Annotated in this window: 101 protein-coding genes and 2 pseudogenes (2 of these 103 running past the window's edge); 56 read left to right on the forward strand and 47 right to left on the reverse strand. The window is 71.5% G+C overall.

The features are described from left to right. The 3 genes from ABT070_RS13610 to ABT070_RS13620 form a co-directional block, all read right to left on the reverse strand. A protein-coding gene (locus tag ABT070_RS13610; RefSeq protein WP_351759077.1) for a hypothetical protein crosses the window boundary here: on the reverse strand, positions 1–78 show its start. 180 nt of this gene lie to the left of the window's left edge; only the first 78 of its 258 coding nucleotides appear in the window; the start codon lies at positions 76–78; its stop codon lies beyond the left edge, outside the window. Further along, positions 75–938 (reverse strand): isocitrate lyase/PEP mutase family protein, encoded by an 864-nt coding sequence (locus ABT070_RS13615; protein WP_351759079.1) that lies wholly within the window; start codon positions 936–938, stop codon positions 75–77. The genes ABT070_RS13610 and ABT070_RS13615 overlap by 4 nt, the downstream gene beginning before the upstream one ends. Before the next feature lie 168 nt (positions 939–1,106). Beyond that, the gene (locus ABT070_RS13620) at positions 1,107–1,760 is read right to left on the reverse strand and encodes a ThuA domain-containing protein (RefSeq protein ID WP_351759082.1); all 654 of its coding nucleotides are present in this window, start codon (positions 1,758–1,760) and stop codon (positions 1,107–1,109) included. A 328-nt stretch (positions 1,761–2,088) separates the two neighbouring features. Between ABT070_RS13620 and ABT070_RS13625 the strand changes: the two genes are divergently transcribed. Then, a complete protein-coding gene (locus tag ABT070_RS13625; protein WP_351759084.1) occupies positions 2,089–2,721 on the forward strand; it encodes a VOC family protein in 633 nt (210 codons plus the stop codon). A 387-nt stretch (positions 2,722–3,108) separates the two neighbouring features. Beyond that, positions 3,109–3,504 carry a VOC family protein gene (locus ABT070_RS13630; RefSeq protein ID WP_351759087.1) on the forward strand — a complete coding sequence of 132 codons (396 nt, stop codon included), beginning with the start codon at positions 3,109–3,111 and terminating at the stop codon, positions 3,502–3,504. A 10-nt stretch (positions 3,505–3,514) separates the two neighbouring features. Here ABT070_RS13630 and ABT070_RS13635 read toward each other — a convergent pair whose 3' ends face one another. Next, positions 3,515–4,189 carry a helix-turn-helix domain-containing protein gene (locus ABT070_RS13635; RefSeq protein ID WP_351759090.1) on the reverse strand — a complete coding sequence of 225 codons (675 nt, stop codon included), beginning with the start codon at positions 4,187–4,189 and terminating at the stop codon, positions 3,515–3,517. Positions 4,190–4,304: 115 nt separating this feature from the next. Beyond that, complete coding sequence (locus tag ABT070_RS13640) at positions 4,305–5,261, reverse strand: AraC family transcriptional regulator (RefSeq protein WP_451100209.1); 957 nt, start codon at positions 5,259–5,261, stop codon at positions 4,305–4,307. Between the two features lie 104 nt (positions 5,262–5,365). On the opposite strand from ABT070_RS13640, the gene ABT070_RS13645 reads away from it, so the two are divergent. Next, entirely contained in the window at positions 5,366–6,205 is an 840-nt protein-coding gene (locus ABT070_RS13645) for an NmrA family NAD(P)-binding protein (protein WP_351759096.1), read from the forward strand. 70 nt (positions 6,206–6,275) lie between these two features. Here ABT070_RS13645 and ABT070_RS13650 read toward each other — a convergent pair whose 3' ends face one another. Beyond that, positions 6,276–7,460: a YihY/virulence factor BrkB family protein gene (locus tag ABT070_RS13650; protein ID WP_351759099.1), complete on the reverse strand. Its 1,185-nt coding sequence runs from the start codon at positions 7,458–7,460 to the stop codon at positions 6,276–6,278. A gap of 124 nt (positions 7,461–7,584) precedes the next feature. Between ABT070_RS13650 and ABT070_RS13655 the strand changes: the two genes are divergently transcribed. The 15 genes from ABT070_RS13655 to ABT070_RS13725 all read left to right on the forward strand — a co-directional run bounded on the left by ABT070_RS13655 (position 7,585) and on the right by ABT070_RS13725 (position 22,565). Further along, entirely contained in the window at positions 7,585–9,234 is a 1,650-nt protein-coding gene (locus ABT070_RS13655) for an acyl-CoA dehydrogenase family protein (protein ID WP_351759102.1), read from the forward strand. A 311-nt stretch (positions 9,235–9,545) separates the two neighbouring features. Continuing rightward, complete coding sequence (locus ABT070_RS13660) at positions 9,546–10,823, forward strand: GAF domain-containing protein (protein WP_351759637.1); 1,278 nt, start codon at positions 9,546–9,548, stop codon at positions 10,821–10,823. Positions 10,824–10,988: 165 nt separating this feature from the next. Then, on the forward strand, positions 10,989–12,323 hold the full coding sequence (locus ABT070_RS13665) for a hypothetical protein (protein WP_351759105.1): 1,335 nt from the start codon (positions 10,989–10,991) through the stop codon (positions 12,321–12,323). A 17-nt stretch (positions 12,324–12,340) separates the two neighbouring features. Next, complete coding sequence (locus ABT070_RS13670) at positions 12,341–12,913, forward strand: GNAT family N-acetyltransferase (RefSeq protein WP_351759108.1); 573 nt, start codon at positions 12,341–12,343, stop codon at positions 12,911–12,913. A 151-nt stretch (positions 12,914–13,064) separates the two neighbouring features. Beyond that, positions 13,065–13,148 (forward strand): putative leader peptide, encoded by an 84-nt coding sequence (locus tag ABT070_RS13675; RefSeq protein ID WP_309486338.1) that lies wholly within the window; start codon positions 13,065–13,067, stop codon positions 13,146–13,148. A gap of 125 nt (positions 13,149–13,273) precedes the next feature. Continuing rightward, positions 13,274–14,971 carry a nitrite/sulfite reductase gene (locus ABT070_RS13680; protein ID WP_351759111.1) on the forward strand — a complete coding sequence of 566 codons (1,698 nt, stop codon included), beginning with the start codon at positions 13,274–13,276 and terminating at the stop codon, positions 14,969–14,971. Continuing rightward, positions 14,968–15,156, forward strand: a complete 189-nt coding sequence (locus ABT070_RS13685) for a hypothetical protein (RefSeq protein WP_351759114.1) — start codon at positions 14,968–14,970, stop codon at positions 15,154–15,156. Before ABT070_RS13680 ends, ABT070_RS13685 begins: the two co-directional genes overlap by 4 nt. After that, a complete protein-coding gene (locus tag ABT070_RS13690) occupies positions 15,153–15,863 on the forward strand; it encodes a phosphoadenylyl-sulfate reductase (protein WP_351759117.1) in 711 nt (236 codons plus the stop codon). The genes ABT070_RS13685 and ABT070_RS13690 overlap by 4 nt, the downstream gene beginning before the upstream one ends. A gap of 5 nt (positions 15,864–15,868) precedes the next feature. Then, positions 15,869–16,468, forward strand: a complete 600-nt coding sequence (cysC, locus tag ABT070_RS13695) for an adenylyl-sulfate kinase (RefSeq protein ID WP_351759119.1) — start codon at positions 15,869–15,871, stop codon at positions 16,466–16,468. Next, positions 16,465–17,403, forward strand: a complete 939-nt coding sequence (gene cysD / locus ABT070_RS13700) for a sulfate adenylyltransferase subunit CysD (RefSeq protein ID WP_351759122.1) — start codon at positions 16,465–16,467, stop codon at positions 17,401–17,403. Before cysC ends, cysD begins: the two co-directional genes overlap by 4 nt. A 2-nt stretch (positions 17,404–17,405) precedes the next feature. Beyond that, positions 17,406–18,740 (forward strand): sulfate adenylyltransferase subunit 1, encoded by a 1,335-nt coding sequence (locus ABT070_RS13705; RefSeq protein WP_351759125.1) that lies wholly within the window; start codon positions 17,406–17,408, stop codon positions 18,738–18,740. Positions 18,741–18,975: 235 nt separating this feature from the next. Then, positions 18,976–20,088, forward strand: coding sequence for an aliphatic sulfonate ABC transporter substrate-binding protein (locus ABT070_RS13710; protein ID WP_351759128.1), 1,113 nt, complete (start codon positions 18,976–18,978; stop codon positions 20,086–20,088). 10 nt (positions 20,089–20,098) lie between these two features. Next, a complete protein-coding gene (locus tag ABT070_RS13715) occupies positions 20,099–20,911 on the forward strand; it encodes an ABC transporter ATP-binding protein (protein WP_451099890.1) in 813 nt (270 codons plus the stop codon). Beyond that, complete coding sequence (locus ABT070_RS13720; protein WP_351759133.1) at positions 20,898–21,797, forward strand: ABC transporter permease; 900 nt, start codon at positions 20,898–20,900, stop codon at positions 21,795–21,797. The genes ABT070_RS13715 and ABT070_RS13720 overlap by 14 nt, the downstream gene beginning before the upstream one ends. Before the next feature lie 6 nt (positions 21,798–21,803). Continuing rightward, on the forward strand, positions 21,804–22,565 hold the full coding sequence (locus ABT070_RS13725; protein ID WP_351759135.1) for a sirohydrochlorin chelatase: 762 nt from the start codon (positions 21,804–21,806) through the stop codon (positions 22,563–22,565). A 475-nt stretch (positions 22,566–23,040) separates the two neighbouring features. Here the strand turns inward: ABT070_RS13725 and ABT070_RS13730 are convergent, their stop codons facing one another. Together ABT070_RS13730 and ABT070_RS13735 are read right to left on the reverse strand one after the other, a co-directional pair. Next, positions 23,041–23,640, reverse strand: coding sequence for a TIGR03086 family metal-binding protein (locus ABT070_RS13730; protein ID WP_351759138.1), 600 nt, complete (start codon positions 23,638–23,640; stop codon positions 23,041–23,043). Between the two features lie 26 nt (positions 23,641–23,666). Beyond that, complete coding sequence (locus tag ABT070_RS13735; protein ID WP_351759141.1) at positions 23,667–24,725, reverse strand: ketopantoate reductase family protein; 1,059 nt, start codon at positions 24,723–24,725, stop codon at positions 23,667–23,669. Positions 24,726–24,826: 101 nt separating this feature from the next. Here ABT070_RS13735 and ABT070_RS13740 point away from each other — a divergent pair, with 101 nt between their 5' ends. Then, entirely contained in the window at positions 24,827–25,114 is a 288-nt protein-coding gene (locus ABT070_RS13740; protein WP_351759145.1) for a hypothetical protein, read from the forward strand. On the opposite strand, the gene ABT070_RS13745 is transcribed toward ABT070_RS13740, so the two are convergent. Next, a complete protein-coding gene (locus ABT070_RS13745; RefSeq protein ID WP_351759148.1) occupies positions 25,086–25,634 on the reverse strand; it encodes a DUF1697 domain-containing protein in 549 nt (182 codons plus the stop codon). The genes ABT070_RS13740 and ABT070_RS13745 overlap by 29 nt on opposite strands. A gap of 611 nt (positions 25,635–26,245) precedes the next feature. Here ABT070_RS13745 and ABT070_RS13750 point away from each other — a divergent pair. Further along, positions 26,246–28,513: an MMPL family transporter gene (locus ABT070_RS13750; protein WP_351759151.1), complete on the forward strand. Its 2,268-nt coding sequence runs from the start codon at positions 26,246–26,248 to the stop codon at positions 28,511–28,513. Positions 28,514–28,814: 301 nt separating this feature from the next. Here ABT070_RS13750 and mgt read toward each other — a convergent pair. The 4 genes and pseudogenes from mgt to ABT070_RS13770 all read right to left on the reverse strand — a co-directional run bounded on the left by mgt (position 28,815) and on the right by ABT070_RS13770 (position 32,941). Then, positions 28,815–30,057, reverse strand: a pseudogene (mgt, locus tag ABT070_RS13755) (macrolide-inactivating glycosyltransferase). A gap of 15 nt (positions 30,058–30,072) precedes the next feature. After that, positions 30,073–30,693 (reverse strand): hypothetical protein, encoded by a 621-nt coding sequence (locus ABT070_RS13760; protein WP_351759153.1) that lies wholly within the window; start codon positions 30,691–30,693, stop codon positions 30,073–30,075. Continuing rightward, positions 30,690–32,252: a sensor histidine kinase gene (locus tag ABT070_RS13765; protein WP_351759156.1), complete on the reverse strand. Its 1,563-nt coding sequence runs from the start codon at positions 32,250–32,252 to the stop codon at positions 30,690–30,692. Before ABT070_RS13765 ends, ABT070_RS13760 begins: the two co-directional genes overlap by 4 nt. Beyond that, positions 32,249–32,941, reverse strand: coding sequence for a response regulator transcription factor (locus ABT070_RS13770; RefSeq protein ID WP_351759159.1), 693 nt, complete (start codon positions 32,939–32,941; stop codon positions 32,249–32,251). The genes ABT070_RS13765 and ABT070_RS13770 overlap by 4 nt, the downstream gene beginning before the upstream one ends. A gap of 230 nt (positions 32,942–33,171) precedes the next feature. Between ABT070_RS13770 and ABT070_RS13775 the strand changes: the two genes are divergently transcribed. Then, a complete protein-coding gene (locus ABT070_RS13775; protein ID WP_351759161.1) occupies positions 33,172–34,035 on the forward strand; it encodes a DUF3152 domain-containing protein in 864 nt (287 codons plus the stop codon). A gap of 9 nt (positions 34,036–34,044) precedes the next feature. Here ABT070_RS13775 and ABT070_RS13780 read toward each other — a convergent pair whose 3' ends face one another. Genes ABT070_RS13780 through ABT070_RS13790 form a run of 3 tightly spaced genes read right to left on the reverse strand, consistent with a single transcriptional unit; the run spans position 34,045 to position 37,102 of the window. Further along, complete coding sequence (locus tag ABT070_RS13780; RefSeq protein ID WP_451099894.1) at positions 34,045–35,337, reverse strand: ABC transporter substrate-binding protein; 1,293 nt, start codon at positions 35,335–35,337, stop codon at positions 34,045–34,047. Further along, positions 35,337–36,170 carry a carbohydrate ABC transporter permease gene (locus tag ABT070_RS13785; protein ID WP_351759164.1) on the reverse strand — a complete coding sequence of 278 codons (834 nt, stop codon included), beginning with the start codon at positions 36,168–36,170 and terminating at the stop codon, positions 35,337–35,339. The genes ABT070_RS13780 and ABT070_RS13785 overlap by 1 nt, the downstream gene beginning before the upstream one ends. Next, the gene (locus tag ABT070_RS13790) at positions 36,167–37,102 is read right to left on the reverse strand and encodes a carbohydrate ABC transporter permease (protein WP_502990163.1); all 936 of its coding nucleotides are present in this window, start codon (positions 37,100–37,102) and stop codon (positions 36,167–36,169) included. The genes ABT070_RS13785 and ABT070_RS13790 overlap by 4 nt, the downstream gene beginning before the upstream one ends. A 176-nt stretch (positions 37,103–37,278) precedes the next feature. Here ABT070_RS13790 and ABT070_RS13795 point away from each other — a divergent pair, with 176 nt between their 5' ends. Beyond that, positions 37,279–38,142: a phosphotransferase enzyme family protein gene (locus tag ABT070_RS13795; RefSeq protein WP_351759171.1), complete on the forward strand. Its 864-nt coding sequence runs from the start codon at positions 37,279–37,281 to the stop codon at positions 38,140–38,142. Positions 38,143–38,242: 100 nt separating this feature from the next. Here ABT070_RS13795 and ABT070_RS13800 read toward each other — a convergent pair whose 3' ends face one another. From ABT070_RS13800 to ABT070_RS13815, 4 genes are all read right to left on the reverse strand, one after another. After that, positions 38,243–38,965 (reverse strand): 3'-5' exonuclease, encoded by a 723-nt coding sequence (locus ABT070_RS13800; RefSeq protein WP_351759173.1) that lies wholly within the window; start codon positions 38,963–38,965, stop codon positions 38,243–38,245. 108 nt (positions 38,966–39,073) lie between these two features. Further along, on the reverse strand, positions 39,074–40,342 hold the full coding sequence (locus ABT070_RS13805) for a DUF5919 domain-containing protein (protein ID WP_351759643.1): 1,269 nt from the start codon (positions 40,340–40,342) through the stop codon (positions 39,074–39,076). A 71-nt stretch (positions 40,343–40,413) separates the two neighbouring features. Continuing rightward, the gene (locus tag ABT070_RS13810) at positions 40,414–41,760 is read right to left on the reverse strand and encodes a copper amine oxidase (RefSeq protein ID WP_351759175.1); all 1,347 of its coding nucleotides are present in this window, start codon (positions 41,758–41,760) and stop codon (positions 40,414–40,416) included. Between the two features lie 76 nt (positions 41,761–41,836). After that, positions 41,837–42,643, reverse strand: coding sequence for a Tat pathway signal sequence domain protein (locus ABT070_RS13815; protein ID WP_351759178.1), 807 nt, complete (start codon positions 42,641–42,643; stop codon positions 41,837–41,839). A gap of 197 nt (positions 42,644–42,840) precedes the next feature. On the opposite strand from ABT070_RS13815, the gene glgX reads away from it, so the two are divergent. From glgX to ABT070_RS13835, 4 genes are all read left to right on the forward strand, one after another. Beyond that, positions 42,841–44,949, forward strand: a complete 2,109-nt coding sequence (glgX, locus tag ABT070_RS13820) for a glycogen debranching protein GlgX (RefSeq protein WP_351759181.1) — start codon at positions 42,841–42,843, stop codon at positions 44,947–44,949. Positions 44,950–45,031: 82 nt separating this feature from the next. After that, complete coding sequence (gene treY / locus ABT070_RS13825) at positions 45,032–47,383, forward strand: malto-oligosyltrehalose synthase (RefSeq protein WP_351759185.1); 2,352 nt, start codon at positions 45,032–45,034, stop codon at positions 47,381–47,383. 415 nt (positions 47,384–47,798) lie between these two features. Then, the gene (locus ABT070_RS13830; RefSeq protein WP_351759188.1) at positions 47,799–48,740 is read left to right on the forward strand and encodes a nitroreductase/quinone reductase family protein; all 942 of its coding nucleotides are present in this window, start codon (positions 47,799–47,801) and stop codon (positions 48,738–48,740) included. A gap of 132 nt (positions 48,741–48,872) precedes the next feature. Continuing rightward, a complete protein-coding gene (locus tag ABT070_RS13835; protein WP_351759190.1) occupies positions 48,873–50,123 on the forward strand; it encodes a M14 family zinc carboxypeptidase in 1,251 nt (416 codons plus the stop codon). Between the two features lie 115 nt (positions 50,124–50,238). Here ABT070_RS13835 and ABT070_RS13840 read toward each other — a convergent pair whose 3' ends face one another. From ABT070_RS13840 to ABT070_RS13850, 3 genes are all read right to left on the reverse strand, one after another. Beyond that, entirely contained in the window at positions 50,239–50,694 is a 456-nt protein-coding gene (locus ABT070_RS13840) for an SSI family serine proteinase inhibitor (RefSeq protein ID WP_351759193.1), read from the reverse strand. Then, positions 50,691–52,019: a M14 family zinc carboxypeptidase gene (locus ABT070_RS13845; RefSeq protein WP_351759196.1), complete on the reverse strand. Its 1,329-nt coding sequence runs from the start codon at positions 52,017–52,019 to the stop codon at positions 50,691–50,693. The genes ABT070_RS13840 and ABT070_RS13845 overlap by 4 nt, the downstream gene beginning before the upstream one ends. 313 nt (positions 52,020–52,332) lie before the next feature. Then, positions 52,333–52,884 (reverse strand): FHA domain-containing protein, encoded by a 552-nt coding sequence (locus ABT070_RS13850; protein ID WP_351759199.1) that lies wholly within the window; start codon positions 52,882–52,884, stop codon positions 52,333–52,335. Positions 52,885–53,049: 165 nt separating this feature from the next. On the opposite strand from ABT070_RS13850, the gene treZ reads away from it, so the two are divergent. Beyond that, positions 53,050–54,795, forward strand: a complete 1,746-nt coding sequence (gene treZ, locus ABT070_RS13855) for a malto-oligosyltrehalose trehalohydrolase (RefSeq protein WP_351759202.1) — start codon at positions 53,050–53,052, stop codon at positions 54,793–54,795. Positions 54,796–54,867: 72 nt separating this feature from the next. On the opposite strand, the gene ABT070_RS13860 is transcribed toward treZ, so the two are convergent. The 4 genes from ABT070_RS13860 to ABT070_RS13875 all read right to left on the reverse strand — a co-directional run bounded on the left by ABT070_RS13860 (position 54,868) and on the right by ABT070_RS13875 (position 58,929). Next, positions 54,868–55,839 (reverse strand): phosphotransferase family protein, encoded by a 972-nt coding sequence (locus ABT070_RS13860; protein WP_351759204.1) that lies wholly within the window; start codon positions 55,837–55,839, stop codon positions 54,868–54,870. Positions 55,840–55,888: 49 nt separating this feature from the next. Further along, positions 55,889–57,010 carry a M24 family metallopeptidase gene (locus ABT070_RS13865; RefSeq protein WP_351759206.1) on the reverse strand — a complete coding sequence of 374 codons (1,122 nt, stop codon included), beginning with the start codon at positions 57,008–57,010 and terminating at the stop codon, positions 55,889–55,891. Between the two features lie 279 nt (positions 57,011–57,289). Beyond that, entirely contained in the window at positions 57,290–57,937 is a 648-nt protein-coding gene (locus ABT070_RS13870; RefSeq protein WP_351759209.1) for a PDZ domain-containing protein, read from the reverse strand. Between the two features lie 125 nt (positions 57,938–58,062). Further along, positions 58,063–58,929: a LysR family transcriptional regulator gene (locus ABT070_RS13875; protein WP_351759211.1), complete on the reverse strand. Its 867-nt coding sequence runs from the start codon at positions 58,927–58,929 to the stop codon at positions 58,063–58,065. Positions 58,930–59,024: 95 nt separating this feature from the next. Here ABT070_RS13875 and ABT070_RS13880 point away from each other — a divergent pair, with 95 nt between their 5' ends. Further along, the gene (locus ABT070_RS13880; RefSeq protein ID WP_351759214.1) at positions 59,025–59,774 is read left to right on the forward strand and encodes a CTP synthase C-terminal region-related (seleno)protein; all 750 of its coding nucleotides are present in this window, start codon (positions 59,025–59,027) and stop codon (positions 59,772–59,774) included. Here the strand turns inward: ABT070_RS13880 and cyc2 are convergent. From cyc2 to ABT070_RS13900, 4 genes are all read right to left on the reverse strand, one after another. Beyond that, positions 59,765–61,951, reverse strand: a complete 2,187-nt coding sequence (cyc2, locus tag ABT070_RS13885; protein ID WP_351759216.1) for a germacradienol/geosmin synthase Cyc2 — start codon at positions 61,949–61,951, stop codon at positions 59,765–59,767. The two genes, ABT070_RS13880 and cyc2, sit on opposite strands and share 10 nt — an antisense overlap. Before the next feature lie 105 nt (positions 61,952–62,056). Beyond that, entirely contained in the window at positions 62,057–63,349 is a 1,293-nt protein-coding gene (locus ABT070_RS13890) for a damage-control phosphatase ARMT1 family protein (RefSeq protein ID WP_351759219.1), read from the reverse strand. 169 nt (positions 63,350–63,518) lie between these two features. After that, positions 63,519–64,169, reverse strand: a complete 651-nt coding sequence (locus ABT070_RS13895; protein WP_351759226.1) for a ScbR family autoregulator-binding transcription factor — start codon at positions 64,167–64,169, stop codon at positions 63,519–63,521. 577 nt (positions 64,170–64,746) lie between these two features. Continuing rightward, positions 64,747–66,555, reverse strand: a complete 1,809-nt coding sequence (locus tag ABT070_RS13900) for a S8 family peptidase (RefSeq protein ID WP_351759229.1) — start codon at positions 66,553–66,555, stop codon at positions 64,747–64,749. Between the two features lie 375 nt (positions 66,556–66,930). Between ABT070_RS13900 and ABT070_RS13905 the strand changes: the two genes are divergently transcribed. Next, positions 66,931–67,866 (forward strand): lytic polysaccharide monooxygenase, encoded by a 936-nt coding sequence (locus ABT070_RS13905; protein WP_351759231.1) that lies wholly within the window; start codon positions 66,931–66,933, stop codon positions 67,864–67,866. A gap of 76 nt (positions 67,867–67,942) precedes the next feature. Here the strand turns inward: ABT070_RS13905 and ABT070_RS13910 are convergent, their stop codons facing one another. Beyond that, on the reverse strand, positions 67,943–68,578 hold the full coding sequence (locus ABT070_RS13910; RefSeq protein ID WP_351759646.1) for a Tat pathway signal sequence domain protein: 636 nt from the start codon (positions 68,576–68,578) through the stop codon (positions 67,943–67,945). 724 nt (positions 68,579–69,302) lie between these two features. Here ABT070_RS13910 and ABT070_RS13915 point away from each other — a divergent pair. The 8 genes from ABT070_RS13915 (at position 69,303) to ABT070_RS13950 (ending at position 77,313) form a co-directional block, all read left to right on the forward strand. After that, positions 69,303–69,968 (forward strand): DUF6230 family protein, encoded by a 666-nt coding sequence (locus tag ABT070_RS13915; protein WP_351759647.1) that lies wholly within the window; start codon positions 69,303–69,305, stop codon positions 69,966–69,968. Then, positions 69,968–70,429, forward strand: coding sequence for a DUF6114 domain-containing protein (locus ABT070_RS13920; RefSeq protein ID WP_351759234.1), 462 nt, complete (start codon positions 69,968–69,970; stop codon positions 70,427–70,429). The genes ABT070_RS13915 and ABT070_RS13920 overlap by 1 nt, the downstream gene beginning before the upstream one ends. Before the next feature lie 579 nt (positions 70,430–71,008). Next, positions 71,009–71,866, forward strand: a complete 858-nt coding sequence (locus tag ABT070_RS13925) for an SAM-dependent methyltransferase (RefSeq protein ID WP_351759237.1) — start codon at positions 71,009–71,011, stop codon at positions 71,864–71,866. 244 nt (positions 71,867–72,110) lie between these two features. Then, the gene (locus tag ABT070_RS13930; protein ID WP_351759239.1) at positions 72,111–73,127 is read left to right on the forward strand and encodes a substrate-binding domain-containing protein; all 1,017 of its coding nucleotides are present in this window, start codon (positions 72,111–72,113) and stop codon (positions 73,125–73,127) included. A gap of 84 nt (positions 73,128–73,211) precedes the next feature. Continuing rightward, entirely contained in the window at positions 73,212–75,905 is a 2,694-nt protein-coding gene (locus ABT070_RS13935) for a sensor histidine kinase (protein WP_351759242.1), read from the forward strand. A gap of 11 nt (positions 75,906–75,916) precedes the next feature. After that, positions 75,917–76,351: a roadblock/LC7 domain-containing protein gene (locus tag ABT070_RS13940; protein ID WP_020125285.1), complete on the forward strand. Its 435-nt coding sequence runs from the start codon at positions 75,917–75,919 to the stop codon at positions 76,349–76,351. A 1-nt stretch (position 76,352) separates the two neighbouring features. Next, positions 76,353–76,709, forward strand: coding sequence for a DUF742 domain-containing protein (locus ABT070_RS13945; protein WP_351759245.1), 357 nt, complete (start codon positions 76,353–76,355; stop codon positions 76,707–76,709). Next, positions 76,696–77,313 carry a GTP-binding protein gene (locus ABT070_RS13950; RefSeq protein ID WP_351759248.1) on the forward strand — a complete coding sequence of 206 codons (618 nt, stop codon included), beginning with the start codon at positions 76,696–76,698 and terminating at the stop codon, positions 77,311–77,313. Before ABT070_RS13945 ends, ABT070_RS13950 begins: the two co-directional genes overlap by 14 nt. A 148-nt stretch (positions 77,314–77,461) precedes the next feature. Here the strand turns inward: ABT070_RS13950 and ABT070_RS13955 are convergent, their stop codons facing one another. Continuing rightward, entirely contained in the window at positions 77,462–77,878 is a 417-nt protein-coding gene (locus ABT070_RS13955; RefSeq protein ID WP_351759250.1) for an ankyrin repeat domain-containing protein, read from the reverse strand. 208 nt (positions 77,879–78,086) lie between these two features. Between ABT070_RS13955 and ABT070_RS13960 the strand changes: the two genes are divergently transcribed. Next, positions 78,087–79,457: a glycoside hydrolase family 43 protein gene (locus ABT070_RS13960; protein WP_351759253.1), complete on the forward strand. Its 1,371-nt coding sequence runs from the start codon at positions 78,087–78,089 to the stop codon at positions 79,455–79,457. Positions 79,458–79,506: 49 nt separating this feature from the next. Here ABT070_RS13960 and ABT070_RS13965 read toward each other — a convergent pair whose 3' ends face one another. Further along, positions 79,507–81,513 carry an aromatic amino acid lyase gene (locus ABT070_RS13965; RefSeq protein ID WP_351759256.1) on the reverse strand — a complete coding sequence of 669 codons (2,007 nt, stop codon included), beginning with the start codon at positions 81,511–81,513 and terminating at the stop codon, positions 79,507–79,509. 24 nt (positions 81,514–81,537) lie between these two features. Continuing rightward, a complete protein-coding gene (locus tag ABT070_RS13970; RefSeq protein WP_351759259.1) occupies positions 81,538–82,497 on the reverse strand; it encodes an ABC transporter substrate-binding protein in 960 nt (319 codons plus the stop codon). A 401-nt stretch (positions 82,498–82,898) separates the two neighbouring features. Here ABT070_RS13970 and ABT070_RS13975 point away from each other — a divergent pair. From ABT070_RS13975 to ABT070_RS13995, 5 genes and pseudogenes are all read left to right on the forward strand, one after another. Next, positions 82,899–85,115, forward strand: a pseudogene (locus ABT070_RS13975) (sensor histidine kinase); the annotation flags it as partial. 1,058 nt (positions 85,116–86,173) lie between these two features. After that, the gene (locus tag ABT070_RS13980) at positions 86,174–86,650 is read left to right on the forward strand and encodes a roadblock/LC7 domain-containing protein (RefSeq protein WP_020125273.1); all 477 of its coding nucleotides are present in this window, start codon (positions 86,174–86,176) and stop codon (positions 86,648–86,650) included. A gap of 31 nt (positions 86,651–86,681) precedes the next feature. After that, the gene (locus tag ABT070_RS13985; protein WP_351759266.1) at positions 86,682–87,125 is read left to right on the forward strand and encodes a DUF742 domain-containing protein; all 444 of its coding nucleotides are present in this window, start codon (positions 86,682–86,684) and stop codon (positions 87,123–87,125) included. After that, positions 87,112–87,711 carry a GTP-binding protein gene (locus tag ABT070_RS13990; RefSeq protein WP_351759268.1) on the forward strand — a complete coding sequence of 200 codons (600 nt, stop codon included), beginning with the start codon at positions 87,112–87,114 and terminating at the stop codon, positions 87,709–87,711. Before ABT070_RS13985 ends, ABT070_RS13990 begins: the two co-directional genes overlap by 14 nt. Before the next feature lie 143 nt (positions 87,712–87,854). After that, positions 87,855–88,313, forward strand: a complete 459-nt coding sequence (locus ABT070_RS13995) for a RidA family protein (protein ID WP_351759271.1) — start codon at positions 87,855–87,857, stop codon at positions 88,311–88,313. Here the strand turns inward: ABT070_RS13995 and ABT070_RS14000 are convergent. Genes ABT070_RS14000 through ABT070_RS14010 form a run of 3 tightly spaced genes read right to left on the reverse strand, consistent with a single transcriptional unit; the run spans position 88,310 to position 90,842 of the window. Continuing rightward, positions 88,310–88,978 carry an ABC transporter permease gene (locus tag ABT070_RS14000; protein WP_351759273.1) on the reverse strand — a complete coding sequence of 223 codons (669 nt, stop codon included), beginning with the start codon at positions 88,976–88,978 and terminating at the stop codon, positions 88,310–88,312. The two genes, ABT070_RS13995 and ABT070_RS14000, sit on opposite strands and share 4 nt — an antisense overlap. Beyond that, positions 88,975–89,691, reverse strand: a complete 717-nt coding sequence (locus tag ABT070_RS14005; protein WP_351759276.1) for an ABC transporter permease — start codon at positions 89,689–89,691, stop codon at positions 88,975–88,977. The genes ABT070_RS14000 and ABT070_RS14005 overlap by 4 nt, the downstream gene beginning before the upstream one ends. Further along, complete coding sequence (locus tag ABT070_RS14010) at positions 89,688–90,842, reverse strand: ABC transporter ATP-binding protein (protein WP_351759279.1); 1,155 nt, start codon at positions 90,840–90,842, stop codon at positions 89,688–89,690. The genes ABT070_RS14005 and ABT070_RS14010 overlap by 4 nt, the downstream gene beginning before the upstream one ends. Positions 90,843–91,500: 658 nt before the next feature. Here ABT070_RS14010 and ABT070_RS14015 point away from each other — a divergent pair. Next, positions 91,501–92,403 carry a glycosyltransferase gene (locus tag ABT070_RS14015; protein ID WP_351759282.1) on the forward strand — a complete coding sequence of 301 codons (903 nt, stop codon included), beginning with the start codon at positions 91,501–91,503 and terminating at the stop codon, positions 92,401–92,403. Then, a complete protein-coding gene (locus ABT070_RS14020; protein ID WP_351759285.1) occupies positions 92,400–94,550 on the forward strand; it encodes an ArnT family glycosyltransferase in 2,151 nt (716 codons plus the stop codon). The genes ABT070_RS14015 and ABT070_RS14020 overlap by 4 nt, the downstream gene beginning before the upstream one ends. Before the next feature lie 275 nt (positions 94,551–94,825). On the opposite strand, the gene ABT070_RS14025 is transcribed toward ABT070_RS14020, so the two are convergent. From ABT070_RS14025 to ABT070_RS14035, 3 genes are read right to left on the reverse strand one after another with little or no spacing between them, the layout of a single operon-like run. After that, positions 94,826–95,539, reverse strand: a complete 714-nt coding sequence (locus ABT070_RS14025; RefSeq protein ID WP_351759649.1) for an FAD:protein FMN transferase — start codon at positions 95,537–95,539, stop codon at positions 94,826–94,828. 22 nt (positions 95,540–95,561) lie between these two features. Further along, positions 95,562–96,278: an FMN-binding protein gene (locus ABT070_RS14030; RefSeq protein WP_351759288.1), complete on the reverse strand. Its 717-nt coding sequence runs from the start codon at positions 96,276–96,278 to the stop codon at positions 95,562–95,564. A 31-nt stretch (positions 96,279–96,309) separates the two neighbouring features. Then, positions 96,310–97,647 carry a ferredoxin reductase family protein gene (locus tag ABT070_RS14035; protein WP_351759291.1) on the reverse strand — a complete coding sequence of 446 codons (1,338 nt, stop codon included), beginning with the start codon at positions 97,645–97,647 and terminating at the stop codon, positions 96,310–96,312. Between the two features lie 152 nt (positions 97,648–97,799). Between ABT070_RS14035 and ABT070_RS14040 the strand changes: the two genes are divergently transcribed. The 3 genes from ABT070_RS14040 (at position 97,800) to ABT070_RS14050 (ending at position 101,421) form a co-directional block, all read left to right on the forward strand. Further along, positions 97,800–98,492 carry a response regulator transcription factor gene (locus ABT070_RS14040; protein WP_351759294.1) on the forward strand — a complete coding sequence of 231 codons (693 nt, stop codon included), beginning with the start codon at positions 97,800–97,802 and terminating at the stop codon, positions 98,490–98,492. After that, positions 98,489–99,949: a sensor histidine kinase gene (locus ABT070_RS14045; RefSeq protein WP_351759296.1), complete on the forward strand. Its 1,461-nt coding sequence runs from the start codon at positions 98,489–98,491 to the stop codon at positions 99,947–99,949. The genes ABT070_RS14040 and ABT070_RS14045 overlap by 4 nt, the downstream gene beginning before the upstream one ends. A gap of 458 nt (positions 99,950–100,407) precedes the next feature. Then, the gene (locus ABT070_RS14050; RefSeq protein ID WP_351759299.1) at positions 100,408–101,421 is read left to right on the forward strand and encodes a lysylphosphatidylglycerol synthase transmembrane domain-containing protein; all 1,014 of its coding nucleotides are present in this window, start codon (positions 100,408–100,410) and stop codon (positions 101,419–101,421) included. A 114-nt stretch (positions 101,422–101,535) separates the two neighbouring features. Here the strand turns inward: ABT070_RS14050 and msrB are convergent, their stop codons facing one another. The 4 genes from msrB to ABT070_RS14070 all read right to left on the reverse strand — a co-directional run bounded on the left by msrB (position 101,536) and on the right by ABT070_RS14070 (position 105,063). Beyond that, positions 101,536–101,946, reverse strand: a complete 411-nt coding sequence (gene msrB / locus ABT070_RS14055; RefSeq protein ID WP_351759301.1) for a peptide-methionine (R)-S-oxide reductase MsrB — start codon at positions 101,944–101,946, stop codon at positions 101,536–101,538. Positions 101,947–101,960: 14 nt separating this feature from the next. Next, the gene (gene murC / locus ABT070_RS14060; RefSeq protein WP_351759304.1) at positions 101,961–103,346 is read right to left on the reverse strand and encodes a UDP-N-acetylmuramate--L-alanine ligase; all 1,386 of its coding nucleotides are present in this window, start codon (positions 103,344–103,346) and stop codon (positions 101,961–101,963) included. A 215-nt stretch (positions 103,347–103,561) separates the two neighbouring features. After that, positions 103,562–104,035 carry an indole-3-glycerol phosphate synthase gene (locus ABT070_RS14065; RefSeq protein WP_351759306.1) on the reverse strand — a complete coding sequence of 158 codons (474 nt, stop codon included), beginning with the start codon at positions 104,033–104,035 and terminating at the stop codon, positions 103,562–103,564. Positions 104,036–104,214: 179 nt separating this feature from the next. Then, a complete protein-coding gene (locus tag ABT070_RS14070; RefSeq protein WP_351759309.1) occupies positions 104,215–105,063 on the reverse strand; it encodes a pyrimidine reductase family protein in 849 nt (282 codons plus the stop codon). Between ABT070_RS14070 and zapE the strand changes: the two genes are divergently transcribed. The 8 genes from zapE to ABT070_RS14110 all read left to right on the forward strand — a co-directional run bounded on the left by zapE (position 105,062) and on the right by ABT070_RS14110 (position 112,878). Next, complete coding sequence (gene zapE, locus ABT070_RS14075) at positions 105,062–106,207, forward strand: cell division protein ZapE (RefSeq protein ID WP_351759312.1); 1,146 nt, start codon at positions 105,062–105,064, stop codon at positions 106,205–106,207. The genes ABT070_RS14070 and zapE overlap by 2 nt on opposite strands. 183 nt (positions 106,208–106,390) lie before the next feature. Further along, complete coding sequence (locus tag ABT070_RS14080; protein WP_351759315.1) at positions 106,391–106,810, forward strand: hypothetical protein; 420 nt, start codon at positions 106,391–106,393, stop codon at positions 106,808–106,810. Positions 106,811–106,901: 91 nt separating this feature from the next. After that, the gene (locus ABT070_RS14085) at positions 106,902–107,483 is read left to right on the forward strand and encodes a carbonic anhydrase (RefSeq protein WP_351759318.1); all 582 of its coding nucleotides are present in this window, start codon (positions 106,902–106,904) and stop codon (positions 107,481–107,483) included. Between the two features lie 8 nt (positions 107,484–107,491). Next, positions 107,492–108,982 (forward strand): SulP family inorganic anion transporter, encoded by a 1,491-nt coding sequence (locus ABT070_RS14090; RefSeq protein ID WP_351759321.1) that lies wholly within the window; start codon positions 107,492–107,494, stop codon positions 108,980–108,982. Positions 108,983–109,098: 116 nt separating this feature from the next. Beyond that, the gene (locus ABT070_RS14095) at positions 109,099–109,983 is read left to right on the forward strand and encodes a slipin family protein (RefSeq protein ID WP_351759323.1); all 885 of its coding nucleotides are present in this window, start codon (positions 109,099–109,101) and stop codon (positions 109,981–109,983) included. Positions 109,984–110,073: 90 nt separating this feature from the next. Next, positions 110,074–111,447 (forward strand): alkaline phosphatase PhoX, encoded by a 1,374-nt coding sequence (locus tag ABT070_RS14100; RefSeq protein WP_351759325.1) that lies wholly within the window; start codon positions 110,074–110,076, stop codon positions 111,445–111,447. Between the two features lie 233 nt (positions 111,448–111,680). Next, entirely contained in the window at positions 111,681–112,553 is an 873-nt protein-coding gene (locus ABT070_RS14105) for a polysaccharide deacetylase family protein (protein WP_351759328.1), read from the forward strand. Between the two features lie 136 nt (positions 112,554–112,689). Then, positions 112,690–112,878: a hypothetical protein gene (locus ABT070_RS14110; RefSeq protein WP_351759331.1), complete on the forward strand. Its 189-nt coding sequence runs from the start codon at positions 112,690–112,692 to the stop codon at positions 112,876–112,878. Between the two features lie 457 nt (positions 112,879–113,335). Here ABT070_RS14110 and ABT070_RS14115 read toward each other — a convergent pair whose 3' ends face one another. Both ABT070_RS14115 and ABT070_RS14120 read right to left on the reverse strand, forming a co-directional pair. Continuing rightward, complete coding sequence (locus ABT070_RS14115; protein ID WP_351759333.1) at positions 113,336–114,007, reverse strand: ABC transporter; 672 nt, start codon at positions 114,005–114,007, stop codon at positions 113,336–113,338. Continuing rightward, positions 114,004–114,339, reverse strand: the final stretch of a protein-coding gene (locus ABT070_RS14120; RefSeq protein WP_351759335.1) for an ABC transporter ATP-binding protein. The gene runs 525 nt beyond the window's last position; 336 of the gene's 861 nt are visible here — the last part of the coding sequence; its start codon lies off the right edge, out of view; its stop codon occupies positions 114,004–114,006. The genes ABT070_RS14115 and ABT070_RS14120 overlap by 4 nt, the downstream gene beginning before the upstream one ends.

The raw sequence follows: 114,339 nt of genomic DNA on the forward strand, positions 1-114,339 counted from the left end.
CGCCGGCGCCGCGAAAGCGGCCAGCAGGGCGGCCGCCAGGAGCGTCGCCGTCCTCAGCCGGGGAGCGACCAGGCTCACGCGTTCACGCTCTCGGGGGCGGTGCGCAGGCGCGCGATGTTCCGCTCCAGCAGCTCGGTCGAGGCCCGCACGCCGATGCCGCTCACCGCGTCGACCTGGGGCAGCCGGCCGTCGGTCCGCTTGAGGTCGACGAGAGCGGAGTGCATCGCCGCGTGCGCGGCGAAAAGACACGGCGTGCTGTAGATCGCGACGTTCACGCCCAGGTCGGACAGTTCGCTCAGCGAGAGCCTGGGGGACTTCCCTCCGGCGATCTGGTTGAACAGCAGCGGCTTGTCTCCCACCACGTCACGGATCCGGCGGATCCACTCCACGGTGCGGACCCCGTCGACCAGGATCACATCCGCGTCGGTGGCGGCCAGCGTCCTGGCCCGCTGCAGGATGTCGTGCTCGTCGGTGGCGTCCGTACGGGCCACCACGACCAGGTCGCGGCGGGTGGCCAGGACCATCTCCAGTTTCGCCAGGTACTCGTCCAGCGGCAGCACCTGCTTGCCGTCGGCGTGCCCGCACCGGCGCGGCCGCTTCTGGTCCTCCAGGATCACGCCGGAGGCCCCGATGCGCTCGAGGCCCTCCACCACATGACAGGCGACCTCCGGATCGACGTACCCGTCGTCGATGTCCACCAGCAGGTGCTGCTGCGGGAACGCGCCCCGCAACCGCTGGACGAACGCCACCATGTCCGGCCAGGCGATGAAACCGATGTCCGGCAGCCCGTAGTGCGAGGCCGCGAAGCCGAAGCCCGAGACGAACATCCCGTCGTAGTGTTCCGCGGCGATCGACGCCGAGTACATGTCGTACACGCCGATCAGCGGAGTCGTTCCCGGGTCGGTAATCCGCTCCCGCAACTTGTTCCCGTAAGTCACCGTCCGGCTCCTCCAATGGAGTCGAGGGGTCAACACACCAGGTGCAAGAAAGCCATTGCGACACAACAGCCCTTTACGAAGACAAAAGGATCTCTATGTCGATGCGCGACTTCCTCCATGTGAAGGCTTTACTCACCCCATTGGCGCAACCTGTTCACCGGAGAAACGTCACTGGTCCCGCAGCCGTGCGGCCCAGGCGATGCCACCGCCCAGATGGGCACGGAAGTGGGGGTCGGCGTAAGCCTGGGAGGCATGTCCGAGGGCCGTGTAGAAAACGCGTCCCTGGCCCTGCTCCCGGCACCAGGCCAGCGGGTGGTCGGCTCCCATCCCGCCACCCGTGTACGACGACTCGTCGGCGACGGCGAGAACGCGCACCCGACCGCGCGGGTTGGCGCGGAAGTCGTACCACTCGTCGGTGAAGTCCCAGACGGTCGGCAGCGAGCGGGTGGCGGGGTGGTCGTGGTCCTCGATCACCGCTTTGCCCGGCTGATACTCGGGGTGGCGGGCGAAGCGGGCGCCGAGGAGTTCGCCGTAGTACGGCCAGTCGTACTCGGTGCAGGCCGCCGCGTGCACCCCGACGAAACCGCCGCCCGCCTCGACGTAGCCGGCAAGGCGTTCCCGCCCGGCCGGGGTCAGCACCTCGCCGCTGGTGGAGAGGAAGACCACGGCCGCGTATCCGTCCAGCGAGGCCTCCAGGGCCGCCGGGTCCTCGGTGTGGTCGACGGCGTACTCGTCCAACCCACGTACGGCGGCGACCGCGTCCGCGATGGAGTCGTGGCGGTAATCGGTTGTGCGGGTGTACACGAGCAGGCGGGCGGTCATGGGGACGAGCCTAGGCCGACGGGAGTTCGGCTCCCAGGAGATGATCAGGGCGAAAATTTCGGCGGTGAACGTTGTTCCGGAGGCGGCGGCACGGGCTCGGCCCTGAGCCGGACGCGGCGCCCAGCCAGTGAGTCCCCCGAGGATGCGTCGGAACCCGCCCGATCGGCGCGCAGGACCTCGGAGAACCGGCACCGGCAGACTGACTGTTGAAGCAAGGGCGTAACCGGTTGCCTCGCGTTCGCACGCGCTCCGCCGACTGCCCTAGGCCTCTCGGTGGAGTTCCGCGGGCGCGGCCGTTCCGGAGGCCGGGCGCGTAGGCTCGGGCGGGATGAACACCATTCCCGCACGCCTCGACCACATCGTCCTCGCAACGCCCGATCTGGCGGCGACGGTCGCCGAGTTCACCCGGCGCACGGGAGTGGCCCCGGCACCGGGTGGGGTGCATGTCGGGCTCGGCACCCGCAACTACCTCGTCGGCCTGGGGCATGGCGCGTATCTGGAGATCATCGGCCCGGACCCGGAACAGCCCACGCCTTCCGGCCCGCGTCCCTTCGGTGTGGACGCGCTCGCCTCCGCACGGACGATCACCTGGGCCATCAGCCCGCCCGACCTGGACGCGACGGTCGCGGGTGCCCGTGCTCGGGGCTACGACACCGGCGGCGTACGGGAGATGAGCCGGCGTCGCCCCGACGGCAGCCTGCTTCAATGGCGGCTGACCGACGGCGGCTCCCCGCATCCGTCCGGCCTGGTGCCCTTCCTCATCGACTGGGGCGGCACGGTCCACCCCTCCGCGTCCGGCCTGCCCGTCAGTCCCCTGCTGGAGTTGACCGCCACCGCTCCTGCCCCCGAGGAGGTCCGCCCCCTGCTGACCGCTCTCGGTACCGACCTCGCCCTCACCGAGGGCCCGGCGGGATTCTCGTTCACGGTGGACACACCCAACGGGCCGGTGACCTTCAGCTGACCCGGGAAGCCCCTGCCCTCAGCGGTGCAACCGTCCTCCGGACTCGGCTCTGCCAGGGAACGGACCGGGCTGGTCGAGATCCGCATCGATGATGCCTGCTCGAACCCCGCGGTAGCAGCCGTGCTCCCCGTACGCGCCCCGGAGCCAACCGAGGGTGGGTCCTCCCACCCCTCCCTGGGAGGTCGGCGCGTCCCCGTGACGACTGGCCGAGATGGTGATCGGCAATAGCGGGCAGCCGGCCTTCGGAACGGGGCCCGTTCCGAAGGCCGGCTGATCGGGTCCCCACCCCACCCGGCCGCCAGCGCCGTCCGGGTGTACGGAAAGGTTTTCCGGAGCGTGTCCGTTTCTTTCAAGACCGGCCGCGGCAGCGCTGCCTACCGTTGCCGCATGAGTCCACGATTCGATGCCATCGGCCTGGTCGTCTCCGACATGGCCGCGTCCGTCTCCTTCTACCGTCGGCTCGGCTTCGCCTTCCCCGAGGGGGCCGAGCAGGAACCGCACACCGAGGCCGAACTGCCCGGTGGACTGCGGCTGTTGCTGGACACCGAGGCCACCGTCCGCTCGTTCAACCCGGAATGGCAGCCACCGTCCGGGGGTGGTCGGGCCTCACTCGCGCTGCGCTGCGACACACCGGGCGAGGTCGACACCGTGTACGAGGCGTTGCTGGGTGCCGGTCACCGAGGCGACCTGAAACCGTGGGATGCCTTCTGGGGCCAGCGCTATGCCGTCGTGCTCGACCCCGACGGCAACGGCGTCGACCTGTTCGCACCGCTCCCCCAGTAGCGGGGTCCGCTCAGCCCAACAGGGCGCCCAACGTGAGGCCCGTGAACTCCCTGACATCCCGGGAGAGATGGGCCTGGTCGGCGTAACCGGCCCGGTTCGCCGTGTCCGCGTACGGCACGCCGCGCCGGGCCAGCGCGAGAGCCCGTTGCAGGCGCAGGATCCGAGCGAGCGTCTTGGGGCCGTAGCCGAAGGCGGACAACGAACGGCGGTGCAACTGGCGTGCTCCGAGGCCGAGATCATCGGCCGTCTTGGCCACCGCCCCGCCTGCGGCCAGGGCGGCGACCAGTCGGCGCAGCGCGCGATCCGGCGGCGCCGCCCGCTCCAGCGCCAGCTCCTCCAAGGCCGACGCGGGATGCGCGGCCGCGGCGATCCGGTCGGTCAGGCGACGTACTTCCGGTGCCGGCCACAGTTCGGCCAACTCGACGCGGCGGTCGCGTAGTTCATGGGCCGGTACGCCGAGCAGCGCGGGCGCGGTGCCGGGGAACAGGCGGATGCCCGCCCAGGCCGCGGGCAGGCCGGCGGGGACATGAGCACGGGTGTCCGGTCCGGCGACCAGCAGTCTGCCGTCATGCCACAGCAGGTCCATGCAGCCGTCAGGGAGTACGGGAAGCGCGCCGGGTGCCGCGGACGGCGTGTTCGTCCACACCACCGCCCCGGCCAGCCGGGAGGGCCGCTCCTCGTACATGTAGGCAAGGCTACGCCGCAGGGACGCGGGTGCCGGTACGGAGCCGCGGCGCTCCCTGCCCTCTTCCGCCTCCGGAAACCGGTTTCTCGCTCCCCGCTCCCCGCGCCCCACGCCCTCACGTTCCTACGTCGCCCGTGTGCGATGTTCCTGGGGGGCTGACGCCGTACACCCGCTTGAAGGCACTGGACAGGGCGAAAGCGCTTCCGTAACCGACTTGGCGGGCGATCGCGCCGATCGTCTCCTCGGTGTCGCGCAGTCGGTCGGCGGCGAGAGCGAGGCGTCGGCCGGTGAGGTAGGTCATCGGGGGTTCACCCACGAGGTCGCTGAAGCGGCGGGCCATGGCAGCCCGGGACACACCAGCCTTCGCGGCGAGGCTCTCGACGGTCCAGGAGTGCGCCGGATCGTCCTGGACCAGCCGCAGAACGCGGCCCACGACCGGGTCGGCCAGCGCCCGGTACCAGGCCGGGGCCGCCGCTTCGGGGCGGGAGAACCAGGCCCGCAGCGCGGCGATGACCAGGAGGTCGAGCATGCGGTCCAGAACGACCTCCTGACCGGGTTCGTCGCGGATGATCTCCTCCATGAGCAGGGGGGTCAGCGGGCACTGCCAGACGTCGGAGGTGAGGGACAGCAGTGGGGGCAGCGCGTCGAGCAGCCGGCCGCTGATCTCGCCCTGCATCAGGTACGTGCCGATCAGGACGACCGTGGAGCCGTCCAGCCGGTCGCCCCAGGTCCGCACGCCCAGGTCCATGGAGCCGTTGAGGAGGCGCCCGTCGGGGTACGCGCACTCTCCGCCGGGGAGGATCAGCGCCTGCGCGGGTGTCCCCGGGGCATCGGCGCAGGTGTACGGGGCGGGGCCACGGGCGATGGCGAGGTCGCCGGCCCGCAGGCGGACGTGCTCCCCCTCGTCCGGTACGACCCAGCCCTCGCCGCGCACCATGAGCATCACCGTCAGCGGGGCGCGGTCCTCGACCCGTACGGCCCACGGCGGGTCGAAGCACGCGCGGATCATGAGCGCGCCACGCGCGCGTGGCCCCTCCAGCAGGCCTGCAAGGGGGTCCCCGCGCGTGAGCATGTTCGAGCGTGGAGGAGCGTCCATGCGGCCAGCGTAGACGCGCGCTTATGGGAATGAGCCGTTCAGCGATGGGAGCGTGCGGCGTACGGCAGTTGACTGAACGCATGACACAGAACACGGCACAGCGGATGACGGTGGTGGTGACCGGCGCGTCCGGTCGTACGGGCAGCCGGGTGGCGCAGGCGGCCGAGGCGGCCGGGCTGACGGTGCGGGCGGCCTCGCGGGCCCAGGGGTTCGACTGGCACGACGGCTCGACATGGGCGGACGTGCTGCGCGGCGCGGACGCGGCGTACCTGGTGTATCCCTCGGACGTGGGGGCGCCGGACGCGGCCGAGGCGGTGGGACGGCTGGCCCGTGAGGCGGTCGCACTCGGGGTGCGGCGGCTGGTGCTGCTGTCGTCACGGGGTGAGGAGCGGGCGCTGCCGACCGAGGAGGCGCTGCGGGCGTCGGGCGCGGACTGGACGGTCGTACGGGCCGCGTGGTTCGCGCAGAACTTCAGTGAGGGGCCCCTGGTGGAGGGGCTGCGGCAGAGCGGGGAGCTGGTGTTCGCGGGTGGGGAGGTACAGGAGCCGTTCGTCGACCTGCGGGATGTCGCGGATGTGGTGGTGAAAGCGCTTACCGAGGGCGACCGGTATGTGGGTGAGGCACTTGAGGTGTCCGGACCACGGCTGCTGACGTTTCGGGAAGCGATTGCGGAGATCGGCCGGGCAGCGGGGCGCGAGCTCACGTACACGCCGGTGCCGGCGCATCGGTACGGTGAGCAGCTGGCCGGGTTCGGGGTGCCGCCGGAGGAAGTCGCTTTCCTGGTGGAGTTGTTCGAGTCTCTGCTGGACGGCCGTAACGCCCACCTCTCGGACGGCGTACGACAGGTGCTCGGCCGTGAGCCGCGCGACTTCGCGGAGTTCGCGAAGGAGTCGGCGTGGGCGGGCGTCTGGAAGGCTTAGCTCTCCCGTTTCCGGGCCGCTCCGAGGGGCGCTGCCGGGGACTCGCCCCTGCTCGGTCCACCCCAGGGGCTCACTTCTCCGGAGGCTGTTCTTCCCCGTTCCCGCCGTTTCCCCCGTGGTGTCCCTTCGGAGAACTCCTCACATGCGTCCGGAAACGTCCCGTCACGTCCTCCGGTGGGAGAAACCGGGACCACCGCTCGGGAAACTCGGACGGCATGTCGGGATCGTCGGGGTCGTCGTCCTCGTGGGAGCGGATCGCCGCCATGCGGGCCACGTACTCCGCCGCCTCCTCCTCCCGAAGGCGTTCGTTGGCGGCGCGGGCCGCGGCCGTCGCCGCGGCCGGCCAGACCCTGTCGATCGCCGCGTTGACGGCGGCGCCGACCAGCACGGCGAAGGCGGACACGCCGATCCACAGCAGTACCGCGACGGCGGCGGCGAGGGAGCCGTAGATGGTGGCGCCCTCGATCGTGTTGGTCAGGTAGATGCGCAGCAGGAAACTGCCGAGCACCCACATGGCGAGGGCGACCAGCGCGCCGGGTACGTCCTCGATCCACGGCGAGCGCACGGGTACGGAGACGTGGTAAAGCGTTGTCAGGAACGCGACGGACAGGACGATCACGACCGGCCAGTACAGGACCTGCACGACGGTGGTCGACCAGGGGACGATCCGCACCACCGCGTCCGGCCCGGCGACCATCAGCGGCAGCGCGACCGAACCGATCAGCAGGGCGCCGACGAACAGCAGGAAGGCCACCAGCCGCGTCTTGACGATCCCGCGCACGCCGTCGAGGCCGTACATCACGGTGATGGTGTCGATGAAGACGTTCACCGCGCGCGATCCCGACCAGAGGGCGAACAGGAAACCGATGGAGATGACGTCGGGGCGGCCGCCCTTCATCACATCGTCGAGGATCGGCTGGGCGATCTGCCGGACGCCCTTGTCCGAGAGGACCGTGCGCGAGGCGTCGAGGAGGTTGGCCTCGAGGCTGGTGATGGTGTCGGTGCCGGTCCAGTCGTCGACGTAGCCGAGCAGGCCGATGAGGCTGAGCAGCAGCGGCGGCACGGACAGCAACGTGAAGAAAGCGGCTTCTGCGGCGAGACCGAGGATGCGGTACTCGATGCAGGTATTGGTGGTGTCCTTCAACAGCAGCCAGGCTGTCCGTCGCTTGGAAACGTTCCGGTAAAGGGCACGCGCCCGGTGGAGACGCCCGGTGGGGCTCCCGGGTTGCTCGGGTGACTGACTTCCTGGCTGCACGCCCTAAAGGTATCCGCCGTTCGGGGCTGCACTCACCTCCGGCAAGGCCGCTTCACCGGGTCGGGGAGCGGCGCGCGGGCTCCCGGGTGGCCATGACCGTCGTACCCGGGGGTAGGTTCGGGCCATGGCAGGCACCACGCACACCGTGACCAACCAGCCCCCGCCCCTGACCGGGTACGACGTGTACGGCGCCGATCGGGCGCTGGTGGCGGCCGTGGAACGGCATCTTGATCCGGAACTGCTCGACGAGGCGCACGGCGAGCTGTCGGCGCTCGGCCGGGCCGCCGGATCGGCGCAGTTGCAGGAGTGGGCGGTGCAGGCGAACGAACATCCGCCGAAACTGCTTACGCACGACCGTTACGGCCACCGCGTCGACGAGGTGGAGTTCCATCCGGCGTGGCACCGGCTGCTCGGCAAGGGCGTCGGGGCCCATCTGACGGATGCCTGGGTGCGGCCGGGTGGGCATGTGCGTCGGGCGGCGGGTTTCCTGGTGTGGACGCAGGTGGAGGCCGGCAACGGCTGTCCGCTGTCCATGACGCACGCGGCGGTGCCCGCACTTCGCGCCGATCCGGTGCTGGCCGCCGAGTGGGAGCCCCGGCTGACGTCCACGATCTACGACCGTGAGCTGCGGCCGGCCGGGCTCAAGGCCGGGGCGCTGTTCGGCATGGGAATGACGGAGAAACACGGTGGCAGCGACGTACGGGCGAACGCGACGGTCGCCACGCCGCTCGCCGAGGACGGAACGTACGAACTGACCGGCCACAAATGGTTCTGCTCGGCGCCGATGTCGGACGGTTTCCTGGTGCTCGCGCAGGCGGCCCCTTCGCGGGGCGAAGGCGGGCTCACCTGTTTCCTCGTGCCGCGCGTGCTGGAAGACGGTACCCGTAACGTTTTCCGCCTCCAGCGGCTCAAGGACAAGCTGGGAAACAGGTCCAACGCGTCGGCCGAGGTCGAGTTCGACGGGACGTGGGCCCGTCGGGTCGGTGACGAGGGGCGCGGGGTGCGCACCATCATCGACATGGTGGCGGCGACGCGGGTCGACTGTGTGCTGGGCTCGGCGGGGCTGATGCGGCAGGCGGTGGCGCAGGCGATCCATCACTGCACCTACCGTGAGGCGTTCGGCGGGAAGCTCGTCGACAAACCGCTGATGCGCAACGTTCTGGCCGACCTCGCACTGGAGTCGGAGGCGGCGACCGTGCTCGCGCTGCGACTCGCGGCGGCCTACGACGACGGTGGGGAGCAGGAGCGGGCACTGCTGAGGATCGCGGTTCCGGCGGCCAAGTACTGGGTGACCAAGCGCTGTGCGCCGGTGGCGGTGGAGGCCTCGGAGTGCTTGGGGGGAAACGGTTACGTCGAGGAGTCGGGAATGCCCCGGCTGGTGCGAGAGTCGCCGCTGAACTCGGTCTGGGAGGGCGCGGGCAACGTCCAGGCGCTGGACGTGCTGCGCGCGCTGCGACGGGAGCCGCAGGCGCTGAACGCCTATCTCCAGGAGGTGGGGCAGGCGCGCGGGGCAGATCACCGGCTGGACAGGGCGATCAAGGGTCTGCTGACGGAACTGGCGGATCTGGACGGCGTGGAGGGACGGGCGCGTCGGCTGGCGGAGCGATTCGCTCTGGTGCTCCAGGGGGCACTGCTCGTGCGATTCGCGCCGCCGGAGGTGGCCGACGCTTTCTGCGCCTCACGGCTGGGCGGGGACGGCGGCGCGGCTTTCGGGACACTGCCCCACACCCTGGACCTGGCGTCGGTCGTCGAGCGGGCCGCACCTCGCTGCTGACCGCGCCGGCCTGCGCGAACAGGAAGCGGGGGTGGTGCTGCGCCGACACGGCACCACCCCCGCCGCAATGGCCCTGCGAGGCCAGAATCGCCGCTCGGGACGGCGTGGCTCAAGTTTCAAACACCCTGTGGACGTTCACCAGGGTTGCAGGGGGTTGCAACTTGTCGGTGGTTGTGACCGGACTGTGCCCCTCCGTCACCTGTGGACGGCAAGATGGGGGCCTTCAGCAAGACCGGAAACAGTCGGCATGAAAACTTGACATCCGGTTGTCCGACTGTGTGCTCCCGGGAGGCCCAGTGGCGATGCCACCGATGAACGTGCCGCAACTCGCGGCCGTCGACGCCGCGCGGGCGGCGCGGGTGCTCAACGAGGTGCGCGACGCCCGGCTGGCCGGTCAGCAGGCGCGCGTCGCCCCGCGCCCCGTGATCGAGCAGTCCTGGGATCGGATGCTGCGCAGCGGCGTCGACCCGGAACACGATTTCCGAGCGGGGCTGCTCAGCGCCGACGAGGTGCGGCGCAGGCGGGAGGAGTCGCCGTTGCGCGAGGTGCTCCCGGTGCTGCGCGAGGGGCTGCTCTCGGTCGCGGACGTCGCGCACCACATCATGGTCGTCGCCGACGGGGAGGGCCGGGTGCTGTGGCGCGAGGGCTGCGGACCCGTGCTGCGCAAGGCCGACGGGCTCGGTTTCGAGCTGGGCGCGGACTGGGGCGAGGACGTCGTCGGCACCAACGGCGTGGGCACGCCCGCGGTGGTGCGCCGTCCCGTACAGGTGTTCGCCGCCGAGCACTTCGTGCGCTCCCACACGGCCTGGACCTGTGCGGGCGCCCCGATCACCGACCCGCGCAACGGCCGGCTCCTCGGCGTGGTCGATGTCAGCGGGCCGCTCGAGACGATGCATCCGGCCACGCTCGCCTGGGTCGACTCGGTGGCGAAACTCGCCGAGTCGAGGCTCCGGGAGAGGCACCTGGGTTCACTGGAGCGGTTGCGCGCGGTGGCGGCACCGGTGCTGGCCCGGCTGGGCGGCCGGGCGGCCGCGGTGGACGCGGACGGCTGGACTGCCGCGGTGACCGGGATGCCGTACGCGAGCCGTATCACGCTGCCCAAGTCGCCCTCCCCGGGCCGCCGCTGGCTCCCGGCGCTCGGGCTGTGCTCGATCGAGCCGCTGGCCGGGGGCTGGCTGGTGCGGTCGGTGGACGAGGCGAGCGAGCCGTCGCCGCGCGGCGGGACGCGGATCGTGCTGGATCTGGCCCGGCCCCGGCGCTGGTCGGTGACGGTGTCGGGGGGCGCCGGGTCGTGGTCCCGAGAACTCAGTCCCCGGCACGCCGAGTTGCTCTACCTGCTGGCGGCCGACCCCGGCGGTCGCAGCGCGGCGGGTCTGGCCGAGGATGTTTTCGGCGACTCGGGCCGTACGGTGACGGTGCGGGCCGAGATGTCCCGGGTGCGGCGGTACCTGGGGACGTTTCTGGAACATCGGCCGTATCGTTTCTGCGAGGACGCCGAGGTCGAGGTGCTCCTTCCGGCGGATCCAAGGGGTTTGCTACCGCATTCGACCGCGCCCGCGGTGGTGAGAAACCGCGCGGCCGCACCGTAGCAACCATGGTCATCCGAGTCCTTCCGGTGGCGTCTTCCGCATATTTGCGGGGTCTTCGCCCCCGACGGCGCCCGACTGCCGTAGCATCCCTCTACGGGTCACCCCACCTGCTCCTCGGTCAACGTACGGATCATCAGGCGCAGTTGGCCCGCCTCGGGAGGGCAAATGAAGCAACGCGGCCGACACCGCCGGCGCAGACGAGGCAGGGCACTGCGGGCGTTCCTGTCCGGAACCGCCCTCGCCCTCACCGTTGCCGCCACCATGATCAGCGCCTCCCAGGCAACGGTCACCACCGACGGTCCCGGCGGCCTGAAACCGCTTGCGACCTCGGCCGAGACCGGAAAACTGCGCCTCACGGAGAACCGGGTACCGCAGGCCTCACTGGACCGGCTCGCCGCGGGAATGGGCCGACCGGTCGGCGTCGGCGCGGTGCTGGAGGGGGCCGACCGCACCCTGCGGGACGCGATCGACTGCTCGGCCACCGAGCGCAGGGCCCTGCCCGTCTCCCCCGTGGCCACCCGCGCCTACTGCTGGAACACGGACGACACCGAGGGCTGGCAGCCGGGCGCGGTCACCACGTCGGGAGACGCGGACGACGACGGCGTCTGGGGCTCGAACCAGGTGATCCTCTCCGGCTGGTCGCGCAGCGGCGGCACGGCCGCCGACCGGGGCCTGGCCCGGGTCGGCTTCGTGAACGCGGGCGACCTGAGCCACCTCACCTACACCTGGGCACTGCTCGCCGTCCCGGTGGACGAGGGGCGGGACTACCGGGGACTGGTCTCGCACATCTCCGGCATGGTCTGGTACCAGGACAAACTGCTGGTCACCGCCGACGACGGAGACCGTACCGCGCTCTATGTGTACGACATGAACCGCGTCCAGCGGGCCGGCGTCGTCGGTGACGCGGTCGGACGGGTGCCGGGCGGCTGGTCCGCAAACGGTTACCGCTTCGTACTGCCGGCCATCGGCTCCTATGAGCTGAGCGGCGACTCCGACGCTCCGCACCCCGCAACCGTTTCCCTCGACCGCAGCACCGTGCCGGACAGCCTGGTCGCCGGGGAGTGGACCCTCGACGACGGCGACCGGACCGGCCGCCTGTGGCGCTACCCCTTCAGCAGCACCCCCGGGCACGAGGGGCTGCTCGCCACGAGCGCCACCGGCCGGGTACGGGCCTCGGAGGCCTACGAGACGAAGGTGACGGGCGTACGGGGCGTGCTGTCGTACGGAGCCGAGTGGTACGTGACCCGTGCCGCCGGCCCACAGGACGACCAAGGGACGCTGTGGCGGCAGGACGCCGGCGACAGTGACGGCAAGGGCGACGAGAGCGACAAGGCGGGCAGGTCCGAGGCGGCCGTGTGCGGTGCCGAGGAGACCCACAGCTGCTGGAGCCCGCAGACGGAATCACTTTCCTACTGGGAGGCGACCGGCGAGGTCTGGACCCAGTCGGGACGCGCGCTCTTCGCACTGCCGCTGGCCTCGATCGACAGAACAACCGGGTAGATGATTCCCTGACGGGCATGACCAACATCCCCGTGACCACCTGGTCCCTGGAGCAGACCGACCCGACCGACGTCCTCCCGGCCGCCGCGCCCGAGGGCGACGTCCGGATCGTCCGCTCCGAGGTCCCCTCCCCCGAGTTCAGCCGTTTCCTGTACGCGTCCGTCGGCGGGGACATCCGCTGGATCGACCGGCTGCGCTGGACGTACGCGCAGTGGCAGGAACACCTCGCGCGTCCGGGCGTCGAGACCTGGGTCGCCTACGACCGGGGCACGCCGGCCGGGTACGTGGAGCTTGAGCCGCAGGACGACGGTGCCGTAGAGATCGTTTACTTCGGTCTTCTCCCGGCCTTCCGGGGACGGCGTATCGGTGGGCACCTGCTGGCGTACGGCGCCGCCCGGGCGTGGGACCTCACGGACCGCTGGCCGGGGCTGCCGCAGACCAAGCGGGTGTGGCTGCACACGTGCAGCCTGGACGGCGAGCACGCCATGGACAACTATCAGCGGCGCGGTTTCAAGCTGTTCGACACCAAGGTCGAGGAGCAGCCCGAGGTGTCCGCGCCGGGCCCCTGGCCGGGTGCCCTCCCGGTCTGACCGCTTCGCCCATACCGGCTGTGACCTGCGCCGACAAGAGGCCTCGCGAGGCATGTGATCGAGGACACCCACGTCTCACATTTCGGGACCATGGTGTCCGCATCGCGGACGAAGCTGGACTGTGTCCAGATCGCCGTGACACGCTTTCGCCATGTCCGGAACTGGAATTGCCTTGGTGAGTCGGCGGCACGTCGACCTCGGCCGCATGTCCAGCGCCATCTGTCCGGCGAGCTGACGAGCCGCAGCACCGCCGACATCTCCGCACAGCCTGCCACTCGCGCAATGACGCGCATGCACTCCCATGCGCCCGTACGCGCAGGTCAGAGCCGATTCCCGCCTGTCCCGAAGGACGTATCCACCATGGCCGCCACCCCGCAGAACCCTGCCGCCGAGACTCCCCGCCGCAAGGTGAGCCGTCACCGCGGTGAGGGCCAGTGGGCCGCGGGACACTTCACCCCGCTCAACGGCAACGAGCAGTTCAAGAAGGACGACGACGGTCTCAACGTGCGGACACGCATTGAGACGATCTACTCCAAGCGGGGCTTCGACTCGATCGACCCCAACGATCTGCGCGGCCGGATGCGCTGGTGGGGCCTGTACACCCAGCGCAAGCCGGGGATCGACGGCGGCAAGACGGCGATCCTGGAGCCGGAGGAGCTGGACGACAAGTACTTCATGCTGCGCGTCCGCATCGACGGCGGCCGGCTCACCACCGAGCAGCTGAGGGTGATCGGCGAGATCTCGCAGGAGTTCGCGCGCGGCACCGCCGACCTCACCGACCGGCAGAACGTCCAGTACCACTGGATCCGCATCGAGGACGTGCCCGAGATCTGGAACCGCCTCGAGGCGGTCGGTCTCTCCACCACCGAGGCCTGCGGAGACACACCCCGGACGATCCTCGGCTCGCCGGTGGCGGGCATCGCCGAGGACGAGATCATCGACGGCAGCCCGGCCGTCGAGGAGATCAACCGCCGGTTCATCGGCAGCAAAGAGTTCTCCAACCTGCCGCGCAAGTTCAAGACGGCGATCTCCGGCTCCCCGCTCCTGGACGTCGCCCACGAGATCAACGACGTGGCGTTCGTCGGCGTCGAGCACCCCGAGCACGGCCCCGGCTTCGACCTGTGGGTCGGCGGTGGACTCTCCACCAACCCGAAGATCGGCGTCCGGCTCGGCGCCTGGGTGCCACTGGACGAGATCCCGGACGTCTGGGCGGGCGTGATCGGCATCTTCCGCGACTACGGCTACCGGCGCCTGCGGACCCGGGCCCGCCTGAAGTTCCTGGTGGCCGACTGGGGCCCGGAGAAGTTCCGCCAGGTCCTGGAGGACGAGTACCTCAAGCGCACGCTCGCCGACGGCCCGGCGCCCGCCGCCCCCGTCGAGCGCTGGCGCGACCACGTCGGCGTGCACCGCCAGCAGGACGGCCGTTACTACATCGGTTTCGCCCCGCGTGTCGGCCGCGTGGACGGCGCCACCCTGACGAAGATCGCGGAGCTCGCCGAGGCACACGGCTCGGGCCGGGTACGTACCACCGTCGAGCAGAAGATGATCGTCCTCGACGTCGAGGAGGGGCAGGTCGAGTCGCTGGTCGAGGCGCTGGAGGCGCTGGACCTGACCGCCAAGCCCTCCCCGTTCCGGCGCGGCACGATGGCCTGCACCGGCATCGAGTACTGCAAGCTCGCCATCGTCGAGACCAAGCAGCGCGGCTCCGCACTGATCGACGAACTGGAGCGCCGCATCCCGGAGTTCGACGAGCCGATCACCATCAACATCAACGGCTGCCCGAACGCCTGCGCCCGCATCCAGGTCGCGGACATCGGCCTCAAGGGCCAGCTGGTCCTCAACGACCAGGGCGAACAGGTCGAGGGCTTCCAGGTGCACCTGGGCGGCGCGCTCGGACTGGAAGCCGCTTTCGGCCGCAAGGTCCGTGGTCTGAAGGTCACTTCGGAGGACCTGCCGGACTACGTGGAACGCGTGCTGAAGCGGTTCCAGGAGCAGCGCGAGGACGGCGAGCGCTTCGCCGCCTGGGCCACGCGCGCCAGCGAGGAGGCCCTCACGTGAGCGAGCGGGCCGCCCCCTTCTACTGCCCCTACTGCGGCGACGAGGACCTTCGTCCGAGCGAGGCCGCGGAAGGCGTTCACGGCGCATGGGAATGCGCGGCGTGCAACCGCGCATTCCAGCTGAAGTTCCTCGGGCTGCTCGCCCGGGGCGTTCAGCGCACCGACCCGGGAGGGGACCGGATATGACGACGGTTCAGAAAGGCCGCACCACCGACGAGTTGAAGGCGCTCGCCGAGCAGGCGGGCCGCGACCTGGAGGATGCCTCCGCGCTGGAGATCCTCCAGTGGGCGGTGGACACCTTCGGCAAGCAGTTCTGCGTGACGTCCTCGATGGAGGACGCCGTGGTCGCGCACCTGGCGTCCCGGGTCCAGAAGGGCGTCGACGTGGTGTTCCTCGACACCGGTTACCACTTCCCCGAGACCATCGGCACCCGGGACGCGGTCGAGGCGGTGATGGACGTCAACGTCATCACGCTCACTCCGCGCCGGACGGTCGCCGAGCAGGACGCCGAGTACGGGCCGAAGTTGCACGACCGCGACCCGGACCTGTGCTGCAAGCTGCGCAAGGTGCAGCCGCTGGAGGAGGGCCTCGAGGGCTACCGGGCCTGGGCCACCGGCCTGCGGCGCGACGAGTCCCCCACCCGGGCGGGCACGGCGGTCGTCGGCTGGGACGACAAGCGGCAGAAGGTCAAGATCTCGCCCATCGCCCGCTGGACCCAGGACGACGTCGACGCGTACATCACCGAGCACGGCGTGCTGTCCAACCCCTTGCTGATGGACGGTTACGCCTCCGTCGGCTGCGCCCCGTGCACCCGTCGCGTCCTGGCGGGCGAGGACGCGCGCGCCGGCCGCTGGGCGGGACGCGCGAAGACCGAGTGCGGGCTGCACGGCTGACCGCCATGGCCTCGACCTCCACGAACACCCCCACCCCCACCCCCACTTCTACGAACCGGGAGAACCACGTGACGACCGGAGCCACCGTCTGGCTCACGGGTCTGCCGAGCGCCGGCAAGACCACCATCGCGTACGAGCTGGCCGGCCGGCTGCGCGAGGAGGGCCACCGCGTCGAGGTGCTCGACGGCGACGAGATCCGCGAGTTCATCTCCGCGGGCCTCGGTTTCAGCCGCGAGGACCGGCACGTCAACGTGCAGCGCATCGGTTTTCTGGCCGAGTTGCTCGCCCGTAACGGCGTCACGGCCCTGGTCCCGGTGATCGCGCCCTACGCCGACAGCCGTGAAGCGGTGCGCAAGCGCCATCAGGAGAGCGGAACCGGTTACCTGGAGGTGCACGTGGCGACCCCGGTCGACGTGTGCTCGGTCCGGGACGTGAAGGGTCTGTACGCGAAGCAGGCGGCGGGCGAACTGACCGGGCTCACCGGGGTCGACGACCCCTACGAGGCCCCCGAGTCGCCGGATCTGCGGATCGAGTCCCAGGACCAGACCGTGCAGGAGTCCGCGGCGTCGGTGTACGCCCTGCTCACCGAGAGGGGACTGGCATGACGACGACCGTCGCCAAGGCCGAGGAGGGCACGGCCAGTCCGTACGCCCTCAGCCACCTGGACTCGCTGGAGTCCGAGGCGGTGCACATCTTCCGCGAGGTGGCGGGCGAGTTCGAGAACCCGGTGGTCCTGTTCTCCGGCGGCAAGGACTCCATCGTCATGCTGCACCTGGCCCTGAAGGCGTTCGCCCCGGCCCCGGTCCCCTTCTCGCTCCTGCACGTCGACACCGGGCACAACTTCCCCGAGGTCCTCGAGTACCGCGACCGGGTCGTCGCCGAGCACGGGCTGCGCCTCCATGTGGCCTCCGTCCAGGACTACATCGACCGCGGTGCGCTGCGCGAACGCCCCGACGGCACGCGCAACCCGCTCCAGACGCTGCCGCTGACGGAGAAGATCCAGTCCGAGAAGTTCGACGCCGTCTTCGGCGGCGGACGGCGCGACGAGGAGAAGGCCCGCGCCAAGGAACGGGTGTTCTCCCTGCGCGACGAGTTCTCCCAGTGGGACCCCCGCCGCCAGCGCCCGGAGCTGTGGAACCTCTACAACGGCCGGCACGCCCCCGGTGAGCACGTCCGGGTGTTCCCGCTGTCCAACTGGACCGAGCTCGACGTCTGGCAGTACATCGCCCGTGAGGGCATCGAACTGCCCGAGATCTACTTCGCGCACGACCGGGAGGTCTTCCGGCGCGGCGGTATGTGGCTGACCGCCGGTGAGTGGGGCGGACCGAAGGACGGCGAGACCGTCGAGAAGCGCCTCGTGCGCTACCGGACCGTCGGCGACATGTCCTGCACCGGCGCCGTCGACTCCGCCGCGGTGACGCTCGACGACGTCATCGCCGAGATCGCCGCCTCCCGGCTCACCGAACGCGGCGCCACCCGCGCCGACGACAAGATGTCCGAGGCCGCGATGGAAGACCGCAAGCGCGAGGGGTACTTCTAAGCATGAGCACGATCACCTCCGAGGAACTCTCGGCCACGACCCTGCTGCGGTTCGCCACCGCCGGTTCCGTCGACGACGGCAAGTCCACGCTCGTGGGCCGGCTCCTGCACGACTCCAAGTCGATCCTCAGCGACCAGCTGGAGGCCGTGGAGCGTGCCTCGGCGAACCGCGGTCAGGACGCCCCCGACCTGGCGCTCCTCACCGACGGCCTGCGCGCCGAGCGCGAGCAGGGCATCACCATCGACGTGGCCTACCGCTACTTCGCCACGCCCCGGCGCCGCTTCATCCTCGCCGACACGCCCGGCCATGTGCAGTACACCCGCAACATGGTGACGGGCGCCTCCACGGCCGAGCTGACGGTGATCCTGGTCGACGCCCGCAACGGTGTTGTGGAACAGACCCGCAGGCACGCGGCCATCGCCGCCCTGCTCCGGGTTCCGCACGTCGTCCTGGCCGTCAACAAGATGGACCTCGTCGAGTACAGGGAAACCGTCTTCGCGGAGATTGCCGAGGAGTTCACGGCGTACGCGAGCGAGCTCGGCGTTCCCGAGGTCACCGCGATCCCGATCTCGGCGCTCGCCGGTGACAACGTGGTGGATCCGTCGGCGAACATGGACTGGTACGGCGGGCCGACCTTCCTGGAACACCTGGAAACGGTTCCGGTCAGTCACGACCTGGCGCACTGCCACGCACGGCTGCCCGTGCAGTACGTGATCCGTCCGCAGACCGCCGAGCACCCGGACTACCGGGGATACGCGGGTCAGATCGCGGCCGGCACGTTCCATGTGGGCGAGGCGGTGACGGTTCTGCCGTCCGGCCGTACCTCGACCATCGCCGCCATCGACCTGCTGGGCGAGCCGGTGGACGCGGCGTGGACGACCCAGTCGGTAACCCTGTTGCTCAGGGACGACATCGACATCTCGCGCGGCGACCTGATCGTGCCGACCAAGGACGCTCCGCCCACCACACAGGACGTCGAGGCGACCGTGTGCCACGTGGCGGACCAGCCGCTGACCGTCGGGCACCGGGTGCTGATCAAGCACGGCACCCGCACGGTCAAGGCGATCGTCAAGGACATCCCGTCCCGACTCACGCTCGACGACCTGTCCCTGCACCCGCACCCGGGACAGCTCGTCGCCAACGACATCGGCCGCGTGAAGATCCGCACCTCGGAACCGCTTCCGGTGGATTCCTACGCCGACTCCCGTCGCACCGGCTCGTTCATCCTGATCGACCCGGCCGACGGCACCACGCTCACCGCGGGCATGGTCGGCGAGTCGTTCGCGTCGCCGGAGCCGGTCAAGGACGAGCCCGACGACGACGGTTGGGACTTCTGAACATGACCACAACCGATTTCTACTCCACGTTCGCGAAGGAGGGCGGCCGCGTCGGCAGCGGCGCCCTCGGCAGCGGGCAGGGCGGAGTGGCGCGATGTGCGCTCTGACGTACGCGCACTGCCTGCGCGCCCCGTCCCCCCACCCGCCGTCCCGGAAGCGACGAAAACCCTTTGCCGATTTCCCGGCCACGACCTGAAAATCCGTGACCGCCGGGCCAACGAGAGGAACCCCTCCCGTGCCTGCCAACCGCTCAGTTCTTCTTCGCCGCGGCATCGCCGCCGTGGCGGCCCTTCCCCTGCTCGCCCTCGCCGCCTGCGGTTACGGTTCCGACGCCAAGGACGACAACGCCAACGAGAAGGTCGCCGCCGGATCGGAGAAGATCGACGGGCTCGACACCGTCAAGATCGGCTACTTCGGCAACCTGACGCACGCGACCGCGCTGGTCGGCCGTGAGCAGGGCATCTTCCAGAAGGCTCTGGGCGCCACCAAGGCGTCGTACGCGACCTTCAACGCGGGCCCGTCCGAGATCGAGGCGCTGAACGCCGGCTCCATCGACATCGGCTGGATCGGCCCCTCCCCCGCGATCAACGGCTTCACCAAGTCCGCCGGCAAGAGCCTGCGCATCATCGGCGGTTCGGCGTCCGGCGGTGTGAAGCTCGTCGTCAACCCGGACAAGGTCAAGTCCCTCAAGGACGTCAAGGGCAAGAAGATCGCGACGCCTCAGCTCGGAAACACGCAGGATGTGGCGTTCCTGAACTGGATCGCGGACCAGGGCTGGAAGGTCGACGCGCAGAGCGGCAAGGGCGACGTCACCGTGGTCCGCAGCGACAACAAGGTGACTCCGGACGCCTTCAAGGCCGGTTCGATCGACGGCGCCTGGGTGCCGGAGCCGACCGCGTCCAAGCTGGTCGCCGAGGGCGGCAAGGTGCTGCTCGACGAGGCCTCGCTGTGGCCCGACAAGAAGTTCGTGATCACGAACATCATCGTGTCGCAGAAGTTCCTCACGGAGCACCCGAAGGTCGTCGAGGCGGTGCTGAAGGGTTCGGTCGACTCCAACAAGTGGATCAACGCCAACCCGGCGGCGGCCAAGGCCGCGGCGAACAAGCAGCTGGAGGCGGACTCCGGCAAGGCGCTGCCGACCGAGGTGCTGGACCCGGCGTGGACGTCGATCCAGTTCATCAACGACCCGCTGGCCTCCACGCTCAACAGCGAGGCGGAGCACGCGGTCAAGGCGGGCCTGCTCGAGAAGCCCGACCTCAAGGGCATCTACGACCTGAGCATCCTGAACAAGGTCCTCAAGGCCGAGGGCGAGTCCACGGTCGACGACGCCGGTCTCGGCGTCAGCTGATCGGAGTCCGATGAGTTCCCAGGAGGTGACGACCATGGCAACGACCTTCGCCAAGGCCGCCGAGTCCGCGGAGTCCGTGGAGTACGCGGCCCGGCTTGAGCACGTCTCGAAGTCCTTCGCAGGGCCGGGCGGGCAGCAGCTCGTCCTGGACGACATCACTCTCGATGTCGCTCCCGGCGAGTTCGTCACCCTCCTGGGGGCTTCGGGCTGCGGCAAGTCCACTCTGCTCAACCTGGTGGCGGGGCTCGACGAGCCCACCACCGGCTCCATCACGACGGACGGCCGCCCGGCGCTGATGTTCCAGGAGCACGCCCTCTTCCCGTGGCTGAGCGCGGGCAAGAACATCGAGCTCGCCCTGAAGCTCCGGGGGGTCGCGAAGAACGACCGGCGCGACAAGGCGGAGGAACTGCTCGAGCTGGTCCGGCTGAAGGGCGCGTACGGCAAGCGTGTTCACGAGCTTTCCGGCGGTATGCGGCAGCGCGTGGCGATGGCCCGCGCGCTGGCGCAGGAGAGCAACATCCTGCTGATGGACGAGCCGTTCGCGGCGCTGGACGCCATCACCCGGGATGTGCTGCACGACGAACTGACCCGGATCTGGGGGGAGACGGGACTGTCCGTCCTCTTCGTCACGCACAACGTGCGTGAGGCGGTGCGGCTCGCGCAGCGGGTCGTCCTGCTGTCCTCCCGGCCCGGCCGGGTGGCGCGCGAGTGGACGGTCGACATCCCGCAGCCGCGCCGGATCGAGGACGCCCCGGTGGCGGAACTGTCCATCGAGATCACCGAAGTCCTGCGTGGGGAGATCCGCCGTCATGGCCAGCACTGAGACGAAGACGACGGCGACGAAGGCGGTTACCACCGAGCTTGCCGGGGTGGAGGCGGGGCTCGACGCGCTGGACGTCGTGGCGCCCGTCGCCCGTACGCCCTTTCGGCGGACCTTCGTCGACAAGATCCTGCCGCCGATCCTGGCGACCGTGCTGCTGCTGGTCGTCTGGCACATCACCTTCAAGATCGTCGACGACCCGACCAAGCTGGTCTCTCCCCTGGACGTCTGGCGGACGCTCCAGGACGCCTGGCTCGAGGGCAAGCTGCTCGGTTACATCTGGACCAGCGTCTCGCGCGGTCTGCTCGGCTTCCTCTTCGCGCTGGCGATCGGCACCCCGCTGGGTCTGCTGGTGGCACGGGTGAAGTTCGTGCGGGCGGCGATCGGTCCGATCCTGTCCGGTCTGCAGTCACTGCCGTCGGTGGCGTGGGTGCCGCCGGCCGTGCTGTGGCTGGGTCTGAACAACTCGATGATGTACGCGGTGATCCTGCTCGGCGCGGTGCCGTCCATCGCCAACGGGCTGGTGTCCGGCGTCGACCAGGTGCCGCCGCTGTTCCTGCGGGCGGGTCGCACGATGGGCGCGACGGGTCTGAAGGGAACCGTGTACATCACGTTGCCGGCCGCGCTGCCGGGGTACGTGGCGGGTCTGAAGCAGGGCTGGGCGTTCTCGTGGCGTTCGCTGATGGCGGCGGAGATCATCGCGTCCTTCCCCGACCTGGGCGTCGGTCTCGGTCAGTTGCTGGAGAACGGGCGCAACGCCAGTGACATGTCGATGGTGTTCGAGGCGATCCTGCTCATCCTGTTCGTCGGCATCGCCATCGACCTGCTGATCTTCAGTCCGCTGGAGCGGTGGGTGCTGCGCAGCCGTGGTCTGCTGGTGAAGAGCTGACGTCACATGTACAGGAAACCGGTTCCTCCCGTTCTCGTGGTGATTGCCCACGGCAGTCGTGATCCGCGCCACGCAGCGACCGTGCACGCCCTGGTGCGGCGGGTGCGGTCGTTGCGGCCGGGGCTGCGGGTAGAGACCGGTTTCCTGGACTTCAACATCCCTTCCGTCCATGGAGTGCTGGAGTCGTTGGCGGCGGAGGGCGTCCGGGACGTCGTGGCGCTGCCGTTGCTGCTGACCCGGGCGTTCCACGCGAAGGCGGACATCCCGGCGGTCCTGCGGGACGCTCCGGCACAACTGCGGATCAGACAGGCCGAGGTGCTCGGCCCGTCGCCGCTGCTGCTCGCCGTCCTCGAACGACGGCTGTACGAGGCCGGCCTGACGCCTGCCGACAAGTCCTCGACCGGGGTGGTGCTGGCCTCGGCGGGGTCCACCGACCCGGAGGCGATCGCGGTGATCGCAGAAATCGCGCGGGCGTGGCGGCGCACCGGTTGGTGTGCCGTGCGGCCCGCGTTCGCCTCCGCCGGTTCTCCCTCGGGGTTCCCGCGCACCGAGGACGCGGTCCGCGAACTGCGGGCGCTGGGGTGCTCGCGGGTCGCCGTCGCCCCCTACGTCCTGGCCCCCGGCTTCCTGCCGGACCGCATCGCGCGAGGCGCGGCCGGGGCGGATGTCCTGGCGGACGTCCTGGGTCCGGCGCCGGAGGTGGCGCGGGTGCTGCTGGAACGGTACGACGCGGCACGCACCCCGGCGCTGGCGGCTGTCGGCGCCTGACCGACGCGGGGCTCCCTCGCGAGCGAGGGGCTCCGTTTCCGTTGCGGTACCGGTTTCTGTTGTGAGACCGGTTGCTGTTGGTGTTGCGGTACCGGTTTCTGTTGTGAGACCGGTCGCTGTTGGTGTTGCGGTACCAGTTTCCGTTGTGACACCGGTTGCCGTCGGTGTTGCCGTAACGGTTTCCGTTGCGACACCGGTTGCCGTCGGTGTTGCCGTAACGGTTTCCGTTGCGACACCGGTTTCTGCCGCGGGACCCCGAGGACGCCCTCGCGGGCCGAAGCCGCGGCTGTTACCGAGGGATGCTGAAACTACCGAAACCGATCAGGCGCAGGTGTGCACCCCGCGCCCCGCGCTCGCCCCGCCCTGCCCCGCGCCCGCCTCGCCCTGCCCCTCGCTCGCCCCGCGCGCCCCAGGCACCCCTTCCCTCGTCGGCCCCGCGCCCCGCGCCCCACCGCAGTCGGCCCGAGGTGATCGTTCAGCGGTCGGCGTGGGCCGTGCCCTGGCGCGGATCGCGTCCGCTCGACGCCAGCGCCCGTTCGAACACCGGCGCGTCCTCCGCCACCGGCACCACCGCTGCGAAGCCGTCGTACTGGCGGTAGAGGTCACCGTGCCGTTCGACGACGTCGAGGACGAACCGGGCCGCGTCGTCCGAGATGCGGAACTCCTGGCCGGTGGCGACCGCGACGTCCCAGCCGTGCACCGCCATCTCCTTGACGATCATGGAGGCGATCTCGGCGGCGGGCATCGCGGCCGTTCCCAACTCGACCTCGCCCTCCCACACGGCCGGATCCGCCCAGGACGCGACCGCACGCTCCAACTGGTCGGCGTACGCCCCGGCCCACCGCGGGTCGGCGGTGAAGTCACGGGCGATCAGTTCGTCGGGGAGCTGCTCGCGCAGGGCGCGGTGCTCGAGGCCGTGGGAGGTGTAGAGGACCCAGTGGTGGACCAGGGCGCGGACGTCCCAGCCCGGGCAGTGCGTCGGGTCGCTCAACCGTGCCGCCGGGACACCGCGGGCGACGCGCGACGCCTCGGCCGCGCATTCGGACATGTACTGGTGCGTCTCGTCGTACTTCATGCGCCCCACGCTAGGCAGCGCAGTGCTCAGGACTCTTGAACAAACGCGACAGCGCCGGCGGCCCGGTCGTCGGCCAGCCGGATCAGCTCCGGCAGCGGCAGCGACCCGGGCGCCCTCCGGTCCCGGGCGAACTGGTTGGCAAGCCGTTGCAGCAACTCGTTCAGCGGGGTCGGCACGCCGTGCAGACGGCCGAGGAGCGCGATCTCGCCGTTGAGGTGGTCAGCCTCGATGGTGCCGGCGCCACGGCTGAGGGACTGCCAGGAGGAGCCGCCTCCGCGCGGGGAGCCGTCGAGCGGGACGAGGGTGACCTTGTCGCCGCGCAGGGCCTGCTGTTCCTCGGTGCTCGCCCACGCGATCCCGGCGGCGTGCAGCACGGCCTCGCCTTCTGCCCGCACCCTGGCGTACAGCGCCTCCGCCTCGGTGCCGCCCGCCGGGCCGCTCACCGCGCCACTCACAGGGCCGCTCACCGCTTCCAGGGCGTTTCCGAGGTTGGACAGCAGCTTCGCGTACTGCCAGCGGGAGACGTCCGGTACGACGGGTGCCTCGAAGTGCGCCTTCTCCAGGTCGGCGGCGATGCGGCGGGCCGTGTCGTCCGTGCCGTGCGGGTACCGGCCGAGGTGGAGGATGCCGGTGAGCGGGGTGCCGGCGGCGGAGACGACACCCGGTTCGACATGGGTGGCGGGCAGCCAGACGCAGACGCCGTAGACGTGCCGGAAGCGGCGCAGGGCGAGGCGCGGGCTCTCCACCCCGTTCTGCGCGCAGACCAGGGGCAGCCTCTCGGCGGCCGTGCCGCCGCCCTCGACCGGCGCGGGGCCCCACGCCTGGAGCGCCGCCTCGGTGTCCTGGGTCTTGACGGCGAGGAAGAGGACGTCGTCGGCGCGCAGTGTGCCGAGCGCGTCCGGTCCGTCGACGACCGGCAACCGGTACGTCAGCTCGCCCTGCGGCACCCTGAGCCGGAGTCCGCCCTCCGTGAGCGCGGCCCGGTGCGCGCCGCGCGCGACCAGCACGACCTCCTGCCCGGCCTCCGCCAGTCGTCCGCCGACCGTGCCGCCGATCGCCCCTGCCCCGATGATGATGTAACGCATGGGACGAGCCTCGCACAGTCGTGTGTACGCCCCATCAGAAGCGTGGGAAATGGCCCGGCCGCGGTTGACCTCGTCCCTGGGGCAGGGCCGAGGGTCCGGACATGGACGACTTCCACCTGCGGCAGACGCCGTACAGCGACCCGGGAGAGCTGGATGTCTCCGACCTGCCCCGGGATCCGCGCGAACTCATGTGCCTCGTACGCGATCTGATGGTGCATCAGCTGAAGGGGGGCCGTGTCGGGTACGGGATCCCCGAGGAACGGCTGCACCACGACGCCGAGTCCCGGTACGTGACCGCGATCCTGCGGATCCTGCCCCGCGAGATCCTGTCCCTGGCGCCCTTCCACGGGTTGCGCACGGTCACGCTCGCGTCATCTCCACCAGTTTGACGACGGTGTTCCAGTTCCGGGTCGTGGCGACGAGCCCCTTGTTCAGCCGCGGCTTGGACAGCTGCTCGGCGAGCTTGGACCGGCCGAGCCCCTCGGGGGCGTACAGATACAGCACGCGGTCGCCGAGGCGGAACTCCTCGGGGAGGTGGGCGGCCTGGTCGATCCCGGCGTAACGCTCCGCGTCGACGGGGGTGGAGAAATACGTGACGTGGAGTTGCCTGGCCTCCAGCTCGGCGGCCGGGAACGGGCACGCGTCGGCAACCGCTTCCAGAAAGGCGTGGTCGCGCACGATCACGCCCACGGCGAAGCCGAAGTGTTTCTCGATCGCCGCCGCGAGCTCCGCGGCGAGGCTCTCCTCGTCGCCGTGGGCGGAGGAGAAGACCGCCTGGCCGCTCTGGAGGTAGGTGCGGACCTCCCCGAGGCCGAGTCCCTCCAGCAGGGTGCGCAGTTCGGCCATCGGGACCTTCCTGCTGCCGCCCACGTTGATGCCGCGCAGCAGTGCCGCGTACGTCGTCGTCATCCGCTCACCTTAAGCGGCCGTCGTGCCCCGTGGGGGTGGGCACGGCGGCCGCGGCAGGGGTGGAGCACCGGACGGAACTCTGACCGATCGGCGGGGCGCGGAGCAACACCTGCCGGACATCTCCACAGGCTCGCGACCGGTTCGACAAACTTTCGTGGACACCTTTCCGACCTCCGCCCTCGACCTGCCCATCGGTCTCGCCACAGCCCTCGCCGACGCCCTCGCCGACGCCTCTCACCGGCGGCTCTCGCGCCCCCTCCCCCTCACCGGCGGCCCTCAGCGGCGGCCCGTGTCATCGCCGCGCACCGGCGGCCCGCGTGCACGCGCCTCACCGGCGGCCCGCGTCAACGGCCGACCCCGACGGCCCGTCCGGCGGTCGTTCCCTCGGCCTCGTGAGGGGCCCGCACCCTGATCGTCATCCCCGAGATCCCCGGATAGATGTAGGGGACCCCTGTCCTCCCCAGCGGTGAGACGACGCGGTCCGACGGGAGGAGTCGGGTGTCCGGCACCTCACCGGACAGCACGACGAGATGGCCTTATCCAGCCCATACCTTCGAATCGAAAGGTGGCGGCAGGGGGCTTCCACCGCGTCACAAGAGGGCAGGCCCGTCATGGGGACCGGAGATATACGGGTGCGGGGCATCGCCGCGCGGGCAGGCGGCTGGAGCGCCCAACACCGATGGGCCGCCGTGGGCATCTGGGTGCTGTTCGTCGTCCTGGCCATGGGGATCGGCTCGGCGGTGGGCACGGTCGAGGTCAAGGAGAGCGACCAGCTGGGGGGCGAGACCCACACGGCCGCCCTGATCACCGAGGAGGCCGGCATCGACGAGCCGGCCAGTGAGACGGTCCTCATCCAGTCGAAGGACGGCTCCGTCAAGGCCACGGACCCGGAGTTCAGGGCCGCCGTCGCCGCTGTCGTCGCGGCCGTCGACAAGACGGGCAAGGTCACCGACGTGACCTCGCCGTACGACTCGGACACGATCTCCAAGGACGGCCGCAGCGCGCTCGTGCAGTTCGACATGCGCGGCGACTCCGACACCGCGGGCGAGCGGGTCGAGCCGGTTCTCGAGGCCGTCGAGGGCGTCCAGAAGGACCACTCCTCGCTGCGGATCGAGGAGATCGGCGGCGCCAGCATGATGAAGACGTTCGACGACGCGTTCGGCGACGACTTCCAGAAGGCGGAGCTCTCGGCCGTGCCGGTGGCCCTGGGCATTCTGCTGATCGCCTTCGGCGCGCTGGTGGCGGCGCTGCTGCCGGTGGCGCTCGCGGTCACCGCGATCATGGCGACGATGGGCCTGATGAGCATCGCCAGCCACTTCCAGCCGATGGACGACACGGCGAGCTCCGTGATGCTCCTGGTCGGTCTGGCCGTCGGCGTCGACTACTGCCTGTTCTACCTGCGCCGGGAACGCGAGGAGCGGGCCGCGGGACGTGATCCGGAAACCGCTCTCAGGATCGCCGCGGCGACCAGTGGCCGGGCCGTGATCGTCTCCGGCGTCACCGTGTGCGTGGCGATGGCGGGCATGCTGTTCACCGGGCTCGCCACGTTCGAGGCGATGGGTCTGGCCTCCCTGATGGTGGTCGCGGTCGCCATGGTCGGTTCCGTGACCGTGCTGCCCGCGCTGCTGTCGCTGCTCGGTCAGCGGGTGGAGAAGGGCCGGATCCCGTTCCTGCACCCCGACAAGCGCCGCAAGAACGGCACCGGCCGGAGCACCGACGAGGGCAGCCGGTTCTGGAGCGCCGTCCTGAAGGTCGTCCTCGCCAGGCCCGCCGTGTCGCTGGTCGTGGCGGCCGGCACCCTGTTGGCGATCGCCGCTCCTGCGGTCGGCATGAAAACCCAGAACCTCACCCTGGACCAGGAGTTCGGCGACTCGCTGCCGATCGTGCAGACCTACAACCGGGTCAACGACGCCTTCCCGGGCGGCTCCGAACCGGCCGAGGTGATCGTGAAGGCGGACGACATCAACGCCGCCGAGGTGAAGACCGCGCTCGCGCAGTTCAAGGAGCAGGCGGTCAGCTCGGGCGCCTCCCGCGGCCCGGTCGAGATCAAGCTGCACGACGCGCAGAACATCGCGTACGTCTACGTTCCGCTGGTCGGCGGCTCCGACCTGGACAAGGCGGGTGCGAGCCTGGACAAGCTGCGCGACGAGGTGCGGCCCGCCACGCTCGGCAAGATCGACGGCCTCCAGGCGCCGATCACCGGACAGGTGGCCGGTTCGAAGGACTTCAACGACCAGCTGGCCGGAGCCGTCGCTCCCGTCTTCGCGTTCGTCGTGGTCTTCGCCTTCCTGCTGATGCTGCTGTCGTTCCGCTCGCTGACGGTCGCGATCACCTCGATCGTGCTCAACCTGCTGTCGGTGGGCGCCGCCTACGGCATCCTCGTCGCCGTCTTCCAGCACGGCTGGGGCGCGTCGCTGGTGGGTGCGGAGGGCGTCGGCGCCATCATCACCTGGCTGCCGCTGTTCCTCTTCGTGATCCTGTTCGGCCTGTCGATGGACTACCACGTGTTCGTGGTCTCGCGGATCCGCGAGGCGCGGATGCGAGGCCGTTCGACGAACGAGGCCATCAAGCACGGTGTCGTCACCACGGCCGGTGTGGTCACCAGCGCCGCGGTCATCATGGTCGCCGTGTTCGCGATCTTCGGAACGCTGTCCATGCAGTCCATGAAGCAGATGGGCGTCGGCCTGGCGGCGGCGGTGCTGATCGACGCGACGATCATCCGGGGCGTGCTGCTCCCGGCCGTGATGGCCCTGCTGGGCGAGCGCAACTGGTACCTGCCGAAGTGGCTGCACTGGCTGCCCGACTTCACCCACGACGAGTCGCCCGAGGCGGTCGCGCCGGTGACGCGGGACGACGAGGGCGAGCCGCTGCGGGTCTGACACCGCTCCGGGCCTGCTGAAGCAACCTGAACCGAGGGCCCGTTGACCTCCCGGGGGAGTCAACGGGCCCTCATTCACGTCTGGTTCGGCACCCTATCCCGCGCCCGATCCGGCACCCGATCCGGCACCCGATCCGGAGGCCGGTTCGGCACCCGGTTCGGCACCCGGTCCAGGACCGGTTGAGGACCTGCCCAAGGCCGGCCCCAGGTCGATCCAAGGCCGATCCAAGGCCAGCCCCAGGCCAGCCCCAGGCCGGTCCAGGGCCGGTCCAGGGCCGGTTCCGGAGGCTTTGCCAGGGCGTTCAGGATCGCTTCCGCGACAACTCGGCCTCGATGAGGTCCACCGCCCGGCGGGTGCCGCCCTCCTGCGCCATCTCCGTCTGGATCACCTTCAGCCGACGGGCCACCTCCACGTCGTCGACGAGCGCGAGGGCGGCTTCCCGCAGCGTCTCGGCCGTCGCCTCGGGCGTGGCGATCCGCCGGGCCACACCGAGCGCCTGGAGCACGTCCGCGTTGCCGTACTGGTCGACGGCCTGCGGTACGGCGATCATCGGGGTGGCCGTGGCCAGCCCCTCCTGGCTGCCGCCCGCGCCGGCGTGCGTGACGAACAGGTCGGCCTGCTTCAGGACCGCCAACTGCGGTACCCAGGAACACACTTCGACGTTGTCGGGTACGGCGCCCAGCACGGCGGGGTCGAGGCGTCTGCCGATCTGGAGCACGAGGTGCCAGCCGGGCATCCCGCCGAAGGCCCGCACGCACTCCCGGTAGAAGTCCGGCTGGTCGGTGAAGGTCGAGCCCAGCGAGACGAGGACGACCTTCTCCGCCTGCGCGGGGCGCGTCCAGTCACCCTCGGCGGCACGGTCGCCCTGGCAGGCGCCGACGAACGTGTACACGCTCTCGTCGACCCGGTCGGCGTGCGGCTGGAGCGCCCTGGGGATCAGCACGAGGGAGCGGGCCGGGCGGCCGGCGAAGGAGTCGGGGTGCTCGGTGATCCCGTTCTCCTCCAACCAGGCGTGGAAACGGGCGTAGTAAGCCTTTCCCCGCTCGGTTTCCCTCGGCTCCGCCCACATCGGTTCGGCGATCTCCTCCTCGTAGCCCTCCCAGGCCACGAGGTTGGGTGAGAGGGAGATCGCCGGCACGCCCCACCGGTGGGCGAGGACGCGGGCCGGGTAGGCGGTGATGTCGTGCAGCACCAGGTCCGGCTCGTCTCCGTCGTAGGCCTCGATCAGCTGGGGCAGGGCCTGGATCGCGTCGGCCAGGAAGGGCTCGACGTTGTCGAGGAGGGTGTTTCCCCAGGCGGAGGGGTCGTCGTCGGGCGAGGGCAGCGTCGAGTGCCACGGCTTGACCTCGGCGCCGGTACCGGCGACCTTCTCGGCGAAGACGGGCGGAATCGCGTACGTCACCCGGTGCCCGCGCGCGACGAGCTCGCGGATCACCTCGATGCTCGGGTTCACGTGACCGTGGGCGGCGATGGAGAACATGGCGACATGCGCGGGGCGACTGGTCATGCCGTCGACCGTAGGCGAGACGATACGTCTCGTGCAACTCGAATAGCGCGGGTCAGCCGGCGGGACAGCCTTCGTCGGATCCTTCGACGCTCCGGCCGAGCGCGTTCGTCACTTTCACGGTCACCGCACCGGTGCCGGTACCGGTGCCGCTGCCGACACCCGCGCCGGTGTCTGTGGTGCGTTGCGCCTCGGCTGCGGTACAGACCAGCTGCGCCATCGCGAGCTCTGTCAACTCCGCGCTGAAATCGTGCAGTTGGATCGACACCACACCGCTCCGCGCGTCCACGGAAACGGACACGGTGGCCGACGCCGGAGCCTCGGCGGCGAGACCGCCGGACGGGTCGGTGGCGGGAGGCATGCTCGCGACGGGGATCGGCGCGATCGTCGAGGCGGCCGTCGGCGGGGGCAGCAGCGTGGTCAGCCGCTTCGCCCGTTCCGCCTCCGTCGGACCCTCGAGCAGGCTCTTCACCGCCGACTCCGCGTCGACCGTGCCGACGGGCCTGCGGGGGACGGCGACCAGGGAACCGTTTTCGACGAAGTAGACCCGCACCATCGGCACGATCCCGTGCGCGGGTCCGCCCGCCTCCACCACACCGGTCGCCGGAATGCCGCAGGACACCAGCGCGCACAGCGCCGGGACGCACAGCAGCAAGGCTCGACGTACGGCCCTCACGCTCGCTCCTCCCCCATCGGTTCGCCCCGTGTCGACTCGCCCCGTGTCGACTCGCCCCGCGTCGACTCGTCCCGGCGCAGCGGGAGTTCCACGGTGAAGACGGCGCCGCCCTCCGGTCGGTTCGCCGCCCGGACGGTACCGCCGTGCATCCGGACGTTCTCCTCGGTGATCGCCAGCCCCAGTCCGCTGCCCTCGGTCCTGGACCGGGCGACGTCCGACTTGTAGAAGCGTTCGAAGACATGGGGCAGCACGCCGTCGGGGATGCCGGGCCCGCTGTCCAGCACCTCGATGACCACCCGCCGCCCGGTGCCGGGCCGCTCGCCGCCGCCCTCGCTCGTGACCTCGCGCAGGCTCAACCGCACCGGACGGGCGCCGTGCCGCAGGGCGTTGCCGACCAGGTTGGCGACGACGACGTCGAGGCGGCGCGGGTCGACGCGTCCGCGCAGCGCGTCCGGCTCGGGCAGGCGGGCCTGCACGGTGTCGGTCCAGCCCCGGGCGGCGAGGGTGCGCCGGAGGGACTCGGCGAGGTCGATCTCGTCCAGATGCAGCACGGCCGCGCCCGCGTCGAAGCGGGAGATCTCCATCAGGTCGTCGACGAGCCGGGTCAGCTTCACGGTCTCCTCGCTGATCAGCCGGACCGCGGTGGCCGTGTCGGGGTCGAGGCCGGCGGCGTCCTCGTCGAGGACGTCGGTGACGGCCGACATGGCGGCCAGCGGAGTGCGCAGTTCGTGCGAGACGTCCGCGGCGAAACGGCGGGCCCTGGCCTCCATGCCGCGCAGCTCGGCCACCGACTCCTCCAGGGCCGCGGCCGTCTCGTTGAACGTGTGGGACAGCTCGGCGAGTTCGTCGGAGCCGTCGACGGCGAGGCGGGTGTCCAGCCGGCCCTCGGCGATGCTGCGGGTGGCGTGGCGCAGCGCGCGTACCGGTCGCAGCACCCCGCGGGCGGCGAGCAGGGCGAGCAGGACGGCGAGCGCCAGGGCGGGGACGGCGGCCCGCTCCACGGCGGTCACCAGGGCGTCCACGTAGGCCTGTTCGGTGGCCTGCGGCACCGTCAGGAACACCTGGAGTCCGGTGAGGGGCCAGCTGCTCGACAGGGAGGAGGTGAAGGCGACCGACATGCCGACGACGAGTGCGGTGTGGTCCGCGCGGTTCACCCGCTGGAACACGGTGGCCGACCTCGAGTCGACCGCCTCGCGCAGGGCGGGCGTCAGTTCCTCGAAGGGGTCGCCGGGGACGGAGGTGGCCTCCAGACCGCGGTAGGCGACCAGTACGCGCCAGGCGCCCGACGGCTGGGCGTCGGCCACCTCGGTGGCGAACCGCCGCAGTTCGTCCCGGCCGGCCGGCAGGACGAGGGCGGGGGCGAGCCGTGTCACCTGGGTGCGCAGCAGTTCGATCACGGTGTCCTGGCTCTGCTGGAGCACTCCGGTGCGCGCCTCCCGGAAGGTGAGCGCGCCGGTGGTCGTGGCGGTGACGGCGGCGACCAGCGCGAACGCCACCACCAGCCGCACGCGCAGACCACGCAGCCGGTGCTTCCTGACGCGGGTCGCCAGGGGCCTCACCGGGAGGCGAACCGGTAGCCGAAGCCGCGCACGGTGTGGATGTGGCGGGGCTCGCGCGGGGGTTCGCCCAATTTGGCGCGCAGTCGTTTGACGCAGGCGTCCACCAGGCGCGCGTCGCCGTGGTAGCTGTGCTGCCAGACCGCTTCGAGGAGTTGCTGACGGCTGAACACCTGGCCGGGCGAGGCGGACAGGGTCAGCAGCAGTCGCAGTTCGGAGGGGGCGAGGGCGACCGGGGCCCCCTGCCAGGTGACCGAGAGCCCGGCCCGGTCGACGGTCAGGTCGCCGTAGGTGTCGATCTTCGGTATGCCGCCGTCGGCGGGCGCGCCTGCCGCCCGGCGCAGGACGGCGCGGATACGGGCCTGGAGCACCCGGGCCGGCACGGGCTTGACCACGTAGTCGTCGGCGCCGGCCTCGAGCCCGACAACGATGTCCTCGTCGTCGCCCCGCGCGGTCGCCATGATGATCGGCAGCGTCTGGTCCAGGTCACGCATCCTGCGGCAGACGTCCAGGCCGGTCATGCCGGGCAGCATCAGGTCCAGCACCACGACGTCGGGCCGGAAGGACCGCACCCGGTCCAGGCCGTCCTCCCCGGTCTCGGCGGCGGCGACCTCGTGGCCCTGACGGCGCAGCGCGAGGGCGACGCCGTCCCGCACGGCACGGTCGTCCTCGATCAGCAGAACTCGTGGCATGCGCTCAGTATCCGTACGCCGTCGGCCCGTTCGGAGCACTGTTACCGGATGATCACATGAAACGGAACCCAGGGAGTCGTTACCTTTTTGTTATCGTCTGGGCCAGATCCGATCACATGGCAATCACAATCTGACTGACCATGACCGCGCACAAAGAAACGCCTTCTCCCGTCCGTCGCCGTCGGAGCGGCCCGGCGCACGCTTCCGGCCGACGCGTAAGGAGGGGTTCGGTGTGGGGTGGGACGGCCGCGCTGGCCTTACTGGGCGCGGCCGGTTTCGCGGCCGTGGGCTGGACGTCCGCCGACGCGGGCGGGACTTCGGCGCAGGGCCGCGGCACCGCGTCCGCCGAGCCGGGCGGATCCGGGAGGTCCGGCCCCGCGTCCACCGGGCCGACGGCGGGCTCCGGGGCCGCCCACACCTCGGGCAGCCCGTCGGCCCCCTCGTCCGCCGGATCGTCCGGCGGTCCGTCGGGCAGCCCTTCGGCCGGAACCTCCGAAGGCACGCCGGACGGAACGTCCGAGTCGGACATCCCGGCCTCGGGACCGGGCACCTTCACCACCGCGTCCGGTTCGAGCGGCAAGGTGGGCAAGGGCACGGCCCTGCGCTACCGGGTCGACGTCGAGGACGGCCTCGACCTGTCCGCCACGGCCGTGGCCCGGCAGGTGGAGATCATCCTCGGCGACCGGCGCGGCTGGACGGCGGACGGCCGCTCGGCGTTCCAGCGCGTCTCCGGCGGCACCACCGACTTCGTCGTACGGGTCGCGACACCCGGCACCGTGGACAAGGTCTGCGGACAGTACGGGCTGGACACCGGCGGCGAGGTCAACTGCAACGTGGCCGACAACGTCATGGTCAACCTCAAGCGCTGGCTGCTGGCCACCCCCGTCTACGCCAAGGACGTCACCTCCTATCGGGCGCTGATCGTCAACCACGAGGTCGGCCACTTCCTCGGCCACGGCCACGTCGGCTGTCCCGGGCCGGGCAGGCCCGCCCCGGCGATGATGCAGCAGATCAAGGGCATGGACGGCTGTGTCCCCAACGTCTGGCCGTACGACGACCGGGGGCAGTTCGTCACCGGCCCCGCCGTTCCCTGAACCGGCCGTTCAGCGCTGGTAGCGGGCCAGGACCAGGTTGCCGTCCCGTTCGAGCCGCTCGCGCAGTTCACCGAGACCGATCGCCCCGTTGTAGTACTCCTGGAAGGCGGGGGTGGCGACCTTGTCCTTCCACTCGGCGTAGCCCCGGACGGACCGGGCGGGCGCCGGGCGCAGGTGCTCGGCGAGGGCGGTGCCGGTCGCCCAGTCGTCCTTCGCCGTGTGGAGGGCGGGATCGGCGAGGGCCTGGGTGCCGGTCGGCAGCATCCAGTCGCCCAGCGCGAGGCGCACCATGTTCTTCGGCCGGAGCAGGAAGTCGACGAACGCGGCCGCCTGCCTCTGGTGCGGGCTGTCCTCGGCGACGGACAGCGTCTGCGGGCTGACCCCCTGGGCGAGTCCGTCGGCGCCCGCCGGGGCGGGCAGCACCTGCCAGTCGAACCCCTCGGGCGCCTGCTGCACGATCTGCTGGCGGTAGGAGAAGCCGAGCGGGACCATCGCGTACCGGCCGCCGAAGAAACCCGGCAGGGTGTCCGAGCCGCCGCTGCCCAGCGTCGTGGGCGAGGCGCTGCGGTCGGTGCCGACCTGGTCGTGGACGGTGCGCGGTACGACCTCGTCGCCTGCCTCGAAGCGGACGGTGACCTTTCCGTCCGCTCCCCGGTGGAACAGCTGTCCGCCCGCCGACAGGGAGAGGTTGAGGGTGGCGGAGACGGGCTCCTTCAACGGCCAGGCCACCCCGTACCTGCCGTCGCCGCTGAGCCGCTCCGTGATCTGCCGGAACTCCGCCCAGCTCCAGGGGTGTTCGGGGGTCGGGATCCGTACGCCGGAGCGCTTCAGCCAGGTCGCGTTCGCGACGAGGACGCGCGGTTCCTGGAGGAACGGCACGCCGTAGACGCCGTCGCCGAAGGTGGTCGTCTCCCAACTGCGCTGCGGGATGTCCGACTTGAGGCGGGCGGGCAGCAGGTCGGTCAGGTCGGCGAGATAGCCGCCGTAGGCGAAGTCGGCGAGGTCGTCGGAGGCGTCGTGGATGATGTCGGGGGCCTCACCGCCCTCGAAGGAGGTGAGCAGCTGGTCGTGGACGCTCGACCAACTCCCCTGTATGTACTCGACCTTGACGTCGGTGTGTGTCGCGTTCCACTCCTTCACCAGTTCCTTGTTGACCTGGACGGACTCCTCCTGCCAGGCCAGGGACTGGAAGCGGAGGGTGACGGGGCCGTCGTCGCCCCCGCCCTCGGCGGTGCAGCCCGCGAGGAGCAGCAGGACGGCCACGATCAGCGCTCCGGTCCGCATCAGCGCTCCGGTCCGCATCAGCTCTTCACCGCCCCGGCGAGCATGCCGCCCGTGATCCGCCGCTGGACGAGCGCGAAGACGACCAGCGAGGGGAGGGTGGCGAGGAACGCGGCGGCGGCCAGGGGCCCCAGGTCGGCGACGCCCTCCGATCCGATGAAGTGGGTCAGGACGACCGGCAGGGTCTGTTTCTCCGGGGTCTTCAGCAGCACCAGCGCGAAGAAGAACTCGTTCCACGCCGTGACGAACGCGAACAGCCCCGTCGCCACGATCCCGGGAGCGAGCAGCGGCGCCGTCACCGAGAACAGCGTCCGCAGCCGCCCGGCGCCGTCGATCGCCGCCGCCTCCTCCAGTTCGACGGGGACGGCCCGGACGAATCCGACGAGCATCCACAGCGCGAACGGCAGCGCCCACACCACGTACACCAGCACCAGCCCCGGCACGGAGTCGATCAACCGCAGGTTCTTCAGCACCAGGAACAGCGGGATGATCACCAGCACGAACGGGAACGCCTGGCTGACCACCACCCATCCGGAAGCGGCCCTCGCGAGCCGGGTGCGCTGCCGGGCCATGACGTACGCCATCGGGGTGGCGAGGACCACGGCGATCACGGCGGCGCCCACCGCGGCGAGCAGGGAGTTGAACGCGGCGTGCAGCAGGGGCTGTTCGTCGAACGCCTGGCGGAAGTTGGCGAGGGTGGGGTGTTTCGGGATCCAGGTGGGGTGCAGGCTGCCCAGTTCGCGTGCGGGCTTGAACGCGACGGAGAGCAGCCAGAGGAAGGGGAAGGCGAGGAAGGCGAGGTAGCAGAACAGGGCCGCGTACTGTCCGGCCCGGGCCGCGGGGCGGGTCCTCACGCGTCGTCACCTCCCCTGATCCGGCCCACCAGGAACAGGGCCAGGAACACCGATATCACCGCGACCATCACACAGCCCATCGCCGCCGCGTACCCGAACTGGCCGTAGCGGAAGGCCTCTTCGTAGGCGAAGAGCATGGGCAGCCGGGTGCGGCCGCCGGGTCCGCCGTTGGTCAGCACATAGACCAGGGCGAAGGAGTTGAAGTTCCAGATGAAGTTGAGGGCCGTGACGGCGAGGGCGATGGGCCGCAGGGCGGGCCAGGTCACCGTCCAGAAGCGGCGCCAGGCGCCCGCGCCGTCCACCGCGGCCGCCTCGTGCAGTTCCCTCGGGGTGTTCTGGAGGCCGGCGAGAAGGGTGACCGTCGTCTGCGGCATGCCCGCCCACACGCCGACGACGATCACCGCGGGCAGGGCGGTCGCCGGCCCGCTGAGCCAGTCCCGCCCGTCACCGAGGCCCAGGTCGCGCAGGGTCTCGTTGAGGATGCCGGCGTCCGGGTTGTAGACGAGCCGCCACATGACGCCGACCACGACCTCGGGCATCGCCCAGGGGATGATCGCGAGGGCGCGGGCCAGCCGGCGCAGCCGCAGGTCCTGGTCGAGAAGCAGGGCGAGGCCGAGGGCGAGCAGGAACTGCGGGACGGTCACCCCGATCGCCCAGACCAGGCCGATGCGGAACGACTCCCAGAACAGCGTGTCGTGCAGCAGGTCGGAGAAGTTGAGGACGCCGATCCACCGGGTGGGCGCGGTGCGGCCCGACTGGGCGTCGGTGAACGCCAGCAGGATCCCGTAGAGCAGCGGGCCGACGCTCAGGGCCAGGATGGGGATCAGGGCGGGGAGGACCAGGAACCACGCGCCGCGGCCCGCGGTGGCGTGCGGCGGGCCGGTGCCGGACACGCGGCGCACGGGCCGTCTCCTCTCGGTCGCCGACGACACCGGATCGGCCCCCTTCCCGCGGCTGTGACGGGCTCCGCCATGGTCGTGAAGGTGCTGTACCCCGTCAAGAGACCATGCGCACGGCCTGAGCTGTGCGAATGCGACACTGGCCGTCGGATGGCCGGATCCCGACGCCGTCCGGCAGGGCCGGGCGGCGAACCACACGGAGGCGGACGATGGACGAGGCACGGGCGCGGGACGTACTCGCCGCGGCGGAGGTTCTGCCGGGCCCGGCGGCGGACGCGCGGCTCCTCGCCCTGGGCGAGAACGCGGTGTTCGCCGCCGGTGACCTGGTGGTGAAGGTGGGCCGGGACGCCGAGCTCCTCGACCGGGCCCGGCGCGAACTGGACGTCGCTGCCTGGCTGGCCGGGGCGGGCGTCCCGGCGGTGCGGGCCGCCGGGCCGGAGCCGCTGCTCGTCGAGGGCCATCCGGTGACCCTGTGGCACCGGCTGCCCGATCCCGTGCGTCCCGCGGGACCGCGGGATCTGGCCGAACTCCTGCGTCTCGTGCACGCCCTGCCCGCCCCGGGCTTCGGCCTGCCCCCGCGTGATCTGCTGTCGGGGGTCGAGCGCTGGCTGCGGCTCGCGGGCGACGCGATCGACCCGGCGGACGCGGCGTATCTGCGCGAGCGCCGCGACGGCTTCGCCACGGCCGCCGCCGCGCTCACCCCGCAGCTGCCGCCCGGCCCGATCCACGGCGACGCGCTGCCCCGCAATGTGCACATCGGGCCCGACGGCCCGGTCCTGGTCGACCTGGAGACCGTCTCCGCCGATCTGCGCGAGCACGATCTGGTGGTCATGGCGCTCTCCCGCGACCGGTACGGGCTGCCCGCCGAGGCCTACGACGCCTTCACCGAGACCTACGGCTGGGACGTGCGGGAGTGGGCGGGCTGCGCGGTCCTGCGGGGCGCCCGCGAGACCGCGAGCTGCGCCTGGGTCGCCCAGCACGCGCCCACCGACCCCAAGGCTCTGACCGAGTTCCGGCGCCGGGTGGCGTCGCTGCGGGACGGGGACGAGGCGGTGCGGTGGTATCCGTTCTGATCCGGGTGCTGCGGGCGTGGCGGGCCGCCGCCCGGACCGGGAAGGACGCCGACGGGTCCCCGTCCGACGGCCGGTGAAGGCGGCCGGGGTCGCGGGCGCGTCAGACGGCCCGCTCCGCCGGCTCCCGCACCGGCCAGGCGCCGTCTATCACCGCGTCCGCGTCCCCCTTGCGACGCAGGAAGCTCTGGAAGTCCGCCGCCCACTCGGCGTACCACTCGATCTGGCGGCGGTGCAGCTCCGCCGGGCCGAGGGCCGCGACCTTGGGGTGGCGGCCGGCTATCGCACAGGCGAGGCGGGCCGCCGCGAGGGCGTCGGCGGAGGCGTCGTGCGCGGAGTCGAGGAGGACGCCGTACTCGGCGCAGACCGCCTCGAGGTTGCGCTTGCCGCGCCGGTAGCGGTCGACCGAGCGGTCGATGGTGTACGGGTCGACGACCGGCGCCGGGTCCAGGCCGCCCAGCCGGTCGCGCAGGGAGGGCAGTCGGTGGCGCCGCAGTTCGGCGGAGAGCAGGGTCAGGTCGAAGGCCGCGTTGTAGGCGACGACCGGGACACCGGTGCGCCAGTACCCCGCGAGGACGTCGGCGATCGCGTCCGCGACCCGGTCGGCGGGGGCGCCTTCGCCGGTGGCCCGCTCGTTGCTGATCCCGTGCACCGCGACGGCGTCCGCCGGGATCTCCACGCCCGGGTCCGCCAGCCACTCGCGGTGTCCCAGGACCTGCCCGTCCCTCACCTCGATCACGGCTCCCGTGACGATGCGCGCCTCGCGCGGGTCCGTCCCGGTCGTCTCCAGGTCGAAGCCGACAAGCAGCTCCCGGTACCAGGCCATGGTGGCCCCCCTTCTTGGTGGTGCTTCCCCCAGTGGTCTCCACCCTCGCATGCGCCACTGACAACCGGAGGACCGCGTTCCGCTCACCCTCCGCCCGAAACTGACATGTCAGGACACCGGCCGTGAGTCCGCCCAGGCCAGCTCGAACTCCTCGCGGTAGGCCGAGAAGAGTCCGCCGTCGTCCACCTCGCCCGGCTTGACGACCCGGTTGCCGTTGCGCAGCACCAGCACCGGCGCCTCCATGCCGCGCATGCGCCGCAGATAGGACTGGATCACCGCGAGGCCGTCGGCGCCGTCGCCGTCCACCAGATAGGCGGTGAAGCGGGGCGTCTCGTCGTACACCTGGATCTGGAAGGCGCCCGGGTCGCGCAGCCGGGCGCGGACCCGGCGCATGTGCAGGATGTTCATCTCCACCGCCCGGCTCAACTCGCCGCGCTTCATCCCGAGTTCCCGCTCGCGGCGCTTGACCGAGCTGGAGGCCGGGTTGAGGAACAGCAGCCGCACGCGGGAGCCGGCCTCGGCGAGGCGGACCAGCCGGCGGCCGGAGAAGTTCTGTACGAGCAGGTTCAGGCCGATGCCGATGGCGTCGAGGCGGCGGGCGCCGTCGAAGATGTCCTCGGCCGGGAACTGGCGCAGCAGCCGCACCCGGTCGGAGTGGACGGCGACCACGTCCGCGTACCGGTCGCCGACGAGGTCCTCGACGGCGTCGACGGGCAGCCGGCGCGCCGAGGGCACGTCGCCGCTGGTGCCGAGCATCTCCAGCAGGCGCGCGGAGGCCCGCTCGGCCTGGCCCAGGACGGCCTCGGACAGGGCCCGGTTGCGGGAGACGACGTTGCGGGTCACCTCCAGCTCGTCCAGGGCGAGTTCGACGTCGCGGCGGTCGTCGAAGTACGGCTCGAAGCACGGCCAGTGCTGCACCATCAGCTCGCGCAGCTGCGGCAGCGTGAGGAAGGAGATGACGTTGTCGTCGGCCGGGTCCAGCAAGTAGCCCTTGCGGCGGCTGACTTCGCGTACGGCGACCGCGCGCTGCACCCACTCCTGGCCGGCGGGTCCGGCCGCGGCGACCACCCACTCGTCGCCGTGGACGGGTTCGTAGATGGGCCGCAGCACGGCGGCCACGACGGCGCGCAGCCGCTGTTCGACCAGGTTCAGCCAGATGTAGGCCCGGCCGGCCCGCTGGGCGCGGGTACGTACCTCGCGCCAGGCTTCGGCGTCCCAGTCCAGCTCCGGTCCGATGGCGTTCGTCTCCATCGGCCGGGCCAGGGACACCGTGCCGGGCGGGACGTCTGCGGAGCCCCCCTCGTGACCCTCGTCACCAGGGGGCAGCTCCAGCCCTCCCGAGCCCACCCGCGCACCGCCTTCCGCTCCCCCGAGCATCCCCGTCCCAACGATCAAGGAAGGGTACTCCGGGAGCGGCGGGCGGTGCAGCCGGATGGACAGGTCGTTTCTCAACTACCGCTGTTCGACTGTCCGTTCTGTCCAGCCAGTGCGGACGGAGTGAGCGGATTCATAGCGGTGACGTCCCTGGGGGCGAGCGAGAAGCCCTGCCAGTGGACCGGCATGGGCTGCTGGTCCTCGTCCCGGGCGATGTGGTGGAAGCCCACGTTCACCCAGGTCACGGGGTGGGTGAGGGTCTGTCCGTTCACCCATTTGTCGACCGAGGTGCCGTGCAGGGGGCTGCCGCAGTCGCGGAGGTTGTTGCTGGCGTACTGCTCGCACTGGTCGTACTGCGTGAAGTAGACGTCGTGCTGGGTGAACCGGCGCCCCGAGTACTTGGTGGTGGCGCCGGGGACGAGCTCGTAGGAGCGGGCGTGGCCGTCCTTGTTCTTGCCGGTCGCGCTGACCACGCGCCACCAGCGCATGTTCTGGGCGTCGCCCGCGAGTTCCTTGGTGACGGGGGTGCGGGTGGTCTTGTTGGTCGGGCCCTGCTGTCCGCCCGCGGGCGGGCTGACCACCGAGTCGTACTGCTCCACCTTGGTGGCCGAGGAGCCGTCGAGGCCGAAGTCGAGCCGCCAGAAGACGTTGTGGCTGTGGCTGGTGGCGTAGGACTTGGCGCCCTTGCCTATCGGCCAGCCTCGGCCGTCGCCGGCGTCGTAGTCGAAGGGCGAGAGGCTGCCGGTGGCGCCAACGTTCATGTTGATCGCGCCGTCGTCGGAGAAGCGCCACTCGGTGATGTACTCGTACCAGCCGACCTTGTTGACGGTGTAGATCAGCAGGTCCTTGCCCTGGGCCTGGAAGACCTTGTTGCCCGTGTCGGACTGCATGCGGTAGGCGTGACCGCGCGAACGGGTCGTGGTGCACAGGCCCTTGACGTTCGGGTTGTCGGAGAAGGACTCCGGCACCTTCACCGTCCTGATGGTTCCGCCGGGGCACTCGGCGGGAGCCATGTTGACCAGGCCCGAGCCGAAGTTGTAGTCGGTGATGTCGTTGTACTCGTTCTTGCCGTCGTCGTACGGCACGTGGATCTGGGCGATCTTGGCGCTGTTGAGGACCTTGATCGGCTTGGCCTCGCCGGGCGGCTGGTAGGAGATCTTCTCCAGGACCAGGCCGGACTTGGCCTCGAAGCGCCAGCACATGCGCCAGGTCGTGCCGGTGGTGAGCTTCTGTTCGATGCGGTAGGCGGCGCTGCAGTCGGCGGCGGCCGCGGGGGCCGCCTTCGGCTGGGCGGCGGCCGGACCGGCTCCGGCGGCCGCGCCGGCGGCCAGGGCGGCCACACAGAGGCCGACGGCCGCTCCTCTGCGGGCACGCCCGGTGCCCTGCGGCCGGAGGCCGCCGATCAGATTCGGAACACGCATGAGGACATGACTCCCTTTGCCTCCCGCTCCGGGAAGCAAGTCGGAAAACGGACGTGGAGGTGGGCCTGCTACGGATTCAGCCGGTGAGCCGGGCGACCTTGCGGGTGCTGAGGTCGATCACCAGGGACCGGGCGTCGATCCACGGGCCGTTCTTGACCTTCGGCAGCAGCCGTACGCAGCGGTGTTGCCCACAACTGTCGAGAACGGCGGGCTCGGCGCCCGGCACCGCCCGGTAGATCATGGCGGCGATCTGCAGCTGGTCCGGGGAGCTGAGCTCCTTGCCGGTGGCGTCCTTGAAGTCGGCCTTCAGGCCCGCGCCGAGCGGGTCGGCGATCAGCAGGCTCGCGGCCTCCGTCTGTTCGGCGGCGCTGAGCGGCGGCTGGACGCCGTGCCGGCTGCCGGTGCCCTCGACCTTGCCGGTGTCGAGGTTGACGGTCTTGGTGACGAGCGTGTCGTCCTTGTAGTCGTAGAACGACACCACCGCGCGCCGGGGCGCGTCGGGGTCGTCCACCTCGTCGGCCGCGGGCTCGGCGAGGTCCACGCCGAGGCGCTGCGGGCCGCGGTCGCCGTCCACGTCCTGACTCGCGTTGAACTGCTGCCGGTCGAGCGCGATCTTCTCGACGCGCGCGATCTCGTCGTCGGTCAGCGGGTCGCGGCCCTCGCCCTTCGCGCCCTCGGCGGGCACCGCCTCGACGACCCCGGGCTGTACCGCCGCCGTGTCCCCCGGCTGCTGTCCGGTGTTCTGCCCGCTCTTGCCGCCTCCTGAGTCGTCCGCCCCCGCCGTGCCCGGAAGGGTGATCCCCACCATCACGGCCGTCGCGGCCACCGCGATGGCCGTCCCCGCCACCACCTTGCCCAGGTGGCGGCGCACTGTCGTGCGCACAAATTCCCCCTACTCCCCCTGTTGCCCGGGAGTACGTGTCTGCCCCACTGGTTCGGCACAGGACGTGTGTCACCTGTCGTCCTGTGCACTGGTCGTTCGGTAAGAGGGGCGTAAGTCACAGGTGGTTCCCTCACTTTCCTGGAGACTCGACGTGAAGGCGCCCCCGACGGGGCGAGACACCTGAAAGAGTCGTGTCCATGCAGGTATGGCCTGGAGAGGCGTATCCACTCGGTGCCACGTACGACGGCGCCGGCACGAACTTCGCGGTCTTCACGGAGGCCGCGGACCGAGTAGAGCTGTGTCTGCTGCACGACGACGGCTCGGAGACGGCGGTGGAACTGCGCGAGAGCGACGCGTTCGTCCGGCACGCGTACCTGCCGGGCGTCATGCCCGGACAGCGGTACGGATTCCGGATGCACGGCCCCTACGAACCCGCGCGCGGGCAGCGCTGCAACTCGGCGAAGCTGCTGCTCGACCCCTACGCGAAGGCGATCAGCGGTTCGGTCCGATGGGGCGAGGAGGTGTACGGCTACCACTTCGACGCGCCCGAGCGGCGCAACGACCTCGATTCGGCGCCGCACACGATGACGTCGGTCGTGGTCAACCCCTACTTCGACTGGGGCGACGACCGCAGGCCGCGGACCGAGTACCACCACACGGTGATCTACGAGGCCCATGTGAAGGGCCTGACGATGCGCCACCCGGGGCTGCCGGAGGAGCTGCGCGGCACCTACGCGGCCCTGGCGCACCCGGCGATCATCGAGCATCTGACGGAACTCGGGGTGACGGCCCTGGAGCTGATGCCCGTGCACCAGTTCGTCAACGACCACCGGCTGGTCGACATGGGCCTGAACAACTACTGGGGCTACAACACGATCGGTTTCTTCGCCCCGCACAACGCCTACGCCTCCTGGGGCGACCGCGGTCAGCAGGTCCTGGAGTTCAAGTCGGCGGTGCGGGCGCTGCACGAGGCGGGGATCGAGGTCATCCTCGACGTGGTCTACAACCACACCGCCGAGGGCAACCACCTGGGCCCGACGCTGTCCTTCCGCGGCATCGACAACCAGTCGTACTACCGGCTGACGGACGACCCCCGCTACTACATGGACACCACGGGCACCGGCAACTCGCTGCTCATGCGGTCTCCGCACGTCCTTCAGATGATCATGGACTCGCTGCGGTACTGGGTGCTGGAGATGCACGTCGACGGGTTCCGTTTCGACCTCGCGGCGACCCTGGCCCGGCAGTTCCACGAGGTGGACCGGCTGTCGTCGTTCTTCGACCTGGTCCAGCAGGACCCGGTGGTGTCCCAGGTGAAGCTGATCGCGGAGCCGTGGGACGTGGGCGAGGGCGGCTACCAGGTGGGGAACTTCCCCCCGCTGTGGACCGAGTGGAACGGCAAGTACCGCGACACCGTGCGGGACGTGTGGCGGGGCGAGGCCCGCGCGGTCGGCGAGTTCGCCTCCCGGCTGACCGGCTCCTCCGACCTCTACCAGGACGACGGCCGCCGCCCGCTGGCCTCCATCAACTTCGTCACCTGCCACGACGGGTTCACCCTGCACGACCTGGTGTCCTACGACGACAAGCACAACCAGGCCAACGGGGAGGACAACCGGGACGGCGAGAGCCACAACCGGTCCTGGAACTGCGGCGCGGAGGGCGCGACCGAGGACCCCGGGGTCCTGGCGCTGCGGGCCCGGCAGATGCGGAACTTCCTCGCCACGCTGATGCTGTCCCAGGGCGTGCCCATGATCAGCCACGGGGACGAGTTCGGGCGCACTCAGAAGGGCAACAACAACGCCTACTGCCAGGACAGCGAGCTGGCCTGGGTCCAGTGGCCCGAGGAGGGCAGCGAGCTGCTGGACTTCACGCGCGCGCTGGTGTGGCTGCGCAAGGAGCATCCCGTCTTCCGGCGGCGCCGCTTCTTCCACGGCCGGCCGGTGGAGGGCACGCACGACGAGCTGTCGGACATCGCCTGGTTCACCCCCGAGGGCAACGAGATGGCGCCGCGGGACTGGGACCGGGCGCAGGCGTCCGCGCTGTCGGTGTTCCTCAACGGCAACGCGATCTCCGAGCCGGGCGCGCGCGGCGAACGGATCACCGACGACTCCTTCCTGCTGATGTTCAACGCCTCCGCCAGGCCGATGGAGTTCGTGGTGCCGGTCGACCACGGACGGCAGTGGCAGGTGGTCGTGGACACCGGGAACCCGGAGACGCCGGCGCCGGACGCGGGCCCCAAGGTGCAGGCCGGGGCCCGGCTGACACTGGTGGACCGGAGCATGACGGTGCTCCAGCGGCCGACCTAGCGGATCCGTGGCGGGCGCGGGGCGCGACCCGCCCGGAGGAGGGTGTGACACGAAACGCCGCGGGACGGGTACGTAGGTGGTCATGACCCCTGAGCGACGTGACGCCTCCGTTCCCGTGCCGCCCACGGCGACCTACCGGTTGCAGCTCCAGCCCGAGTTCCCGTTCGGGGCGGCGACGGCGGCCGTGCCGTACCTGGCCTCGCTCGGCGTCTCGCATCTGCACCTGTCCCCCGTCCTGGAGGCCGTACCGGGCTCCCCGCACGGCTACGACGTCGTGGACCCCACGCGCGTACGCGCGGAGCTGGGCGGGGAGGAGGGGCTGCGGGCGCTGGCACGCACCGCGCGGGAGCACGGGCTCGGGCTGGTGGTGGACATCGTGCCGAACCACATGGCGATGGCCCCGCGTCACAACCACGCCCTGTGGGAGGTGCTGCGGGAGGGCCCGAAGTCGCCGTACGCGCGCTGGTTCGACATCGACTGGGAGGCGCAGGGCGGCCAGGTGCTGCTCCCGGTGCTGGGCGGCCCCGTCGGGGCGGAGCTGGCGCACCTGCGGGTGGACAGCGACGTACTGCGCTACTACGACCACGTCCTCCCGCTGCGCGAGGGCACCGAGGGGCTGCCGGTGCCGCGGCTGCTGGACGCCCAGTGGTACCGGCCGGTGTGGTGGCGGCTGGCCCGCACCGAGCTGAACTACCGGCGCTTCTTCAGCATCTCCGAGCTCATCGGGGTGCGGGTGGAGGACCCGGAGGTGTTCGAGGCCACCCACGGCACGATCCTGCGGCTGCTGCACGAGGGCGTCGTCGACGGGTTGCGCGTGGATCACCCCGACGGCCTCGCGGACCCCGACGCCTATCTGGAGCGGCTGCACGCAGCGAGCGGCGGCCGCTGGACGGTCGTCGAGAAGATCCTGGCCGACGGGGAGCGGCTGCCGGACTCCTGGCCCGTGGCGGGCACCACCGGCTACGACGCCCTGCGCCACGTCGACGGCCTCTTCACGGACCCCGAGGGGGCCGGGGAGCTGCTGGCCGGCTACCGGCGCTTCGCGGCCCCCGGGACGGACCGGGGCGGCGACTGGGCGGCGACGGTACGGCGGGCGGCGTACGGGGTGCTCACCCACGAACTCGCGGCCGAGACGGACCGGCTGACGCGGGCGGCGGTCCGGGTGTGCGCCGCGTCGGCCGACCCCGCGCTGCGCGACCGGGCGCCCTGGGCGCTGCGGACGGCACTGGTGGAGCTGCTCGTCCGCCTGGAGGTCTACCGGCCGTACACCTCGGGCGACCCGGCCGCCGTCGTCACCGAGGAGGCGGCCGCTGAGGCGCGGCGGGCGTTCGTCGTGCCGGAGGAGGCGGGCGCCGTCGACGTGGTGCGGGGACTGGTGCTCGGCGGGGAGGGCCCGTCGGGGGCGGACTTCCGGGCGCGGTTCGCGCAGACGGCGTCCGCCCTGCGGGCCAAGTCGGTGGAGGACACGGCGTTCTACCGGTACGTGCCGCTGACGGCGGCCAACGAGGTGGGCGGCGCCCCGGGCGCCCCTGGCGTGTCCCCGGCCGGCTTCCACGCCTATTGCGCGCGCGTGCAGCGCGACTGGCCGGCCTCCGGGACGGTCGTGTCGACGCACGACACCAAGCGCAGCGCCGATGTGCGCGCCGCGCTCGCCGTGCTCACCGAGTGCCCGCGGCGCTGGGCGGACGTCCTGGCGGAGGTCGCCCGCGCGCAGGACGGCGTACCGGACGGACAGCTGGCGTGGGCGGCCTGGCAGACGGTCTTCGGACTCGGCCCGGCGGCCCCGGAGCGCGTCCAGGAGGCGCTGCTCAAGCATGTGCGCGAGGCGGGGCTGCACACGAGCTGGACGGAGCAGCAGCCGGCCTACGAGGAGGCGGTGGCCGCGTTCGTGGCGGCGGGGCCGTGCGGGGCGCCGGGTGAGCGGGTGGCCGCGCTGCGCGGCGCGCTGGAGCCGTACATCCGCGCGAACGTGCTCGGTACGGCGCTGGTGCATCTGACGATGCCCGGGGTGCCGGACGTCTACCAGGGCACCGAGAGCGAGTACCGGGCGCTGGTGGACCCGGACAACCGGCGCCCGGTGCGGTTCCCGCCGGAGGATCCCGGCGTCAAGGACACGGTGACCGCCGCCGCGCTGCGGCTGCGCCGGCGGCGGCCGGAGGTCTTCGGGGACTCCGCCGCGTACGAGCCGTTGCCCGCCGAGGGAGCGGCCGCGGCCCACTGTCTGGCGTTCGCGCGCTCGGGCCGGGTGGTGACGGCCGTGACACGGCTGTCGCTGCGGCTGGCGGAGGCGGGCGGCTGGCGCGGGACCCGGCTGGCGCTGCCCGCGGGAACGTGGGTCGACGTCCTGTCTCCCGAGCGGGAGTTCACGGGCCACGCGCGCGTGGCGGAACTGTTCGAGCAGGTGCCGGTGGCGCTGCTGGAGCGGGCGGGATGATGCCGCGGTGGTGATCTCCGGCGTTGCTCCACGGCGTTGATCCACAGCATCGGTCTCCGGCGTTGACAGGCGACGGTCGGGTGCATGTAATGGGGGCGGTGTCGCGTGACGCCGGTCAATGAGCAGTGGGCCGGCCGGCGGTCGGGCGAACACCCTTCTCCGAGGGACACGCCATGAGTTCACACTCCGCGCCCCGCGACTGACGTAGCACTCACGCAGGTCGGCTTCGCCGTTCCTCCGTGCGCTCACGCTCCTTCTGCGCGCTCGCGTTTCTTCTGTGCGCTTCCTGCTCGCGCCGCCTCTCTGCGCCTGCCTTCACCTTTCCCGGCACCCCCGTGTGCCCTGCCCCGCCCCGCCCTGCCCCGCGCCGCGTGCCGTGCGCACGCCCGCCGTGACCTCAGGAGAGACCACCCGTATGCCCACGTCGTTCAATGAATCCGTCATCGAGCAGTTCCGCGCCGGCGGCGGAAAGGTCGGCGGCCCCTTCGAAGGGAGGGACCTGCTCCTGCTGACGACCACCTGCGCCCGGTCGGGGACCGAGCGGACCACTCCGCTCGGCTACGTCCGCCACGGCGACTCGCTCCTGGTCGTCGGGTCCGGCCCCGGCGCCCCGGACCACCCCCACTGGTACCGCGACCTGCTCGCCCACCCCGTGGTGCAGGTGGAACTCGGCACCGAGACCTTCCAGGCCCTCGCGGTGCCCGCCGAGGGGGCCCGGCGCGAGGAACTCCTCGCGCACGCCGTACGGACCGCTCCGGGACACGGCGACCACCAGGCCCGCACCGGCCGTCCCCTGCCGGTCGTCGTGCTGGAGCCGGCCGAGCCCGACGGCTGGGAGGGCCCCCGCGAGGTGCGCACCCTCGCCGACAAGATCATGGAGGTGCACAGCTGGCTGCGGGGCCAGTTGCGTCAGGTGGCGGCCCAGGCCGACGCCCATTTCGCCGCCCGCGCGGCCCACGAGGGACCCGGGGAGCCGCCCGCTCCGGACCTCGGACTGCAGATCCGGCAGCGCTGCCTCGCGTTCTGTCAGGCGCTGCGGTTCCATCACGTCAGCGAGGACGCACATGTGTTCCCCACGATGGTCCGCCACCATCCCGACCTGGCCGACACCTTCGCCCGGCTCGCCGAGGAACATCGCGAGGTCGCGCGTATCCAGGACGCACTGGTGACCCTGACGGCGGGCGTGGCCATCGCCGAACCCGAGCGCTTCCGTGCCGAACTGGAAGCCATGTCAAGGGAGTTGGATGCCCACCTCGACTTCGAGGAGAAGACGATCGTCCCGCTCCTCGCTCAGCTTCCCTGGCCCCCCGCCCCGCCCGCGAGGCCTGCCGGAGCCGGGAGCGGGCACAAGGAGTGAGGACGGCACGGTCGTACCCTCCGCCGGCGCACGCATCCGAGCGCCCCCTGGAGCCTCCCCCCAGGCGTTCTTGACAGTTCCTGGAGAGCATGGGGTACTGCGGATGCGAAGGCCGGGCGGACGAATACGGGGGTGAGTCTCCTGCCGGAGCTGCGCTACCCCACGGTGGCCGAACTCACTTCTTCCGTCCGGGCGCTGGCCGCTCACCAGCCCGGAATGTGCGCACTGCGACAGGTGGGGGTCTCCCGTGCGGGCCGGCCCCTGCACCTGCTGTCCGTGGGACACGCCCGGCGGGCCGTGCTCGTCGTCGCGGGTGCCCACGCCAACGAGCCGACCGGGGGCTCGACACTGCTGGCACTCGCCGAACGGGTCGTACAGGAGCGGGAGCTGCGGGACGGGACGTCCTGGCACTTCCTGCTGTGCGCGGACCCCGACGGGGCGAGCCTGCATGTGACGCCTGCGCCGCGCAGCCTGCTGGAGTACCACCTCGGCTTCTTCCGGCCCGCCGGTCCGGAACAGCCGGAGTGGTCCCCCGCCGTGCTGCCGCCGGACCGGCTGCCTCCCGAGACGCGGGCGCTGACCCGGGTCATCGACGAGCTGCGGCCCTACCTCCAGGTGACGCTGCACGGCACCGATCTGGGCGGCAGCTGGGTGCAGCTGACCAAGGACATCCCGGGTCTCGCCGAGCCGTTCGTGAAGTCCGCGGCCCAGTTGCACATCCCGGTGGAGACGGGCGCCTCCGACGCCGCGGGCTGGCCCGCCTCCGGGCCCGGCGTGCACGTGATGCCGGCCGCCGGGACGGAGGCGGCGTACCCGAGCATGCCGGACGACGCACGGCACAGCACCTGGTACCACGCCCATCGCTACGGCGGTCTGACCGCGGTGGTGGAGGTGCCGATGTGGGCGAGCGACATGGTGGACGACCCGGCCCCGCATCCCGCCCCGGCCGCGGCGATACGGCGGCTGGCGCAGCGGCTGCTGCGGGACACCACGGAGGTGGAGCGGGTGCTCGTCGAGGCGCTGCCGCGGCTGGAGGGCGTCGACGGGCCCCTGCTGCGGGCGGCGAAGTGGGCGCTGGAGCTGGTGCCGGGGCTGGCCGCGGACTGGACGGACACCCCGCCCGCCGACAACACGATGGCGTACGTCGGCAGCGTGGACGCCTTCGCCCGGCGGCTGCCCCTGCGGGCGGCCGCGATGCTGTGGCGGGTCCTCCAGGAGAGCGACGACCACGCCGCCCCGCGTCTGGAACAGCTCGTCGAGACCTGGAGCGACGCCTTCGCCTATCGCTTCCGTGCCCGCTGGGTGCCGTTGGAGCACCAGGTCGAGCACCAGTCCCGCACGGTCGTCGCGGCGGCCCTGCACGCGCGCGAACGGGCGGCGTGACAGGCCGCACGAACGGCCGCACGAACGGCCGCGCGCCGGGCGGCACGACGGGCGGCACAACGGGGCTAGCGGTGGCTGCGGGCACGCGCGGGTGCCCGCAGCCGTCCTGGCCGGGTCAGACCTCGGGCACCTCCTGGTCGTCCAGGGCGAACACCGCTCCCGTCAGCGCCTCCCGCTCGCAGTCGTTGCCGAAGGTGCGCTCGTAGTCGACCGGGCGCCCGTTCCACTGCCCCTGCGCGCGGACCGTCACCGGCGCGTACACGAGCGGGCAGATGCGGCTGCCGTCCGACGTGAGGGCGTCGACGTCCCCGTCGGCCTTCGCCAGGACGTCGCAGGCCTCCACCGCGCGGGAGTGACCCTGGGGCGGGTCGCACAGCAGCAGGGTGCCCCGGGTGTCGCTGGAGCGGGCGTCGCCGCGGGTGACGGTGAGCTGGAGCCAGTTGCCGGGAAGGGCGTCGTGGGAGGCCGCCAGGGCCGGGGTGGCGCCGGCGGCGAGAAGGAGGGCGGCCGCGGCCGGGAGCGCGCGCCGTACGGCTTTCGCCGACCGGAGACAGGTGAGGAAGTACGTCATTCCCGATGCATCGGCACGGCCGGCTGTGTACCCCAGTCCGACTCACCCGAACGGGCACCGGCGGGCTCGGCGGAGCGGCGGCCGGCCAGCTCGAACGCGGCGAACACGACCCGCGCCTGGTACTCCGCCTGGCGTGCCACGGGAATCCAGCGTGCCCCGCACTCCTCCTCGTATCCGGCGCACCACGCGTCGATGAGCCCGTCCAGCTCCGGCAGCGCGCCGGCGGGATCACGTCCGGCGCCGATGACGAGCTGGTGCAGCAGACCCGCCGTGCGGACGGCGATCCGGCGGCCGGCGATGCGCAGGGCGGTCAGATGGGCGGTGCTGAGCGGGGGCAGCGGTCGGGCGGGGTCGGCGGTGGCGGGGTCCCAGGCGTCCGCGAGACCGGGGCAGACCAGTAAATAGTCGTCGACCGGGGCGAGGAGACGGGCCGCGTCGGGGGTGCCGGCGAGGTGGGGCCGCACCCGCGCGAGGATACGTTCCAGCAACTGTGCGTCATGGCGCAGGGCAGAGCTCACGGCACGCAGTACCGCGTCCCGGTCGGCGGGCGGGGAGCCGTCCTCGACGGCCGCGACCCCCCACATCGGCGCCTCGACGACCGCGGTCACCGTGCCGTGCCGGTGCGGGTGGTACCAGGTCGACTCGACGGCGGCCTCGGTGATGGCGGCGGCCAGATCACGCGGGCGCGGGGGCGGGATCCGGTAGACGGCGGGTCCCAGCCGCGGCCAGTACAGGGTGTCGTAGGGCCCGAGTTCGCGGGGGATGCCGAGGCGGGCGGCGGCGTGGGCGACGCGCCGGGAGAGTCCGGGCAGGTCGCGGGTGAGTTCCACGAAGGCGCCGCCGACGTCGACGCCGTGCAGCGAGCACTGGAAGAAGGGTTTCAGCTCGTCCTGGAGACGGAGCAGCGCACGGGTCTCCGGCAGCGCGGCGGCCGCGGCGCCCTCGGGCAGCCACTCGGGCTGCTCCAGGAAGCCGGGCCGGAAGAAGTGACGGAAGTAGCGGCCGAGGCTGTAGGGGCCGGTCAGCCACCCCTCGTTGCGCCGCAGGCCGTCGGGGTCGAGGCAGAGCAGCAGGTTCCAGGTGGCGTCGGCGCCGACGGTGAGCCGCGGGTCGGCGAGGACGCGCTCGGCCAGCCGCAGGACGGTGGCGCCGCCGACGGGCTCGTTGGCGTGCGGTCCGGCGACGACGAGGGCCTGGCGGGCGCCCCGGCCGACGGACAGCAGCCACAGCGGCGAGCCCGCGCGCGAGACCCCGACGCGGCGCAGCCGGACGTCCCCGGAAGCACGGACGGCGAGCGCGGCCGCGCGGGCCGCGAGTTCGTCCACGGTCGGGTAGCGGAGGAGGGGCGGCAGGGCACACCTCCCACAAGGCGGCGCCGTCGGTTCACCTGGCGTGTCTGGTGTACGCACAGTGAGTCATGGGCCGGGGGTACGTCAACACCGCGGTACGCGTGCGGACTTGAGCGGACGAGGACCACTCGAGCGATTTCAGGGGTCCCGTCGGCCCGCCGGGACGCCACGGTTCGACGGGCCGCATGCGTGCCGACGGACCGAGCGAGCACGACGCCTCGGCGGATGGGGCCGGCCCTCCGGGAGCGGTCCGTCCGGGGCCGGTTCCGTCCGGGAGCGGTTCCGTCGGTCAGTTCGTCGAGAGGCGGAAGGCCGTTCGGCCGAAGGCGACCTGGTCGCCCTCGCGGACCACGGCCGCGCCGATCACACGACGTCCGTTGACCGTGGTGCCGTTGGTGGAGCCGAGGTCGCGCAGCACCCACATCCCGCCCTGGCGGCTGAGTTCGGCGTGCACGCGCGAGACGCTCTCGTGGGTCAGCCTGAGGCCGCTCGCGGGATCGCGGCCGATGCGCAGCGCGCTCTCGGTGCCGGGATGCGGCAGCAGCAGCTTGGGCAGCCGCTCGGCCTGCCAGGCCCTGCGCAGCCGGACGGTGAAGCCGGAGACCGCCTCGACGGTGCCGAAGACCGCCCGCGAGAGGCGGTTCTCCCGGGGCAGGTCGGCGGTGAGGACGGCCAGCTCGTCGGAGCGGCGCGCGACGAGAGCGAGCTCCATGCGCCGGATGAACGTGTCGTGCGACAGTCGCCCCATGGCGACGCCGTCACGCAGCACCTTCAGCGCTCGGTCGCGCTCCACGTCGGACAGCCGCGCGGGGTACGTGTTGAACTCGAAGGACGACGTCACGCTCGTGATTGTCGGTCAGCGGACCCCGGGTGTCCAGAAGACGCAAGAACGCCCGGCACACGCGCGTGCCGCCAATGGGAGTGTTCCAAAAGCGGATTGATCTCGGGTGGAGCACGATGGACACGACGGGCTACATCACGGTGAGCAGACGAAGGGGAACCGTCCGTGCAGTTCGAGGTGTGGGCACCGCAGGCCGAACGTGTGACGCTCCAGTGCGACGACGTCACCCGCGCGTTGGAGCGCGATCAGGGGCGGGCGGGGTGGTGGACGGGAGAGGCCGAGGCCGTCGACGGCACGCGGTACGGGTTCGCGGTGGACGACGGACCCGTCCGCCCCGATCCCCGCTCGCGCCGCCAGCCGGACGGCCCGGACGGGCTGAGCGCGGTCGTCGACCAGGCCCGCTACGAGTGGCGTGCACAGTGGTCCGGCCGCCCGCTGCCGGGGGCGGTCCTGTACGAGCTGCACGTGGGCACGTACACCCCCGAGGGCACGCTGGACGCGGCCGCGGAGCGACTGGGCCATCTCGCCGAACTCGGCATCACGCACGTCGAGTTGATGCCGTTGTGCGCGTTCCCCGGCCGGCACGGCTGGGGGTACGACGGGGTGTCGCCGTGGGCGGTGCACGAGCCGTACGGCGGTCCCGAGGCGCTGAAGCGGTTCGTCGACCGGGCCCACGCGCTCGGCCTGGGCGTCGTCCTGGACGTGGTGCACAACCACCTGGGCCCGTCCGGCAACCACCTGCCCGGGTTCGGCCCGTACTTCACGGAGACCCACCACACGCCGTGGGGCGCCGCGATCAATCTGGACGCGCCCGGCTCCGACGAGGTGCGCGCCTATCTGCTGGGCAGCGCGCTGGCCTGGCTGCGCGACTACCGGCTGGACGGGCTGCGGCTGGACGCGGTGCACGCGCTGGCGGACACGCGCGCGTGCCACTTCCTGGAGGAGCTGTCGGCGGCGGTGGACGCCCTCGCCGCGGAGACCGGCCGGCCGCTGTTCCTGGTCGCCGAGTCCGACCTGAACGACCCGCGGCTGATCACACCCCGCCGGGCGGGCGGTCTGGGCCTGCACGCGCAGTGGAACGACGACTTCCACCATGCCCTGCACACCGCGCTCACCGGCGAGTCCCAGGGCTACTACGCCGACTTCGCGCGCGCCCCGTTCGCCGCGCTCGCCAAGACCCTCACCGGCGGCTTCTTCCACGACGGCACGTACTCCGGCTTCCGTGGCCGGCGGCACGGCCGCCCGCTGGACCGCACCCGTCTGCCCGCGCACCGGCTCCTCGGGTACGGACAGACCCACGACCAGGTCGGCAACCGCGCCCAGGGCGACCGCCTCTCGGCGTCCCTCTCCCCCGGCCTGCTGGCCTGCGCGGCCGCGTTGACCCTGACCGCGCCGTTCACGCCGATGCTCTTCATGGGCGAGGAGTGGGCGGCGGGCACGCCCTGGCAGTACTTCACCGACCACACCGACCCGGAGCTCGCCGAGGCCGTACGGCGCGGCAGGCGGCGGGAGTTCGCGGCGCACGGCTGGGCCGAGGAGGACGTGCCCGACCCGCAGGACCCGGCGACCCGCGAGCGCTCGTGCCTGGACTGGTCCGAGCCGCAGCGCGAGCCCCACGCGCGCGTGCTGGCCTGGTACCGCGAGCTGATCGCGCTGCGGCACGCGACGGCGGACCTCACCGATCCGGATCTGGCCGACATCAAGGTCGCCCACGACGCGCAGGCCCGCTGGCTGGCGTTCCGGCGCGGCGACGTCCGGGTGGCCGTCAACCTCGGCAAGGCGCCGGCCGCGATCCCCCTGGGTCCGCGTCCGGCGCGCGTGCTCGCCACCTGGGACCCGGTGGACGTACCGGGCCGGGACGGGCTGCTGCATGTGCCCGGCGAGTCGTGCGTGGTGCTGCGGCAGGACTGAGGAACCCCGGCGGAGGGGCAGGGCGCGGCGCGCGGTCTCCGTCACCCGGCCCCGTCCCTCCGTCCCCTCCCCTCAGCCCTCCTCGCCGGCCCCGTCGCCCTCCCCCTCCTCGCGGAACTCCGTCACCCGCTCCAGCAGGATCGCCTCCCAGGCGCGTCCCAGCCGGACCCTCGGGAGGGTGAGCGCTTCGGCGTCCCGCGGGCCGGTGGTGCGACCGTCGAGGCGTTCCGCGAGACCGATGACGGTGTCGCAGCGGGCCAGCCACAGGCCGCGCAGGCAGGGGCGGGCTCCGTAACCGGCGAGGGTGGCGGCCCGGACGGCGGCGCCGGAGCCGACGGCGAGAGCGAGCCCGGCGATGTCCTCGGCGGGATCCCCGAGGACCGCGCCGGTCCAGTCGAGGACACCGCGCACCCGGCCGTCGGCGCTCACCACGAGATGCTCGCCCCGCAGGGCGTGGTGGACGAGGACGGCGGTGCCGGGCTGGGCGGCCAGCTGGGCCGCGCCGGGCGAGGTGAGCTGGTGCAGGCGGGCCGGGTCGAACTCGTCGGCGCGGGCGAGGCGTGCGGCGGCGGCCACGGCCATCCGGCGCAGCGCCTCCAGGGAGCGCGGGGCGGTGCGCGGCACACCGAGCGTCTCGGCCTGCCGGGGCGGCACCTCGCGCAGCCCGCGGAGCAGTCCGGCGAGGTCGGCCTCGCCGACGGCCGACACGTCGTGCTCCTCGGCGGTGCCGCCGGGCAGCTTGGCGTCGAGGGTGTACACCAGGCCGGGCGACCACTCGCCGTGCGCGACGCTGGTGGGCACGGCGACCGGGACGTGCGGGCGGACGAGGTCGCGCAGCCGCAGTTCGCGGCGGCGGCGCAGGGTCGTCTCACGGTCCGTCGCGAGGCGCAGCACATGGCGGGTGCCGACCCACCAGGTGGAGGGCGTGCCGCCCTCCCCGACGGGCCCTACCTCGGGTCCGGAGCCGCTCGCGCCGCCCTCGTCGAGGAGCGCGCGGACCAGCCGGCGGACGGTGTCCGCGGTGGGTGTCGGTGCCTGGGTCATGGTCGCGCCGTTGCCGTTCGGGTGGGATGCCGGGACTCCTGGAGGCTGGTCAGTCCACTGTGACCAGCTCACGGGTGGTGTCGTTGAGACGGCGGCCGCCGTCCTCGGTGACGGTGACGATGTCCTCGATGCGCACGCCGAACCGGCCCGGAAGGTACACCCCGGGCTCCACGGAGAAGCACATGCCCGGCACGAGGGGCCGTTCCTCGCCCTCGATCATGTACGGCGGCTCGTGGGTGGTGACGCCGATGCCGTGGCCGGTGCGATGGATGAAGTACGCGCCGTAGCCGGCGTCGGCGATGACCGCGCGGGCGGCCCGGTCGACCTCCTGGCAGGCGACGCCCGGCCGGACCGCCCTGAAGCCCGCCTCCTGGGCCTCGCGCACGAGGTCGTGGACCCGGCGCTCCTCGTCGGTGGGTTCACCGACGTGCACGGTGCGGGAGGTGTCGGAGCCGTAGCCGTCCTTGAGGCCGCCGAAGTCCAGGACGACCATGTCGCCGTGTTCGATCACCCGGTCGCCGACCTCGTGGTGCGGGTTGGCGCCGTTGGGCCCCGAGGCGACGATGGTGAAGTCGACCTGGGAGTGCCCGAACCGGCGCAGCAGGCCGTCGAGGTCGGCGCCGACCTCACGCTCCCGGCGGCCGCCGAAGCGAACCTTCCGGATCTCCTCGAACGCCCGGTCCGCGGCCGCTCCCGCGGCCGCCATCAGCTCCAGCTCCGCCGCGTCCTTGACGGCGCGCAGCATCGGCAGGGCCTCGGTGAGCGAGGCGTAGGAGGTGGCGGGCAGGACGCTCTGGAGGCCCAGCAGGTGCATCGCCCAGGCGTTGTCGCTGATCCCGAACCGGCCGCCCGTGCCGAGGAGGGCGACGGTGGCCGCGTAGGGGTCCTTGCCGTCGGTCCAGTCCCGCAGGGTGAGCGCCGGGGCACCGGCCGCCTTCGCGGCGTCGGGGGCCTCCAGCGTCGGCACGACGAGGACGGGGTCGCGGCCGGGGGCGAGGACGAGCAGGGTGAGCCGTTCGGTGGCGGCGGTGGGCGCGTAGCCGGTGAGCCATACGAGGTCGGGTCCGGGCGCCACGAGCAGTCCGGCGAGTCCGGCGTCGGCGGCCTCGCGCGCGGCCCGCTCCATGCGGGCCCGGTAGTCGTCGGCGGTGAAGGGCGCGGTGCCGGTCATCCGGGCCTCCCGGGAAGGACGTGTCGACTGACGTGTGACGGACGTGGTGCGGCGGACGTGATGTCCACGGGCAGCATCCTGCCCGTACGGCGGGGGTCGCGCGAGCCGGTCGACACGGTTTTCGGGCGGGTGACCGGCCCGGGTCGGCCGTCCGGGGCCATGCGCAGGCCCGGAAGCAGCAGGACACCGCCGGAGACCAGCGGCCTCCCCGGCGGCGGCGACGGCCCGGCGCCGGCGCTCCGGCGGTCCGGCAGTCCGGGCGACCACGTCGCGCCCCGCTCAGGTGACGACGCCGGGGGTGACCGTCAACCTCCCGTATCCGCCGCCGCGATGACGCACCGTCAGCTCGATCTCCTCGCCGGGGCGGGTCTCGTCGACCGCCCGGGCGAGGTCCGTCGCCGAGCCGATCCTGGTGCCGCCGAACCTCAGCAGGACGTCACCGCGGACCAGGCCCGCCGTGCAGCCGGGGCCCGGGATGTGGACGGCGACGATCTCGGCGCCCGTCTTCTGCGCGTCCACGGCCTCCAGACCCAGGGTGGCGGCCGGCGCGCGCCGCGACGCGGCGGCCGACCCGGCCGACCCGGCCGGACCGTCCGACGCGGCCGGCGCGGCCGGGCTCGGCCTGCCCGGGGCGGACGCGACGCCCGCCGGGTCGTCCGGCCCGCCCGGCCCCGCCTGCCGCTGGAGCTCGGCCAGTCTGCTCATGCCGATCACCGTCGCCCCGACGGTGCCGAGTCCGACGCCGGACAGGACCAGGACGGTGCCGGCGAACAGGCCGAACAGCAGGGTCGTCAGCCGTCGGCCGCGGCGGCGCGCGGCGTGCGGGCGCCGGCCCTGGCCGCCCGGCCCGGCGCCGCCGGCCGCCCCGGCACCGCCATCGGGGTCGGAACCGGGGAGGGGCTTGGGTCGCAACGCTGTCTGTTCCATGGATCGCCTCCGGCTGGTGCTCTACCCGGCGCACCGGCGCACCACGAGCCACGAACGAGTGAGACTGACCCCGGGTCAGGAGCGGTACGGGTCGGCCGCGCCGCAGGTCACGGGCGGGGCGCGGGTCACGGGCGGGTGGACAGCGCCTCCACCAGCGTCCGTGCCGCACCCGACGGCGCACCCGCGTACACGAGTTCGATCCGGTGTACGACCCGGGGCCCGGTGACCGGGACGGCTGCCGTGCCCGGCACCTCGGCCGCCACCGAGCGGGGCAGCAGGGCGAGACCGTGGCCGGCGGCCACCAGGGCCGTCAGGGCGCGCAGGTCGGTGCCGTCGTAGCGCAGGGCCGGACGGAAGCCGTGGCCGCCGTTCGCGGCCCGCAGCTGGGGCAGCGGCAGCCCGGCGTCGGGGGCGTCCAGCCAGCGGGCGTCGGCGAGGTCGCCGAGGCGCAGCCCGCTGCGCCGGGCCAGCGGATGGCCGGCGGGCAGCAGGACGCGGACCGGCTCCTCGCCGACGCCGTACGTGGTCAGCGGCGCGACGTCGGGCAGCCGGAGCGGATCGCTGGGCGCGGCCAGACCGTCGACGAGGCCCACGTCGGCCGTGCCGTCGGCGACGGCGGCGCAGACGGCGTCGCGGCCGAGCACCCGCAGCGTCACACCGGCGGCCGGGAGCGCGGCGAGGGCGGCCGGACCGAGGGCGGTCGGCGAGCCGGCCAGGGTGAGTCCGTGCGAGGGCGCCGAGACGATCCGGACGACGTCCGCGCGGGCCGCGTCCAGGCGCAGCAGCAGCGGTCCCGCGTGTTCGAGCAGCCGCTCGCCCACGGCTGTGGGGAGGACGGGCCGGCGGGTGAGCAGCGGCGCGCCGAGGTCCTGTTCGAGGGCCGCGATGTGCTGGGAGACGGCGGACTGGGTGTAGCCGAGTTCCCGGGCGGCCTCGGAGAACGAGGCGAGGCGCGCGACAGTGACGTAGGTGCGCAGCAGATGCGGATCCATGCGGCCAGGATCCCGCAGGCGGCATCAGCTCTGCTTATCGAGGGTGCAGGAATCATCGTTGGACGTGAAGTCTGGGCCGTCCCAGGATGAACGGCATGACCGACACCACCGCTCAGATCGCCAAGATCGCCAAGATCGCCAAGATCGCCCTGGTCGGCGACCGCTCCCCGAACGTCGTCTCGCACACCCGCGTCCCACTCCTGCTGGACGCGCTCGCCGCCCGGGACCGTCTCGTCCTGGACGCCTACTGGATCCCCTCCGAGGAGGCCGAGGCGGAGGGCGCGGTGCGTGGATTCGACGCGGTGTGGGTGGTGCCGGGCAGCCCCTACCGCAGCGAGGCGGGCGTCCTGTCCGCGATCCGCACGGCACGCGAGGACGGCATTCCGTTCCTCGGCACCTGCGGCGGCTTCCAGCACGCCCTCCTGGAGTACGCCCGCGACGTCTGCGGACTGTCGCGCGCGGCGCACGCCGAGAACGACCCCGGGGCGGACGACCTGCTCATCGAGCCCCTGGCCTGTTCACTCGTGGGCCACGAGGGCGTCGTGACGATCGCGCCGGGATCGCTCGCCCAGTCCGTGATCGGCTCGGAGCGCACGGTCGAGCGCTACTTCTGCGCCTACGGCCCCTCCCGCCACCTCGACACCCTGCGCGCCCACGGCCTGCGTTTCTCCGGCCACGACGAGAACGGCCAGGTCCGGATCGCCGAGCTGCCGGGCCACCCCTTCTTCCTCGCCTCCCTCTTCCAGCCGGAGCTGTCCGGCGACGGCTCGCGCCCGCACCCGATCGTCCGGGCACTGGCGCGAGCCGCGGTCGGGCACGCCTCCCGCAAGGAGCGTCAGCTGTAGGAGAGCGCGGAGACCGACAGGTGCGACGGGGGGACCGGCGGCGCGGAGTCCGGCAGGAAGCCGTGGGTGCGGCGGGCCAGGTACGCGGACTTGTAGCGGTCGACCTCGCGGTGCCAGTGCAGGATGCCCGCCAGCCAGTTCCGAAGGTCGGCGACGTAGTGCCCCATCGCCTCGCGCGCCTCGGGCGGGAGATCGAAGTCGTCGTAGAGGACCGGTAGTTCGTGCGCCACGACATGCTCGAACTGCTGCATGCGCTGGGTCATCAGGTCATGGACGATGCCGAGCGCGGTCGGGTAGTCGCAGCCGAAGAAGTGCTGCACGACGAGGATCGCGTTGTGCATCTCGCCCTCGTACTCGATCTCCTTCTGGTACGAGAAGACGTCGTTGGTGAGGCACGCGTAGTCCACGGCGGCGTTCTCCAGCGAGCGGACGACACCGCTGCGGTAGAGCTCCGGCGGGACGGCCGGTCCCTGCCCCATGCGGCACAGGCTCAGCGTGAGGTCGGAGCCGAAGGTGGCGCGGCGCATCTCCAGGTAGTCGACCGGGTCGGGGACACGGTTCTGGAGCTGGTTGGACAGCTCCCACACCCAGCTCTCGGTCATGACGTCGACGGCGTCGCGCAAGGTGCGCCGCTGGTCGGCGGTCATGTCCGCGGTGGTGCGCGCCCACAGGTCGACCAGGCCCCGTTCCATTCCGTTGACGGGGACGACGGGCGCCTCCTCGCCGTCGACGGGCATACAGGCGGACAGCCGGGCCGTGGTCAGGCGGGCGGCCGCCAGGTCACGACGGATGCCGAAGACCAGCGGGTAGTAGTCGTCGCCGTAGGTGCCCCAGGCAAGCCACGCGGCGCTGAGGTCGAGCTCCTCCGCGGTGGCGTCCGGGTCGAGGCCGGCCGAGCACAACGGGAGGTCGTAGGCGGCGAGTTTGTCCTCGTCCCAGACGCCCTCCTCCAGCATGCCCATCCGGTGCATCCAGGCCGTCAGACGCGGGCGGCACGCCTCCAGGTGCGGGCTCAACTCCACCTGGAAGGGCATGTGGAAGTCGGGCAGCAGTGACGGGCCGACCTTCTGGTGCGGCACGTGCGCGTACGCCCGCAGGCGTTCGGAGGCGGCCGAGGCGAGCAGTGCGCCGACGTCGGCGGCGGAGGTGCCGGGGCCGGTCAGCTTCTGCCAGGGCGCCCCGGAGGTGGCGCCCTTGTTCATGTAGCGGCTGGAGCGCATGTGCCATTCATGGCCGCCGGACTGCCAGTCCTGCAGGCCCTTGGTGTAGGCGGCGACCGCGAGGACCTCGTCGGGTGTGAGGCCCTTCTCCAGGGCCACCGCGGGCACTTCGGTGAACGCGGTGTGCTCGAACTGGTGGAGGCGGGAGGTGAGGATGTCGTTGACGGTGTCGGCGGCCTCCTGGGTGGTGCAGCCGAAGAACGTCTCCAGGACGAGCACGCCGTTGCTGTTCTCTCCCTCGTCCTCCACCTCGCGCTGGTAGGAGAACAGGTCGTTGCGCAGGTGCACGGCGTCGGAGAAGGTCTCCATCAGCACCCTGAGCGGCCTCGACCCGGCGACGCCGGCCGGGACCTCGGCGGTCGCGTACTCCACGAGCCCCGCCGACCAGGGCGCTCCGCCCACCTTGCGCCGCATCTCGATGTACTCGACGGGGTTGGCGATCCGCCCCTCGTTGATGTTGGACAGCTCCCACATCGACTCGTTGAGCAGGTGCTCCGTCGCCACGGCGAAGCGGCGTCGCCAGTCCTGCGACATGTCCGGCACCGTGCGCGTCCACAGGTCGGCGAGACCCGCCTCCACCGGGTTCCGGGGCTCGGGCACGGGCGTCGACAGGTCGAGCGGCATGAACAGCGGCAGCCGGTCCAGGTGCGCCTTGCCCGCGGCCCGGTCCGGGGTGCGCTTGAACATGTCGAGGAAGTGATCGTCGAAGAAGAACACCCACACGTACCAGTCGGTGATCAGCGACAGCGCGGGACCGTCGCAGTCGGGGTGGGTGTAGGCGCAGAGCAGGCCGTAGTCGTGCGCCTCCAGGTCGGCCTGCTCCCAGATCCCGGACCCCTCCAGCATGCCCATGTCGCGCGCCCACTGCGTCGAGTGGGTCCGCGCCTCCTCGACGTGCGGGTTCAGGCGCGCGGGGTGCGGCATGTAGAAGTGCGGGAGTTCGAACGGTTGCGTCATGGCCGGGCCCTACCCGGGGGTCCGCGCGGCCATCCGCGGGGCGGCACATGATCACACCATCGCGTGAACCGGACGGGAAACCGTGTCCCGGTCACCCCGTGGGCGTCACGCCCGTACCTGGATCAGCGCGTGCGTTCCCCCGGTGCGCCAGCGCTGCCCCTCGGCGGCGACCAGGGCGGCCTCGGTCTCGGCGTCGAGGCCGGTGATCACGTCGGACTTCAGGGTGCGCAGGGCCGCGACCGGGCCGGGGAAGTACGCGGTGACCTCGGCGAACGGGGTGGTCGGGTCCCACCGGCTGTCGCCCACGAGACGACGGTAGTTGAGGTCGCCCTTCACGATCGTCAGGGAGGCCGCCGCGAACTCGGCCCGCAGGTCGTCCGGCATCGCGGAGTAGGGCAGCGGGGCGGCGGAGAACGGATGGGCGCGCACCGTGAGGGTGCCGTCGGCCATGGCCGCCCAGAGTCGCCGACCGTGCTCGCCGGCCGCTCCTCGCGGGGCCGTCAGCTTCCTGAGCGCGTCGACGACATCGGCCGTGGTGGCGTCGGAGACGTAATAGGGGTACGGCTTGACGTGCAGGACGACGCGGTCGCACCGCCCGTGCGCCAGCAGATGGGCGGCCAGGAGGAGATCGGGGATCAGCTCCCGTCCCGCGTTGTCGGCGACCAGGCACAGGGTGCCGGCGCCCGTACCGGTGCCGGTGCCGGAACCGGTTCCGGTGCCAAAACCGGTGCTGGAACCGGTGTTGGAACCGTTTCCCGTGCCTGCATCCGCATCCGCATCCGCATCTGCGTCCGCGGACGTGTCCGGCAGCAGCGACCACAGCCTCTCGCTGTCGTCGGCGACCAGCCCCGTCACGGCGGCCCGCTCCTCCGCCTCGACATCCGACAGCCGGAAGCCGAGATCGGCGCGGTTGCCCCAGAGGGACCCGTGCAGGAGCGCGCGGGCCCGCTCGTCGACCGGGCGGCCACCGAGGGCGTCGAGCGCGGTCAACTCCTCGTCGGTCTCGGGTGCGTCGAGCTCGGCGAGCTTGAAGGGGCGGAACGGGTCGATGCCCTGCCATGGGCCGGGTCCGAAGTAGCCGACAGCGTCAAGGAGTTGACGGTAGAAATAGCTCTCCGACCACAGCCACGGCACGTCGAACCAGGATCGGCCGGCGTACGTGTCGAGGCCCCAGCTCCGCCACCGTTGCCGGTCGGGCGCGGTGACCGAAAGCGGCTCGATCACGCCCTTGGCGCAGCTGTCGAGCAGCGCGTCCAGCCTCCGGTGGATGTCGGGACCGTAGGGGAACGCCTCCCGCACCTGCCGGATGATCGCCGGATGCCGTTCGGCCAGGACGCTGTGGGGGAACGATCCTGGCTCGTCGCCGAGGATCACGGGCGGCGCGGGGGTGTCGGACATGCGGCTCACCGTATCCCGGGGACGCACCGCTCGGGCCGACCGTCACCGCACCACGACCGCGCGCCCCGATCCCCTCGCCTCAGGTTCCGGGCGCGAAGAACCGGGGGCGGCGACGGGCCGAGGGCCACGAGCCACGAGCCACGAGCTGAGGATCGATGCCCCGTGCCCCTCACACCACCGCCATGATCTCCCGCTCCAGCCGGGCCGCGAGGCTGAGATAGCGCGGTCGGCGCGGCACCGGTACCAGGCCGCGGATGAGGACGTGCCACATCTCGGCCATCCGGCGGGGCAGCCGGCCGGCGGGTTCGCGGGAGCGGCCGACGACCCGGGTGCCGACGAAGAAGCAGACCAGGGAGTGCGCCACGACGTCGACGTCGACGTCCGGATGGATGTCGGACTCCTTGAGCGCACCGCCGAGCCGCCGGGAGATCAGGTCCAGCAACTCCACGAAGGGATGCGGCAAGGGCGGCCGGACCGCCACTCCCCCCGTGGCGAGCCGCAGGCCGGCCCGGGTGATCGGCCCCTCGACCGACAGCCGGGTCAGGGCGAACGTCAGGCGCATCAGGGCTTCGAGGGAGGCGTAGCCCCGGTCGTCGATCTCACCGGCGATCCGGCGCGAGGCCGAGGACTGCAACTCCATGATGGCGTGGGCCAGATCCTCCTTCGCCGCGAAGTGGAAGTAGAGGGCGCCCTTGGTGACATGGGCGTGCGCGACGATGTCACTGAGGCTTGTCGACTCGTAGCCGTGCCGGTCGAACAGGTCGGCGGCGGCCGTGATGATCGTCGTGCGGGTCTGTTCGGCGCGTAACTGCCTCGCCATCGACTGGTACTCTCCCGGGCCGGTAACGAACGGGTCATGCCGTTTTTTCTTACCCCCCGTACACAATAGCTCACGGTAAGACTGTATTGGCCATGGGAGTGAAGACCGCCGACAGCCCCTGCGCTCGGCCGACTTGTGCGCCCCTGCTGGCCTGCTACCGGAAGCCTCCCACAGAGAACGTACCGGGGGCATAATCGAGACGTAATCAAAAGAGACGGGGTGCGCGGTTTCCGCTTGTGGGCACCTGAAGGACAGGGATCGGGAACATTCGATCGACACGTGTAACCGCCTACCGAGGTTCCCACGGCACCCTGCGGAGCACACCTTTCGGGCGGCGTTCATGTGCGAGGCGACCGGTTTGTTTTCCGGGGAAACGGCTGGAAACACACAGGCAACTCGTTGCCGCTGAACGGCGCTTGCCGACTGCACCGGAGCCGACTGCATCCCACGGTCTCCCGCGGCCTCGTCGGAAAACAGACAGAAACAGACAGAGGGCGGGCCGGCCGGTGTCCATCCACACCGGCCGACCCGCCCACCCGCCCGTTCGCTCGTCGCACCCGACGAGAAACGCGTTTCCTCAGAAGGTCAACTGCCAGCTGTTGAGCCTGCCGGTGTCCTGCGCCGCGGTGTCCTGGACACGCAGCTTCCAGGTGCCGTTGGCAATCTCACCGGAAGCGTTCACCGAGTAGGTGGTGCTGACGTTGTCGGCGGAGTCCGAGGAACTGGCCGCCTTCAGCCGGTAGGCGGTGCCGTCGGGCGCGACGAGGTCGATCACCAGGTCGCCGCGGTAGGTGTGGGTGATGTCGACGCCGACCTGAAGGGCGGTCGGGGCGTTGCCCGTACGGCCGCTGACGGCGATCGAGGATTCGACGGCGGAACCGTTGTCCGGGATCGGGACTGCGGTCGTGTTGGAGAAGATGGTGCCCCCCGTGGAGCCGCCGGAGCCGCTCACCGCCTGCACCGTCCTGGCCGCGTCCGCCAGACCCGCGCCGCAGCCACCGGAGCAGGCGCCGGGCAGGGCACGGGCGTTGTTCTTGATGGCCGTCTCGATCTGCGCGGGGGTCAGCGCGGAGTTCGCCGACTTGACCAGCGCGACCAGGCCCGCGATGTGCGGGGTGGCCATGCTGGTGCCCTGGTAGTAGGCGTACGACTCGCTCGACGGCGTCTTGGTCCCGGAGTTCAGGGTGGACAGGATGCCGTTCGCGGTGCCGGTGCTGGTCTGGCCGCCGGGCGCCGAGATGTCCACGAGGGAACCGTAGTTGGAGTAGGACGCCTTGGCGCCGGTGCGGTTCGTCGCCGCGACCGAGATGACGTTGTTGCAGTTGCCCGGCGAGTGGTTCGCGACGTTGTCGCTCTCGTTGCCGGCGGCCACCACGACGGTCGTACCCCGGTTCACGGCGGCGGTGATCGCGGTCTGGGTCGCCGAGGTGCAGGCCCCGTCGCCGCCCAGGCTCATGTTGATGACCTTGGCGACGTTGGAATTGGCGGGAACACCGGAAACGGTGCCGCCGGACGCCCAGGTGATCGCGTCGATGATGTCGGAGTCGTAACCGCCGCACTTGCCGAGCACCCGGACCGGGGAGATCTTCGCGCCGTACGCGATGCCCGCGACACCCTTGTTGTTGTTCGTGACGGCGGCGATGGTGCCGGCCACGTGGGTGCCGTGCCAGGAGGAGTTGGCGGCCGGGATGCCGGAGCCGCACTCGTTGGCGGCGTAGTAGTCGCCCGGGTCGGCCGGGTTGCTGTCGCGGCCGTCGCCGTCCACGGAGACCGCGGTGTCGGCGATGAAGTCGTAGCCGCCGACGATGTTCGCGGCGAGGTCGGTGTGCGCGACGTAACCGGTGTCGATGACGGCGACGGTGACACCGGTGCCCGTCGACGTGGTCCAGGCGCCCGGCACGTTCATACCGGCGGTGGACTCGAAGAGGTCCCACTGCTTGGTGTACTCGGTGTCGTTCGGGTCGGCCTTCGGCTTGTTCAGCCGGTCCGGGACGACATAGGCGACCTGCGGGTCCGCCCGGTACCGGGCGACGACGTCGGCGACATCCGCCTTCGTGAGGTCGTCACCCAGGTCGATCAGGGCGGCGCCGGTGCCGAGACGGCGCTGGAAGTCGACGTCCTCACCGGCCTGCTCGCCCTTGGCGGCGGCGTCGGCCTCGGCGGCCGGGTTCGAACCCGCCTCGGCAGCACCGGACTTGTAGCCGACGATGAGGCGCTCGGCCGGGGTGCCGGGCGCGGCCTCGGTCTGGGCGGCGGGGACGGCGGAACCCTGGGAAACGGTTTCCTGGGCGGCGACTGCCGAGGCGGTCGACGCGGCGGTGAGCAGGGCCGCGGAGGCCGCGGCGACGGATATCAGCTGCCGTCTCAGGGCGGGGGAGGTGCGCAAGGGCGTGCCTTTCGTAACCGACTCCGGACAGGGCGGAGCGGCGGTCGATTCGCTTCGGCGGGGAAGCGGCGGGGGGTGCATCGAAGAGCAGCGCGAAAGGCCGGCCAGGCGCGGGAACCGACCCGATCGGGGTTACCTGTGGGTCGGCTGTGCAGGAACGATAGGCAAAGGATCAGTCATCCGGATACAGGGGAAACCCTCGATCAAGCCAAAAACGCACCCTCGACGACCACAATCGGTCAGCGAACGCCCGTTTTGATCGTGTCCGTGCGCCCGGCAGTCCCCGACAGTCATCGAGCGGCGCGCTGAACGCGCCGGACCGGATTCCCGTACTCACAGCAGACCGTTCCCGCGCAGGCCGAGGAGACGTCCCCGATGCCCCGCACCACCGCACACCGCACCGCAGCCCTGGCGGCAGCCGCCGTCAGCCCGCTCCTGCTGGGCCTGTGGGCCGCCGGACCGGCCCAGGCGCACGGCGCCCCCACGAATCCGGTCAGCCGGGTGTTCGCCTGTTCCCCCGAAGGCGGCGCCGACGCGAGGACCGCCGCCTGCCGGGCGGCCGTCGACGCCAACGGCACCTCTTTCGCCGCGTGGGACAACCTGCGGGTGGCGAACGTGAACGGCCGTGACCGGCAGACCATTCCCGACGGGGAGCTGTGCAGCGGCGGCCTGTCCGCGTACAAGGGACTCGACCTCGCCCGCGCCGACTGGCCGTCGACCCGGCTCACCCCGGGCGGGACGCTGCACATGACGTACGCCTCGACGATCGCCCACACCGGCACGTTCAAGCTGTATCTGACGAAGCCGGGGTACGACCCGTCGAAGCCGCTCACCTGGTCCGATCTGCCGGCGAGTCCGTTCGCCGAGGTCAAGGACCCGGCGCTGACGGACGGCGCCTACCACCTCACGGCGAAGCTGCCCGCCGACCGGACGGGACGCCAGATGCTCTACACGATCTGGCAGAACAGCAGTACGCCGGACACGTACTACTCGTGCTCGGACGTGGTGTTCCCGGAAGCGGTTTCACAAAGCAAGCCGGAGAGCAGCCCGACGACGAAGGCGCCCGCTTCGGCCACGCCCGTGGCGTCCGCGAGCACGACGCCCGGCTCACCGTCCGCCGCTCCGTCGGTGTCGACCGCGTCCGGCGCCGCACCCGACCGGGCCGCCGCGGCCACCCCTGAGAGCACCCCGGTGGCGTCCCCCGCCGGGTCCGGCTCCGGGCCGTCAGCGCCGATGCTGGCGGGCGGCGCCGCGGCGGTGTTGGTGCTCACCGGCGGCGCCGCCCTCGTCGTGCGCCTGCGTCGGCGCTGAACTCCGTGGCCACGGAGTCCGGTTGTGCGTCGGCCGATCAGTCACGCAGACGGTGTTCGGTTGACGGTGACGGTGTTCAGTTGACGGTGACGGCCGCGCCCGCGTCGGTCACCGGGGCGTACTTGGCGGTGAAGTAGCCGTTCGCGAAGCAGAGCGACGAGCCGGACGACTTGGCGAACGCCTGGCTGGTGAAGGTGATGCTGTTGTCGGCGTTGCTCGCCGTGCCGGTCAGGCTGGGCGCCTGGTAGACACAGTTGATGCTGCCCAGCAGGGTGCGCAGCACGACCGTGGTCTGGATCGTGGAACCGCTCGGCGGAGTCACGGTGACCGTGCCGTCCGAGGCCACGCTGGTGGTGTAGGACAGGTTGTTGACCGTGATGCTGGTGACGCCGAGCACGCCGATGACGTTCGCGGTGCAGTTGCTGAAGGTGTGCGCGGTGAGCGACTCGGTGGCGGTGCCGGGCGCGGTGGGGTTGTCCGTGACGGTGGCGCTGAACGCGGACGTGGCACAGGAGACGCCGCTGGTGCCGGTCGCGCTGGAGTACAGCGTGGCGGCCGTGCCGCTGGCGAGGGAGGCGTTGAGGACATCGCCGACGGCGACGTCGCCGTTGGCGGTCGTCAGCACCGCGCCGGCCGCGGAAGCCGGGGTGACGGCGGTGAGCGAGAGGGCGGCGACAGTACCTGCGAGGGCGAGGAGGGAGCGGGTGCGCAGCATGCGGGTGCCTCTTTCTCAAGTGGGGCTTTATTGGGGGGGGATCGATCGGTGGGGGGTTGATCGGTGGGGGTGCTCGGTGGGGGGTCGGTGAGGGGTGAACCGGCGCGTCGCTTGTCGCAACAGGAGGGGACGCTGATCGGCGTCCGCCGTCGCCGGCCCGTGACGCCTTCTCCGTACGTGACGGACCGGCAACGGCGGCCGGCCGGTGACCGGCCGGAGGCACTGGCGAGTGACTCCGGTCGGGCCGGGCGGGAGGGGCGACCGGTCGCGGCCCGCGGGGGGAAGCGGCCGTACCGGTGCCATGAAGGGATCGAGCTCGGGACCGAGTGGCCCGTACTGGCTGAAAAGCGTCCGGGAGCGCGGCGATGTCGCCGCGCTGCGGATCCGGCGCCACGGATCCCGGCTGAGCCAGGGAGAGTTCTAGACCTGATGGTCAGTCAACGTCAAGGCTCTGGAACGAAGTTGATGGTCCGACAGATATATGCGAAAGCCAGTCGGGGCGCGCGGCCCACAGGCGGCACATAATGAACACTCTTTTTCCACATCTCCCTTGACCGGCTGGTGTAACCATCGGTAACTTCCTGGACGGCTACTGCTGCGTAACCAGAAAGCCCTTGCGATTTCCGGGAGTTGCGAGGAGGCGTGCGCGGCAGCCGCTGTCCGCGCCAGGACAACGTGCCACTGAAGCCCAACCCGCATGACCAAGCGCATGGGAGCAGACATGGCCTCGTCCCCGGACGTCACTTCGTCCGCCGACAACACCCCAGAGAACCCTGAAAGCGGTTCCACAGCGAGACGCGGCAGGGTCCGGCTGCGCCGGGCCGCCGTCATGGCGGTGCCCGCCACCTTCGTCGCCGCGGGGCTCGCGGTCCTGACCGCGCAGGGTGCCCTGGGCGTGCAGTTCGCGATCTCCGGTATGCCGTTCGTGGTCACCGCCGACAGGCTCGACGGTGAGGGCTTCGCGCAGTTCGGCGGCCTGGACAACATGATCGAGAACAGCCCCAACCAGGGCGACACCGGTGGCCAGGTCCTGGTCGTCACCTCGGTCGTGAAGAACGGCAAGATCACCAACATGTGCCAGAGCGTCGACCTCGGCGGCATCCAGCTGATCCTCAGGGCCGGCGGCGGATCCACCCCGGTGAGCGTGAAGAACCTGGCCATCGACTCCGACGAGATCTCGGGCGACGCCGAGTTCAACAACATCGAGATCGGCCGCGACTCCAGCACCTTCGACAAGGTCCCGATCCAGGGCCCCCCGGGTGTCTACGGCCAGCAGGCGGACACGGTCGTCATCAACCACCTGTACCAGCACAACTACGCGGCCACCGCGGCCGTCTTCAAGCTCCCCGGACTGAAGATGAGCTTCTCCAGCGAGGGCTGCAAGTAATGACCTTCACCCAGTGGCGGGACCGCTTCCGCGGGTGGAGAGGCCACCGGCCCTTCGCGGGCGGCGTGCTGCTCGTCCTGGGCGGCGCCGAGATCCTGGTGACCATGAAGGCGCCGCTCCCGGTGATCCTTCATGTGGGTATGCAGGGCCTGGCGGGTTACCTCCTGCCCACCCTGATGGTGCTCTGCGGTCTGCTGATCATCTTCAACCCGACCCAGCGGCTGTTCTACTCGATCATCGCCATCCTGCTCTCCCTGGGCACCTGGCTCACCTCCAACATCGGCGGCTTCGTCATCGGCCTCCTGATGGGTGCGGTGGGCAGCAGCCTGTCCTTCGGCTGGCTGCCCGACCAGGAGCCGCGCCCGAGCCGCCGGCAGCGGCGCAAGGACACGCGGACGGAGCGGACGGCAGATCCGCTCCGGCAGGACGGTCCACTGCCCGGAGCGGGCAAGACCGCCTGACACGCGGACATTCGCGGACCTGACGCGCGGCCGTCACTCACGGCCGTACGTCACTTCACCGGCGGGGCCGGGACGACCTGCGCACAGCGGGCCGCTCCCGGCCCCGCCGGTTTCGTCACCCCGCCACCGCACGTCATTCGAAGAGACGGCGCGCCAACTTGGCTGCTGTCGCGCAGAGTTCAGCGGACGACCACCGCAACGGGTTCGACGCGATGGGTCCGGTGTGCAGGAGCGGCAGCGGCATTCGCCCCGAGCAGTCGTTTGAACCGGCCCCGTCGGGGCGGTCATGGTCTGCGTCGGGTTCGCGGTGGCGTCCACGGCAGCGGTTCCCGTTGCCGTGCTCGGGCCCGCGGCGTGGACCACCGGCACGGCGCCGCACCCGGCCACGGTCCGCGCTCGGACACCGGCACGGCATCGGCATCGGCATCGGCATCGGCATCGGCGACAGAGGTGGATGTGGAGCCGGCGTTCCCTCCGCCCGAGGTCCGCCCGAGGTCCACCCTGGATCCACCCCGGATCCACCCGACGCAGAAACGCGTTTCCGGCTCAACCGGTGCTCGTAAGTGGAAGGTTGGGACCATGGACAGCAACGAAAAGGACAGCGCCGAACTGACCGGTGACGGACCCGGAACCGGTACCGAAAACGGCGCGGTCGACACCGGGACCGCGCACTCCGCTCGGATCTACGACTACATCATCGGCGGCAAGGACCACTTCCCGGCGGATCGCGAGGCCGGCGACGCGATGGTCCGGGAGTGGCCGGCGCTCCCCGTCCACATGCGTGCCAACCGCGACTTCATGAACCGCGCCGTGCGCCATCTCGCCCGGGAGGCCGGGATACGCCAGTTCCTCGACATCGGCAGCGGCATCCCCACCTCCCCCAACATCCATGAGATCGCCCAGGCGGCGGCCCCCGACTCCCGGGTCGTCTACGTCGACAACGACCCCCTCGTCCTGGACCTGTCCCGGAACCTGATGAGCAGCACGCCCGAGGGCCGCACGGCCTATCTGGAGGCCGACATGCGCGACCCGGCGGCCATCCTGGCGGCGCCGGAGTTCCGTACGGCACTGGACCGGGGCCGGCCCGTCGCCCTCACCGTGATCGCGATCGTCCACTTCCTGCTCGACGAGCACGACGCCGTCGGCATCGTCCGCCGCCTGCTGGACCCGCTGCCCTCGGGCAGTCACCTGGCGATGTCCATCGGCACCGCGGACTTCGCGCCCGAGGAGGTCGGCCGCGTCGCCCGTGAGTACGCGGCCCGCGGCATGCCGATGCGGTTGCGCACCCGGGCGGAGGCGGCGGAGTTCTTCACCGGCCTCGACCTGATCGGCCCCGGCATCGTCCAGGTCCACCGCTGGCGTCCCGACGGCACCGGCACGGAGGTCGTCCGCGACGCGGACATCGCGATGTACGGGGCGGTGGCCCGCAAGCCCTGAGCCGGGCAACCGGATTGACGATCAGTCAACCGAGCTGCGGATATGCTCCCTTCCGTCCTCGCCGCCCCGCCCCGGATCACAATGCGGCAGCAGCTCCTCACCCCATGTGGTTGCTCACTTGACTACCAGCGGTCACACACGGTTGGCTCCGAGCCAACGAATGCCTCTCGCCGGTGCACACCCCTCGCTCCGGCGGCGCTCGCCCGTCCTCCCTGCTCTGCCGCACAGCGAGGTGCAGCCCCCCATGAACACTCCCCTCCCCGCTCCCTCCCCTTCCGTTCCCCTCAGATCCGTACGTCTCCCCGCCCTGGCCGCGGCCTGCTGCCTCCTCCTGCTGACCGGCTGTTCCGGCTCCACCTCCTCCGGCTCGGACAGGGACGCGGCCGGCGGCTCGGGCGACCGGATCAAGATCACCCTGGTCACCCACGGCGCCGAGGGCGACGACTTCTGGGAGCTGGTGCGCAAGGGCGCCGAGGCCGCGGCCGCCAAGGACGGCGTCGATCTGACCTACGCCAGCGACTCCGACGCCGCCGGACAGGCCGAACTGGTGCGGGACGCGATCAGCGACCGGGTCGACGGCATCGCGGTGACCCTCGCCAAACCGCAGGCGATGAAGAGTCCGGTGGCCCGGGCCAAGGCGGCCGGCATACCCGTGGTCGGCCTCAACTCGGGTATCGACGCCTGGCGTTCGGCGGGCCTCCTGGAGTACTTCGGCCAGGACGAGAGCGTCGCGGGCCGCGCCGTCGGCGACAAGCTCGACGGCCTCGGCGCGCAGCACGCCCTGTGCGTCATCCACGAACGGGGCAACATCGCCCTGGAGGCGCGCTGCGCGGGCGTGAAGAAGGCGTTCACCGGCGAGACCGAGATGCTCTACGTCGACGGAACGGACATGGACGCCATGACCGCCGCCGTGACGGCCCGCCTGCGGCAGGAACCCGACATCGACGAAGTCATCGCCAACGGGGCGCAGTTCGCCCTCGCCGCGGTGCAGGCGACCGAGAAGGCGGGCAGCAAGGCCAAGGTCGCCACCTTCGATCTGAACAAGGACCTGGTCACGGCGGTGCGTGACGGCAGCGTGCAGTTCGCGGTGGATCAGCAGCCTTACCTTCAGGGCTACTTGGCCGTCGACGGGCTCTGGCTCTACAGGACCAACGGCAATCTCAGCGGGGGCGGCACCGCGCCCGTCCTGACGGGCCCGGCGTTCGTCACGAAGACCAACGTCGCCGAAGTCGCCCGCTTCGCCGCCGCCGGCACCCGCTGACCGGGGCCGTCCCCTCCCCTCCCTCGCTCCCCCTCGCCCCCGCTTCTCCTCCCCCTCCCCCCCGCTGATCGCTCTAGGACGACTATGTCTCCACGGACAGGTGCCCGGCGCCGACGTCTCGGCTCCATACGTCTCTCCCTGATCCTGCTGGCGCTGGTGCCCAGCGTCACCCTCGCCGCCATGTGGGGTGTGACGACGACCCAGATGTTCGCGGAGGGGCTGCGGCTGCGCGCGCAGACCGAACTGAGCCGGTCGACCGGCGCCATGGGCACCGAGGCGACGCTCATGCTCCAGCAGGAACGCAGCCTGTCCGCCGTGTGGCTGGCCTCGCGGCCCGCCGGCTCCCGGGCCGCGCTGGAGGCACAGCGCGAGAAGACGGACACGGCGGTCGCGAAGCTCGTCGCCCGGTCGGACGACATCCAGCAGGCGTCCGACCGCGTCAGGGAGCGGATGTACTCGGTCGTCGCCTCCGTGGGCAGCCTGGAGTACTACCGGGGCCAGGTGGACGACCCCGTCGACATCACCGCCGCTCAGGCCCTGGACCAGTACACGTCGATCATCGACGACCAGATCCACGCCTTCCAGGAGCTGTCCCAGGTCGACGACGGTGACCTCACCTCGCAGGCCGGACCGCTCATCGCCCTGGAGCACGCGGCCGAACTGGTCTCCGAGGAGGACCTCCAGCTCACGCTCGCCGGGCCCCGGCAGCGGATGGACGAGAAGACGTGGGCGGAGTTCGCCCAGTTGGTGAACACCCGGCGCTGGCTCGTGCAGGACCAGATCGTCCCCTCGCTCACCGGCGAGGCGAAGGCGCAGACCGAGAAGATCCTGACGAGCTACCAGTGGCAGATCCTGGAGTCCGTCGAGGACAAGGTGCTCGCGGCTCGCGCGAAACAGAGCGAAAACGGTGACATCGCGTTGCCGGACCTGCAGAAGCAGTGGCGTGCCGCGCTCATCGAGGTCTCCGACCAGTACTCGGGACTGATCCGGCTGCAGACCACGGCGCTGCTCCAGCGCAGCGCGGACGAGGCGCGCGAGCTGCTCATCACGGCCGCCTCCCTCAGCGCCGGCGGTCTCGTCGCCCTGCTGCTGTGCGTCGGCATGTCCTGGCGTATCACCCGCTCGCTGTCCCGGCGGCTGCACGGGCTGCGGATGGCCACGCTGAGTCTGGCGCACGAACGGCTCCCGGACGTCGTGGCCCGGCTGGACCGGGGCGAGACGGTCGACGTGGACTCGGCGACCCCTCCCCTGGACTACGGCGGCGACGAACTCGGCCAGGTGGCGGCGGCGTTCAACACGGCACAGCGCACCGCCGTGCACACCGCGGTCGAACTCGCCGACACCCGGCGCGGCTTCCAGAAGGTCATCCTGGGCATCGCCCGGCAGAGCCAGAACCTGGTCAACCTCCAGCTCAGCAAGCTCGACGCACTGGAGCGGCGGCACCAGGACCCGGACGTCCTCAACGGTCTCTACGAACTGGACTCCACCGCAAGCCAGTTGAGGCGCTACGAGGAGAACCTCGTCATCATCAGCGGTGGCCGGCCGGGCCGCAGCTGGACGGAGCCGGTGGCGCTGATCGACATCCTGCGCAGCGCCGTCGGAGAGGTCGCCGAGTACCGGCGGGCCGAGGTGCACACCGAGGAGGACGTGTACATCGCGCCGCCCGCCGTGGCGGACGTGATCCATCTGCTCGCCGAGCTCATCGACAACGCGACCTCCTACTCGCCGGCGCCCAGCCCGGTCGGCGTTCGGGCCGCGCTGGTGGCGAGGGGCTTGGCGATCGAGGTCGAGGACCGCGGCCTCGGCATGTCCGAGGAGGACTACGACTCGTTCAACGCGCAGTTGGCGGTCCCGCCGCAGTTCGACGTGGTGGCGCTCGCCGACGACCTGCGGCTGGGCATGTTCGTGATCGCCCGGCTCGCGACCCGGCACGGCATCGCCGTCACCCTGCGCTCGTCACCGTACGGCGGGACAACAGCGATCGTGCTGGTCCCGCACGACATCGTGGTCCGCGAGGCTCCCGGCCCTTCGGCCCCGGCGGCGGCGGAGGACTCCGGCGAGCCGGCGACCGCCCGTTCCTCCTCCCCCGAGACGGGCCTCGCGTCCCCTGGCCGGGACACACCGGACGCGGCCCGTGAGCACAGCGGGTCGGGCACGGAACACAGCGAACCGGTCACGTCGCCCCTCCCGGTACGGGACACCTCCGTTCCGGCGCCCGGCTCCGCGTCGCCGTCGGCCGGCAGGTGGGACCCGGCACTCAGCCGACCGGCCTCGGACGACCCGGCGCCCGGCCCGGCCGACTCCCCGTCCTCGGCGGACGTGGCGTCCTCGACGAGCGACTCGTCCCTCCCGACGGGCCACCCGGCCACGGACGCCGGGGCCGTCACCGCGACCGGTGTGCCGGGCGTGGCAGACGGCGGAAGCGTACGGGCGCGCGGAGCGGCGACCGCCGCGGCCCGGACCCCGGGTTCGGCCGCCCGGCCCGGGGGTCTCAGCCCGTTGCCCCGCAGGGTCCCCCAGACCAGCCTCGCCACCGAGTTGCGCGAGGACTCCGCGGCCGCCGAAACCGTCGAGGAAGACGGTTTCCCGGACGACTTCACCGCGGAGCGCGCCGCCTCTTCCCTCGCCGGTTTCCAACGAGGCACGCTGCGAGCACACGCCGACGCCGACCTGTCGCCCGACGACCCGCGGGAAACATCCGCCGAGGAGGCACCCGGCCCGCCGGTCAGCGCCGCGGGCACCTCCCAGACCCCGACACCGCCCGCCGACCGCTCATGAAGGACTTCGCGATGACACGCTCCATCCCCGGCACGAACACCCAGCTCGACCAGTTGCTCACCGGTCTCGTGGACCGGGTGGCCGACGTGAACCAGGCCGTCGTGCTCTCCGAGGACGGGCTGGTGGTGAGCAAGTCCACCGGTTTCCTGCGCGAGGACGCCGAGCGGCTGGCGGCGACCGCGTCCGGCCTGATGAGTCTCAGCAAGGGCGTCAGCATGGATTTCCGCGGCGGCCCGGTGCGTCAGGCGCTCATCGAGATGGCCAACAGCTACCTGATCCTCACCTCGGCCGGCCCGGGGGCCCATCTCGTCGTGCTGGCGGGGAAGAACGCGGACGTGGGCGTGGTGGCGTACCAGATGAACATGCTGGTGAAGAAGATCGGCGAGCACCTCAGCGCGGCACCGCGGGCCCATGTCGGTCCCGCCGTCCGCACCAACGGCGGGTGAGGTGAGCGGAGGCGACGAAGCGGGCCGACTCGTCAGGCCGTTCACCCTCACCGGTGGCCGGACCCGGCCCAGCCGTGCCGACTTCACGCTCATCACGACGGTGACCGCGGTCGACCCGCCGCCCGAGCGGGCCGCGCGGCCGCAGCCGGAGCACACCCGCATCCTGCGGTTGTGCGCCCGGCCGCTCGCCGTGGCGGAACTCGCGGCCCATCTCGACCTGCCGGTGAGCGTGGTCGTCATCATGCTCTGCGACCTGCTGGAAGCGGGCCTGATCACGGCCCGGCCGCCCCGCCCCGTCACCGGCACCCCGGATCTCGACCTGCTGGAGAAAGTGAGGGACGGCCTTGGCCGGATCTGATTCCACCGCTCCCACCGCCCTCAGCGCCGGGCCGGCCGCGGCACCCGACACGGTGAAGATCCTCATCGCCGGCGGATTCGGGGTCGGGAAGACCACCATGGTCGGGGCCGTCAGCGAGATCGCGCCGCTGCGCACGGAGGAACCGCTGACCATTGCCGGGCTCGAGGTGGACGACCTGAAGGGCATCGAGGAGAAACGGTCCACCACCGTGGCCCTGGACTTCGGGCGGATCACCATCGGCGGCGACCTGGTGCTGTACCTCTTCGGCACGCCCGGCCAGCAGCGGTTCTGGTTCATGTGGAACGACCTGGCGATCGGCGCCCTGGGGGCGGTGGTGATCATCGATGTGCGGAGGCCGGAGTCCAGCTTCGCCGCGATCGACTTCTTCGAGCGCCGGGGCATCCCGTTCGTCGTCGCGGTAAACGGTTTCCACGGGTTGCACCCGTATCCGACGGAGGAGATCAAGGAGTCGCTGGCGTTGCCGGCGCATGTTCCCGTGCTGCTGTGCGACGCACGGGACCGCGACTCGTGCCGGGACGTACTGATCGCCCTGATCGACCGCCTGATCGAAGACGTCGCACTCCGGTCGAGCCCGGCACACTGATCGACCACCCGACGCGCCCCCACCGCCTCGCCGCCCGCCTGGCCGCCCGACCGCCTGCCTGGCCGCCCACTTGGCCGCCCTCCCGGCTCCCGGCCTCCCGGGTATCCGGCCTCCCGGGTATCCCGGTATCCGGATACCCGGGACTTGGTCAGTGGGCTCCCGCGGCTCGCAGTGCGGCAACCGTTTCCGGGTGCGGTCCCGCGACCGCCCACTCCAGTGGGGTCATTCCGGTGCCGTGGTCCTCGCGGAGGTTGGGGTCGGCGCCGTGGGCGAGCAGGGTGCGGACCGTGTCGAGGTGGCCCCAACAGGCCGCCGCACACAGCGGGGTTCCCTCGGCGCCCAGGCCCGCGCTCTCGGCGTCGGGCGGCGCACCGGCCTCGAGCAGTCTGCGCGCGGCGTCGGCGGATCCCTGAACGCAGGCCTCGTACAACGGGGTTGTCCCATGGACATCGGCAGCCGTGGGGTCGGCACCGGCCCGCAGCAGCAGGTCGACCTCGGGACCACCCCCGAACAACACCGCCGACAACAGACGCTTCGTCAGTTTCTTCTGCCGTCTCCTGTTCACGGTCGCCGAGACTAGCCGGGACGGCCGGCGATATCGCCGGAATTTCCATGGCCCGCGCACAGGTGCAAGGCGGAAAACCGCCAAGCGTGTCCCGGTGATTGACCTGTTCCCCGCACGCCCCTACCTTCTGACCGACTCACCGAACCTGGTTCGACATTTCGAACCCATGGGTCGGCATCAAAGGGCACCCCGCACCCCTGGAGCGCATATGACCCCCAACCCCTCCCGCCGCCTCGTCCTGGGCGCGGCCGCGTCCGTCCCCCTGGCCCTCACCCTCGGCGTCCCGTCCGCCCACGCGGCCGACTCGGCCTATGTGATGGGCTACTTCACCGAATCGACCAGCCTCGGCGCCGGCACCGACTACGGCCTCCACCTCGCCGTCAGCACGGACGGGTTGCAGTGGATGCCGCTGAACCAGAACAACCCCGTCGTCACGCCCACCGAGGGCGCGCTGGGGCTGCGCGACCCGTTCATCCTGCGCAAGCAGGACGGCACCTTCGTGGTGATAGCCACCGACCTCAAGGGCACCGACTGGAGTTACGTCAGCCAGTACGTGCACGTGTGGAACTCGACCGACCTGCGCACCTTCACCGGCTACCACCGACTGAAGCTGCACGACCTGAACACCCACAGCTGGGCGCCGGAAGCGTTCTGGGACGCGGGCCGGGGGCAGTACGCGCTCATCTACTCCGCCGTGAACGACAGCGGCCACAACGTGATCATGGTCAACTACACCACCGACTTCGTCACCGCCTCGGCGCCGCAGGTGTTCTTCGACCCTGGCTACGACGTGATCGACGGCGACATGGCCGTGGGGGTGAACGGCGTCAACTACCTCTACTTCAAGAAGGATCAGACGCTGGTGGGCGCGCGGTCCAGCTCCCTGGACCCCGGCAGCTTCACGGTCTTCAACACAGGGGTCGCCCACGGCGGCACCGAGGCGCCGACCCTCGTCAAGTCGCTCACCTCCAGCACCTGGTGGCTGTGGGGGGACACGTACACGCCCAACGGCGTCTTCTACGCCTGGCAGTCCACCGATCTGTCCGCGGGCACCTGGACCGCGCTCGACCAGAAGACGTACACCCAGCCGGTGAACTCCAAGCACTGCGGCGTCACGACGATCACCAGCACGCAGTACAGCAACCTCGTCGCCAAGTGGGGCGCCCCGGCCTGGAACAGGCTCAAGTCCTACAACTATCCGGACCGTTACGTCCGCCACGCCAACTACGTCGGGCGCGTCGACACGTATCCCTTCGACCTGTACACCGACTCGCAGTGGAAGCTCGTCCCCGGCCTGGCCGACAGCTCCGGGGTGTCCTTCCAGTCGGTAAACTACCCCACCCGGTATCTGCGGCACTACAACTACCAGCTCCAACTCGACGTCAAAGACAGCACATCGACCTTCGCCGGAGACGCGACCTTCTACCGCACGGCCGGTCTGGCGGACTCCGGATGGGCGTCGTTCCGCTCCTACAACAACCCGACGCGCTACATCCGCCACGCGAACTACGTACTGCGCATCGACCCGGTCTCGACGGCCACCGAGAAGCAGGACGCGACGTTCTACGTGGGGTACTGAGGGTACTGAGCGGGGCTCCTCGGCGAAGCCGCCTCCACAGACGGCCGGCTCACAACCCGGCCAGGACCGGCAGCAGTTCGGCCGCGGCCGTCACGTCGCCGGTCAGCGGACGGTCCTCGGTGCCCGCAGGAAGAACGGCCGTCGCCGCGGCGAAGACCTCGACCGGCGGCCGCAGCGACTGCGCCTGGGCCGGGAGCATGCGCAACGCCCTTACTGCCGCGACGAGTTCACATGCGAGGACGGTGGTGTAGGCGTCCGTTGCCCGCGAGGTCTGGCGGGCGGCCTGTCCGGCGAAGCTGGCGGCCTCCTCCAGACCTCGCGACAGGACGGCATGGCCCGCCGAGGCGGGTGTCGCTCCCGAACGCAGTTCCGCCAGCGCGGAGTTGGTGCTGTACTCCAGGATCATCGTGCCCGAGCTGCTCGCGGGTCCGCCGCCGAGGAACGCGGGCAGGCCGGTGAGGCCGGGGTCGCCGAGCGCCGCCAGACGAGCGGCGGAGAGCTGCGCGGTCTGCAGCAGGGCGAGGTTCGCGCCGTCCAGGGCGAGGCCCAGGGGCGCGGCGAAGAAGCCACCGTGGTGGTAGGCCGTGGTGCCGTCGGCATCCATGAGGGGGTTCTCCGACGGGCAGTTGACCTCCACCTCGATGACATCGCGCAGTCGCTCGGAAGCGTCCAGGGCGCAGCCGTGCGCCTGCGGGAAGGCGCGGAACCCGAAGGGGTCCTGGATACGCCGGCTCTGGCGGCGCCGCGGCCGGTCGGGCAGTCCGAGCAGCCGCCGCACCTCACCGGCCGCGCGGGCCGCGCCGGGATACGGCCGCAGGGCGTGCACGGGCGCGGCGTACGCCTCCGGCGAGCCGGACACCGCGGCGAGCGAGAGGGCGGCGACGGCGTGCGTGGCCCGCAGCAACACGTCGAGGTCGCGTTGCGCGAGCGCGGCCTGCCCCAGCGCGAGGGCATTGCTGCTGAGCAGCGCCAGCGCGTCACCGGGCTGAAGGACGACCGGGGCCGGCAGTCCGGTGGAGTGGGCCGCGGGGGCGGCGGCCGTCACGCGAGCGGGGGCGGAGAGGGGGACGTAGACGGTCCCGGTGGCGGGTCCGGGGAGGGTGACGAGCCGGACGGCGGGGGCGGCGACGTGCCGAGCAGCGGTAACGGGCTCTCCCTCGGCCGCCGCGTCGGCAGCGGACCCGGCCCTCTGGTACGGGCCGGCCCTATCGGCTTCCGGCTCGGGCTCGGGCTCGGGCTCGTTCGACGGTCCGCCCGACACGGCCTGCGACGGCGGCGCCTTCGCCGGACGGGCCGACGCACCACCCGGAGCGCGTTCCAAGCCCACGACCGGCGCCCCGCCCGGTGCGGGTTCCGTTCCCGCGAGCGACGGGCCGCCCTGCGCAAGGTTCGTCACCGAGTTGCCGGACTCGTCACCCTGTGGGGCCTTCTCCACCCGGCCGGCCGAGTCGGCCTTCTCCCTGCGTTCGGCCGTCTCGCCGTCCGGCCCGGGGGCTTCCCTCGGCCCGGCCGACTCCACGCTCAGCCAGGGCCGTTCGCCGATCAGCGTCAGGCCGGTCTGGGCCAGCGCCGTCAAGTCACCGGTGCCGACACCGCCGTACTCGTTGACTGCCGGGTGGACGCCGAGACGGAGAGCGTCGACGAGGGCGTCGATGAGGGCGGGCTGGATGCCGGAGCCGCCGGCGAGGAGCTGGTTGGCCCGTACCGCGAGCATGGCGCGGACCTGACGGGCGGGGAGCAGGACGCCCGCTCCGCCCGCGTGGCTGCGCAGCAGGCGCAGGCCGTGCGCGGCCTCGTCGCCCTCATCGACCGGCACCGAGCGCTGTGCGCCGACGCCGGTGCCGCGGCCGTAGAGCCGTCCGGCGGCGGCGAGTCGCTGCGCGGCGCGCCAGGAGAGTCCGGCCCGTTCACGGGCCTCGGGGTCCACCGTGGGAACAGCCTCACCGTCGACGAGCGCGATCAGCGCGCCGACGGTGAGGGTGGTTCCGTTCAGGACGGTCCGGGTCTCCCCGCGCTGCGGGGAAACCCGGGTCGGTCCGTTTGCTGTTGTTTCCAACGGTTCACGTGATCCGGTGGAACCTCAGCCGAGACCGGCCGACTTCAGCCAGGCCTTGGCGACGTCCAGCGGGTCCTTGCTCTCCAGCTGCACCTGGGAGTCCAGGTCGAGGAGGGTCTTGGTGTCGAGCTTGGCGGAGACGGCGTTGAGCGCGTCGATGCCCTCCTGGGAGAGCCCGCTCTTGTAGACCAGCGGGGTCACGTTCGCGAATCCGAAGAGGTTCTCCGGGTCCTGGAGGACGACGAACTTCTCCTGGGTGATGGTCGGGTCCGTGGTGAAGATGTCCGCCGCCTGCACGGTGTTCTTCTTCAGCGCGGCCTGGGTCAGCGGGCCGCCCGCGTCGAGGGCCTTGAAGGACTTGAACTTCAGCCCGTACACCGACTCCAGGCCGAGGATGCCCTGCTGGCGGGTCTGGAACTCGGGCGAACCGCCGAGGACCAGCTCCGGCGCGATGTCCTTGAGGTCGGCGAGCGTGGACGTGGCGGTGAGGTTGTACTTCTTGGCGGTCGCCGCGTTGACCGTGACGGAGTCCTTGTCCTCGGCCGGCGACGACTCCAGCAGCGTCAGCTTGGAGTCGAGCTTGGCCTTCGCGTCGGCGTTCACCTTCGCGAGCGTGGTCTGCTCGGCCTTCGCGTCGAGGTAGGCCAGCAGCGAGCCGTTGTACTCCGGCAGGACGGTGATGGAACCGTTCTTGAGCAGGCCGTACGTGGTCTCACGGCTGCCGATGTTGGGCTTGTAGGACACCTTGATGCCCTTGGCCTTGAGGGCCTCGCCGTAGATGTCGGCGATCAGGATGCTCTCGGCGAAGTTGTTGGAGCCGACGACCACGGTGTCACCGGCCGCCTTGTCGCCGGCGAGCGGGTCGGAAGAGTCGTCGGACGAGGAGGAGCATCCCGCCAGCAGGACCGTCACCGCCGCGAGGGCGACGGCTGCCGCACCTGGGTGGTTCCTCAAGGACCTGCTGCTGTGGGCGTTGGTAGTCACGGTTCCCGTTCCGGGCTGGGGGGTTGATGAGAACTCAAACACTCTGGCCTGATCCAATCCACCAGCTTCTTGATCAGTCAAGAGGAGCCGGGTTACCGATTGGCTTCGATCCGTGATCGCTTGCGCACGGATCGGGAGATCACCTGTGTACCCCCGGGGAGGCCCCCGAAAGGCCCGTGTACACCTCTTCGTAATGGATTCTTGACGTAGGGCGACGCGCTCGACCGTTCGAATAGGGGATAGTCTCGCCGGAGTTGACCTCCGCCACAGCAGTCGGCGTCGGTCACGGCGGTGTGCGGGGGCCGCTTCCGTATCATTCAATTCCGGACATGTGCGTGCAGAGAATCGGCATGCACGCAAACCCTGCTCGCACGCTGCAATACCCCTTTGAAGGAGGCCCGGTGTCCACGAAAGAGGTGGACGCGTCCGCCCGGTCGGCATCCTCGGCACCCGCGTCCGCGCGCCGCGGACTGCGGGGTTTCGCCGACCGGTGGCCCTTCCAGCGCAAGCTGAACGTACTCGTCGGTATCCCGCTGACGGTGATCGCGCTGCTGCTGACGTACCTCATCGTCGACCTGGTGCAGGAGTCCAACCGCGCCGAGGACGCCGCCCAACTGGTGCGTGACAGCGCCCAGGTCGCCCAGCTCGTCGCCGAGCTGCAGGACGAACACCAGCAGGCGATCCTGCTCTCCGTGCGGCACGAGGCGTCCTTCGACGGCGGCACGCCCTCCACCGACGGCTACCGGCAGGCGCAGGCCGCCGTGGACGCGCAGGTGCAGAAGGTGGTCGACGCCTTCGGCGGCCGGCTCCCGGACACCGAGGTGCAGGCCCTGAAGGAGGTCCAGGGCCTGGCGGGCCTGCGGGCCACCATCGAGCAGGGCTATCTGCCCGCCGACAACATCGACCCGGCGTACTCGGGGGCGGCCGACGGCCTCATCGACGGCCTCGGCCTGGACCGCAACGCCGACCTCGCGACGACCTTCACCGGCAACCTCCTCGACTCGCTGCTGCGCGCCGACGCCGCGCACGGCGCCTTCGAGACCGGCGTGTTCTCCGCCCGTACCGGCGACAGCAACGCGCTCATCGAGTTCACCGGCGCGGTCGGCTCCTACGAGCTGTTCACCTACCAGGCCGAGCGGTTCGAGCGGTTCGCCAACGAAACGCAGACCGAAGAGTTCGGCGGTATCGAGCACAACACCTCGCAGGCTTCGATCGGCCAGCACTACGCCGAACTGGCCGTGGACCCCAGCGCGTTGCAGGCCGAGTCCAAGGCCGAGATCCGTGCGGCGTTCCGGGCGGCCATCGCCTCGTACCCCGACTACAGCGCACAGGCCCGGACCCGGCTGAAGATCACCGCGTCGCTCATCGACCAGATCGCCGACCGGGCCGACGACACCGCTTCCAGCGCCCAGTGGCGCGCGGGCCTGCTGCTGAACCTGGCGCTGCTCTGCTTCGCCCTGTGGATCGCCTTCTCCATCCTGGTGCGCCGCTCCGTGGTCCGCCCGGTGCTGGCACTGACGGGAGCCGCCCAGGAGGTGGCCGACGTCGCGGGCCGCGAGCTCGCCCGCGTCGCCGACGACGACGCCGAGGAGTCCGGCCCTCCGCGGCTGCGTGAGCTGCCGGTCACCGCGGACGACGAGATCGGTGAACTCGCCGAGGCCTTCAACAACGTGCAGACCACCGCGGCCGCACTGCTGGAACGCCAGGTGCTCAGCCGCCGCAACGTCGCCGAGATGTTCGGCAACGTCGGCCGCCGCGTCAGCAACCTGACGACCCGTCAGCTTGCGTTGATCGACGCGGTGGAGCGCGGCGAGACCGACCCGGCGCTGCTCGAACGCCTCTACTCCATCGACCACATCGCGGTCCGCCTGCGCCGCAACGCCGACAGCCTGATGCTGCTGGCCGGCATCCGCGAGACCGTCCTGGACTCCGGGCCGACCGAGCTCACCAACGTCGTACGCGCCGCGCTGGGCCAGATCGAGGGCTTCCAGCGGGTTCAGCTGCGTGCCGCGAGCGAGGCCCTGGTGGAGCCCGACATCATCGGCGACCTGACGCTGATGATCGCCGAACTCCTGGAGAACGCCGTGTCGTTCTCCCCCGAGGGCAGCCCCGTCGAGGTGGTGGTCGGTTCCGACGACGACGCCGCCTCGATCACCGTCGCCGACCACGGTCTGGGCATGAGCGCCGAGCGCCTCGCCGAGGAGAACTCGCGCCTCGTGCGCCGTGAACGCCTCGACGTCGTCCCGACGAAGGTGCTCGGCCTGTTCGTGGTCGGTGCGCTGGCCCGCCGCTGGGACGTCGACGTCACCCTGTCCCGCACCCCGGGCGGTGGCGTGACGGCCGAGGTGATGATCCCCTCGACGCTGCTCCTTACGACGAGCGAGCTGGGCCCGGTGGGCAGGCCCGCCTCCACCGGCACACCCGCGTCCCGGGCCGCGACGGCGCTCGCCGCGCCGTCGGCCCCCGCGGCCGGCCCGTCGCCTTCGTCCTCGGTCCCGTCCGCCGTCCCCTCCTGGGCCACGAACGAGGACGATCCGACCGCACTCCCGCGCCGGGTCCCCCGCCGCGATCCGTCCCCGGCCGAACGAGAGGCCGAGGTCCCGCTCACCGCGCCGGCCGGCGCCGACGACCCGACGCGCGACACCGCCTCCACGGTGACGGGCGCCGCCGCCGAGACCGCTGAAATCGATGAAAGCGATGAAAGCGATGAAAGCGATATCTCGCCCCGTACGGCGGAAACCGGTTCCTCCAGCCTTACTGCCGGTACCGGTTCCTCTTCCTCCGGCCATGCGGCGGTAACCGCTTCCTCCGACCGTTCCGTCGAAACCGGTGTCTCCGCCCGCACGGCGCGGACCGAGGCTCCGGCCCCGGCGGAGGCCGAGCCGGGAAGTGCCGCCCCCACGGCGGGTTCCGCGGCCCGCGCCTACCCGGCCGGCGTCGGGATCCCGGCGCCCCGCACGGCCGAAGCGACGCTCCACGCCCACGCCGAGGACGAATCCGGGGACCACGCCCGTACGGCGCGGAGCACGACCCCCGCCGGCACGGCGCAGTCGTCGCACGGCCACGCGGCCGAGTCCCGGCCCGCCGCCCGTACGACGGAGCCCGCGCCGCACACCCACCCGTCCGGCCCCGGGAGCGGCCCCGGCGACTTCGTCCACAGGACGGAGCGGGTCGCCGAGGACCGTGGCGCCGAACCGCCCGCGCTCGACCGCTCCGCCGGGACCGCCGGCCCCCTCGCCACGCCCGACCGGGCCGGGGTCGACCCCTTCGCCGTGGGTCCCGACGGCTCCCGTCCGCTGCGACGGCGGGTGCGCGGGGCGACGCTGCGGACGACCGCCGACGCCGCCGCCCAGCAGGCCGCACGGCAGGCCCCGCGCCCCGCCGACGCGGACGCCGTACGTGATTCGCTGGACGAGTTCGAGGCGGCCGTGGCCCGCGCGCACCGGGACACCGGCGAACACCCTCGCCCCGCCGAGACCCGCCCCACCCCCGCAACCGAAGACCCGATCGACCGCCGGCACGACCGCCGGCACGACCACCGTCCCGGCGTTTCGCCCGACCGGACCGAATGGACAGAGCCGTCCGACGCGTCCGACCGGAACGAACCGATCACCGACCCGATCACCGCCCGGGACACCACGCACCACCAGAACCACCTTCCGGAAGGAGCCGAGCAGTGAGCACGTCGACAGGTGAGACTCCCGCCGGAGACGCCAAGCCGACCGACCTGCGGGCCGCCGCAGCCGACTTCACCTGGCTGCTCAACCGCTTCGCCACCGAGACCGCGGGGGTCGTGGACGCCATCGCGGTGTCCTCCGACGGACTGCTGATCGCGGTGTCGGAGCTGCGCGAGCACGCGGACTCCGAACGGCTGGCCGCGATCGTCTCGGGCATCACCAGCCTGGCCGCGGGCGCCTCCGGCAACTACGGCCTGGGCGGCCTGAACAAGGTCATCATCGACCTGGAGGGCGGCCACGTCCTGGTCTCCGCGATCGGCAGCGGCGCCGTGCTCGGCGTCGTCACCGACAAGGAGGCCAAGCTGGGCAACATCGCCTACGAGATGACGGTGTTCGCCAATCGCGCCGGCACGGCGCTCAGCCCGCAGCTCGTCCTGGAACTGAAGAACAGCGTCGGCGCCACGCGTACGCGCTGAGCGCGTGCCACCGTAGAGAGAGCGAACACCGATGGCGGACGGCCGCACACCGCGCGAGGCCGGCGAGGACGGCGTCGCCCCCGTCGGCCCCGCACCCGCCGTCCGGCCCTTCCTGGTCACCGCCGGCCGGGTGGCGGGCGGCGCGGGCGAGGCGTCGTCGGGCCGGACGATGCCCGTGGAGACTCAGCTGGTGGCCACCACCGGCGGGCTCGACGCGCTCGACCGGCTCTCCTTCGAACAGCACGACATCGTCGCCTCCTGCCGCGTCCCGCAGTCCATCGCGGAGATCGCGGCCAGGCTGCGGCTGCACCTGAACGTGGTGCGGGTCCTCGCCGAGGACCTCCGGACGGCGGGGCAGTTGTCGGTGCACGTGCCCGACTCCGGCGTCACCCACGACGCATCCGTTCTGCGCAGGGTTATCGATGGCCTACGGGCCATCCCCGACTCCCGGGGGGTACTCCGTGACACCGACTGAACCGCTGGTCCGCACCTCGGCCGGCCAGGCCGCCGTACGGCCGCCGCTGCCGGTGAAACTGGTGATCGCGGGCGGCTTCGGCGTGGGCAAGACCACCGCCGTCGGCTCGATCTCCGAGATCGAGCCGCTGACCACCGAGGCGGCCATCACCGAGGTCGCGGCGGGTGTGGACGACCTCAGCCACACCCCGCGCAAGACCACCACCACGGTCGCGATGGACTTCGGCTGCATCACCATCGACCCGACGCTCAAGCTGTATCTGTTCGGCACGCCCGGGCAGGAGCGGTTCGGGTTCATGTGGGACGACATCGTGGAGGGCGCGGTCGGCGGGCTCGTCATCGTGGACACCCGCCGTCTCGACGACTGTTACGCGGCGGTCGACTACTTCGAGCACAAGCAGATCCCGTTCGCCGTTGCCGTAAACGCTTTCGACGGCCAGATCGCGCACACGCTGGACGAGGTCCGCTGGGCCCTCGACGTGTCCGAAGGCATCCCGCTGCTCGTGTTCGACGCCCGCGAGCGCGGTTCGGTACGCGACGCCCTGCTGGTCGTACTGGAACAGGCGCTGGCGCGTTCGGGCGGCTGACGGCGCACCGGACTGCCGGAACCACTGAAACAGTCAGAAACGATCAGAAACGGCCGGACAGTCGGAAACGGCAAGGCCGTGACAGCCGGACCGGAACCGCGGTGCGGGGGAATGACTTTCCCCCGCACCGCAGTTGCTCCGTCATGAGCCACCGCGAGAGCCACCTCACCGACCTCGGCCACGACGGCCGTACGATCACCAACCCGCCGGCCCTGCACGACCCCACGCCCTTCGGGTACAGCCATGCCGTGTCGGCGCCCGGCGAACCGGTCTTCCTCGCGGGTCAGTACGCCTCGGACGCGTCGGGCGCCCCGGTGCCCGGCGACTTCGCCACTCAGGTGGGGCTGGCCTTCGACCGTCTCGAGGCGGCGCTCGCCGGAGTGGGCCTCGGGCTGCGGCACGTCGTGCGGTTGGGCACGTTCATCGTCGACCACGACCCCGGCAGGCTCGAGATCCTGGGCAAGGCCCTGCATTCCCGTTTCGGCGAACGGCTGCCCGCGCAGACCCTGAGCGGGGTCGCCTCGCTCGCCCTGCCGGGCATGCTCTTCGAAGTGGACGCGATCGCCGTACGGCCCTTGCCCGGGGGCCAGGACCGGCCCTAGTTGCTCCGGCGCACCCCCGGTGAGACCGTCACCTTCGCCGCCGCCCAGAACACCGCGAGCGTCGCGAGTGCCATGCCGGCGACGAGGGTGGCGCCGCCCACCACCTTCTCGTAGTCGTGCTGGTAGAGACCGTCGACGATGTAGCGGCCGAGGCCGCCGAGGCTGACGTACGCGGCGATGGTGGCCGTGGAGACGATCTGGATGGCCGCCGAACGCAGACCGCCGAAGATCAGCGGGAGCGCGACGGGCAGTTCGACGCGCAGCAGGACGCCGGTCTCGCCCATGCCCATGCCCCGCGCGGCGTCCACGGGGGACGGATCGACGGAGCGCACCGCCTCGTAGGTGGTGACCAGGATCGGCGGTACGGCGAGGACGACCAGCGGGATCATCACCGGCAGCATGCCGAACCCGAGGACGATGGTCGTCACCACCAGCAGGCCGAAGGTGGGCAGCGCCCGGCCGGCGGTGGCAACCAGGGAAAGGACGTTTCCGCCGCGTCCGTAGTGACCGGTCACCAGACCGATCGGCAGCCCGATGACGGCGGCGATGGCAAGTGCTTCCAGGGAGTACTGGACGTGTTCCCACAAGCGGGTGGGAATTCCGTCGTAACCGTGCCAGTGCGCGCTGTCGCTGAAGAAGGCGCTGACGAAATTGATGACGTTCACCGGGCTGCGTCCTCCAGGGCGGGCACGGCCGGATCGGGCCGGGCCCCGGCGGGCTTGGTCTTTCCACCGCGCGCGCCGCTCGGCATCCACGGGGTGAGCAGGATGCGCGCGACGACCAGCAACGCGTCCGCGAGCACCGCCAGAGCGGCGCTGGTGATCACGGAGTTCCAGGCGAGTTCCGGCCGGTTGTAGATCTGCGCGTCGTGCAGCAGGTTGCCGAGCGCGCCCTGGTTGCCGATCAGCATGCCGACGCTGACGAGGCTGATGCTGGACACGGTGGCGACCCGAAGGCCGGCGATGATGGCGGGCACCGCGATCGGCAACTGGACCTGGACGTAACGGCGTACGGGCCCGAAGCCCATGGCGGTCGCCGCGGCGAGGGTCTCCTGCGGGACCGAGCGGACGCCGTCGACGATGGCCGGCACGAGCACGACCAGGCTGTAGACGGTGAGCGGGATCATCACCGTCAGCTCGGTCTGCCCCGTGTAGTCGATGAGGACGACGAAGAAGGCCAGGGACGGGATGGCGTAGAGCACGGTCGTCACCCACAGCACGGGCGGGTACAGCCAGCGCAGCCGCACGCACAACTGGGCCAGCGGGAGCGCGAGCAGCAGCCCGCCCAGCACCGGCAGCAGGGCCTCGCGCAGATGCAGCCCGATGAGGCCGAACCAGTCGTGCTGCAGGTCGCTGGGGATGTCGAAGAAGCGGTTCACCGGATGACCTTCCGGGCCGTCTCCTCGAGGGGCGGCCGCTCCTCACGGCCTGCCGCGTGGGCGCCGCGGATGGCCTCGCCGATGGCCGCCTGGGAGACGACTCCGGCGGCCCGGCCCTCGGCGTCCACGGCGACCGCCCAGCCGGTGGGCGACAGGACCGCGCAGTCCAGGGCGGCGCGCAGCGAGTCCTGCCCGGCGACGAACGGCCGTCCGTACGGCAGCAGTCGGCCGGCGTCGATCCGTCCGGCGGTCAGCGCGCCGGGCTCGCTCCAGCCGAGCGGGCGGCCGTCCAGGCCGGTGACGAGAAGAAAGGGGGCGTCGCTCGCGGCGCGTGCGGCGATCTGCTCGGCCGTGGAGTCGATCGCGACGATCGGGGTGGTGAGCAGTTCCAGGCCGGCGGAGGAGAAGAACGACAGGCGCCGGATTCCCCGGTCGGCGCCGAGGAAGTCCTCGACGAACGCGTCGGCGGGGTCGGACAGCAGCTCGGCCGGCGGCGCGAACTGGGCGAGCCGGCCGCCGGTGCGCAGCACCGCGACCATCGTGCCGAGCTTGACGGCCTCGTCGATGTCATGCGTGACGAAGACGATGGTCTTGCCCAACTCGGCCTGGATCCGCAGCAGTTCGTCCTGCAGACCCTTGCGGACGACGGGGTCGACGGCGGAGAACGGCTCGTCCATCAGCAGCACCGGCGGATCGGCGGCGAGCGCGCGGGCCACGCCGACGCGCTGCTGCTGGCCGCCGGAGAGCTGGTAGGGGTACCGCTTGGCGAACGAGGCGTCGAGCCCCACCCGTTCCATCAGCTCCCGCGCCCGCGCGCGGGCCTTGTCCTTGCTCCAGCCGAGCATCCGGGGCACGGTGGCGATGTTGTCGACGATCGTCCGGTGCTGGAAGAGTCCGGCGTTCTGGATGACGTAACCCATGGACCGGCGCAGGGTGTTGACCGGCTGCTGACGGCTGTCGACGCCGTCGATGAGAATCGTGCCCTCGCTGGGCTCGACCATCCGGTTGATCATCCGCAGAGTGGTCGTCTTGCCGCAGCCCGAGGGGCCGACGAGGACGGTGATCGAACGGTCCGGTATGTCGAGGGAGAGCCGGTCGACCGCCACCGTGCCGTCCGGGTATCGCTTGGTGACTGAATCTATCCGTATCAAAGCGCCGAATACCCTTCGGGTCTGGCCATTTCTGCCCGCTCTCGATACGAGTTCGGGCCGTTGCGGGGAGAGTCTAGACCGCTTACCAGATCAGCAGTCCGGCGGCGGCCCCCTGCGCGTACCGCGCGCTCGCCTCGATGCCGTCCAGGCGGCCGAAGATGTGGTGACGGGGTCTCTCGACCGTCCGGCCGGGCGGCCAGATCCCGGCGGCGGGTCGTTACGAGCAAGCGCGTACTGAAGCGATTTCCGCCGGGAAGGCAGGATCTCGTCCAGAGCGACGACGTCACCATCGCGCACGCTCACCAGGCCCGGCGGGCACCGGGCGCCGACCGGCGGACGGCCCGCGATCCCCGGGCCGTTGTGCGCCACGACTCCGGTCCTGCCGGGTCCATGCCGTCGGGCCGGCCGTCCCGTTCCCTGGTCGGGACGCCCGTTCCCCGGCCAGGCCGTCGCGTTCCCCGGCCGGGACGTCGAGGTCGCCGGTCGTCCCCGATCGGGAAGACCTCGCTCGTCGGGCTCATGCCCCTGCGCGGATCACGTCATCCGCCCCTGGGTGAAAGGGGTTTCCCCTGTGCGCGACCTGTGGGTCCGCTGATTCTCACTCTTCCCTCAGGACCGGCTCAGGGATCCCCCAGACATGGCCCCGATCGTCATGGCCATGAACGAAACGAACGCGGGAGGCGTCCGGCAGCGGTCGGTCGAGATCGTGGTGCCGGTGTACAACGAGGCGCACGTCCTCGCCGACAGCATCGGCCGTCTCCACGCATACCTCGAAGAGTCCTTCCCGTTCCCGTTCCGCGTCACGATCGCGGACAGCTCCGGGACGGACGCCACCTGGTCCGCGGCGAGCGACCTGACGCTCCGTCTCCCGCACGTGCATGCCCTGCGCCTGGAGGAGAAGGGCCGGGGCAGCGCCCTGAAACACGTGTGGAACCGCTCCGGCGCAGATGTCCTCGCCTCCATGGACGTGAACCTGTCGACGGGCCTGGCGGCGTTCCTCCCCCTGGTCGCCCCGCTGCTGTCCGGCCATAGCGACCTCGCCGTCGGCAGCCGGCCGCACCACCGGGCGTCCGCGATCCGGGGCTCCGGGCGGGAGTTCGTCTCCCGCTCCGTCGGCCTCCGGCTCAGGGCCGTTCCCGGCGCCCTCCCCCACTCTCGGCTTCCTTCGAGCGGGGGGACCCCCGGCTCCGACGCGCGGTGGGACTTCGCGGCCGTCCGCGCCGACGTCTTCCGTGCGCTCGCCCCGCACATCGAGGACACCGCCCGGTTCCTCGACGCCGAACTGCTGGTCCTGGCCCGGCGCAACGGACTCCGCGTCCACGAGGTGCCCGTCGACCGGACCGACGCCCCCGACAGCAGGGTCGACATCGCCCGCACGGCCGTCGACGGCCTCAAGGGCACGCGCCGGATGCCCCGCTCCACCCGTTCCACCCGCACCGGCCGCACCCGCGTCCCCGCCGTACCCCGCCGCACGAGCACCTCGCAGGTGCCGGCGGCGCGCACGACCACCTCCGCCGTCCTGCCCACCGGGGCGAACACCCACCTGGAGTACGCGTCATGACGACTCTCGCCCCGCCGCCCGCGCCCGTCCGGCAGGACGGCACCCGTCACCGGGCGGCCCCGCCCGGTGACGGCGGACTCGCCTCCCGCGCCAGGCGTCTGTTCACCGGCGCACCGGAGGACCCGCGATGGGCCCGCCCGGCCCTCTGGGCGATCCTCGTCCTGGCCACGGCCCTCTACGCCTGGAACCTCTCCTCGATCACCGGCAACACCTTCTACGACGCGGCCGTCTACAGCGGCACCAAGAGCTGGAAGGCGTTCTTCTTCGGCGCGCTGGACGCCGGCAGCTTCATCACCGTCGACAAACCGCCGTTCGCCCTGTGGGTGATGGGCCTGTCCGCCCGCGCCTTCGGATACGGCACCTGGCAGTTGATGCTGCCGATGGTCGCCGTGGGAACCGGTTCCGTCGCGCTTCTGTACCGGCTCGTCAAGCGGGACTTCGGCGCGGTGGCGGCGACGATCTCCGCGCTGGCGCTGACGCTCACCCCGATCACGGTCGCCATCACCCGGGACACCAACCCCGACCCGATCCTCGTCTTCCTGATGCTGCTGGGCGCGGCCGCGCTGCTGAAGTCCGTGCGTACCGGCCGGCTGATGCCCCTGGTGTGGTCGGGCGTCGCCATCGGTTTCGCGTTCAACACGAAGATGATGCAGGCGTACGTGGTCCTGCCCGCGTTCTTCCTGGTGTATCTGTGGGCCGCGAACGCCTCATTGGGCAAGCGCCTACGCAACCTTGCCGTCGGCACCGTCGCACTGATCGTCTCCAGTGCCTGGTGGATGGTGGTCGTCGATCTGATCCCGGCCTCGTCCCGCCCGTACATCGGCGGCTCGACGGACAACACGGTCTGGGACCTCGTCATCGGCTACAACGGTTTCGGCCGTATCTTCGGTGCGAGTTCCTCGGTGGGCTCGCAGGGCAACGGCGCCAGCTTCGGCGGCGAGGCGGGCCTGTACCGGATGTTCAACGACACCATGGGCGGCCAGATCTCCTGGCTGATCCCCTTCGCGGCGATCGCGCTGGTGGCGGGTCTCGTCCTGCGCGGCCGGGCGCCCCGTACGGACGCCAGGCGTGCCGCGCTGATGCTGTGGGGCGGCTGGTTCGTCCTGCACTACCTGACCTTCGCGCTCGCCGAGGGAACCTTCCACCCGTACTACGTCACCGCCATGGCGCCCGGCATCGCGGCCCTGGCCGGCGCGGGCGGCGTCATGCTCCACAACGCTTTCCGCAACGGCTCCGCGGCGAAGTGGGGGTGGGTGCTGCCGGCGGCGGTGGCGGCGAGCTCGGTGTGGGCGGTCGTCCTGCTCCAGCGGGTCTCCGGCTCCGGAACGCTGTACACGGTCGCCGAGGTCGTGGCCGGTGCGGCGGGGGCCGCGTCGGTGATCGGGCTGCTGGTCGGCCGGTTCACGAAGCGACAGCGGCTGACGGTCGTCGCGGCGCTGGCTGCGGTCGTGGCGCTGCTCGCCGGTCCGGCCGCCTACTCGGCCTCGGCCGCGACCTCCAGCACCAACGGCACCAACCCGACGGCCGGGCCGAGCACCGGCGGTATGGGGGGCATGGGCGGTGGCGGCGGCCAGCGGCCCAGCGGGGCCGGCGGCGGGCCGGGAACCAACTCCGGTGATGCGCCGAGCGGTTCGGGCGGCGGCCAGGAAACGGGCCAACCCCCGTCGAACAGCGCCGACTCCACGGACGACGGCGGCTCGACGGAGTCGGGTACGGCGGAGTCGGGTACGGCGGAGTCGGGTACGGCGGAGTCGGGTACGGCGGAGTCCGGCAGCGCCGACGGTCGCACCGGCGGGGGCATGGGCGGCGGTACCCAGGTGTCGTCCGCGATGATCACGTATCTGAAGAAGAACCAGGACGGTGCCGACTGGCTGGTCGCGGTGGCCACCGACCAGACGGCCTCCTCGATCATTCTGGAGTCCGGTGAGCCGGTCATCTCGATGGGCGGCTGGTCCGGCAGCGACAACGCGATGACGCTGGCCAAGCTGAAGAGTCTCGTGAAGGCGGGCAAGCTGCACTACATCGTCGTCAGCGACGGCGGCCAGGGCTCCTCGAACTCCGAGATCTCCACCTGGGTCAAGGCGAACGGAACAGCCGTGTCCGACTACAGCGGTCTCTACCGCCTGGACGCGTCGGACGTCGGCTGAGAACAACGGAAACACGGAACAACGGAAACGCAGAAACGCGAGAGGCGGGCCGCCGGTTCCACCGGCGGCCCGCCTTCCGCATGCCCTGAAACGTTGTGAAACCGCTTCAGAGCGAGCTGTCGTCGAAGCTGAGCTGCAACCGGAGCGACCCGGTCAGCGACAGCGGCGTGGACGACGCGTCTGCGGCCGGCGTCCCCGCCCCGACGTCCAGGCGAGAACGGTCGCACCCCAGCCGAGCAGCCACAGCGCCGCTCCCAGCGCCGCCGCCTCGACGCTCACGCGGCCGCCGCCTCCGCCGTCGGGAAGCCGCCGGTGCGCAGCACGCGTCCGCCGGGCAGTACGGCGTACACCTCGCAGCCGTCCCGCGCGGCCGCCCACTCGACACCGTCCACGCCCATGGCGAAGGCAGCCGTGGCGACGGTGTCCGCCTCGGTCAGGGTCGGGGCCACGACGGTGAGGCTGTCGAGGCCGGTCGCCGGACGGCCCGTGCGGCCGTCGAGGATGTGGTCGCCGCGCTCGTAGCGGGCGGAGGTCGCTACGGCCCCGTCGGTGAGGTCCAGGACGGTGCACAGCCGGTCGGCGATCTCGGGATGCCGTACGCCGACCCGCCAGGGTCCGCCGGAGACGACCACGTCGCCCCCCGCGTTGAGGCAGAACCTGCTGAGCCCGGCCCCGGTCAGCAGCTCCGCCGCCCGCTGCACGGACCAGCCCTTGACCACCGCACAGGGGTCCAGGGCGCGGCCGGGCAGCCGGACGTCGAAGGCGCCGCCGGTGGCCACCCGGTACCGCTCGCAGAGGTCGAGCACCTCCACGAGGTCGGTGCTCAGCTCGTCGGCCGACAGCTCGCCCCGGCCGTACCGGGAGACCTCGCTGTCGGCCTTGAACGGGCTGAACCGTGCGTCGACCTCGCGCAGCCACGCGAACACGGCGTCCCCCGTCTCGTCGGGAACGACGGTGTCGTCGACCCGCAGCGAGACCGGGAACCCCATGACGTGTTTGACGCGGTGCACGTCAGGCGCCCTTCGCGTCGATCGCTGCCTGGAGCGACTCCTTGTAACCGTCACTCGTGATGGTCGCGCCGGAAACCGTATCGATGTCCGCACTCTGTGCGGTAAGCGTTTCCGCAATCAGCTTCGGCACCGCCGCGGTCGTCTGCGGGTGATTCGGCTGCTTCAGCATCTCCACAGCCGTGATCTTGTCGCCCTCGAAGGTGACCTGGACCTGGACGTCGCCCTTCTCCGTGGCCACGGTCGAACCCGCCACCGTCTGCGACGCCGAGGCGGCTTCCGAAGCCGAGGCCGAGGGGGACGCGGAGGCGGCGGCCGCCTCGGCGTCGATCGCGGCCTGGAGCGACTCCTTGTAACCGTCACTCGTGATGGTCGCGCCGGAAACCGTATCGATGTCCGCACTCTGCGCGGTAAGCGTTTCCGCAATCAGCTTCGGCACCGCCGCGGTCGTCTGCGGATGGTTCGGCTGCTTCACCATCTCCACAGCCGTGATCTTGTCGCCCTCGAAGGTGATCCGGACCTGGACGTCGCCCTTCTCCGTGGCCACGGTCGAACCGGTGAAGGTGGTCGATCCCGAGGAGCCCGAGGAGGACGTGGAAGAGGACACTGACGGCGTCGAGGCGGCCTCGGTGGCGGAGGTCGTACCGGTCGACGGCACGTAGCGCCAGACCGGGATCAGACCCGCCACGGACAGGACCAGGACAGGTATTACTCGCTTCACGATGCTTTCCTCGTATCTCTCACAACCCGCCTCAACCCGCCAGGCTGAAGCGCTCGAAGTGGATCTGCGGCTTGGGCACGTCGAGCTCGCGCAGGGTGCCGAGGACCGCGTTCATCATCGGCGGCGGCCCGCACAAGAAGACGTCCCGCTCCGCGATGTCCGGTACGAGCGCGGCGAGTTCACGCGGCGCCAGCCGGTCCGGCACCGGGGGTCCGGTGACCAGGTGCAGCTCGGCGCCCTTGGTCAGGGCGAGTTCGCGCAGCTCGTCGTAGAGCACGGCGTCCCGCTCCCCCGCCACCCGGTAGATGACCACCGCGTGCCCGTGGATCTCCTCGAGGAGCGCCCTGATCGGGGTGACGCCGACGCCGCCGGCGATGAGCAGTGCCTCGGGCCGGGTGCGGTGCATGGCGGTGAAGGCTCCGTAGGGGCCCTCGGCGAAGACGCGGGTGCCGGGCTCGATGTGGCGCAGTCCGGCGGAGCCGTCGCCGGCCGCCTTCGCGGTGAGGCGCAGCCGGGTGCCGTCGGGCGCGGCCGAGAGGGAGAAGGGGTTCGCCTGCCACCAGCGGTCCTTGGTCAGGAACCGCCACAGGAAGAACTGGCCGGCCCGGGCGGGCAGCCGGTCCAGGTCACGGCCGGTGATGTAAACGCTTACGACGTTGTCGGCCTCGGGGACGACGGCCTCGACGCGCAGCTGGTGACGCCAGTTCCGCCACAGCGGCAGCACCAGCCGGCCCAGGAACACCGAGCCGAGGGCGACGCCCCACACGGCGTACCAGTACGCCGTGGCGGCGGACGACGCGGTGAAGGTCGTACCGACCGCGACCTGGTGCGTGAAGGCCAGCACCACGGCGACGTACGTGTACAGGTGGATGAAGTGCCAGGTCTCGTAGGCGAGGCGCCGTCGGGCCCAGCGGCCGGAGGCGCCGCCGACGACCAGGATCAGCACCAGCGCGACGGCGGCGCGCAGCACGCCCTCGACGGTCTCGGCGAGGTCGACGAGCTGGCTCACCGGGTTCATCGACGAGGAGTCGGCGTAGCCGAAGGTGATGAACACCACATGGCCGACCAGCGTCCACAACAGGCTGAAACCGGTCCAGCGATGCCAGTTGGTCAGCCGGTCCATGCCGATGCGGCAGTCGAGCCAGGGCAGCCGGGCCACCAGCAGCAGTTGGAACGCCATCAGCAGGGCGCTGTACAGGCCGGCGAAGCGGCCGATCACGACGAGCGCGTTGGAGGCGAAGCCCGCCTGGACGGCGAAGAGGGTCACGACGGCCGCGTTCGCGGCGAGCACGGCGTACAGGCCGGTGCGGGCCACTACTTTGGGACGTATCGCCGTGGGGGGTACGGGAGGCGATTGGACGGTCGTCACGGACGGAAACTCCTAGATCGGGTCCTCAGAACACAGAGCTTGTCCGTGCTTCGCTGTCGTTTTCCTGTCGTGCAACTTTCAAGATCTTATCGATTCGCGCGCACGTGAGACGCGGGTCTGGCGCTGCGGGGCGTGTGGCGCACTATGGGCGGGTGGAAAAAGTACGACTCCTCGTCGTGGACGACGACCCGCCGATCGCCGATCTCGTGGCGACGGTCGCCCGCTACGAGGGCTGGGACGCGGTCACCGCCAACTCGGGTGCGGAGGCGCTGCGCCGTGCCGCCGACTTCCATCCCGACATCGTGGTGCTCGACCTGATGCTGCCCGACATCGACGGCTTCGGCGTCCTGGACCGGCTGCGGCACACGGGGACGATGGTGCCGGTGGTGTTCCTGACGGCGCGCGACGGGGTCGCCGACCGGGTCGCGGGGCTGACCCGGGGCGGGGACGACTATCTGGTGAAACCGTTTGCCGTGGAGGAGCTGATGGCCCGGCTGCGGACCGTGCTGCGGCGCAGCGCCGGTCCCGGCGTCCAGCGCTCCGTGCTGCGGGTCGCCGATCTCACCATGGACGAGGACACCCGGGAGGTCCGGCGCGGCGGAAAACTGCTGACGCTGACACCCACCGAGTACGAGGTGCTGCGCTATCTGATGCGGAAGTCGCCGACCGTGCTCACCAAGGCGCAGATCCTCGACCATGTGTGGGAATACGGTTTCGGCGGCCGTTCCAACGTCGTCGAACTGGTCGTCAGCCGACTGCGCCGCAAGCTCGACACCACGGGCGACGACCCGCTGATCCAGACGGTACGCGGTTTCGGGTACGTGATCCGGCAGGCGGCCGAGTGATAGGCCGCTTCCGGTACGCGTACCGCAGACTGCGGCTCGGCACCCGGCTGGCGCTCGGCCTGGGCGCGCTGTCGCTCGTCGTGTTCGCGGTGGTCGGCGCCACGCTGACCATGTACATGCGCGACTACCTGAATCATCAGCTGCGCGACCAGATCAAGCTGGTCCAGGTCGTGCAGTCCAAGGACGCCAAGGCGCACGGCATCGTGGAACGCAAGCCGTACTACGGCTGGTACACGGCCGTGTACGACGTCTCGGCGGGCTCGGCCGTGCTGCGCAAGCCCGCCGACGTGCCCTCGGACACCACGGCGCTCACCGCCCTCGCCCGCCGGATGGAGGACGTCGACGCCGAGGTCACCCGCACGGTACGGATCGACGGCGAGGGCACCTATCTGCTGCGCGCCTGCGAGGTCTCACCCGGGGTCGTGCTGGTCAGCGCCGCGCCGACGGAGGACATCGACGGCACGGTACGCCAGCTGATCACCATGCAGGTGGTCGCTTTCGGCCTCGCCCTGCTGGCACTCGTGGTGTTCGGCCGGCGGATGCTGAAACACGGTCTGAAACCGTTGAGCGACATGGCGCACACCGCGCACGGCATCGCCTCGCACGACCTGACCGAGTCGGCGTCCCGGCTGCACCTGCGCGCGGACGCCCCCGGCGGCGGTCCGGAGGTCGAGGAGCTGCGCACCGCCTTCAACACGATGTTGCAGCACATCGACGACTCCCTCGCCGTGCGGGCGGAGGCCGAACAACGCCTGCGCCGCTTCGTCGCCGACGCCTCGCACGAACTGCGCACGCCTCTGATGTCGGTACGCGGTTACGCGGACCTCTTCCAGTACGCGGCCGCCAACGCGCCCGAGGAACGGGACAAGCACCTGGCCCGGCTGCGGGCCGAGGCCGCCCGGATGGGCTTCCTCCTCGACGATCTCCTGCTGCTCGCCCGCCTGGACGCGGCCGAGGTGGAGACACCCCTGCGGATGGAGAACGCCGACCTTGTGGAGCTGGTCGAGCAGGCCGCCGACGCGTTCCGCGCGAGCCACCCCGGCCATCCGCTGACGGTGTCCGCCGGCCCGGCCGCCGTATCACTGCGGATGGACCCGCACCGCATCCGCCAGGTCCTGGACAACCTCCTCACCAACGCGGCCGTGCACACCCCGCCCGGTACCGCGGTCCGCGTCGAGGTCGCCGTCTCGCCGGACACGGCACGCGTCCACGTCACCGACAAGGGTCCCGGGATCCCGCCGGGCGACCGCGACCGCGTCTTCGACCGGTTCTACCGCGTCGACAAGGCCCGCAGCCGGGACCGCGGCGGCAGCGGCCTCGGCCTGTCGGTCGCCCGGTCCCTGGTGCGGGCACACGGGGGCGCGCTGGAACTCGGCGACGCGGAGGGAGCCATGATGTTCACGATGACGCTGCCGAGGGGACCGGCCACGACCGCGCGGGCCGCCGTGGACCGGTAACACGGTGTCGTAGTAACGCCGTGTCGTAGTGACGCGGTGTCGTAGTAAACGCCGTGTCGTAGTAACGCCGCTTCGTAGTAACGCGGTGTCGTAGTAACTCAGCAGCGCGCGGCTCTTTCGGCGCGGTGGGAACGACTTTCCGTTGCCCCCCGAGGGGGCGACCGGATCGCGCGGGAGGGGCCGACCGTACTGCGGGCCGGTGAACCTCGGGACGTGCGCGGGATGAACCCCGGGGGGTACGGGCAGAAATCACACAGCCTCACCGCGCTTCCCCCGCCTCACGGCACCAGCCGCACGGCACCCCGTCTCACCGCACTGCGGTCGCCCTTCGGCCCGCACTCCGTCGGCTCACGGACACCGCACCGTCACACCGGAGGGGAACGACATCCCCGTCCCCTCCCCAGGCCCGATCCGTCGCGCCGCCGCGCGCGGCACGACGCGGAAGGACGACGTGCGCCGTGTCCCTGCTGCCTCTCGACGATCCCGCGTCCCCACCCCCGCCTCAGCCCCCGCTCGCGCAGGACCGCCGCCGCCCGCTGGCCGCCACCGCCACCCGCCGGGCCGTCGTCCTGTCCCCGATCCTGCTGCTCGCGGTGTGGGCGGCGGTCGACTGGCACGCCGTGCGCGACGGCACCGCCCTGCTGGCCACGGCCGACCCCTGGTGGCTGCTGGTCGGGCTCCTCCTCACCTACCTGGGCTCGGTCGCCGCGGCCTGCGTCCGTCAGGGGGCGATTCCGGACCGGCTGCCGCCGGGTCTGCTGGTGGCCTCCCAGATCGCCGCGGGCGCCGCGAACCACATACTGCCCGCGAGCATCGGCGCCCACGCGGTCACGGTCCGCTTCCTGCAGCGCCAGGGCGTCGCCCTGCCCCGCGCCACCGCCTCGGTCGCGCTGTACTCCCTGGTCAGAGCCGTGGCGAAGACACCCGTTGTGCTGGTTTTCCTGCTTGCCGCGCCCAGCGCCATACCTCCGGCCAGGCTCCTCCCGGAGGGGCGGACGCTGCTGCTGGCCGCCGCGGGTCTCCTGCTGGCCCCCGCGGCGACCGGGGCGCTGCTCGTCCTCGTACGGCCGCTGCGGCGCCCCGCCCTGGACTTCGTCCGCACGGCCCTCACCGACGCCCGGCATCTGCACACCCGCCCCGCCCGCTTCCTCCCCCTGTGGGGCGGGGCGGTCGCGGCGCCGCTGATCCAGGCGAGCGTGGTGGCCTCGGTGGGAACGGCGCTGGGCCTGCCCCTCTCCTGGCCGCAACTGCTGTTCGCGTTCCTGGCGGCGAGCACCGCGGCCGGCGCCGTCCCCGCACCGGGCGGCATCGGCCCGGTCGACGCGGCCCTGGTCCTCACCCTGGCCGGCTACGGCACCCCGCTGCCCCTCGCCACGGCGACGGTCATCGGGTACCGGGTCCTGACGGTGTGGCTGCCCCTGCTGCCCGGGATGCTGGTGCTCTCGGCGCTCGTACAGCGCAAGCAGCTGTGAGCTGCCGGCCCCGCCCCCGTCGGCCGGCGCCGCCTACCGCGCCCCGCCCTGCCGTCAGCCCGCCCTGCCTGCCGTGCCCTATCGACGGCCGTGCCCTCGCCGTCGGCCGTGCCGTCAGCTCTCGCCGTCGGCCGTCATGCGCAGCGAGATGCTGTTGATGCAGTACCGCTGGTCGGTCGGGGTCCCGTATCCCTCGCCCGCGAACACGTGGCCGAGGTGCGAACCGCACCGGGCGCACCGCACCTCGGTGCGCAGCATCCCGTGCGAGCGGTCCTCGATCAGCTCCACGGCGTCGGTGTCCTTCGGGTCGAAGAAGGACGGCCAGCCGCAGTGGGAGTCGAACTTGGTCTCGGAGGTGAACAGTTCGGCACCGCAGGCGCGACAGGAGTAGACCCCCTCGGCCTTGGTGTCGGTGTACTCACCGGTGAACGCGGGCTCGGTGGCGGCCTGCCGCAGGACGGCGTACTCGGCCGGGGTCAGCTCCGTCCGCCACTGCTCGTCCGGCTTTTCGACGTCGTACGACATGAGCCTCAGCCCCTTTACTGGGAAAGACGGTCCAGAATGCGCGGGCCCAGGTCCGTCACGTCACCCGCGCCCATGGTGAGAACGAGATCACCCGCCTTCGCCATTCCCGCCACGACCTCCGGTGCCCGTTCCTTGTCATGCACCGCGGTCACGTCCGCGCCGGCCGCCCGGGCCGCGTCGATGATCAGCTCGCTGGTCACGCCCGGGATCGGGTCCTCGCGGGCGGGGTAGATGTCGAGGACGACGGAGGCGTCCGCGAGGGCCAGGGACCGGCCCATCTCCTGGCCGAGTTCCTGGGTCCTGGAGAACAGGTGCGGCTGGAAGAGGACGAGGATGCGGGCGTCGCCGACCGCCGCGCGCATCGCCTCGAGGTCGGCCGTCATCTCCGTCGGGTGGTGGGCGTAGGAGTCGATGACCTGGACGCCCGCCGCCTCGCCCTTGAGCTGGAGGCGGCGCTTGACGCCCGTGTACGCGGCCAGGGCGGGGGCCAGGTCCGCGGCCGGGACGCCCAGGGCGACGCCCGCGGCCAGCGCGGCGACGGCGTTGTGCGCGTAGTGGCGGCCGGGCACGGACACCGTGAAGGTGAACTGCTGCCCGTCGAGCAGCACGGTCACCTCGCTCTTCAGCCCCTGGGGGACGACGGACAGCACGCGCACGTCGGCGTCCTCGGCCTCCCCGTACGTCACCACCCGCACGCCCCCGACCCGGCGGGTCAGTTCCCGCGCGCCCTCGTGGTCGGCGGTGATCACCAGGGTGCCGCCGGGCACGATCTTCCGGGCGAAGGTCTCGAAGGACGCGTAGATCTCGTCCATGGAGGCGTAGTTCGCGTGGTGGTCCAGTTCGACGTTGAGGACGATGGCGACCTCGGGCGCGTATTTGTGGAAGCTGCGGTCCGACTCGTCCGCCTCGGCGACGAAGATCTCGCCCTCGCCGTGCAGCGCGTTGGAGCCGGGCGCGTCCAGGTCGCCGCCGATCGCGTACGAGGGGTCGAGTCCCAGCTCGGACAGCGACACCGCCAGCATGGACGTGGTGGTCGTCTTGCCGTGGGTGCCGGCGACGGCGATCGGACGCGTCCCGTCCATCAGCCGGGCGAGCGCGTCCGAGCGGTGGACCACCGGAATCCCCAGCTCGGCCGCGCGGGCCAGCTCGGGGTTGTCGGCGCGGATGGCCGACGACACGACGACGCAGCTGGCGTCGTCGGCCAGGTGGTCGGCGGCATGGCCGATGTGCACGGTCGCCCCGAGCGCCCGCAGCGCCGCCGCGGTCCCGGACTCCTTGGCGTCGCTGCCGGCCACCTTCGCGCCGCGCTGCGCCAGGATCTTCGCGATCCCCGACATCCCCGCCCCACCGATGCCGATGAAGTGCGGTCGGTCCATGGCGGTAGGAAGGCCGGGTGCCATGCGTGTTCTCCCAGGGTGCGCTACGACGGTTCGGTGCGCCCCCACCCTATTGCGCGGGGCGCACCGCACCCACCCAGGGGCGCGGGGCCGTATCGACGACCGATGTTCGACCGCTCCGCGCGCGGGCGCCGCCGCCCACCGCGCAGCCGCACCCGTAGCCGCAGCCGCAGCCGCAGCCGCAGCCGCAGCCGCAGCGACCCGTCACCGGGGTCCGCTCACACCTTGCTGTGCGAGAAGAGTTTCAGCACCGGCACGCCCACCTTGTGCCGCGCCCGGGAGGCCCAGTCGCGGTGGAAGAACTCCTCGACGTAGTGGGGGTCGGTCAGCACGATCACCTCGTCCGCCCCCGCCTCCGCCACCAGGGACTTCAGCGCGTCCAGCGGATGGTCCTCGACGAGGCGTCCCACCGCGTCGTGGCCCGCCGCGTGCAGGGCCTGCAAGGACACCTCCAGGGCCCGTACGCCGAACCCCTTGGCCTCGTCCCCCTCGGGCGTCTCGCCCTCCCGCGCGGCCTCGTCCAGTTCGCCGAGAGCCACGTCGTCGATGGCCCGCAGCAAGCGGTCCGCCTGGTCGCCGCGCGGCTGGAGCAGCACCTGGAAGGTGACCGGCTCGTCCCCGTGCAAGGTGCTGACGAACTCCACGTCGGCGGACGTCAGGGCCTTCTCGATCATCAAAACGCTTGTGAACACCAGCGCCCCATTCTCCTTCGAGGACCCCCGTGGCCCTCTCTCCTCCGTGGGCCGTTCGCGGCCCTGCGGAAACCATCCTTCCCCGTATGCGCACGGGGACTGCGATTCAGTGTGCCCGCCGGACGCTAAACGGAACGATTTATTCCGCCCTTTCGGGACCGACGGCGGCGATCGAACTCCTATCCGGCATCGCGCCGCTGATACCTGCCGAACAGGAAACCTTCCTCCTCCAGGAGGGACACCAGTGCGAATCGGCGCGGAACGGCGACCGAGGGCCCGCCCGCGATCCGCTGCGCGTCGCCGACGGCGAGCATCGGGGAGACGGTCAGACAGAGCTCGTCGAGCACCCCTGCGGCCACGAACTGGCCCAGCAGCCGGGGCCCGCCCTCCGTCAGCAGCCGGGTGTGCCCGAGCTCGGCGAGGGCCCGGACGGCCCGGTCCGGCTCCACACCCGCGCCGTCGCCGGCGATCACCACGCGCGCGCCCGCCTTCTCCGCGGCCGCGACCCTGTCGGGGGCCGCCGCGGCGCCCGTCAGGATCAGGGTGGGGACCAGCGGCGAGGTGAAGAGCGGAAGCGAGAAGTCCAGGTCGAGGCTCGCGGTGACCACCGCGACGGCCGGCGCGGGACCCTGCCCGGCCGCCTCGCGCCGCCCGGCGAACCCGGCACGCGCGCGTGCGGGACGGTACCCCTCCAGACGTACCGTTTCCGCACCCACGACCACCACGTCCGCGAGCCCGCGCAGCGTGCCGAAGATCCGCATGTCGGTGGCGGTGGAGATGGGCTGGGAGCGCCCGTCGTGCTGGGCGGCGCCGTCGAGCGTGGACACCATGTTGGCCCGCAGCCAGGGCACGGGCTCACCGGATCCGGACCGGGGGTACGCGTAGGCGTCGGCGAGCTCGTCGAGGCTCCACTCGTGGTCCTCCGCCGCGCCACCCCCCTCGCCAACGCCCTCGCCGGGGGCCCCGAGCGGCCTGCCGCCGGAGTCGGTCGTCACTGTCTGGTCGGTCACAGGGAACAGCCGTCGCATGTCAGGCAGTCTGGCACGCCCCGTAGCATGGGGAACCGTGTCGTCCTCCTCCTCCGCCGCCGGCCTCAGCCCGATAGCCGACGCGGCCCCGGTGTCCCTCTGCACCCGCCAGCCGCACGTCCCCGCGGACCGGCTGGTCGCCGAGATGGTGCCGCCGCCCCGTTTCGACTCGGTCCGTTTCAGCACCTACATCCCGGATCCGAACCAGCCCGGCCAGACCGCGGCGGTCGGCGTCCTGGAGGGGTTCGCGACCGGACTCGGCGGAGCGCACGCCACGGGCGGCGCCAAGCGGGGGTTCCTCGGCTTCGGCAGGCCCAGGGCGCCCAAGGTCCCCGCCGGGCCCCGCGGCGTCTACCTGGACGGCGGCTACGGCGTCGGCAAGACCCACCTGCTGGCGTCCCTGTGGCACGCCACCCCGGCGGAGCCCTCCCTCAAGGCCTTCGGCACCTTCGTCGAGCTGACCAACCTGGTCGGCGCCCTCGGCTTCCAGCAGACGGTACAGACCCTCTCCGGGCACCGGCTGCTGTGCATCGACGAGTTCGAGCTGGACGACCCGGGCGACACCGTCCTCGTCTCGACGCTGCTCGGCAAGCTGGTCGAGGCGGGCGTCGCGCTCGCCGCCACCTCCAACACCCTCCCGGGCAAGCTCGGCGAGGGCCGGTTCGCGTCCGCCGACTTCCTGCGCGAGATCCAGGGCCTGTCCGCGCACTTCCGCGCGCTGCGCATCGACGGCGAGGACTACCGCCACCGCGGTCTGCCCGAGGCTCCGGCGCCCTGCTCCGACGAGCAGGTGACGAAGGCGGCGTACGCCACCGAGGGCGCGTCGCTCGACGACTTCCCGCATCTGCTGGAGCACCTCGCCAAGGTCCACCCGAGCCGTTACGGCGCGCTGACGGATGGCCTGAAGGCGGTCTGCCTCACGGACGTGGGGGCGGTGCCCGACCAGTCCACGGCGCTTCGGCTGGTGGTTCTGGCCGACCGGCTCTACGACCGCGAGGTCCCGGTCCTGGCCTCCGGGCTCCCCTTCGACCGGCTGTTCAGCGAGGAGATGCTGAACGGCGGCTACCGCAAGAAGTACTTCCGCGCGATCTCCCGGCTCACCGCGCTGGCCCGCGACGCCAAGCGGCTCGTCGAGCCCCAATAAACGATCTTGACCGTCAGGTCAAGAGGTGGATCACGCCAAGAACACCTCCCTTTTGAGGCGCACTTCATCTCGCAACGTCCAGTTAACCCTGCAAACAACTTTGCAGGGTTAACGTGTTTCTTGACCAGCGATTGACCAACCGTTGGTCTGGACTGGAAACGCGAACCTGCCGAAGGGGGGCGCATGTTCCGAGGTACGACGTCCCGGACCGTCATCTCGATCCTCGCCGCCGTCCTGCTCGCCCTCCCGTTCTTCGCACCCACGTCATCCTTCGCACACGCGCACACGGTGCGTCAGGCCGAGGCCAAGACTCAGGCCGGAATCAAACTCGCCGGCAAAGCGATGCGCGACGAGATCGCCACGTTCCGCGACTGCGACCGCTCCGGCGGTCCCGCCGACCCCGACCCCCTGCGCACCCGCGACCGCCACCGCACCACCGCCTCCGCCCCGGCCGCCTCGACACCCCAGGAGCCCGAGCGCGCGCTGCTGGCGCAGGATCCCGCGGCCGCGCACCAGCCGCCCCGGCCCGGCGACCCCTATCACCGCTCGTCGAGATCCTCGGCGGCCCACTCCCCGGCAGCCCTGCAGGTCTTCCGCTGCTGAGCGAGCAGAGCAGAACAGCAGTTCCACCACCTGTCCTGTGTCCTGCACATCCGACGCGCCCCCACGGCGCGCCAGGAGGAGTCACCACTTCATGCAGCCCCTCATCGACAACGCCCGCACGTTCGGACAGCGCCCTGAGGAGTTCGCCGAACTCGCGGACGGCCAGTCCCCCCAGGTCCTGTTCATCACCTGCTCCGACTCGCGGGTCGTTCCCGCCCTGATCACGGGCGCACGTCCCGGCGAGCTCTTCGAACTGCGCACCGCGGGCAACATCGTGCCCCCCTACGTCTCCGACCGCCCCACCGGCGAGGCGGCCACCATCGAGTACGCCGTGGAGGTGCTCGGCGTCCAGGACGTCGTCGTCTGCGGCCACTCCCACTGCGGTGCCGTCGGCGCCCTGGTGCGCGGCGACGACCTCGACGGCGTCCCCGCCGTACGCGACTGGCTCGCGCACGCCGCGGACGAACCGGGGACCGCCGACCCCGACGACCCGACGGTCATGCGGGCGGTGCAGAACCACGTGCTCGCCCAGTTGCTGCGGCTGCGCTCCTACCCCTGCGTGGAGAAGCGGCTGGCCGACGGCAGGCTGCGGGTGCGCGGCTGGTACTACGAGGTGCACACCGGCGCCGTACGCGAACACCGCGTGGACACCGACGGCTTCGAAGCCCTGTGAGCGCCGCGATGAACCAGAAGCCCGCCGGGCGAATATCCCGGTTCCCCCACCTGAAGCAGGACTTCGCCGCCTCCCTCGTCGTCTTCCTGGTCGCGCTGCCGCTGTGTGTGGGCGTGGCCGTGGCCTCCGGCGTGCCGGCCGAGCTGGGGCTCGTCACCGGCATCGTCGGCGGCCTCGTCACCGGTCTGCTGCGGGGCAGTTCCCTCCAGGTGTCCGGCCCCGCGGCCGGACTGACCGTGCTGGTCTTCGAGGCGGTGCAGGAGTTCGGCCTGCCCGCCCTCGGAGTGATCGTCCTCGCCACGGGCGTCCTCCAGCTCGCCATGGGCGCCCTGAAGCTGGGCCGCTACTTCCGGGCCATCTCCGTCTCGGTCGTCGAGGGCATGCTGGCCGGAATCGGCCTGGTCCTGATCGCCGGTCAGCTGTACGCGGCGGCGGGCACCAAGGCGCCGGCCTCCGGCCTCGATAAGATCACCGGACTGCCCGGGGCCCTCGCGGACGCGGCCGGCCGCACCTCCGCACTGGCCTCGCTCGCGATCGGCGTCGGCACCATCGCGGTGCTCGTGTTGTGGAAGCGGTTGCCGGCGACGGTGCGTACGGTGCCCGGCCCGCTCGCCGCGGTGGGCCTGGCGACCCTCACCGCCCTGCTGCTGAACCTGCCCGTGGCCACGGTCGAGGTGCAGGGCCTGCTCGGTTCCGTGCAGCCTCCGTCGCTGAGCTCCTTCGGCGAACTGGCGCACGTCGGCCTGCTGGGCACGATCGTCGCGTTCACCCTGATCGCGTCCGCCGAGTCGCTGTTCAGCGCGGCGGCGGTGGACCGGCTGCACGACGGTCCGCGCACCGAGTACGACAAGGAGCTGATGGCGCAGGGCGCGGGCAACGCGATCTGCGGGGCGCTCGGCGCGCTGCCGATGACCGCAGTGATCGTGCGCAGCGCGGCCAACGTGCAGGCGGGCGCGCGGACGAAGGCGTCGCGCGTCCTGCACGGCGTGTGGCTGCTGCTGTTCGCGGCCCTGCTGCCGAACGTGCTGGCGTACATCCCCATCCCGGCACTGGCCGGCATCCTCGTGCACGCGGGCGCCAAACTCGTGCCCGTACGGGCGGTCGTGGGTCTGTGGCGCGAGCACCGCGGCGAGGCGCTGATCCTGGTCGCCACGGCCGTGTCGATCGTCGCGGTCAGCATGTTCGAGGGCGTGCTCGTCGGTCTCGCGCTGGCCGTCGCCAAGACGGCCTGGGAGGCCTCGCACATCAGGCTGGAGGTCGTCGACAAGGGCGCGGGACCCGTCCAGGCGTACCTGTCGGGCAACGCGACGTTCCTGCGGCTGCCGAAGATCCTCGACAGCCTGGAGGCCCTCCCGCAGGACCGCCCCGTCGAGCTGGACCTCTCCGGACTGCACCACCTCGACCACGCCTGCCGTACGGCGCTGGAGACCTGGGCCGAACGGCACAGCGCGGCCGGCACGGAACCGGTGAAGGTCACGGAACCGGTGACGACCGTCTAGCCGCCCCGCTCGCCGTCCGGCCCGGGACTCGGGGCGTGGCCCCGGGCCGGGCGGCGGGCATATCGTTGCAGAGCGGACAGAAACGCTCTCACGGGCCTCTCGCCGAGGAGGTCGTCATGCTCCAGGAGCTGCTGGGCGCGGCCGCGGCGGTCGCCGCCGGGGGCCTCGTGTACCTCGGGGCGGCGGCGCGGGTCGTCAAGCAGTACGAGCGCGGGGTGGTCCTGCGGCTCGGGCGGCTGCGCGGCGAGGTCCGCCCGCCGGGGTTCACCCTGGTCGTCCCGGCCGTGGACCGGTTGCACAAGGTCAACATGCAGATCGTGACCATGCCCATTCCGGCCCAGGAGGGCATCAGCCGCGACAACGTGACCGTGCGGGTCGACGCCGTCGTGTACTTCCGGGTGGTGGACGCGGCGGCCGCGATCATCAACGTCGAGGACTACCGCTTCGCCGTCTCGCAGATGGCACAGACCTCGCTGCGGTCCATCATCGGCAAGAGCGAGCTGGACGACCTGCTGTCCAACCGGGAGAAGCTCAACGAGGGCCTGGAGCTGATGATCGACAGCCCCGCCATCGGCTGGGGCGTGCAGATCGACCGGGTGGAGATCAAGGACGTGTCCCTGCCGGACACGATGAAGCGCTCGATGGCCCGGCAGGCCGAGGCCGACCGGGAGCGGCGGGCCCGGATCATCAACGCCGACGCCGAGCTCCAGGCGTCGAAGAAGCTCGCCGAGGCGGCGAAGGAGATGTCCGAGCAGCCCGCCGCGCTCCAGCTCCGGCTGCTCCAGACGGTGGTGGCGGTCGCCGCCGAGAAGAACTCCACCCTGGTGCTCCCGTTCCCGGTGGAACTGCTCCGTTTCCTGGAGAAAGCCCAGCAACCGCTTCCACAAAATCCACAGCAAGAGCCACGGCAACAGGCACAGCAACAGCCGCAGCAACAGCCTGCGCAACAAACGCCCCTGCCGCCTGCACCGCCGCCCTCGCCGAAGGATGTGGACGAGTGACACGAGCTACGCGCGTGGTTCCCGGGGCGCAGTCCGGGTGATAGACACAGCGGGATCACAGTTCCTGTCCGCCAGCAGGAAGGTTTCCCCATGTCTGCGACACGACGTCAGATCCTCGCCGGTACCGGTGCCCTGGGAGTGGGCGCGAGCATCGCGTTCACCGGCGCCCTCTCCGACCTCTTCGCGGGCACCGCCGCCGCGCAGAACCTCGGCCGCGACGGCTACGGGCCCCTCGTCCCCGACGCGCACGGCCTGCTCGACCTCCCCGCGGGCTTCCGCTACCGGGTCCTCTCCCGCGAGGGCGACCCGCTGCGCTCCGGCGAGGGGCCGGTGCCCTCGAACCACGACGGCATGACGGCCCTGCCCGGCCGGGGCGGTCGCGTCCATCTCGTCCGCAACCACGAGAACCGCCCCACGGCGAAGTTCCCCGTCCCCACGATCGACGGCCTGACCTACGACCCCGCGGGCAAGGGCGGCTGTACGGCCCTGACCCTGGACTCACGGAACAACGTGCTCTCCGAGCGGGTGGCCATCGCCGGTACGGCCGTCAACTGCGCGGGCGGGCCCACTCCGTGGCACACCTGGCTGACCTGCGAGGAGACCGAGGACAAAGCCGGCACAAACGGTTACACAAAGGATCACGGCTTCATCTTCGAGGTGGACCCGGCCGACCCGCGCCGCAGCGGGGCCGTCCCGCTGACCGCGATGGGCCGCTTCCAGCACGAGGCGATCGCCGTCGACCCGCGGCTCGGAATCGTTTACGAAACCGAGGACGCGTTTCTTGAACCGTTCGGCCTTTTCTACCGCTTTCTGCCGAAGAAACCGCTGGGCGGGGCGGGCTCGCTGCGCGCGGGCGGCCGTCTCCAGGCGATGCGCGTCCCCGGCGTACCGGACCTGTCCTCGATCCAGGACACGGGCGCCACCTTCGACGACATCGAGTGGGTCGACGTACCGGACCCCCTCGCCGTCGAAACCCCGGTCCGCCTCCAGGACTTCGGCCCGAAGGGCATCACGCACGCCCAGAAGCTCGAGGGCTGTTACTGGGGCGGGCACTGCGTGTACTTCGTGTCGTCGTTCGCACACGGCTCGGACGGCTCGGCGGCCGACCACTTCGGCCAGATCTGGCGCTACGACCCGAAGCTCCGCCGCCTCACCCTCGTCATCGTCTTCGGCCCGGACACGGACGTCCAGCTGCCGGGCGAGTCCCCGGACAACATCTGCCTGGCGCCCAGCGGCGGCCTGATGGTCTGCGAGGACGGCAACGGAGCCCAGCACGTCTTCGGCGTGACCAGGACCGGCGAGGTGTACGCGATGGCGCGGGGCCGCCAGAACATCGGAACGCCCCAGGCACCCGAGTGGGGCGAGTTCGCCGGCGTCACCTTCTCCCCCGACGGCGACACGATGTACGTGAACTGCTACACCCCGGGGACGACCTTCGCCGTCACGGGGCCCTGGCGGCGCTAGGCCGGTTCCCGGGAGGGGCCCCGCCGGCGCGGGGCCCGGACCGGCGTCCGGTGGGGCAGCTCCCGGCCCGCCCGGCCTCGACGTGACATCACGGGAGCCGTCGGCGCAACGACGTCCCGTGTCCCCGCCCGCCCGGGCACTGCCGGGGCGACGAGAGCCCGGGCGGGTGACACCACCAGAGGCACGGGCGCATATCGCCATGAACACCAGTAAAACCCTCATAACTTCATACGATGATCCCTCCCGTACGTCGCCTCGTCGCCCTCTGCGCCCTGGGGGCCGCGCTCGCCCCGCTCGCCGCCTGCGGCACCCCTCAGGACCCACACACCGCGCGTCCGGCCGCCCCCGCGCACGCGTCCATCGCCCCCACCCGGCCCCCCACCCTGGCCCCCGGCCCGGCCGGCCTCACCCCCGTCTTCAGCAACGCGCCCCGCACCGCCGACAAGACGGTCGCCCTCACCTTCGACGCCGACATGACCGCCGACCAGGGAGCCCGCGCGGCGGCCGGCGAGCACTTCGACAACCCGGGGCTGATCGCGGCGCTGCGGGCGCTGAAGGTGCCGGCCACCGTGTTCATGACCGGCCGCTGGGCCGAGGAGTACCCGGACCAGGCCCGCTCCCTCGGCCGCGACCCCCGCTTCGAGATCGCCAACCACTCCTACAGCCACTACGCCTTCACCGACGACTGCTACGGCCTGCCGACCGTCCCCGAGGACAGGATGCGCGCGGACGTGGAGCGGGCGTACACGGCGTTCCGCAAAGCCGGGGTGCCTGACGCGATGCCGTACTTCCGCTTCCCCGGCGGCTGTTACGACCGGCGGGCGCTGCGCGCGGTGAGCGGCATGGGCGTGACCGCGGTGCAGTGGGACGTGGTGAGCGGGGACGCCTTCGCGACCGACGCGGACGCGGTGGCCCGGCAGGTGCTGGACGGGGTCCGGCCCGGCTCCGTCGTCGTCATGCACTGCACGCGCAGCGCCGCCCCGACGACCGAGCGGGCGGTACGGTCCGTCGTCCCGGAGCTGCGCCGTCGGGGGTACCGGTTCGTGAAGGTGTCCGAGCTGATCGGGACGGCGAGGCTGGTCGGGACGGCGAGCGGACGACGGTGAACCACGCACCCCCGCCCCCCCGCACCCCCGCACCCCCGCACCCCCGCACCCCCGCACCCCCGCACCCCCGCACCCCCGCACCCGCACGAAGACGACCTCGCTTCGTACGGCGTCGTCGCTTACGTACGCTGGAGGCATGAGCGAGGACAGTGACCGGGAGTACTGCCTGATCGACGCGACCACACCGCCCAGGGCCGAGGGGCCGCCGTACGCGGAGTGCGTCCTGTGCCGAAAGCCGACGGAGTATCCGGAGTCGTACAAGGGGATCACGCTGTGTCCGGTGTGCGAGTGGCAGGAGGCCCAGCGGACCGCGTGCTCGGGGTAACCGCTTGCTCGGGGTAACCGCTTGCCGCGCGCAACCGGGCACGCGCAGGCAGGCAGGCAGACAGGCAGACAGGCAGACAGGCAACACAACCGGTTACCCGGCAAGTAACAGGTAACCGGTTGCCGACAGGTTGCCGTGGTCGCGAGTGGCAGCCATGGTGGTGGCGGGTGACCGGCGTGGGGGGGGCAGGCGCCGACGTGGTGGCGGTGGCGGTCAACGGCCGGACACTGATTCGTCATCGCTTACCTGCTCGCGATCGTCTCACCGATGCGTAATCGGTTACCCGGTCATCGGCGCACGTGCCGTCGCTCGCTGAGCCGTAATCGGTTACCAGTGCACGTCACCGGCACGCGATCGTGAACTGCTACGTAACCGCTTGCCCGGCCTCCGGCCTCCCCCTCCCCTCCCCGCCTCCCTCTTCGCCCCCTCCCCCCCTCCCCGCCTCCCCGCCCCCCGCTCACGGTGATCGGCGTGATGTGAGCGCGCACGCAACGGCCGTCGCCGCGGCGGTCAGCAGGGCTGCCGCGGCCAGGGGCAGGAGCGGCAGGTGGACGGTCGCCGAGTGGGAGCCGCTGACCAGGCCGCTCACCGCCGCCTGCGCCGGGGAACCGGTTACCACCAGCGCCAGCAGGGCCGCCAGCAGCAGCGCGGGGACCGCGCGGCCGGGCGAGCGCAGCACGGGCCAGGCGGTGAGCGCGCCGACGGCCGCGCCGAGCAGGGCACAGGTCAGGACGGCGAGCAGTCCGGCGCCGGCGGCCGGCAGGACGGGAACACGCTTGTCGTGGTCGCTGCCGACCGGGTCGCTGATGATCGTGACCATCACCGTCGCCGCCGTACCGAGCACGACGGCCGTGGTCAGCGCGACCAGGAAACAGGCCAGGTGCGCCCGCCCGGGCCCGACCGCCGCCGCGACGACCGTGCGGGCGGCCGGGGGCTCGTTGGTGACGCAGATCCGCACCAGCCACGCCGCCACGGGCAGCAGGAACGCGGCCGTGTAGCCGAGCGAGTCCAGCAGCGGCTGGCCGCCCTGCACACCGATGCCCAGGAAGACGGCGTAGAGGAGGAACGGCGGCAGCCAGCGCTGCGAGCGCAGGAGCAGAGCGGTCTGATAGCGCAGGAGGGCGGTCATCGGCGGGGGCTCCCGTCCTGACGGACGCTCACCACGTGCCACGGCGGGCGGGCGGTCAGCAGGGCGCGGAGCAGTACGTCGGAGTGGGAGGCCGGGACGGTGAGCCGGTGGGCGCGGTCGGCCGTCTCCTCGACGCCGGTGGCCAGCCGGAGCACCTCCGGCGGGAGCGGGGCGGCCGTGCCGTGCACCTCGATGGTCATGTGGGGACCGTCGGGCACGGTGGTCGGTTCCGCCGCGGTCCGCCGGTGGAGGGTGCCGTCGCGGACGGTGTACTCGGTGTCCGCGCGGCCGGCGAGGCGGCGGGGGTCGTGGTCGACGAAGACGACGGCCGC

Source organism: Streptomyces sp. NPDC002884 (assembly GCF_040295245.1).
Classification (GTDB): domain Bacteria; phylum Actinomycetota; class Actinomycetes; order Streptomycetales; family Streptomycetaceae; genus Streptomyces.

What these genes read in the sequence shown, in the direction of transcription:
- ABT070_RS13880 (WP_351759214.1), top strand. Translation starts at nt 59,025, where the DNA reads ATGACCGACACCACCGCTCAGATCGCCAAGATCGCCAAGATCGCCAAG.
- ABT070_RS14110 (WP_351759331.1), top strand. Translation starts at nt 112,690, where the DNA reads ATGAGCGAGGACAGTGACCGGGAGTACTGCCTGATCGACGCGACCACA.
- ABT070_RS13640 (WP_451100209.1), bottom strand. Translation starts at nt 5,261, where the DNA reads ATGCTCACGCGCGGGGACCCCCTTGCAGGCCTGCTGGAGGGGCCACGC.
- ABT070_RS13780 (WP_451099894.1), bottom strand. Translation starts at nt 35,337, where the DNA reads ATGCGGACCGGAGCGCTGATGCGGACCGGAGCGCTGATCGTGGCCGTC.
- ABT070_RS14115 (WP_351759333.1), bottom strand. Translation starts at nt 114,007, where the DNA reads ATGACCGCCCTCCTGCGCTATCAGACCGCTCTGCTCCTGCGCTCGCAG.
- ABT070_RS13745 (WP_351759148.1), bottom strand. Translation starts at nt 25,634, where the DNA reads ATGACGACGACGTACGCGGCACTGCTGCGCGGCATCAACGTGGGCGGC.
- zapE (WP_351759312.1), top strand. Translation starts at nt 105,062, where the DNA reads ATGTCAGGCAGTCTGGCACGCCCCGTAGCATGGGGAACCGTGTCGTCC.
- ABT070_RS13670 (WP_351759108.1), top strand. Translation starts at nt 12,341, where the DNA reads ATGACCAACATCCCCGTGACCACCTGGTCCCTGGAGCAGACCGACCCG.
- ABT070_RS13660 (WP_351759637.1), top strand. Translation starts at nt 9,546, where the DNA reads ATGAACGTGCCGCAACTCGCGGCCGTCGACGCCGCGCGGGCGGCGCGG.
- ABT070_RS13635 (WP_351759090.1), bottom strand. Translation starts at nt 4,189, where the DNA reads ATGTACGAGGAGCGGCCCTCCCGGCTGGCCGGGGCGGTGGTGTGGACG.
- ABT070_RS13940 (WP_020125285.1), top strand. Translation starts at nt 75,917, where the DNA reads ATGACACGCTCCATCCCCGGCACGAACACCCAGCTCGACCAGTTGCTC.
- ABT070_RS13840 (WP_351759193.1), bottom strand. Translation starts at nt 50,694, where the DNA reads ATGACGTACTTCCTCACCTGTCTCCGGTCGGCGAAAGCCGTACGGCGC.
- ABT070_RS14015 (WP_351759282.1), top strand. Translation starts at nt 91,501, where the DNA reads ATGAACGAAACGAACGCGGGAGGCGTCCGGCAGCGGTCGGTCGAGATC.
- ABT070_RS13830 (WP_351759188.1), top strand. Translation starts at nt 47,799, where the DNA reads ATGCCCACGTCGTTCAATGAATCCGTCATCGAGCAGTTCCGCGCCGGC.
- glgX (WP_351759181.1), top strand. Translation starts at nt 42,841, where the DNA reads ATGCAGGTATGGCCTGGAGAGGCGTATCCACTCGGTGCCACGTACGAC.
- ABT070_RS13740 (WP_351759145.1), top strand. Translation starts at nt 24,827, where the DNA reads ATGGACGACTTCCACCTGCGGCAGACGCCGTACAGCGACCCGGGAGAG.
- ABT070_RS13875 (WP_351759211.1), bottom strand. Translation starts at nt 58,929, where the DNA reads ATGGATCCGCATCTGCTGCGCACCTACGTCACTGTCGCGCGCCTCGCC.
- ABT070_RS13930 (WP_351759239.1), top strand. Translation starts at nt 72,111, where the DNA reads ATGAACACTCCCCTCCCCGCTCCCTCCCCTTCCGTTCCCCTCAGATCC.
- msrB (WP_351759301.1), bottom strand. Translation starts at nt 101,946, where the DNA reads ATGTCGTACGACGTCGAAAAGCCGGACGAGCAGTGGCGGACGGAGCTG.
- ABT070_RS13905 (WP_351759231.1), top strand. Translation starts at nt 66,931, where the DNA reads ATGCCCCGCACCACCGCACACCGCACCGCAGCCCTGGCGGCAGCCGCC.
- cyc2 (WP_351759216.1), bottom strand. Translation starts at nt 61,951, where the DNA reads ATGACGCAACCGTTCGAACTCCCGCACTTCTACATGCCGCACCCCGCG.
- ABT070_RS13625 (WP_351759084.1), top strand. Translation starts at nt 2,089, where the DNA reads ATGAACACCATTCCCGCACGCCTCGACCACATCGTCCTCGCAACGCCC.
- ABT070_RS13795 (WP_351759171.1), top strand. Translation starts at nt 37,279, where the DNA reads ATGGACGAGGCACGGGCGCGGGACGTACTCGCCGCGGCGGAGGTTCTG.
- ABT070_RS13800 (WP_351759173.1), bottom strand. Translation starts at nt 38,965, where the DNA reads ATGGCCTGGTACCGGGAGCTGCTTGTCGGCTTCGACCTGGAGACGACC.
- ABT070_RS13630 (WP_351759087.1), top strand. Translation starts at nt 3,109, where the DNA reads ATGAGTCCACGATTCGATGCCATCGGCCTGGTCGTCTCCGACATGGCC.
- treY (WP_351759185.1), top strand. Translation starts at nt 45,032, where the DNA reads ATGACCCCTGAGCGACGTGACGCCTCCGTTCCCGTGCCGCCCACGGCG.
- ABT070_RS13690 (WP_351759117.1), top strand. Translation starts at nt 15,153, where the DNA reads ATGACGACGGTTCAGAAAGGCCGCACCACCGACGAGTTGAAGGCGCTC.
- ABT070_RS14105 (WP_351759328.1), top strand. Translation starts at nt 111,681, where the DNA reads ATGATCCCTCCCGTACGTCGCCTCGTCGCCCTCTGCGCCCTGGGGGCC.
- ABT070_RS13920 (WP_351759234.1), top strand. Translation starts at nt 69,968, where the DNA reads ATGACCTTCACCCAGTGGCGGGACCGCTTCCGCGGGTGGAGAGGCCAC.
- ABT070_RS13675 (WP_309486338.1), top strand. Translation starts at nt 13,065, where the DNA reads ATGTCCGGAACTGGAATTGCCTTGGTGAGTCGGCGGCACGTCGACCTC.
- murC (WP_351759304.1), bottom strand. Translation starts at nt 103,346, where the DNA reads ATGGCACCCGGCCTTCCTACCGCCATGGACCGACCGCACTTCATCGGC.
- ABT070_RS14070 (WP_351759309.1), bottom strand. Translation starts at nt 105,063, where the DNA reads ATGCGACGGCTGTTCCCTGTGACCGACCAGACAGTGACGACCGACTCC.
- ABT070_RS13890 (WP_351759219.1), bottom strand. Translation starts at nt 63,349, where the DNA reads ATGTCCGACACCCCCGCGCCGCCCGTGATCCTCGGCGACGAGCCAGGA.
- ABT070_RS13860 (WP_351759204.1), bottom strand. Translation starts at nt 55,839, where the DNA reads ATGACCCAGGCACCGACACCCACCGCGGACACCGTCCGCCGGCTGGTC.
- ABT070_RS13705 (WP_351759125.1), top strand. Translation starts at nt 17,406, where the DNA reads ATGAGCACGATCACCTCCGAGGAACTCTCGGCCACGACCCTGCTGCGG.
- ABT070_RS13870 (WP_351759209.1), bottom strand. Translation starts at nt 57,937, where the DNA reads ATGGAACAGACAGCGTTGCGACCCAAGCCCCTCCCCGGTTCCGACCCC.
- ABT070_RS13735 (WP_351759141.1), bottom strand. Translation starts at nt 24,725, where the DNA reads ATGCGTTACATCATCATCGGGGCAGGGGCGATCGGCGGCACGGTCGGC.
- ABT070_RS13895 (WP_351759226.1), bottom strand. Translation starts at nt 64,169, where the DNA reads ATGGCGAGGCAGTTACGCGCCGAACAGACCCGCACGACGATCATCACG.
- ABT070_RS13620 (WP_351759082.1), bottom strand. Translation starts at nt 1,760, where the DNA reads ATGACCGCCCGCCTGCTCGTGTACACCCGCACAACCGATTACCGCCAC.
- ABT070_RS13730 (WP_351759138.1), bottom strand. Translation starts at nt 23,640, where the DNA reads ATGAAGTACGACGAGACGCACCAGTACATGTCCGAATGCGCGGCCGAG.
- ABT070_RS13865 (WP_351759206.1), bottom strand. Translation starts at nt 57,010, where the DNA reads ATGACCGGCACCGCGCCCTTCACCGCCGACGACTACCGGGCCCGCATG.
- ABT070_RS13770 (WP_351759159.1), bottom strand. Translation starts at nt 32,941, where the DNA reads ATGCCACGAGTTCTGCTGATCGAGGACGACCGTGCCGTGCGGGACGGC.
- ABT070_RS13925 (WP_351759237.1), top strand. Translation starts at nt 71,009, where the DNA reads ATGGACAGCAACGAAAAGGACAGCGCCGAACTGACCGGTGACGGACCC.
- ABT070_RS13655 (WP_351759102.1), top strand. Translation starts at nt 7,585, where the DNA reads ATGGCAGGCACCACGCACACCGTGACCAACCAGCCCCCGCCCCTGACC.
- ABT070_RS14020 (WP_351759285.1), top strand. Translation starts at nt 92,400, where the DNA reads ATGACGACTCTCGCCCCGCCGCCCGCGCCCGTCCGGCAGGACGGCACC.
- ABT070_RS13810 (WP_351759175.1), bottom strand. Translation starts at nt 41,760, where the DNA reads ATGCGTGTTCCGAATCTGATCGGCGGCCTCCGGCCGCAGGGCACCGGG.
- ABT070_RS13750 (WP_351759151.1), top strand. Translation starts at nt 26,246, where the DNA reads ATGGGGACCGGAGATATACGGGTGCGGGGCATCGCCGCGCGGGCAGGC.
- ABT070_RS13960 (WP_351759253.1), top strand. Translation starts at nt 78,087, where the DNA reads ATGACCCCCAACCCCTCCCGCCGCCTCGTCCTGGGCGCGGCCGCGTCC.
- ABT070_RS14080 (WP_351759315.1), top strand. Translation starts at nt 106,391, where the DNA reads ATGTTCCGAGGTACGACGTCCCGGACCGTCATCTCGATCCTCGCCGCC.
- ABT070_RS14025 (WP_351759649.1), bottom strand. Translation starts at nt 95,539, where the DNA reads ATGGGGTTCCCGGTCTCGCTGCGGGTCGACGACACCGTCGTTCCCGAC.
- ABT070_RS13645 (WP_351759096.1), top strand. Translation starts at nt 5,366, where the DNA reads ATGACACAGAACACGGCACAGCGGATGACGGTGGTGGTGACCGGCGCG.
- ABT070_RS14090 (WP_351759321.1), top strand. Translation starts at nt 107,492, where the DNA reads ATGAACCAGAAGCCCGCCGGGCGAATATCCCGGTTCCCCCACCTGAAG.
- ABT070_RS13680 (WP_351759111.1), top strand. Translation starts at nt 13,274, where the DNA reads ATGGCCGCCACCCCGCAGAACCCTGCCGCCGAGACTCCCCGCCGCAAG.
- ABT070_RS13720 (WP_351759133.1), top strand. Translation starts at nt 20,898, where the DNA reads ATGGCCAGCACTGAGACGAAGACGACGGCGACGAAGGCGGTTACCACC.
- ABT070_RS14100 (WP_351759325.1), top strand. Translation starts at nt 110,074, where the DNA reads ATGTCTGCGACACGACGTCAGATCCTCGCCGGTACCGGTGCCCTGGGA.
- ABT070_RS13725 (WP_351759135.1), top strand. Translation starts at nt 21,804, where the DNA reads ATGTACAGGAAACCGGTTCCTCCCGTTCTCGTGGTGATTGCCCACGGC.
- ABT070_RS13935 (WP_351759242.1), top strand. Translation starts at nt 73,212, where the DNA reads ATGTCTCCACGGACAGGTGCCCGGCGCCGACGTCTCGGCTCCATACGT.
- cysD (WP_351759122.1), top strand. Translation starts at nt 16,465, where the DNA reads ATGACGACGACCGTCGCCAAGGCCGAGGAGGGCACGGCCAGTCCGTAC.
- ABT070_RS13715 (WP_451099890.1), top strand. Translation starts at nt 20,099, where the DNA reads ATGAGTTCCCAGGAGGTGACGACCATGGCAACGACCTTCGCCAAGGCC.
- ABT070_RS13805 (WP_351759643.1), bottom strand. Translation starts at nt 40,342, where the DNA reads ATGCTCGGGGGAGCGGAAGGCGGTGCGCGGGTGGGCTCGGGAGGGCTG.
- ABT070_RS13915 (WP_351759647.1), top strand. Translation starts at nt 69,303, where the DNA reads ATGGCCTCGTCCCCGGACGTCACTTCGTCCGCCGACAACACCCCAGAG.
- ABT070_RS14085 (WP_351759318.1), top strand. Translation starts at nt 106,902, where the DNA reads ATGCAGCCCCTCATCGACAACGCCCGCACGTTCGGACAGCGCCCTGAG.
- ABT070_RS13665 (WP_351759105.1), top strand. Translation starts at nt 10,989, where the DNA reads ATGAAGCAACGCGGCCGACACCGCCGGCGCAGACGAGGCAGGGCACTG.
- ABT070_RS14095 (WP_351759323.1), top strand. Translation starts at nt 109,099, where the DNA reads ATGCTCCAGGAGCTGCTGGGCGCGGCCGCGGCGGTCGCCGCCGGGGGC.
- ABT070_RS13985 (WP_351759266.1), top strand. Translation starts at nt 86,682, where the DNA reads ATGGCGGACGGCCGCACACCGCGCGAGGCCGGCGAGGACGGCGTCGCC.
- cysC (WP_351759119.1), top strand. Translation starts at nt 15,869, where the DNA reads ATGGCCTCGACCTCCACGAACACCCCCACCCCCACCCCCACTTCTACG.
- ABT070_RS13995 (WP_351759271.1), top strand. Translation starts at nt 87,855, where the DNA reads ATGAGCCACCGCGAGAGCCACCTCACCGACCTCGGCCACGACGGCCGT.